Origin of the sequence: Chryseobacterium ureilyticum, from assembly GCF_900156735.1 — a bacterium.
Classification (GTDB): domain Bacteria; phylum Bacteroidota; class Bacteroidia; order Flavobacteriales; family Weeksellaceae; genus Chryseobacterium; species Chryseobacterium ureilyticum.
Map to the genome: position 1 here is coordinate 1 of NZ_FTOL01000001.1, position 115,343 is coordinate 115,343.

Here is a 115,343-nt window from a genome sequence, read left to right on the forward strand (position 1 = left end):
ACAACAAATTCTTTTTTGGCTCGAAGTTGTTCTCAAAATCTTCTTAGGCAAGTATAATTTTCAAAATGAAAAATTAGCTTTTTAAGGAATGACTACTTAAAAAAATCCAAGAGATAAGAAAAAATTCGTGCATTCGTGGCAAAAAAGAAGCGGTTTTATCATGCAAAAGGGATCATGACATTGTAAGCAAAAAAAACCAACAGTATTCTGTTGGTTTAATGATGAAATCATCATGTAAGTCCATATTAGTTTAAATACCACAACGAGAATTGAATATTTAATCAGACCATCACTAGCCTTTTACGATTTTATAGTTTTACCTCTATAAAAAAGTCGAGTCGAAATAGAAAGGCAACAAGTCTTTCACCGCATGCACTTTCACCACTTCCTCATTCATACTTGAGAAATAAAGATCAATGTCCTCGTTTTGTTTCGTCTCATATTCAATTAAGCTTTGACGGCAGGCACCACACGGCGGAATTGGAGGGTTTTTCTCATGAAATTCCTTAGGACCACCCACTACGAAAATCTTCTTTACCTTCATATTTGGGAAGTTAGCAGCTACCCAGAAAAGAGTAGTTCTTTCAGCACAAAGTCCTGATGGAAAGGCTGCATTTTCCTGATTGTTTCCAGAGTATATTTCTCCATTTTCCAAGAGTACAGCACATCCTACAAAAAACTGAGAGTAGGGTGCGTAAGCGTTTTCGCGTGCCTCTTTGGCTCTTTCGAATAATTTTTTTTCTATATCGCTCAGTTCGCTGCTATTTTTAAAATATTCGTAACTGATCTGTATGTCTTTTTTCATATATTGTAGACTAAAAAAGGGGGGTAAAATTAGTTCTTTTTAATGAAGTGGGCAATATTTTATTCTCCTCATGATAAAGTTCAACTTTTTAAAAGAATAAAATGCTATATACCCCAATACAATTCAGGAACGTAGAGCTAAAAAACCGTTGGGTAATGTCTCCCATGTGTATGTATTCATGCGAAAACGGATTGGCAAACGACTTTCATTTCGTACATTATGGAAGCAGAGCACAAGGTGGAACAGGCTTACTTGTTGTGGAAGCAACCGGAGTAGAGCCGGGAGGAAGAATTACCAACCATTGCATGGGAATCTGGAATGATGAACAGGCAGAAAAGCTACAGAGAATTGTAGAATTTGTTCATCAGAACTCAGACAGTAAAATTGGGATTCAGTTAGCTCATGCAGGGCGAAAAGGTTCCACATGGAATAATCAGCAGATTTCTATTGAAGAAGGTTGGGAAACAGTAGCACCAAGTTCCATTCCTTACCATCCAACAGAGAGAATTCCCCATGTATTGAGTACTGATGAAGTGAAAGAACTTGTGCAAAGTTTCAAAAAAGCTACCCAAAGAGCTGTAAAAGCAGGGTTTGATGTCATCGAAATTCATGGAGCTCATGGTTATCTTATTCATCAGTTTTTGTCACCGCTTTCCAATATCAGAACAGATGAATACGGCGGAAGTTTCGAAAACAGAATCCGTTTCCTTATTGAAATTGTAGATGCCGTAAACGAAGTATTAAATGAAAATACAGCCCTTTTTGTACGGATTTCAGGCACTGAATATGCAGAAAATGGTTGGGATATTCAGGATAGTGTCGCCTTGGCAAAAGTGTTAAAAGAACACTCTGTTGATCTCGTGGATGTATCAAGCGGTGGGAATATCCATGGCGCAAAAATCTCTGTTTTTAACGGTTATCAGGTTCCTTTTTCTGAACAGATTAAGCGCGAAGCTGATGTGAAAACCGGAGCTGTAGGTTTAATTACCAAAACAGAACAGGCAGAAGAAATTTTACAAAAAGGAGAAGCCGATCTGATCTTTGTAGCAAGAGAAATTCTGAGAAATCCATATATCGCAGTTCAGGGTTCTTTTGAAATGAAAGAAAACTGCTTTTTCCCCCATCAGTATACCAGAGCAAAAATTTCCTCATAACTTATTCAATATAACCATACCTTACAGAAATGAATATTGAAGACTTCATGTTGACGTGTCCCAGTAAAAAGTTCCTTGGTGTAGAATGCTTTGGCTGTGGCGCTCAACGTGCTATTGTTCTGGTGTTTCAGGGAAGATTTTCAGAAGCTTTTCAGATGTATCCTGCTGTATATACCTTATTGCTGCTTTTTTTATTCATAATACTAAGTTTTATCGATAAGAAAAGAAAATATAGTACGGTCATCATGGGATTAATCGCGCTCAATATTGTAATAGCAGTCATTTCTTATGTTTATAAACATTATTGATTATATTTTTTAAAACTATAAAAACTGAGATCTTTTTTTATGTTTAATATAATTCTGTTAGAACCGGAATCGTAGAACTACTACAATTTTTAAAACTGTTGCCAAAAAACTTTTTAAATTAGAACCTGAAGTCTATCTTTGTTATATAGATCCTATTTACGGGAACTATCATTAATGATAAAAATTTAAGAATATGGCAGGAAATTCAAGAGGAATCTTAAAATTCAATGGAGGGGAAGGTCAGAAGTTGTTAAAGCTTAACTACAGTGTATCGAGAGCTACAGACGTTTCAGGACGAGTAGCATCAGATCCGTCAAATGCCCTTATTAAAGTAACCATCGAAGCAACAGAAAAATCTGATGTTTTAGAAAGCTTACTGAACAGCAAATATAAGCCAACAACAGGAGAAATTAATTTCAACAAATCTCACGAAGAAGGAACTCTGATCACTCTGAAGTGGGAAAATGGATATGTAATTCAACACGAAGTAGACTTTGATGCACTAGACAGCAATAATATGCTGATCAGTTTTGTAATAAGCGCTGAAACGATTACTTACGGAAATTCAGCTTATGAAGGACTTTGGCCAATGAGCTAAGTCTTCATGAGTGAAAAATAAAAAGACTGTCCCATAAGACGGTCTTTTTTTACCTTTTGAAAAGCCAAATTATTAAAGAAAAGGGAATGCTTTTTGTTTTAAAAAACTCCCTGATCATTGAAAAATTAAGAAAAAATAAAACAAATCACCACAAAATATGTCAAACACACCCGGAAAATCAAATGCCGCGTCCTTTCGCCCGACGCAGAATGCAGATGGTGTATCTGAAAATCACCATATAGGCATTAATCGCTTGGTAAAGCTTTCTCTCGTTATCGAAGGGAAAATTATAAAATACTATAAGCACTTCAAGCTTAAACAAAGTACGAGACGTCACCACGAATTTACCCTGACTTTAGCTCATGATACCTTAGGAGAAAGGCAAACCCATTCTCTGGATGATGCTAATAAGTTTTTGGGAAAACGCCTTACAGCTGTCATTTCCTATAAAGATATTGATAACAGCCCTGAAAGAACATTTGTAGGAGTGATAACAGGCGTAGGATTCAGTCAGGAGAAAATGAGCCTTGGAAATATTGTATTAACGGGAAGCAGTCCTACTATTTTATTGGATGGAGCTCCACATATTCAAAGTTTCGGAGGTGCACAACCTGTCAATGTAGGAATTATTGCAGAAGATGTCATCAAGCAGGGGATTGATAAAAGTCGTTTTGATGTAAGAATAGATGCTAATAATTTTTCTCAGATTATTTACAGCAGCCAATATGATGAAACCCATTACAACTATCTTGCAAGAATGGCTGAAGCATATGGTGAACAGTTTTTCTATGATGGTGAAGTTCTGCATTTCGGGAAGCTGCCACCACAAAATAAACCGATTACATTAACGTATGGAAGCAGTGCCAATGATATAAAAGTAGAATTAAAAGCGGTTCATACCAAACCCCAATTCTATGGCTACAACAGTAATAAACATGAAAAACTTACTTCCGGTTCTACGCCTATCAAGCATGTAGGAGATCTGGCAAAAACAGCTTATAATCATAACGATTCCATCTATAAAACACCTGCATTACAGATTGCTCCTATTAAAGCAACCACACATCTTGATGTAGAATATTCACAAAAAAGTGCTTCAGGAAGTGAGGCAGTGAATGTTTTTACCATTTCAGGAAATACAACCGTTCCTTTCCTGCATCCGGGATGTGTAGCTGATGTACAGATGCGTAAGCAGGATTCTAATGAAACCTCTTATTTTACAAGAATTATGATCACAGAAGCTGAACATGAAATTGATACTATAGGTCATTATCATGGAAGTTTTGTTGGAATAGCAGCTGATACAGGATTTCTTCCAAAACCGGAATATACACTTCCAAAAGCTGAACCACAAACGGCAACGGTAATTTCCAATACTGATCCGGAAGGACAAGGAAGAATACAGGTAAGATTCGATTGGCAGACTAACGATACCACACATTTTATCCGTATGATGAGCCCTGACGCCGGAGGAACAGATCAGGTATCTCAAAACAGAGGATATGTGGCAATTCCTGAAGTAGGAGATCAGGTAATGGTCAACTTTGTACACAGTCATCCGGACAGACCTTTCGTAATGGGTGGAATGTTCCACGGCGGAATAGCTTTAGGAGGTGGAATAGATAACCATCTGAAATCTATCCAAACCAGAAGCGGAATCAGAATTCTATTGAATGACAATGAAGGAAGTGTTACCATTCTTGATCCGAGTGGAAATAGCTATTTTATGGATGGTAAAGGAAATATCAACATGAAAGCTCCTAAAAATTTCACATTGAATGCAGGTGAAAACATCAATATCACAGCAGGAAAAGAAATTACCATTGATGCCGGAGCAAGTATCTCAAGTTCAGCAAATGAAGATATTGTCTCTACAGCCGGAAAAGATATTATGCAGACCGCATCCGGAGACATCAGAGAATCTTCAGACAACAGAACAGAACTGGTGGATAAAGAATTTAAAAGACAGTCTGAGACTTCCAACGAAATAGCAGGAGAAATTTCCATGTTCAGCGAAATGGAAAATATGACCATGCAAAGTGGGAAAATAGTGGAATTCAACAGTGCTGAGAAATCAAAACTTTTCTGATATGGCGATTATCAAAACAGCAAAGAACATTGTGATAACTGTGAAAGACACTTATCATCTGAACGTAGGAAAAAAGGTAGAAAAAATTGCAAAGAAGATCAATGTAGAGGCGCAGAAAGAAAACCTTGTTTTAGCTAGTAACAAGAAGATTATGTCTCATGGTCACAAATAATTTAAAAGCTTTTATTCTTTGTGTAGTATGTTGTTTTTCAACAATAAATTGTCAGAATAAAAAAATGGAAGAAAAATACAGTTGGCTGGGAACCGTTTCTGCACCGCAGGAATATCCTATGGAGATTTATAAAGGAGCTATTGTAGCTGATGATTTTACCTATGGTTTCGATGCTATTTGGGGAACACAGAACACCGGCTGGGGGAAAGAAGGCGGAACAATGAGTGTAGAAACCGAAAAAATGAATCTGCCGCAACATCTTGAATTTACCTGGTATTCTCTGGTTGAAAAAAAGTTCTATACCGGAAAATGGGATCTTAATAAAGAAAAAATCAAGACTCTTTTTGATGAAGGATTTGTAGATCAGGATACCCGTAAAAGAACCACTTACAATTCTTTTGTTGTAGGGCTGGCTCCTAAGGGGAAAGTTGTTCTTTGGGCAAAAGGTCCTGGAAATCAAAAAGAAATAGGTGCTTTTCAGGCTCACGATACCATTATCACAAAAGAAAAAGCATACGATAATGCACAATATATGTTTAAAGAAGGGTTTGCAGACAGAATGCTGAAAGATCCGTCTTATAAAACATTCAAGCCTGAAGTTCGGAAAAAAATTGAAGAAGAAGGCTATCCTTCGGAAGATGTTTACGAAGTCTATCGGGAAAAATACAATTGGAAGCCAGATGTTATCCTTCCGGAAGGAGGTGTATGGCTGGACTTTGGATTTACCAATTATAATGGAGAACAGGAAAATCTTTTTGCTAAAAGCCTGAAAGATGATACTTACAAACCAAGAGCAATCCCGAAATTCTGTGGGTTTTATTGGCGCGATAAGAATAAAAACAGATATGCTGTATGGGTAGATGCTTTTGATGACAAAGAAATCTTTGAATTATTTCAGAAAATAGGAAAAGAGGAAGACATCGATTTTACTATTAAAGTAAATGAAGACAATACAAAAGTATTTTTATCCTTAATGACTGAGCAGGGAGAAGTTTTCATTACGAAAGCAAAAGTTAGATTATCCCGTAAAATAGAATAAGATTTCTGTGAACCCATTTAAAAACGAGAACTATGCACAATAATCAATTTGGAGGGTATACACCAACGATAACCAAAGAAGAAGTATTGGATATTACAATCGGAATCTTTTTTGACGGAACTTTAAATAATAAAACCAATACCACAGAAAAGGCAAAAGGAACTGATGCTTATAAAAAACATGGTGGTAAAGTTACAGATAACAACAGTTATAACAACGATTGGAGTAATGTAGCCCGAATGTGGGATAACTATGACAAAAATTTCGGAATTTATATAGAAGGAATCGGTACGGAAGATGCTCAGGGAGATCAGACTTTAGGCTATGCTTTTGGTACCGGAGCTACCGGAATCAGATCCAAAGTAAGAAAAGGCTGCGAAGAGATTGTCAAAAAAGTAAAAACCATTAAAAGTGAGAAAAAGGCTGATAAAATTGCGGTACTTACCTTTGATGTATTCGGTTTTAGCCGTGGGGCTGCGGCTGCACGTAATTTTGTACATGAAATCAGTAAAGCTAAGTATAAAGCATCAGCACATACCGTTGCCAATGATGGGATGGTTGCCACTACCTATTCTGATGATGACGGAAACTCTGTAGATTTACAGGAACTTCCTAAATGGGGACATTTCGGATTGAAATTACAGGAAGCCGGTATTACGATTGATGTCTTAAAAGTAAGATTTCTTGGTGTTTACGATACCGTTTCGTCTTATTCGAAATACCTTTCGCCGAAACCTAATTTCAGCAATGACGTAGAAGAGTTGAGCCTTAACGATATTGCAAAAGCTCAGACTGTAATTCACTTTATTGCAGAAGATGAACACAGGGAAAACTTTGACCTTACAAGAGTGCGTACAGGAATTGAAAAAACATTTCCGGGAGTTCACTGCGATGTAGGAGGAGCTTATGAAAACGGTGAAGAATCATGGGAAGAACTGGAAACAGCATGGGGATTTAGCCCTTCTAAACTGGAAGCCCTGAGAGATGAACTGGAAGCAGAAGGCTGGTTTCACAAAGGAGAACTTACCATTTCCTCCGGATTTTACTGGGCACTAAAAAGTACACGTAAATTAGTGAAGACATTCAGTTATATTCCTCTGCATTTTATGGCAGATTATGGGATTCAGAAAAATCTTCCGATTACAGATAAAAAAATGGTGAATGAAACCTATCCCATTGATTCAGATGCATTATTGGTAAGAGTTAAAAATCGTCTTGAACCTTATGTGATGGGAGACGGAAAACCTTACGCATTTATACCGAAAGCAGAATTGGAAAAGAAATATATGGGAGCATCAATTCCGCAAAAGAAATATGCAGAATATCAGAAAGAAGCTCAGGAGCAAACCGATTTACTAGAACTTCGACATAAATATCTGCATTGGTCTGCAAGGAGAGAAGGCATCGGAATGGACCCAAGACCTAACAGAACCAGAGTTATCCACTAAAAAATTAAAATCACATTACAAGAAATAACCCTGAAGACGGAATATTATATGCAGAAGTTTAATACCCACATCATCCAAAAAAACGAAACCTTAAAAAGTATCGCAACACTTTATGGTTTGGATGCAGATACCCTGAAATTATTCCACAACAATCACTGTCAGGTAAAAGATATGATCCTCATAGAACTTACCGGACAGAAGGAACTTTATATTCCAAGAATAGCTGTTGCGGATCAGAATAAAAAGGTACAGTTTGGAAGAGGAAACAGTATTGTTTTCAGACCGGAGAGATCATTCAGTAAATATGGAGTGATCGTCAATATTGAAACAGGAAACAGTAAGAATGAACTGAAATACGAAACCTCAGTACGCTGGCTTAAAAACGAAAATAACCTGCATTTTTTTGAAATTGACAGAACATCAAATCTATATCTGAATGAAGAAGAAATCAATGAAATAGCAGATACATTAGCCTATAAAACCTCCAAAGTTCTGTATCCTTTACAGATAAGTGTGGATGAACATGGTAAATTCCGCCAGGTAGAAAATCTGTCAGTATTTAAAGAGAGATGGACCACCGTAAAGGAGGAAGTTTATAAGGAATTTGAAGGTGATGTTGTAGATAAATACTGCGAGAAGATTGAAAACATTATCTACGAACCTGAAGCAATCAGTTTTTATTTGAAAAATGATTATTTCATCAGAACATTATTTTTTGGAATTTATCAGAGTTTCGGTCAGAGGTTTAAGATAGAAGGAGAAGAAAGCTTCCCTGTGGTGGATAACCCTATTGAGCCGAAATACAAAATACATGTAGAAGTAGATCCGGTAAAAGATGAATATGACCTGGTGAATATATCTGGAGAAGGAAAATTAAATGATGAAAGAAAAGTGTACGATTTTATCAATGAATCACCTTTTTCAATGACCATTCAGGATCATCCGGTAATGAATGACAATGGAAATTTTAGAATACAATATTACCTGAACGGGGAAACATTACTTCCTGAAACCCTGTATCTGGAATGTAGTATAATGTTGGAAGAAGAAAAGAAAATATCAGTAGTAATTACTGCTATATCAGAATAAAAAAACAAAATAAAATGAAAATAAAATTAAATCAGAAACTTTCTTTACTGATCTTTCTGGTGTATTTCGGTTTGTCCTTTGGACAGAAAGTAGAATTTACGGTGCCAAAAAATATTGAGGTGCTGGAAAGTATCATCTTTGATTTTGAAAATGATTTCACAAAAAACTCAGCGATGGATGCAGCTGCTACCGCAATGGGGAGTGGCTTTTCAACCAATATTGACCTTTATAATCTGAAATATGATGCCGGTTCCAAAAATCCTTATCTGGAATTAGCATTGAATAAAGGTGCAAAATCCAAACAATTCATTCAACAGGCGAGTTGGAATATAACATTCACTAAAATTTCTAAGAAAAGTACGAAAGTAAGTATCTTCCTTGAAAATATTACTCCTGATCGCTTGTCAAAAAAGGATGTGGATGTAAAACAAACCAAATCGACTGGAAAAGTTGAAAAAGAAATTAAAGAATTCCTGTTAAATTCAAAAGCAACGGATCGTGCAACAGCTCAAGCAGCCTCGCCACGTGCCGAAGAAATTGCAAGAATGAATGCTGAAGCAGATGCACAGTTTGCAGAAATAGAAGCGAGAAATCATATTGAAAAAACAACATCAAAAAAGCTACAGGCATTATTCACCAATAAGCAGTTTATTTCTTTACCTACAACATCAGCAACTTTTACAAAACGCTTACAGATACAACCAACTGAACCGGAATGCGAAAGCTGTAAAGGCGGAAAATATTCAAATTGGGACATTGATGAGGTTTTTAATCTGATCTACGCAACAATGATTGACGGACAGGAATATTACGCTTTACAATATTACGGAGATAAGAAAGTAGCAGGCTTACCTTACGGGCTTGTGTTCAATGATAGTTCTCCTACAGAATGTCAGGAACTTTTTGCAAGATACAATGCTCAGTTGTATCAAACTACGGTAGATACTGATGAAAACACGTCAAGTGCACTTACAGTGGTTACTTTTAAAATGAATAAAAGCTTCATTCGTCTTGAGTTCGGGAATCAATACCTGACGAGACTGTTGGTTTCAAATAGAGAACAATAATCATGGCAGAAAAACATATTGTAGTACAGGGCGCAATGTGCAAGTGCCAGTTCGGACAGGCTCCGGATAAACTTAAAGTACTTTCACATCAGAAAGAATATGCCAATGATAAAAGCGCTTCCAAAAAGCTTATTGTAACAACAAAAGAAATAGGAGGAGCAACATTTGAGAAAAATACATTCGGAAATTGTACCAAACACGGCGGACCACCACCGCCATGTAAAATAATGGTCACCGAATGGCAGAAGTTCTACGAAAAAGTACAGCTCAGCAATGGCGGATATATCATTCTTGAAGACAGTAAAGCCGTTTGTGCCGTTGCAGGGACACCTTGTATAGAAATCATAGATCATGGACAGAGAGCTGAAGCAAGTCAACAGAACTTTAAGAATGCAGATAAGGATGTCCAGCAGCAGATCAATCCTTTGGTGAACACGGAATCAATGTATAATGAGCAGCCTTCCAATGATGAGGGAGAAGACTTTGTAATTTAAAATCAACAGAAAATGGCGAAAGGAGTTAAAACGATAAGTTTCAGTGGTTCTTATTACCCTGATATGACGGTCCCTGGAAAAAGAGTGACATTAGTTGGTGATAAAGAGGTGACTTTTGTAGTTGTTGACTGGTATTCAGGAACAACTGCTGAAGAGAAAAAGAAACCTGTTACATGGTTAGTACAGGATAGTAAAAGGCAAAAAGTTATTACTAAAACTGTATCTTCTGCACGTAAATTTAAAATACCCAAACATTTATGTGGAGGTGCCCATTATTTTTATATAGAAGCAAGTCTTTCAGGAAATCCTGATAAACAAAATACAACAGGTTTATTTGTAAAAGGACATTGCCCCCCTTTAATTATAAACACCAAATGGAGTTTGAAATTAGGTGGTGCGGACAATCGTTCCCGACAGTTTTCTTTTGGTGAAAATGTTTTTTTAGGAGTAAGCACAGAGGGAATTAATGGAAGTTTCGTTACTGTAGAAGTGTATAGAATGAATTCTGAAGTTACTTTTGAAAAAATTAAGAATAGAATTACTGATAAAAACTATGATGCTACTGCAGATGATGTTCTTGCAAAGGTGTTTCAAAAACAGGCTTGGGTCATAAACGGGCAGATCAATACTGATTTTACGATCCAGCGAACTTGGGGGAAAGGAGAGGATGTTACTCAGTTTTATATTAAAATAAAAGATGGTAAAAATTATATTAAAGATGACCGAGGAAATATTATTCATGGTCGTTTTTTAAAGGTTCAGAACAAAACGGTTCCCGTTAAAACCAATATTACCACACTTAATAATAACGCTCCTGTAAAAGTAGGACAAACAGACAAAAAGGTAGATTCAATATCTACTTGTAAGTTTCAGATTATCAAATTCTCAGAAAGAAATAAGTTAGTTGAACTTTTTAACGAAGGGCAATTCATTAATAAAATGGATCCAAGTAGTAAGTTTTATACTATTCGAAATATCAACTATGATTATGATAAATCTAATATCAGGGCAGATGCTAAACCAGTTTTAGCTGAGGTAGTACAGTTTCTTACCAAACTAATGCCTTATGTACCTGTGGAATTGGGGTCTCATACAGATTCCCGAGGGACGGATCAATACAATATGGCGCTTTCAAAACGTAGAGCACAATCTGTTGTAGACTATCTTGTCAAGAATGGGGTAGATGAAAGGCGAATTCATGCTAAAGGATACGGAAAAACCATGCCTTTACATTCCGGGAATAATTTAACAGAAGGAATGCATGAGCAAAACAGAAGAACAACCATCAAGTTTCTGATCAGTGATAAAGATGCACTGCCAATAGAATATTCTTTGATTGCTCCTGATATTAATCACGCGAAAGCATCTGCACTTATTATTAATGGAGTTTCAAGAAAAGGATGTTATCATAAACCTGAAAAGCATACGCTACAGGTTCGGGTGATCAGTGGTTATACAAACGGAAGTCCTATTACTTTAAAGGAAGGTAATAATAGCATCAATTATAAAGTATACAGCAATGAACCTAAACTTGGTGACTTCCTGCATTCATTTTTCCTGGGAAGTAGATTTGCACACCAGTTTTTTATAAATTCCTGTGCCTATTATTCTAAGATGGATAAGAAGGAAGCTAAACCTACATTGGTTTTAAACACTTATCCGGATGCTGTTCTCACACAAAACTTAAGAATGAGCTATAAAGAGCCATTCTTTTGGAATGATGTTCCTGTGAGTCTTGTCGACAACTTTGAGTGGCTTGATGAAACAGTAGAATCAGTAAAAAAAAGTATCACCAATCTTAAGGAATTTTCTCCAAAAGAAGTAAATGAGCTTTCTGATACGATTTTTGAATTCCTTCAGGAAGAAACCCATAAGTTTGCTTTAGGAGTACACTTTATTTATAACTTCGGAGATATTGAAAAAAGAAAATCTCCGGCAAGTACAATTGATTTCACTCGTGACTACCGCTATCTTACTGCTATTGCATTAATTATCATGTATATTATTGAAATTGCAATTATACTTTTAATAATCTGGTTTACGCGAGGTAAAGGTGCATTTGGAAGAATCAAAAAACATAGGAAATTCTTTAAGACAATAGATAAGATGGGCGATTGGGGCTTTGAAATAGTATACCCCAAAATGGCAGAGAACAGAAGTATGTATTTTGAATCTACCCTTGGAAAAATATCAAGAGTGGTTGAAATTAACAGTAAAGCCGATCCGCTGCTAGGAATTTCCTATAAAAAAGAAGTGAGCCTTCTTGAAATAGAAAAGGTTGCGGCAAAGCTTAAGAAAGTTTTGGGTGAAGATGTTTTGAAAGACACTAAATTGAAATTTGAATTCGAAGGAAAAATATTTGCTCAATTTAAGGTAAGAGCAAACTTTGGTTCAAAGAAAATATACGTGCGAGACTTTATTTCTAACCTTAACAGTGGTGAAGGTAAATTTACTGCTGGTATGGGGATTGCAGCTGGTGCCTCATTGACAGGCTTTGAAATAAAGAAAACGAAAAAAATACAAATTTTGCCAATAACTCCTCCAACATATATTAAACTGGAAGCTAAATTGGATGTGGAGTTAGGAGGATATATTACATATTCTCGTAATTATCAATTTGATTATAACTCTAAACAGGAACCTATTGCATTATATTACCAGGATGTTATTTTCTTTTCAGGACTTAAAGGAACACTTTATCAAAGGGTTTCATTGAGTAAAAATGATAAAAAAGTACTTGATAGTAATGCTCAAGATAAACCAAAACTTTTTACTTTAATAGACGGAGATACCTACTATTTAGATAAAGTATATATATTTAAAATTTGATTATGAAAAAAGTACTCATTTTCTCGACTTTAGCTATTAGCCTATTAAGTTGTTCACAAAAAAAAGAAAAAGAAATGAATATGGAAATAACATCCTCCAATATTGTAGAAAAAATTAACGAACAAGTTAAACATTATCCAAAAGAACCTGTTTATCAGGTTTATGTAAAAAATTCATTATGTGTCTATGAACTTTTAGTCAATGATTATCCTATAGCAAATGAAAGAGAATATGGACAACAAATGACACCATTTATTATTAATAATGCTATTCTAAAAAGCGGTAAACAAAAAATAACGTTACGTTTATATCCAGCACCAGCTGAATATAGCAGATCAGGTGATACATTTTCTCCTAATACGTCGTGTAAACTTGAAATAGAATATGTAAATAAAAAGGATCTTAATTATAATGCTGTAGCAGTTAATGAATTTAAACTTCCTACGAAGATTAGAATGGCTGGGGAACATAATGATATGGAAATTCCTGAATTTGAAGGAGCAGGAAAAAAGTATTATGAAATCACATATGAATTTGATGCAACAGTTCCTTATGAAAACGAAGGTTGGAGTAAGGGGCAAGATCTTACAAAATTAGATCAGAAGCTCTTAGAGAAAAAAACTGTAGAATTTTATAATTATTATAAAAATATTTATTCTTCTAATAAAGCTGATGAACTTGCAAAGAACGAATATTCTTCTCTTCTTAGAGATGCTGTTTCAGAATATATGGAAAAGACAGATATAAAAGAAATGTGGGATGAAAGCCGTTCTAATTTATCAGTTAAGAAGGAATGGTTACCATTTAATTATAGAACAAAATTTTATGGAAACGGGAAAATTATTGCTCTCCTCCAAAAATCAGAAAGTGATGTTAGATTATCTGGAACATCTGCTTTAGCTTTTTCATACAAAGAAGATGGTACAACATATGGGTCTTTTATTGGAGTATATCTTTATCTTCCAGAAGGAAAAAAACTAGAAGACGGTCTTGAAATAATACGTTAATCCATGAAAAATATTATTCTCTTTTTTGTATCTGTTGTTAGCTTTTGGACATGCTCCCAAAAGAAAGTCATTATTATAGATCAAAATGGATAACTAACATCATCAAATATAGTAGAAAAGGTTAACGAACAAGTTAAACATTATCCAAAAGAACCCGTATATCAGGTTTATGTTAAAAATTCTCTTTGTGTGTATGAACTTTTAGTTAATGATTATCCTGTTGCTAAAATGTTTAATTATGGACAAATGATGACTTCATTTACAATTAATAATGCAATATTAAAAAGTGGTAAACAAAAAATAACATTACGTTTATATCCTGCACCAGCTGAATATAGTAGATCAGGTGATGTTTTATCACCTAATACATCATGTAAACTTGAAATAGAATATGTAGATAATCAGAACCCTAATAAACAATCATCATCTGTAGCAGAATTTAAACTTCCTACAAAGATTAGAATGGCTGGAGAACATAATGATATGGCAATTCCTGAATTTGAAGGAGCAGGAAAAAAGTATTATGAAATCACATATGAATTTGATGCAACAGTTCCTTATGTAATTGATGGTTGGAAAAAAGGGCAAGATCTTACAAAATTGGATCAAAAAAAATTAGAAGAAGAAGTAGCTAAAGTCAATTTGAATAGGAAAAAAGAGGTTGAAGAAAAATTAATTAATAAGATTGCTGCAAGTGCATATTTACCATTTAAAGAACAGATGGTAAGTGAATATGAAACTAAAGAGTATATAACAAAGTCATGGAAGGAATATATTGAAGTTTATTCAAATTCTACATATAAGATTCAACCATTGAAAGATTATAAAATTGTGTTTTTTGGCAACGGGAAAATGGTATGTTTGCGCCAAATATCTAATGATATACGCTTAAAAGAGCAATCGGGACTTTGGGGTACTTATAAGTTAAACGGTACTACTTATTCAGATTTTCATTATTTATACCTATACCTTCCAGAAGGAAAGAAACTAGAAGACGGTCTTGAAGTAATACGTTAATCCATGAAAAATGTTATTCTCTTTTTTGTATCTGTTGTAAGCTTTTGGACATGTTCCCAAAAGAAAGCCACTATTATAGACAAAAATGGAGAAATAATATCCTCCAATATTGTAAAAAAAATTAACGAACAAGTTAAACATTATCCAAAAGAACCTGTTTATCATGTTTACGTAAAAAATTCGCTGTGTCTTTATGAAGTTCTAGTTAATGATTTTCCTATTGGAAAAATGTTTGACTATGCTCAACACGCAACTCCATATGATATGAACAGTGAAATTCTAAAAAGTGGTAAACAAAAAATTACCTTACGTTTATATCCTGCCCCAGAAGAATATAGTAGATCTGGAGAAGTTTTATCACCTAATACTTTATGTAACCTTGAAATAGAGTATGTTGATAATAAAGATCCGAATCATAAATCAATACCTATTGCAACGCTTAAACTTCCTACGAAAATAAGAATGGCTGGTGAGCATAATGATATGGCAATTCCTGAATTTGAAGGAGCAGGAAAAAAGTATTATGAAATCACATATGAATTTGAAGCTACTGTTCCCTATGAAAATGAAGGTTGGAAAAAAGGACAGGATTTAACAAAACTAGATCAAAAACTTTTAGAAAAAAAAGTAATTGAATTTTATAATTCATATAAAGAGAATTATAATCAAAAAAAGACAGACTTAATAGCTAGTAATGAATATAATTTAATGTCTAGGGATGCGATTGCTCAGTATCAAGACAAAAATAAAGTTTCAAAAATTTGGAATGAACGTTTGGACATGATAAAAGTAGAAAAGAATTGGTTACCTTTTGATTATAAAATGAATTTGTATGGAAATGGTAAAATAATAGCTCTTCTTCAAAAATCAGATAATGATGTCAGACTTAGAGGAGAGTCAGCTTTAGCATTTACGTATAAAAATGATGGAGTAACATATGCACGTTTTTTAGGAGTATATCTTTACCTTCCAGAAGGAAAAAAACTAGAAGACGGTCTTGAAGTAATACGTTAATTCATGAAAAATGTAATTCTCCTTTGTGTATCTGTTGTTTTCTTTTGGGCATGCTCCCAAAAGAAAACAACTATTATAGATCAAAATGGAGAAATAACATCCTCCAATATTGTCGAAAAAGTAAATGTACAAATCAAACAATATACAAAGGAGCCAATTTATCAAGTATATGTTAAAAACTCATTGTGCACTTATGATTTATTAGTTAATGATTATCCTATTGGAAAGATATCTGATTATGCACAGCAAGCAACACCTTATGATATTAATACTGCTATTCTAAAAAGCGGTAAACAAAAAATAACATTACGTTTGTATCCTGCGCCAGCTGAATACAGTAGATCAGGTGATACATTTTCCCCTAATACGTCATGTAAACTTGAAATAGAATATGTAAATAAAAAAGATCCTAATTATAATGCTATAGCAGTCACTGAATTTAAACTTCCTACGAAGATTAGAATGGCTGGAGAGCATAATGATATGGCAATTCCTGAATTTGAAGGAGCAGGAAAAAAGTATTATGAAATCACATATGAATTTGATGCTACTGTTCCTTATGAAAACGAAGGTTGGAGTAAGGGACAAGATCTTACAAAATTAGATCAAAAGCTTTTAGAGAAAAAAACTGTAGAATTTTATAATTATTATAAAAATATTTATTCTTCTAATAAAGCTGATGAACTTGCTAAAAATGAGTACGGTTCAATGAAAAGAGATGCCATCTCACAATATCAGGATAAGAAAGAGATATCTAAAATATGGGATGAATATCTATTTAATTTGAAAACTGTGAAAAAATGGTATTCATTAGAAAAATATAAAAAAGTATTTTATGGAAATGGTAAAATTATAAAGCTTGAACAAGCAAATGATGAGTCTTTATATAGAGGTGAATCAGCATTATATTATGATTCTGTTGAGAATGGTGATACATATGGTAATTCATTAGGATTGTATCTTTATCTTCCAGAGGGTAAAAAGCTGGAAGATGGTCTTGAAGTTGTACGTTAACCTATGAAAAATGTAATTCTCCTTTGTGTATCTGTTCTAAATCTTTGGGGATGTTCACAAGCTGAAAAACACCAAGAGGTTAATCCGATATTAACTACCGAAAACTATATTCCAACAATGCTTAAAGAAATAAAGCATTATCCAAAAGAACCTGTATATCAGGTATATGTTAGAAACTCTTTATGTCTTTATGAAGTACTTGTTAATGATTATCCTATAGCAAAATTATTTAACTATGGGCAGGAAATGACACCCTACAATATTAATAATGGTATACTTAAAAGTGGAAAGCAGAAAATAACCTTACGCTTATATCCGGCACCAGAAGAATATAGCAGATCAGGAAATGTATTATCTCCGAATGTGTCATGTAATTTAGAAATAGAATATGCAGATAAAAAAGATCCCGAATATACCTCTGTAGCAGTTAAAGAATTTAAGCTCCCAACAAAAATAAAAATGGCTGGCGAGCATAATGATATGGCAATTCCTGAATTTGAAGGAGCAGGAAAAGAGTATTATGAAATAACCTATGAGTTTGATGCAACAGTTCCTTATGAAAATATTGGATGGAGTAAGGGGCAGGATCTTACAAAGTTGGACCGAAAAAAGTTAGAAGAAACTACTCTGAATTTTTATCAAAATCAATGGAACTTATACAAGAATAAGGAAAATGATAAAGTATTTTCTTTCTTATTTCAAAAGGAAAAAGAAACTACACAAGCTTCATATGATGATGAACAAAGTTTATTGGATACCAAAAACTCTTACTTAAAACCATTTACTATTGGGTCGTATGCTTTAGAACAAATTAAAGACTATGACTTTAAAATTTTTGGAAATGGTAAGTTAATTACTCTACAACAGAAAAGTTTAGATCCAAGATTAAGATCAAACTCAGCTTTATGGGGAAAATATAAAAATGAAAAAGGAAGTACAATTGCTAACTTCAGAAATTATTATTTATATCTTCCAGAGGGAAAGAAATTAGAAGACGGTCTTGAAGTAATACGTTAATTCATGAAAAATGTTATTCTCTTTTTTGGTAATGGTAAAATTTTATATTCCACATGGTGAAAAAGAATTTAAAGTTTATTAAGTGAAATTTTTAATATGAAAAAGAATTCAGCATTAATAGGAGCCTGGTGTGTATTGCTTCTGTCATGTTCTCAAAATCAGAAAAAAGATGCAAAAGCAAATGATGAACTTAGAACAGTAATCGCAAAATATAAACCTACAGGAGATACTCTGAAGTATGTAAATTCCTTTCTTAAAAAATTGGACGATAAAAATACAGAGATTGGTACCTTTATCAACAAGTACGAATATCAAATAGAAGACTCATGTTATAAGGCTAATAAAAAACTTTGGGATTCTTTGAGTTTCTATCAGAATGAAACAGCACAAGAATCTTTTGATAGTCTTTTTATTACTCCCCAAATGAAAAAATACAGAGAACATTTCGCTATTAACTTTGATGAATATGCTATAGCCAGAGAATTTTTAGTATCACGTAATAGCACCGTGAAATACCTCAATAAAAAATATAAATTAGGACTTTGGGACCCTACTTTAGATCCGGTCAGAAAAGACTAATAAAATAATTTGATTAATAAAAAAACAAAAAAGGTTGACCTTACAAGAAGATCAACCTTTTTTATGGATATACTTAAATTATTTTACCAAAAACTGCGTCGTCACACCATCCAGTTTAAGAATATAAACTCCCTGTCCAAGATTGACAGTTCTGATTACATTTCCATTTCTGAAAGGTCTGTCGATCGTCTGAAGAGCTTTCCCTTGTAAAGTATAAATTTCAGCCTTTTTAACATTCTGAACATCTCCCTTTACAAAAATCTCCTGATTTGTGATCGGGTTGGGAGAGATTTTGAAACTCTGTGTACTTTCCGGGGCAACGTTCTGAGCTTGTCTGGCAGAAGAACCGGAATAACACGTCCATGTAAGATCATCAATAGCAATTCTGTTACCTGATGAATTATTTACCAGACTTACTGTTACATTACCTGAAACATTGATATTATTAATCGTTGTAGTTGTAGCCGTTGTACTGTAAGGTACCGTTCCTACCGTAGTTCCGTTTACTTTTACATCAAGAGCACCATTGCTTCCTGAAAATTTAAGCTGAGTAGTAACCGTTAAAGATCCAATACCATTTCCAGAACTGCTTGAAGTTAAAGAACCATTTCTTACAGTGATTGCTTTACTGTTGATTGTTTGATCCGTCCTAGAATCTGTAGCTGTCCATGAAATACCACTATTGCTCCATGTTTTGGTAGAATAAGTAGAACTTGCCGCAGGAATAGACTCAAAGTTTTCATTTGCACAACCTGTAGATGGAGTTGTACCGCCGCCTGCGTTTGTTGTTCCTGAAACAGTAGCACTGTTAGACGACGAATTTCCAGCAGCATCTTTAGCAACGATATAGAAACTGTATGTTGTAGATGGATTCAATCCCGTAACTGTTGTCGAAGTTGAGTTTGCATTAGTTTTCAAGCTTCCATTCATATAAACATCATATGAAGATACACCCACGTTGTCGGTAGAAGCATTCCATGCAAGAGAAATACTGTTGGATGTTTTTCCTGAAACAGTTAAAGCAGTTGCAGCTGTCGGAGCCTGTGTATCATTCGTTGGAGTCTGAGAACCCCAGATAAGATTTACATAGCTCGGATTATCTATAAAAGGATTTCTGTTACCCTGATATGTATAAGAAGCATTATTTCTTTTGATCTCAGCCTGAGAAACCGGATCTTGATTATGCCATGCAAGAAGAACATTTAATTCCCATGTTTGAAGTCCCGGAAAAGTAGAACTTCCAAGCATATTTCCTGAAGAAAAAGAAGAAAGTTTACTCTGGTAACGCGTTACGAAATAGAAAATCATACGTGCTACATCTCCCTTAAACTCATCAATAGGTTCGAAAACCGTCCCGGAATACCCGGAAGAAGAAGAATTACCAAGCTTTGAACCGTTTTTAGAGGTAAATGTTGCACTTCCCACCTTTCCGAAAGGATAATTACTTCTCATCCCATTTACCTTTCCATCTGTAGCACGGATAAAGTGAACATCAGATACCATTGGTGAAGATTGATTGAACAAGCTTTGAGGAACAATATGCTCTCTGTTATAGCAGTTTCCTTCCGTAGAATAGGTTCCACATTGATTGCTTCCTGGTGTATACTTATAAGGATCTGCACCTACAGGTTTTTCAGAATAAATATCAAGGATTGACCCATCATTTTCATAATCTTTGTCAATATCTGTAGTTTTATAAGCAGTCCATAATCCGTTGTAGCCTTTATCCTGATGTCCGCTACTGATAATACTGCTTAATGCCGTTTTCAATGCTGCACCGCTCAGTCCATTGGCAGCATTATAGTATCCTGCAGGAGCCTGAGCATTCGCAAGTCCCGCAAATACAGTGAATAGAATGATTTTTTTCATATTAATATAATTTCACAACAAGATTACTGCATTTTTGTGAATAAAAAATTACATTACCATTAATTTTGAATGTATCGCATTTGTATTTCGCTAATGAATTGTATTTGATTTATAAAATACATTGATATTAAATATTTTATGAAAATGTGGCTTAATAATTAATGTTTGAACATAAAAAAGCCGGTACATAAGTACCGGCATATATAATAATAGCTCTATAATTTTATTTTCTTTGTGGCGGATAGTTTTTCATGATTTCAGCCATGATTTCAGGAATCTGTCTCTGCTTAGATCTTGGAGAATCTACAGAAATTCCGCTTCCGATACCCTGCCATACCAATTTATTGGTTTTTGAATCAATCAAATCTACGATCAAAGCACCTTCATTGTAATTGCTGGTCCATGTTCTGTTCATCCCAACACCCCATCCGAAAGGTCCACCCCATCCCCACATTCCGTAAGGAGAAGTTGAATTGATATCGGTGATTTTTTTATGATTCGCTTTTACGTTGATAATCAGATCTGGATTCTCACCAGATTGTAGTCCTTTAGCCTGAAGTTGTCTTGAAAGCTCATTAAGAACTCTGTCTTTATCAATATCATTCAATTTTAGATCATCAATTCTTATTTTATACGTTCTGTAAGAATTGAAATTGGCTGTTTCAGCATAATCTGAACGCACCTGAAAAGGGCTACATGAAGTTAATCCCAATGTAGCTGCTGCCAACAAAATAAAAATATATTTTTTCATTTTATTTATTTTTTTTATCAATTTTAATGAATGTATCAGTCTTTTTATCGTACCCGTATGGACAATGTCTGCAACCGCTTTTACAGCAATGTCCTCTTTTTAGATGAAACTTCTCTGTAAAAACTTTGTATCCCTGTTCATTATAGTAAAAGTCTTCACCTTCTTTGATGTCATAATGGGCCATAAGTTAAACGCAAGTCAAAAAACTTTTTATATTTGTTAGTATGATAATTGTATGCCAAAAGCCGTTAAAAAGATTAAAAATTAATGGCATTGCTCTTTTTCCCTTTATCTTCATTAGGAAACCCGAAGATAAGGAAAATAATGTACTTATCAATCACGAAAAAATTCATTTGAGACAGCAGCTGGAAATGCTTATCATTTTCTTCTACATCTTTTATGTCATAGAATATTACTACTGGTTTTTCAAACTTAAAGACGGTTACCTTGCTTACAAAAGAATCTCATTTGAAAGAGAAGCTTATGCTAATGAACATAATTTGAATTACCTTAAAAAAAGAAAATTCTGGAGCTTTAGGAAATATTTGTAAAAGTGTTAAATTTCAGACATCAGACATCAGACATCAGACATCAGATTTTGGTGAGTAAATGGCTGCATCAATAGAGATGGGCTTTAGCCCATCCACTAAAATAAACCAAAATCCAATGGCTTTAGCCAAAACCTATATTTAAACACAAATAACACAAATAATTTCACAAATTCTGTATTATCTGTGGTTAAAAAACAATCAATAACTATCTGTAAAAACCAAAGGTAATACTGGAAAAATAATAATTAATCTTTTCCTACTTTTGTATTCCATAAACCATGAGTAGTCTAAAAAACTAAAATGCTATTACAACTTCCCACAGAAAATATTCCCATCCAGGAAATTTCCATTCATAAAAACGTAAAACTTTTCATCAAAAGAGAAGACTTGATTCATCCCCAGATTTCAGGAAATAAATACTGGAAATTATTTTATAACATCAATCATTATTTGGAAAAAAATCCGGAAAAGCCATATATCATAACATTTGGTGGTGCTTTTTCCAATCATATTGCAGCAGTGTCCGCTGTCGGAAATCTTGCTGGTATTCCGACTCTAGGAATAATCAGAGGAGAAGAACTGGAGCATAAATGGAGAGACAACCCAACTTTACTTTTTGCGAAAAGAAACGGAATGAACCTGAAATTTGTCACCCGTGAAGAGTATCGCCATAAAGAAAAACTGACTGAATTCCTGCAACAGGAGTTCCCTGACGCACTAGTGGTACCGGAAGGAGGAACTAATGAAGATGCCGTGGAAGGCGTGAAAATGATGCTCAATGAGCAAACAAAAGATTTTGACTATCTTTGCACCGCAGTTGGAACTGGAGGAACCATTGCCGGAATTTCAAAATTTTGTGAAGAAAATCAGAAAGTTATAGGATGTAAGGTTGTTGACGATGCTTCACTTGAAAATAAAATATCTGAATTAACCTTGAAGCAGAATTTTAATCTAATAGATTCATGTTTTGGAGGTTATGGTAAAATAAGTGATGAAAATATCCGTTTTATCAATGATTTCAAAGAGAAATACGATATTCCTCTGGAACCGATTTATACAGGAAAGATGATGCAGAAGGTTGTTGAACTGATTGAAGAAGGTTATTTTCCTGAAAACAGCAGAATTTTGTGCTTTCATACAGGTGGATTGCAAGGAATTGAAGGTGCTAATCTGCTTTTAGAAAAACAGAATAGAAATTTAATTATATAAGTAAAATTGAGAAACATGAAAAGACTTTTCCTATCCATAAGCCTTTTAGTTGTATCAAAATTTTCTGCTCAGGGATGGGCAACCGAAGATCAATACATTCAGAAATTTGCTAAATATGCAGTAGAGGAAATGGAAAAATATAAAATTCCGGCTTCTATTACTCTTGCTCAGGGACTTCTTGAAACAGGTGGGGGACAAAGCAGATTGGCACAGGAAGGTAAAAATCACTTCGGAATAAAATGTAAAGAAGACTGGACCGGTAAAACGATGAAACATACGGACGATGCTCCAAACGAATGCTTCCGTGTATATGACGATCCAAGACAGTCTTACGAAGATCACTCTATATTTTTATCCACCAGAAAATACTACGCAAATCTTTTCAAGCTGGATATGAAGGATTACAGAGCATGGGCAACAGGATTGAAAAAAGCAGGATATGCAACCAATCCGCGCTATGCTTCCATTCTTATTACTAAAATTGAAAAGTATAGACTATACGAATATGACAACACCAATTCTAATGAAGTGTTGTATGCTGTTCTTAAAATGTATCCGGATCTGAAAGATGACAGAACTTTTATGGCTCAGTTGGAACCTTCAAAAGCTGGAAAAAAAGCTAAAGAACCGGTTACCGTAGAAGTTCCTTACAAGCAGACTTCTTATGCACAACAGCAAAAAAGAGTAGAAAGAATCAAAACAAAAGCAGAGATTCTGAACTCTATTCTTATCAAAAGTCACCCGAATGACGGTCTTAAATATATCATTATCCCTGAAGATACCGATGTTAAATTCATTGCCAATAAATTTAGGGTTAGCGAAAGCCGATTAATGAAATGGAATGAATTGGAAAACGAAACTTTGAAGAAAAATTCTATCGTCTTCCTTGAATCTAAAAACTCTTCAGGAAATACAGCCACTTATAAAGCTGAGTCCGGGGAAGATATGCATGATATTGCCCAGAAATTTGGAATCAAACTCCATAAATTGTATGCTAAAAACAGAATGGATGAAGGACAGAAACCATCTGCAGGACAGCTGATTTATCTGATTGATAAAAAACCTAGAAACTAATATCTTATATTCCCATGAAAATATTAAATATGACTTCTAAATATCTTTGGATATTTTTGATGTTGATGTCATGTGCAGTATTTTCTCAGGAACAAAATTATATTCCTTACAGAAAAGGAAAATTATGGGGGCTTTGTGATACAGGGAAATTTATTACAGTACAACCACAATATAAAGATATAAGTTGGTATGATGATTCTGTAAAAGGTTTTCATGCCGAACTAAATGGTAAATTTGGAATCATTAGCTCCAATTCAACGCTTGTTATGCCATTTATTTCTGATAAACCAATAGCTGTAGATAAAGGTAAATTTCTGGTTTTTGATGGATGGGATTACTATTATTATTCCATGGAAACAAGAATGCGTCTGGAAAAACAAATCCAAAATGCAAGACCTCCGGTAGGTGATAGAGGATGGGGATGGGGAATAGAACCGTTCAGTAGAAAAGATATAAAAGAGCCTGTATTGAGCTGGGATGATCTTAACAATGAAGATGTTGAAATGTTGAAGCCCTATAATAACCACCAATATGAGCTCAATTTTAAAAGAGATTTTATAGAAATAAAAGCTGGTGATTCCTATATAGGGATTTACATTCCTGAACTTCATAAAATCTTTTTAAATACACCTGAGCTTGCACATATAGGATGGCAATATTATAAAGGCATTCCTTATATTTATACAATGAATACTTCAAATTTAATGGGACTTGTAGATATCTATTCCCATGAGGTATATCCTAATAAATATCATGAAATAGCTTTGGTAGATGTCCATCAATTGATATATCTTTCAGAGCCCGATCCCAATCATCAGAATAATTTAATTTTTAAAACAATTCTTCCTAATAATAACGTATTAAATGGGAAGTTTGATCCGGATATGCTGCTTTGGAAAAATGGTAATCCTTTCCAATTGTATTATATAATGATTGATGGGAAGAAAAATTATGCAGGAGAAGATGGTACCCTTTATTTTGAGGGTTAAATAATAAAAAATAGAAAATGAAGTATCAAAGAAGTTCGGCTTTATTTGATGAAGCCTACAAATACATTCCGGGAGGAGTAAACTCTCCGGTGAGAGCATTCAAATCCGTAGGAGGGGTGCCTGTTTTTATGAAATCGGCAAAAGGTGCTTACCTTACTGATGCAGATGACAATACCTATATCGATTACATCAATTCATGGGGACCAGCTATTTTAGGACATACACATCCTGAAGTACTGGAGGAACTGAAAATTCAGGCAGAAAAAGGATTCTCTTTTGGGGCTCCAACTGAACTGGAAACTGAAATTGCAAAATTCATCATTGAAAATGTTCCGAATATTGATCAGATCAGAATGGTTTCTTCAGGTACGGAAGCTTGTATGAGTGCAATCAGACTGGCAAGAGGATATACTAAAAGAGACAAAATTGTAAAATTTGAAGGCTGTTATCACGGGCATTCAGATTCATTCCTGATTAAAGCGGGAAGTGGTGCGGCAACTTTCGGAAACCCAAATTCTCCGGGAGTAACGGAAGGTACTGCTAAAGATACATTATTGGCTCGTTATAATGATTTTGAGCAGGTTCAGGATTTATTCCGTCATAATCCAGGTGAAATTGCAGCGGTGATCATCGAACCGGTTGCAGGAAACATGGGATGTGTATTGCCGGAAAATAATTTCCTACAAAACTTAAGACAAATCTGTGATGAAAACGGAGCTTTATTAATTTTTGATGAAGTAATGACAGGTTTCAGATTAGCTTTCGGTGGAGCTCAAGAACTTTTCAATGTAAAAGCTGACTTAGTAACTTACGGAAAAGTAATCGGAGGTGGACTTCCGGTAGGAGCTTTTGCAGGAAGAAACGAAATTATGGATCACCTAGCTCCAAAAGGAGGAGTTTATCAAGCAGGAACATTAAGTGGAAATCCACTGGCAATGAGAGCAGGATTAAAAACCCTTCAATTAATCAAAAATGATCCTGAATTCTTCAACAGATTAAGCAAAACAACACAAACTTTAGACCTTGAAATCGGAAAGATTTTAAATGAGAAAGGAATTGCTCATAAAATCAACAGAAAAGGTTCCATGATGTCTGTATTCTTCCATACGAACAGAGTTTCTAACTTTGATGAAGCACAGGAAGCAAATCATTCATTGTTCAATAATTTCTTCCACCAAATGCTTCAGAATGGAGTTTATCTGCCACCAAGTGGTTATGAAACATACTTCATCAGTGATGTGATCAAAGAAAAAGAAATTGATATGACACTGGAAGCTGTTAGAAAATTTGAATATTCTAATAAATAAATACAAAGAGACTGCCTTTTGAGACAGTCTCTTTTTTTATCTGTATTTTATTAAGTTGATTAAGCAAAGCCGTAGCAAAATAAACACATCCATCGCCCTTCCTTATTGGCAGCATCGGCATCAAAAATATAGAGTCCTTTACCATCAATATTTTTTCTTTGGCTTTGTGTATCTCCTCCGGAAATATCATTAATATATATGATGGTGCCATCCTGTTCTGCTCCATATAAGGTATTTCCTTTTTCTGTAAGTTCTGCACGGGTTAATCTTGGAGCAAGTAATCCGTCAATGGTCAAAATATCTTTTTTTGCTGTAATATCTAGAGTTGCTTTAGGATTTTCAGTATTAATTCCTGTTTGAGCCCATACGACCGATGATGTAGCTATTAAAAAGCAGCTAATAATTTTTTTCATATTTAAAAGTAAATTTAAATCCAGTCTTATTTTGTATTTGTAAATTGATTAAATAAAAGCGTAACAAAATAAGCACATCCATCTTCCTTCATTATTTTCAGCTTCTGCATCGAAAATATAGAGTCCTTTACCTTCGATAAATTGTCTTTGGCTTTGTGCATCTCCTCCGGAAGCGTCATTAATGTAAATTATCGCTCCATCCTGTTCTGCTCCATATAAAGTATTTCCTTTCTCTGTAAGTTCTGCACGGGTCAGTCTTGGAGGTAATAAACCTTCAACCGTTGTAGAATCTTTTTTTGCTGTAACATCAAGAGTTGCTTTAGGGTTTGCTGTATTAATACCTACTTGAGCAAATAAAATTGGTGAAGTACCAATTAAAATCAAACTAATCAATTTCTTCATATATTTTTTCTTACAAAGATAAATTTTACTGAAAAAAATGAAGTTGGTGTTTTATTGCGTGAAATGTAGTAAAGAAGCTGATTTATAATTTAATAAAATAGATATAAGAAATTATTTTAGTGATAAAATAGTGGATAATGTATTATTGCAGAGATATTTATTACCATTATAAAAAAATATAAATTATACAGATTTTGTAATAAACTATACACTTTGTTCCCCGCAGTTCTTTTTAATTTTGTCATAAATAGATTGGAAATGAAGACTTCAGACAATAATATGTCCCGCAAAGATTTTATCAGAAATTCAGCATTGGCAATGGCAGGATTAACTTTACTACCTAATATGATGAGTGCATCACCGTTTTTTGATGAGAAAAATATTTCAGCAAAAGGAAAACTTAGTCTTAAAAATGTTCGTCTGGAAACAGGATTTGAATACGATGAAGGAGAAGTATCTGCCACAAAAACAGATTTGTTCTATGTAGAAGTAGAGAACGGAAAAATTACAAAGATTTCTCCGAACCAGCCTAATGCAAAAGCTATAGATGCAAAAGGTCTATTAATGTTACCTGCATTTAAAGACATGCATATTCACCTGGACAAAACTTTCTATGGAGATCAATGGCATGCCGTAAGAAAAAGAACCGGTGGTATAAAGGGAATGATTGAGCTTGAGCAGAAAATGCTTCCTGAAATGCTGAAAAATTCAACCTTTAAGGCTGAAAAGATGATTGAATTACTACAGTCCAAAGGAACATCATTTGCCAGAAGTCATGTGAATATTGAACCTACTTCAAAGCTCCAGTCATTAAAAAATTTACAGAAGGCTTTAGAAAATAAGAAAAACAGTTTTGGGGCTGAATTGGTGGCATTTCCACAACATGGTGTTTTTTATACAGATTCTGCACCTTATTTGAAGGAGGCTGCAAAAATGGATATTGATTTCATTGGTGGAGTAGACCCATTCAATGTAGATGGAGATATTGAAAAAGTAATGGATTTTACAGTTCAGCTAGCGTTGGACAATAAAAAAGGAATTGATATTCACTTACATGAAACTGGAGATTCAGGATTGAAAACCGTAGAATATCTGATCAAGAAGGTAAATGAAAACCCATCTTTAAAAGGAAAAACTTATCTGAGCCACTGTTTTATATTAGCGAAACTAGAAGAAAAAAAACAGGAAGAAATTGCTGAAAAACTTGGTGAAGCACAGATCGGAGTGGTTTCTACGATTCCTTTCGGAAGGCTGATCATGCCCATCCCAACATTATACAAACATAATGTTACCGTATTGACCGGAAATGACAGTATTGTAGATCACTGGAATACTTTCGGAACAGGAAGCGTGCTTCAGAAAGCCAACTTAATGGCGCAATTATATGGATATTCAACGGAGTTTTTATTATCAAGAAGTTTAAAACTTGCCACAGGTAATATACTTCCACTAGATGATAAAGGAACTCAGCAATGGCCTAAAGCAGGAGATAAAGCAGATTTTGTTTTGTTGAACGCAAGCTGTTCTGCAGAAGCAGTATCAAGAATCTCAAATGTAGAATCATTGGTACATCAGGGAAATGTTGTTTTTTAAACCTTTATTTTAATTAAAATGAAGAAAGTATTAGTGTTTCTTTTAGCATTCGGAAGTATGAGTGCTTGTGAAGAGAAGCCCGGTGATTTTCCAAAAGAAGAAATGATGCAGGAAAAAGATATCATAAACATGGTAAAGAAGAATAATATTGCTGCTGTAAAATCTGCTTTAGAAAAAGGAGAAGATGTAAATAGGCAGGATCGAAAAGGTCGTTCTTTACTATTGATTGCAACCATTGAGAAGCAAACAGATATGGCAAAACTGCTGGTTTCATATAAAGCAAATGTGAATCTTCAGGATGACCAATTGGACAGCCCATTCTTATATGCAGGAGCAAGCGGACAAACTGAGCTTGTAAAATTATTTCTTGAAAATGGAGCCCGCTTTGATCTGTTCAACCGTTATAATGGAACGGCTTTAATTCCAGCCTGTGAAAGGGGACATGTAGAAACGGTAAAGGTTTTGGTAAAAACCAAAGGCTTTCCTGTCAATCATGTCAATCGTTTAGGATGGACGGCTTTAATGGAAGCAGTAATCCTTGGAAACGGAACTCAGAAATACCAGGAAATAGTACAGATCTTAAAAGATAACGGAGCCAATCTTACCATCCCTGATCATAATGGGAAAACGCCTTTGCAGCATGCAGAGCAATTAGGATTTAAAGAAATAGCTATGATTTTAAAATCATAAAAATACTACAAGTCACGATGAATATTGTATTAAAATTAATAGTATTCAATTTTATCGGAGATATAATCTTCGTGCCTGTACGATTCTCCAACATGAAAAGTAACATAAAAATTTAGATATATAATTTAGTTGGTGTTTTTCAGCCACAAAGGATACATTTGTTTCTTTTGTGGCTATTTTAGTTTTTTCTGTGATAAATTTTATTAATTTTAGAAGAAATTCAGGGAGCGTGAGTTATCATACAGATCATTTTCCTATTTTGGGAATCCAGGAGTTCAGTGAAGATCAGCTTACAGGCTGTAATTTGCTGTTTAATGAACTTTACGGAGCACGTTCCATTGATGATCCCCATAAACATGACTTTTTTATCATCAATCTTTTTGAGCATGGAGTAGGCTCGCATACCATAGACTTTACAGAATATCAGGTTAAAGATCATCAGATTCACCTTGTTTTTCCGGATCAGGTACATCAATGGGTGATTGAAAAGGAAACAGTAGGATATCAATTAATGATCAGCAGAGATTGGTTTGAAAGTTTTCTGCCATCGCTTCGTTTTTCGGCTTCTTATTATCAGAATCATCCGGTTATTAATTTATCCGATGAGGTTTTTGCAAGCTTCCTCTATGAATTTCAGGCAATTCAAAAAGAATTGAAAACGGAAAAAGTGTTTTGGGAACTGATCCAAAAGAGAAGTGAACTGATCGGTTTATTAGTAAGCAAATCCGTGGAAGGTGCATTTAAAGACTTTGAAGTTTATAATTCGAATCCGATTATTTCAAAGTTTTTACATCTTATTGATGAACATTTTAAAACGGAAAGATCAGTTTCATTTTATGCGGATAAACTGAATATTTCTGCTAATTACCTGAATATTGTCTGTAAAAAGAATCTTAATGCGTCGGCTTCATCTCTTATTCAGGACCGTATTTTACTCGAAGCAAAACGACTTTTGAAAGTTTCAGAAATGTCAGTAAAAGATATTGTATATGATTTGGGGTTTTACGATCATGCCAGCTTTTCAAAATTCTTTAAAATGCAGACAGGGATGACTCCATCTCAGTTCAAAGAATAATTTATACAACACAAGACATAATTGATACACCGGTTTTGAAACAAAGCCTGTGTAATTTTGTAATGTTAAAATATTAAATCATGCAATTTCCATATCAATTAACTGCGAAAGGAAAATATTCCCTGAAAAATGTCCGCCTGGAAACGGGTTTTGAATACGAAAATGAAGAGGTGATCGGAACAAAAACAGACCTTTTCAGTATCGACATTGAAGATGGGAAAATAAAAGCAGTAAAAACAAACGAACCAGCTTCGAATGCAATCGACGCAAAAGGATATCTGATGCTTCCTGCGTTCAGAGATATGCACATCCACTTGGACAAAACTTTATACGGATTACCATGGCAGGCACTTTCACCGAAAAGAAAAACGGTAAAGGATATGATCGCATACGAACAGGAAATTATTCCTGAACTTCTGAAAACTTCAGTAGAAAGAGCAGAACAGCTGATCAGTCTGCAACAGCATTACGGAACTCATTTCGCCAGAACTCATTTCAATATTGATCCTACATCAGGTTTGAAATCTCTGGAACATCTTGAACAGGCACTTCAAAATAAAAAAGACTCTTTTAAAGCTGAATTGGTGGCATTTCCGCAACACGGAGTATACTATACTGAATCTGCACCCTTAATGAAAGATGCAGCACAGCTGAAAAGTGTCGGTTTTATCGGAGGATTAGATCCTTTAAGTATTGATGGAAGCATTGAAAAAGTAATGGATTTTACGGTACAGCTTGCTCTTGATCATAATAAAGGAATTGATATTCACCTGCATGAAGTAGGAGATTCCGGGATGAAAACAATTAATTACCTGATTGATAAAGCAATTGAAAATCCAGCCCTTCAGGGAAAAACTTTTGTAAGTCACGCTTTTGCTTTAGCGCATCTTTCGCAAAAAGAAGCTGATCAGATTGCAGAAAGACTTGCAGAAGGAAAAGTAGGAATTGCATCTTCCGTACCATTTAAAAAGACAATTATGCCAATTCCAACGCTGAAGAAGCATGGAGTAAATGTTTTGATCGGGAATGATAATGTACAGGATTTCTGGAGTACTTTCGGATCAGGAAGTATGCTGCAGAAAGCCAATCTGATTGCTGAACTATATGGTTATGCTACAGAATTTGCATTGTCCAGAGCGTTACAGTTTGCGACTCAGAGCACTGTTCCTTTGGATGAAAAAGGTAAACAACAATGGCCAAAAGCGGGTGATGAAGCTGCAATTGTTTTGACAGATGCATCATGTTCTGCAGAAGCCGTTTCGAGAATTTCCAAAATAGAAGCCCTGATGAATGACGGGAATCTCTTCTGGAGAAAGTAATAGACTTATATATTTTTTATATACACTTGTTTTTTGTGAATCCGAGCCAACAGTTTTTCTGTTGGCTTTTTGTTTTTAGGATGTGTGAAGTTTCAATATTAATCTTTATTAATAAGCTTGAAATTAAAAATGTGTTTATTTTGCAGAAAATATATTTCACAGTAATGATAAAAGTAATTTTATACAGTTGGAATGAAGGTTTAAAAAAGGTATCACTTACTAAACTGCAAATAGATTTGTTAGGAAAATCTTTAAAAGAATCAAAATCAAATGTAGATTTACTTTTAGAGGGAAATAAAGTAATTTTTGAAGTGGAAAATCCTGATTTAGCTAAAGTATTTTTGCATGAGGCAGATAAGCTTGGTGTAAATTGTAAAATGTTTGTAGAATAATATTACACGATTATGATATTTTATTCAAATAGAAAATTCAAAATTTGGGCATATACTGTAAGCCATAGTTCTTTGCTTTTAAGAAGTGTTATGCAATATGATGATCAAGAAGGATATTCAGAAGAAACATCCTATAATATTGACCTTGAGTTTTCATTTGTAGAATATATGGATATAAAAACAATATGGGATTCTATATCACTTTCTATTGTAGAAAAAGAAAAATTTGGTTCATACGAAGGAAAAATTTTTGAAATAGAATCCAATAAAGAAAAAACTTATATAGTGGCTTATAGTGTATTGATAGGAACTAATAAATGGGGATTAGATGATCGTATTTTTAATTGTGATATGAATTTAAAGCATGATGAAATCTTAGTGTCTTTTCCTTATCAATAGTAAGATGATCAGGATTTAAACAGCTATTAATATTTATAGCAATGCAAAAAAAATTAGTAAAGCTTTCACCCAATCTGTAAGACATGACATAAGAAAAGTAGTACTTACGGATAACTTTGAATATTAAGGTTTAATTACATATCATATAATAACAAAAAAACCATCAGAAAAATCTGATGGTTTTTTACTTGAATGAAGAAACTAGTTATTGTAAAGCTGCTAAAAGGTTTACTCCATCTACCGTAGCCCAAGCTCCTGGTACTAGAGAAACTTTTGTAACACCTGTAGCATTTGTGAAAGTTTTACCACCGTTTGCCTGAGCATATCCCCAAACACCAGCGTTATCAGAATTAAGGTAAGTAAGAGGTTCTACTTTTACTTTTCCTGCGTTTACCTGACTTGTATTTGTCGCATCATCCTGAATTAATACAGCGTAAGCTTTTTGTGAACCGATATTTTTGTATCCACTCACATAAACATTAGAGAAAATTCCTGTTCCATGTTTTTTAAACTGAATTGCGGAAATTTCAGGAGAGTTAGCTGTTTCAGGGTTTGTGTTAGCATTTCTGATTAATGTAATATTTGAAATTTTAGGAGCGATATTATCTGCATTACCTGAAGCTTCAATTTCCATTCCGAAGTTCCCTGTTCCGGTTTGGAATGCATACCAGTTTGTATTATCTTGCCCACTCCATGCATCTTGCCAGTCAAATGAATCATCATAGTTACCATAAGAAACAAGATTTTTTGCACTTACCGTACCACCAAAGAATTCATATCCGTCATCCGTTCCTTTATAAGTTACAAGGTTTTCTAATACTGTTCCTGTACCTACAGAGTAGAATGTCATAGAATTGGTCTCAGAAGTACCATCTCCAATTTTTTTACCAGCATATTCTACACGAACAAACTTCATTACTCCTGAATTTGATGCAGCATCATTACCTCCGTATTTAACGTTGTTTCCATCTTCAGATAAAGCAGATGTGTTTCCGTTTACGGCTTTGATTGGTGCATTTCCATATAATGTAATTCCACCCCAATCACCAGGCATTTTTGTTGCTGTTGTAAATACAATTGGGTCAGCAGCTGTACCTACAGCATTGATTTTACCATCCTGAAGAACTACCAAACCACTTGTTACAGATGTATCTACTGTGAAAGTTGCTCCAGCTTCAATAGTAAGTGTTGCTCCGTTCATAACTTTTACAACACCTTTTAGTTTATAATTTCCTTTTTTAAATACTGTATCCTTACTGATGATCCCTTCTAAATCGGTTACACCAGGAGTAACAACTGTTTCACCAAGACCGTCATTTACTTCGATAGTACAAGAGTTTAAGGCTAATGTTAAAACTGCTGTTAATGATAATAATGTTAATACTCTTCTTTTCATTTTATACTTATTTTACTTTATTAATTGATTTTAAAATGTGTAACCTACTGTTAAGTTGAAAGTAACTCCTCTATAATAATTGATAAGAGTATTGTTGCCTTCTTCTAAATGAAGTGGTAAATAGTTTTTGTCTCCAAGTAAGATTCTATACTTATTATTAAGAATGTTCTGAACTCCCATTTTCACGTTCCAGTTTTTTGTTAACTGATTCTGATAGACAAAGTCTAGCTGGTGGAAAGGCTTTTCGTAATAGTTATCTGTACCGGATCCTCCTGTTGCATAAATTTTACTTCCTGAAACATTATAAACTAAAGAGAATGTTTGTGAAAGATTATTACGATTTTTAAATTCGTATTTTAAATCTGCATTAATGGTATAAGGAGCGGCTCCCTGTAAACCTCTTTTATGTAATTTTTCTCCTGTTGTTGGAAACCATTTAGGTTGTTCCATATCAAGCTGATCCTGACTTCTTTCTACATTAGAGTACATAAATGTAGCGTTAGCTCCTAAAGTGAATTTATCTAAGGTTTCAGAAATTCTACCAAGATTTAAAATACCTTCAAGTTCTACTCCAAATATTTCTGCTTTTTTAGCATTGTAAAATGTTATTGTGGATCCCGTAGCATCTCCTGATGCCACCAATGAACGTTCAATAGCATTCTTAATATGTTTAGCAAATAGGTTTACAGCAAACATTTCTTTGTTCGTTGGAAAATATTCCCATTTTAAATCAAAATTATAGTTTTCACTATTTTGTATGTTTTCATTACCAACAATATTTACGTTATCCGGGCTGATGTATTTAATTGGCATCGTTTCGATAAGTATTGGTCTTGTAATGGTTTTGCTAAATGAAAATCTTAAATTATTTTTATTATCAATAGCTTTTTTGATCGAAAGTGAGGGTAGAATAAAGTCTTTTACTTTTTCCACATTCGTTTTGTACTTAGCACTCTGTTCAGAATAGCGGATAAGAGTCATATCATGCTCATATCTAGCTCCTAATAAAATATCCCAAGAATCATTAGGTTTAAAATTAACATTGGCATAACCCGCATTAATAATTTGATAGAAGCTGTTATAGAATTGCGAAATATCTGATCCTTCCTGGTAAAATAAATCACCTTTTCTTATTGATTCATCAAATATGCTTTGAGGTCTGTCTACATTGACTACAAAACTTGGGTTGAAATCGTGTGCACGGCGACCAAAAATGAATCGATAAGATGTTTTTCTAAAATCTGTAAATCCATTATATCCGGCAGTTATCTGGATAGGATAATCCTTTCTGTCTCCTTTTTCACCCAAGGATAATTGGTATTCCGCATAGGCTGATCCATAAAATCTTGAGTTTACATCAAGGTATTGACGAATAAGGTTGTTACCTCCATATTTCATTAAAACTTGTCCATCAGGAAGCATCTTACCATAATCATCAGCTCTGTTTCCATCTAAAATTTTACGATCTGGCTGACTATAGTTATTGATTACGTAGCTGATTCCTCCTTTTAGTTGATGTCTGTCTCCAATTTTCTGAGATGCAGTAAGTTGTAAATCTAGGAATCTTGATACATCTAATTGATTTGTTCTGAAGAAACCAGTATCCTTATTTTGAATCTGTTGGTCCTTGTATCCAAAATTATCTTCAATGATATTATTGGTATTTTGTAGGTAAATAGCATTCAAATTAACATTTGTCCCTTTATTTTTATAACCTAGACCCAATAAAATGGAAGATTCCGTTTGGAAATTATATTGTTTGCGGGTAAGAAAGTTCATATTATCAATAAGGGTAGAACCTTGTCCTCTAAACTGATTGTTAGCCCCTTCTTTATATTCGAACTTTGTACCTTGATTTAATGAGAATAGTACGCCTAAGTTTCCTGTTTCTCCAGCCTTGATTTTTTGTACCGTTGTAAATCCAATACTTGTGTTAGGCATTGTTTTTACATTATCTACGTTCCAGGAATCTTTAAAAGAATTTAATGATTCATCAGCTGTAAATCTGTAATTATTAGGTCTTGCATTTCTAATTTCACTTGGAAGCCTTCTATCCCTAGAGTTCAATCCAAGGTATCCATTCATTCCATCTGCTCCCTCAGCTACTTTAAAATTATCTCTGAATGTACTTAAAGTATTTACTCCTACACTGAATTCTACTTTTGTGAATGGCTTATCAATGGTAAGCGTTTCAATATCAAACGTAGCTCCGGCAAAGTCTCCGTAAAGATTAGAGTTGAAAGTCTTGTAAATGTTCAATTTACCTACAACATCCGTTGGGAACTGCTTTAACGCAATGATCTTTTGAAAAGGGTTGTTGGAGGGTGAACCAAGACCGTTAATTAATAAATAGTTGTATCGTTCTTCAAGACCTCTTACGAAAAGACCTCTTCCTTCTACTGTAGTGATCCCTGTTACTTTTGTAAGTCCCTGTTCTACGTTGGAGATCCCTTTTCTGGAAATCTCTTCAGCACTTACAGCCTGCTTTTGAACAATTGCTTTTTTCTGTTCTCCTAATACAGCAGTCTCAGTTTTTTTGTTGCTGCTTCCTTGGATTACTACGCCTTCAATTTTTTTCTCCTTAGTGATGGTGTCCTGCTTCGTTTCCTGAGCATAAAACACTGAACCAGATAAAAATAAGACTGCAATGCTAAGTTTATTAATTTTCATTCTTTTTTACTTGCTTTATTTACTAGATTCTTTCGGTGCAAAGGAATAAAAGATTGCTGGGGTAAATGGTTTAGTAAAATTTAATTTTTTTTTAACTAAACATTAAGAAAGTGGAGTTATTGTTAACTTTATATGAACGATGACTAATTTGTTAATCTATCATTCAAAAATGATTAACTTTGAAACAGTAAAAATTTAAAATGAGTCAAAAGAAAATACTCTTAATAGACGACGAACAGGACATTTTAGAGATTCTGTCTTACAACTTGGAAAAGGAAGGATATGATATCCATACAGCTACCAACGGTAATGAAGGAATAGAAAAAGCAAAGGAAATTATCCCGGATCTTATCCTTTTGGATGTAATGATGCCAGAAAAAGACGGTATCGAAACTTGTCAGGAACTTCGTAAAGTGAAAGAACTTCAAAAAACACTTATTGTGTTCCTTTCGGCAAGAAGTGAAGAGTTTTCTCAGTTGGCAGGTTTCCAGGCAGGAGCTAATGATTATGTGGTAAAGCTTATCAAACCTAAAATCCTTATCTCTAAAGTAAATGCTTTATTACAGCTTACTTCTCAGGTTTCTGATAATGCAAAACTTATCGAAATCGGGGATCTTATTATTGATAAAGATAACTTCAGAGTTTCGAAAAGCGGACAGCAATTCCTTCTTCCTAAAAAAGAATTTGATTTACTTTATCTTTTGGCTTCCAATACGGAAAAAGTATTCAAAAGAGAAGAAATTCTTGAAAAAGTTTGGGGAAATGATGTGATCGTAGGCGAAAGAACCATAGATGTTCATATCAGAAGATTAAGAGAAAAACTGGGGATTAATACTATCCAGACATTAAAAGGAATTGGATATAAGCTGATTGTTTAATCACTTAAAAATCCTAACTTTACGTTTAATCTTTAAAACTTTGTAAAATTGAGATTTTACAGACTTACCCTTGTAGCCTCCAGTCTACTGACACTGGTCATGCTCTTTCTTGTGGTCGTTTTCGATTCACTGAAAGACATCTATTATGAAACACCTCTATTCAAAACAGGACTTTTAATTTGTATTGTCCTGATTTTTATTATCAATTGTGTCGTTCTTGAGCTTTTATTCAACTATTATGGAAGAAAACAGGTAAAAGGTTTATCTGATTTTCTCCCCCAGGAAATAGTAAATGACAATGACGAGAATATTACCATCAAGGAACTGGGAGAAAGATTCTCGGATCTCAATCAGCAGAAGGTAACTGAGATTGATATGATGAAGGAAATGGAGAGTTATCGTAAAGAATATATCGGAAACGTTTCTCATGAACTTAAAACACCTTTGTTTTCTATTCAAGGCTACGTAGAAACCTTAAGAGATGGAGGAGTAGATAACCTTACCATTCGAGACAAATATCTTGAAAGAATTGATAAATCGGTTGAAAGACTTATCGCCATAGTTACCGATCTCGATATGATTAACAGGCTTGAAGCAGGTGAAATTAATCTTACCGTTTCCAAATTTGATGTAAATCTTCTGATCAAGGAAATTTTTGATCTTCTTGAATTTGAAGCTGAAAAACATAATACCACACTACAAATCCAGACACTTCATCCACAGATCTTTGTGGAAGCAGATAAACAGAAAATTTCCCAGGTGTTTATTAACCTTATTTCTAATGCAATTCACTATGCCAACAGACAGGAAGCAAAAGTGATTGTGAAAACCAGTGTTTTAAAAAATAAAGTACTGATTGAAGTAATAGATAACGGGATGGGAATCAAATCTGAAATCCTGCCAAGAATCTTTGAGCGTTTCTATCGTGTGGAAACCAGCAGAAGCCGAAGAGAAGGCGGTTCTGGACTAGGACTTGCCATTGTAAAACATATCCTTGAAGCTCATAACGAAAACATTACCGTAGAAAGTGTTTATCTTGAAGGAACAAAATTCAGTTTTATGCTCGAAAAAAGTAAATAGTTTCGGCAAAATGTAAGAAAAAAAAATATTTTAAAAAATCCTGAAATATTTTTTTGTCACATGTCATTTATTATATATTTGCACCAGAGATTTATCATAATTATAAAGGCAAAAAAGTAATTTAAGAAACTGATATGGTTTACAAAATCCGCGTAATATTAGATGCGAAAGAGGATATTTTCCGTGATATTGAAGTTAAGGGAAAACAAACGTTATGGAACTTACATTTAGGAATTAAAAGTGCATTCAGTCTGCAGGGAGATGAGCTTTCTACTTTTAATCTGTTAGAAGAAGACGGAACAATCGTAAAAAGTGTTCCTTTGGAAGATATGAGCGATGATGGTGATGGAGAGATTATGTCAGACGTTTACATTGATGAGGCTTTTGAAAATAAAGGAGATAAAGCACAGTTCCAGTACGGACTTCTTGATCTTTGGGAATTCTTCTGTGAGCTTATAGAAATCATTGACGAAAAGAAAGGGGTTAATTATCCTATTACCGTGTTCAGATTTGGAAATGCTCCATTAAAGGCACCTAGCAAAAACGGAAGCGCAGGAGGATCTAAAAAGAAATCTGGAATGCCTTTGGCAGATGATGAATTTGGATTCGATGAAGATTTCGGAGCAGGAGGTAACTTCTCAGATGAGGATGATAGCTTCGATGACGATGACGACGATGACTACAACGATGATGTCTTTGATGATGAGGAAGACAATGATGATGAAAGATAAGATATAAAATATACGCCCCGGATTAAAAATCCGGGGCTTTTTTATTGAATGAATCTAAAAAAATAAAAAGATACTCTTTCGCTTATAAAGAATCAATGAAATTGATTCCATTCTTTGTCTCCTTAAAATATAACAGAGTCTTCCTAAAAACTTTGCGTCAAAAAACAGAAATTTTAAACCATTAAGAAAAATTAAGATTTAAGATGAGTTAAACTTATTCAAAGATGAATTTGGAAAAAACTTAATCAATACTTCAGCTGTTCTCGTTATTTTTCAGCTTTTATCAATACCTTCAGATAGAAGAAAATTTATCATAAACCAATTGTATTTATACTTCGGATTATTTCAAAAGAACCTTCGTAATTTTCCCTTTTAGTCGCTTTCCCTAAAAAACAATCCTTATTTTTGTTAAAAATAGATTAATGAAGAAATTAATTTTATTAGCCGTAATTGGTCTGGGAATTGTTTCCTGTACCACTCAAAAAAACAGAGGGAAGATGACTGAACTACCAAAAGAATGGAAACACAATACTAATATTTACGAAGTAAACATCAGACAATATACGCAGGAAGGAACTTTTAAAGCATTCGCAAAAGAAATGCCCCGCCTGAAAGCTATGGGGGTAAAGACACTTTGGTTTATGCCCATCACTCCAATTGCACAGCAAAATAAAAAAGGAAGTCTTGGAAGTCCTTATGCTGCGGCAGATTATACCTCTATCAATCCGGAATTTGGAACAATGCAGGATTTCAAGGATATGGTAAATGAAGCTCACAGATTAGGGTTTAAAGTAATCATCGACTGGGTAGCGAACCATACCGGTTGGGATCACGTATGGACAAAAACACATCCGGAGTTCTATCTGAAAGATCAAGACGGAAAATTCCATATTGCTTCCGGAATGGATGATATCATTGAGCTGGATTATAAAAATCAGGAAATGCGCAAGGCAATGATTGACGCCATGAAATTCTGGGTAACAGAAACAGATATTGACGGATTCAGATGTGACCTTGCTTCCTGGGTAGAAGTAGACTTCTGGGAACAGGCACGCCCTGAGGTAGAAAAAGTAAAACCACTTTTCTGGTTAGGAGAATTTGATGAATTAGAAAGCCCGGAATACGGAAAAGTATTTGATGCAAGCTACTCATGGAAATGGATGCATAAATCAGCCGACTATTACAAGAAAAATGAACCTCTTCAGGAACTGAAAGACCTATTGGTAAAATACTCTAATATTGGAGACAGCTCAATGAGAGCCTGGTTTACGGCAAATCATGATGAAAACTCATGGAACGGAACGGAATATGAAAAATATGCAGTAATTGCTAAGCCTATGGCTGTGTTTTCCGCAACATGGAATGGTGTACCGTTATTATATTCCGGACAGGAACTTCCGAACATGAAAAGATTGGAATTCTTTGAAAAAGATGTGATTAAATGGACAAAAACATATCAGGTCGCAGATTTTTATAAAACATTACTGGATTTAAAATCTTCTAATCCGGCGTTAAGAGGTGGAGACTCAAAAGTTACTACCTATTTACTGAACACAACTGCTAATGATAAGATTTTAGCTTACGTAAGAAAAAACGGTAAAGATGAAGTGCTGGTCGTTCTGAATATGTCTAAAGAACCAGTAAACTTTAGTATTGAAGATGAACATTTATCCGGAGCTTTCAGAAACGTTTTTGATAAGACGAAAAGAAATTTTGATGAAGGCAAAGACTTTAGTTTCAAAGTTTCAGACTATGCCGTATTTGAAAAATAAAATTACAGAAGTTTTATTATCTTAATCGTGAGTTTTTAAACGGTCCTACATTCCCCTCCGCTGGAGGGGTGTCGAAATCTACGATTTTGACGGGGTGGTTCTTCCATTCACAATAAAATAATCCAGCTATTAATGAACAAACAGGAAATTATCAATATAATCAAAGGCAAATTAGCCGATAAATCTCAATATTTCGAAAACCTTATCGCAGAAACCCGTGCTTCCAACAACGATACAAAAAGCTCAATGGGTGACAAATATGAAACAGGTCGAGAAATGCTTCAGCAGGAAATTAACAATCTTCAGCGACAGCTCAACGAGGTATTGAATCAACAGGCTGTATTGCAGAAAATAACTTCAGACGCTTCCGAAAAAGTTCAGAATGGCGCTTTAGTGAAAACAAACAAAGGTCTTTTTTATGTTTCTGTATCGATGGGAGAAATTGTTTTTGATAACCAGAAGGTTATGACAGTATCAGCAGAATCGCCATTAGTAAAGGCTATGTTTGGCAAAAAAATGGGAGAAGGATTTACCATTAACAATATAAGTCAGAGTATTGAAAATATCTGGTAAATTAAAAATTAAAAACAATTGGCGATATTTCCATAGACTACGGAACCAAGGATATTATTGATCCGAGTAAGTTCAAAAAGTTGGTGAAATTCGGTCCTGTGAAACTGGATTATTCAGATGATAAGTTGATTGATAAAGACCAATACGGAAAGTTGAAATCTATCAGCGGAAATAATGAAAAAATCAGTGTTTCTGTTTTGTAGTCCTGAAATAGGATATGTATTATATCATTGTTTCATAGATGTCAGATACACAAATATTTAATAAAACAATAAGAGGCATTCAGAAAATGAATGCCTTTTTTTGAAGCTTTTTTAGTAAATTTGAACCACAAAATTTCTCTCAAAATGCAAAACTACCTAGACCTTTTACAGCATATTTTAGACAACGGAACTGATAAAACCGATAGAACCGGTACCGGAACAAGAAGTGTTTTCGGGTATCAGCTGAGATATGATCTGTCTAAAGGTTTTCCATTGGTAACCACCAAAAAGGTGCATTTGAAATCCATTATTTATGAATTGCTTTGGTTCTTGAAAGGAGATACCAACATCAAATATCTTAAAGATAATGGAGTAAGGATTTGGGATGAATGGGCAGATGAAAATGGAAATTTAGGACCTGTTTATGGTGCACAATGGAGAAGTTGGAATGGAGCTGATGGAAAAGTGGTAGACCAGATCACAGAAGTGATTGATCAAATCAAGAAAAACCCGGATTCAAGAAGATTAATCGTCTCTGCATGGAATGTTGCAGAAATTCCAAATATGGCATTGGCGCCTTGTCATGCACTATTTCAGTTTTATGTAGCTGACGGAAAATTATCACTGCAGCTTTACCAGAGAAGTGCAGATGTTTTCCTTGGTGTTCCTTTTAATATCGCAAGTTATGCATTGTTATTGATGATGGTCGCTCAGGTTTGTGATCTTGAAGTAGGAGATTATGTTCATAGCTTTGGAGATGTTCATATTTACAACAACCACTTTGAGCAGGTAAACAGACAGCTTTCAAGAGAAACAAGACCTCTTCCTACCATGAAGCTGAATCCTGAAATTAAAAACATCTTTGATTTCGATTTCGAAGACTTTACGCTGGAAAACTATGATCCGCACCCAGGGATTAAAGCTCCTGTTGCTATTTAAAGTGATTCGCAGCTTTTATATCCTTTTGTAATTGGTATATTTCTATTATTTTTGATGATTGTGAGAATTCATTGATCACCACAAATTCTGAAAAAATAATATGGAGAAAAAATTAAACAATAGTTACCTGATATTTTTAAATATCTTAATAATTGTTTACAATCTTTACATAAGCTTGTCCGTTTTTAAAGAGAAGATCATTGTAACGGATGACCTGAGTAAACTCTACGAATCAAAACATATTTCAAAGTCTTACTTCAGTTATCTCTATTCTTTTTTAGACTCCACCACAATGGCGGCAAGACCGGTTTCAGGTATTGTCACAGGAACGTTGATTTTTTTCTCAAAGTCTAATGAATATATCTATCTTTTAGGAGTCCTTTTTTTTCCACTTTCTTTACTCGCGATTTACTGCATTGCAAAGAAGATGTTTTCAAAAGAACTGGCGAGTCTGATTACTTTATTATATTCTTGTTCCTTAATCGGGACGAGTATTCAGTTTTCTTCCATTATGCTTAATTCAAATTTGGCGACAATTTTCTTTTTATTAAGCATTTATTTCATCTACGTTCGTGAAAAGATCATCATAAGTTCACTGTTTTTTATTGCTTCAATATTGAGTTATGAAATCTTTCTTCCGCTTATACTTTTAAACCTATTTCTCATTAAAGACAATAAAAAAAGAATTCTGTTTTTATTATTAACATCGGGAGTCATTGTAATTTTCAGGAAAATCATTCAACCTTCTTTATTTGTAAACTCTTATCAAAGAGATGAAGTAGATAAAATTTTTGAATTTAAAAGAGTTCTTCAGATCGCAGTGTTTTCTTTGAAATTATTTTTCAAAGATCTGTTTGTAGGAATCTATAAAGCCTTATTAAATATTCGTAATCTTCATGTCATAGAGATACTATCAGCTTTTTTGATCTCATTCGTGACTTATAAAGTATTCTCCGGATATGATTTTAAAAGTAAATTAAAAGAATATAAAAGGATTGGGTTCATATCTTTCCTTTCAATAATGTTTGGACTGAGTATTTTCCTTTTTTCATCCTACATTCCTACGATTTTCGGTTTTGATAACAGGAATTTGGGTGCTATAAGACTTTTTTATACTCTTCTTGTCGTTTCAGTAATCGTTTATTTATCGGTTAAATTAAAATTCGGGAGCAAAATAGCAAGTGCTTTTTTCGCAGTTATTGCTTTTCTGCTTGTTATTACGAATCTTAGTGTGAAAAATTCCTGGTCTTATGCCGTTCAGTTTAATAATGAAATATTCACAAAATTAAATACAGCTCTTAAATCAAACCATATTGAAAACGGAGAGGTATGTCTGAAATATGATATTTTCAACGAGTTTAAAAACAATCCTCGTTTTACATTAAGAGAACCAATTTTTTACAATAACTGGGAAAGTCCGATGTTATCTCAGATGAATGGTATTGATCCCCATAAAATTCATGTCTACAATATTGAAAGAAAGACTGACTGTAATATTGTATTTCTTTACAAAAACGGAATAATAACCAGAATAAAGTAAACATTCAAAAGGTGGAAGTTTTGTGTTTTCAGGGATAAATTGTCCAAATTCCTTCTATTTCAGATGAAAATCAATTTTTAAAGATGGAAATCAGTTTATTGTTTCTAAAATAAGTTTTAAATTTGAAAGAACTTGATTTAACCTTTAACCAAAGGCTGAATTGTAAATCCAATCACAAAAATTATGAAGTTTTTAAAAATAAATATCGAAGAAGGAGCAGACCCCGAAGTACTGAAAAATATCGTACTTCAACTGAAAGGAGTAGCTTCAGCAGAAATTATTGATGACGAAAACCCTGAAAGCGAACTGAAAAAAGCTTTTGCCAAAACAAAAGAACAGTTGAAAACAGGAGACTACGAAACCCTTGTCAATGATATTTTTGACATTATAATTAAAAAATAAACCTAAAAAAATAAAGTAGACAGATGAGAAAGGTGATTTTATCAATGGCTATACTTGGCATTATGTTTTCCGCTAATGTATCAGCACAAACCGAAACTTCTGGAAGAGAAAAAGTATATAGAGCTACCCATACCAAAGTTACGGAGCTAAAACATACTAAGCTGAAAGTGAATTTCGACTATCAAAAGGAGCACATGAACGGAGAAGAATGGCTTACCGCTTCACCATATTTCTATCCAACCAATGAGCTGACACTTGATGCAAAAGGAATGCTGATCCACGAAGTAGCACTTGATAATAATGGTAAAAAATCACCTTTAAAATATGATTATAAAAATGATGTTTTAAAGATTACACTGGATAAAACCTATCAGAAAAATCAGGACTACACCGTTTATATCAAATACACATCCCGCCCGAATGAAGTGAAACAAGAAGGAAGTATGGCAATCAATGATGCCAAAGGACTTTATTTCATTAATGCTCAGGGAACAGATCCGGATTTGCCAACACAGATCTGGACTCAGGGAGAAACTGAATCTTCTTCTGCATGGTTTCCAACCATTGATAAACCTAATCAAAAAACCACACAGGAAATCTATATGACCGTTCCTGATAAATATGTGACGCTTTCCAATGGAGTTTTAAAAACTTCTCAAAAAGAATCCAACGGTCTGAGAACAGATCATTGGGTGATGGATAAAAGACATTCCACTTATCTTTTCTTCATGGGAGTAGGAGAGTATGCTATAGTAAAAGATAAGTGGAAAAATATTGCTGTAGATTATTATATTGAAAAGGAATATGAACCTTACGCAAAACAGATCTACGGAAATACTCCTGAAATGATCGAGTTTTTCTCCAAGAAAATGAATTATGATTATCCATGGGCGAAATATGCACAGATTTCCGGAAGAAACTACGTAAGTGGTGCGATGGAAAATACAACGGCAACTCTTCACGGAAGTGATATTCTTCAAAAGCCGGGACAGCTTATCGATGAAAATAAATGGGAAGATACTATTGCTCACGAATTATTCCATCATTGGTTTGGTGACCTGGTTACCGCAGAAAGCTGGAGTAATCTTACAGTAAATGAATCATTTGCTAACTATTCAGAATATCTTTGGAATGAATATAAGTACGGAAAAGACCAGGCGGATTATCATTTGATGTCAGACGTAAATATGTATCTTCATAATCCGAACGATTTTAAGAAAAATCTGGTAAGATTCAATTATGAATCCCGTGAAGACGTATTTGATCTTGTAACCTATCAGAAAGGTGGCGGAATTCTTAATATGTTAAGAAATTACCTTGGTGATGATGCTTTCTTTGCCGGAATGAATGATTATCTGAAAACAAACGAGTATCAAAATGCAGAAGCTCATCAATTGAGACTTTCTTTTGAAAAAGTGTCAGGGAAAGATTTGAACTGGTTCTTCAATCAATGGTATTTTGGAAGTGGTAACCCGAAGATTAATTATTCAACAGCATTTGAACCAATGAAGAAGCAAGTGACTGTAACGGTAAACCAAACTCAGGAGCAACCATTCCAGTTTCCACTTGCCATTGATGTCTATGATAACGGAAAACCTAAAAGATATAATGTTTGGGTAAATGCAGATGAGAAAAATACATTCAGTTTTGATGTTTCCAAAACTCCAGATTTGGTTAATATCAATGCAGACGGAGTTCTTTTAGCTGATATCACAGATACGAAAACTCCCGAGCAAAACCTGATGCAGTTTACTAATTCTAAAGAATTTAAAAGCAGATATGTTGCTTTAACGGGAATTAAAGATCAAGTGGGGAAAAATCCAGCTGCAACAAAATTATTAGCAGCTGCATTAAAAGATCCGTTCTTCAGAATAAGAATTAAGGCTTTAGAGCTAATGGATCTTTCCAATCCTGAACAGATGAAAGCGCTAGGAGCTGACGTTGAAAAACTGGCAACGAATGATCCTAAAACATTAACGCAGGCTGCTGCAATCTCTGCTTTAGCCAAAACTAAAGATAAAAAGTATCTTCCGATTTTTGAAAAAGGAGTAGGTGCGGTTTCCAATGCAGTAAAAGGAAACTCTTTAGGAGCTCTTATCACCGTTGATCCTTCAAAAGCAAATGCTCTGGCTGATAAAATTGATTTGGAAGGTGCTTCTGATGAATTACAGGCACAGTTATTACCAATTATCGTAAAGAATAAAGTGACTTCTCAAATGTCAAACATTGCTCCGCTTGCTGCATTTTATCCGTTTATTAAATTCCAGAATCCAGAATTAGGAAAATCGGCGGAAGATGGCTACAATTGGATTATGACTTCAGATAATTTAAAAGCTACTGAAAGCATTACCAAGATTGTAGGGTATGCAAAAAATCAAATGGGAGATAATCCTCAAGCTAAAATGATGATCGTGCAAATGCTGAAAGACGGTTTAGGAAAGAAAATGGAATTACTGAAGCAAAATCCACAAAACGCTGCAAGTATTAATAAACAGATTGATGCTTTAAATAAAGCAATTGAAAATTATAAATAATAGTATATTTAAGATAAATAATCTAAAGTCGGCAAATCTGTCGGCTTTATTTTTTTATGTGATGCGAAAATTTCTGAAAAGCTCATTACTCTATTGAATTTTGATAATGTTACAAAAATCAGTGATTTTTACCGTTGTTTTTTGCGTTATCTTTCATAAATTCGTTTAAAATTTAGAAAATTATGAGTTTTGGAATTGAAGCTGCGAGCTATTATGTGCCTTCTTTATATTTGGAAATTAAAGATTTAGCTGAAAAAAGAGGTATAGAACCAGCAAAACTGGAGAAGGGATTAGGACTTCATAAAATGGGTTTTCCGGATGTACACGAAGACGCTGCTACTTTTGCAGCAGAAGCATTGTTGAAATTAATTAAAGACTATACTATTAATCCCAGAGAAATTTCAAGAATTTATTTGGGTACGGAAAGTGCTTTGGATGCAGCAAAACCAACGGCTTCTTATGCAATGCAGATGGTTGAAAAAGTTTTGGAAGCAGAATTTGGAGAAAGAGTCTTCAGAAACTGTGATGTGGTAGATATGACTTTTGCATGTATCGGAGCTGTGGATGCTTTACATAATGCTTTAGACTTTGTAAGAGTGAATCCAGATAAAAAAGCGGTTGTGATAGCAAGTGATTACGCAAAATATGAATTGGCGTCTTCAGGAGAATATACTCAAGGAGGAGGTGCTGTTTCTTTACTGATTTCCTCGAATCCTGACCTCCTTGAAATTGAAAACCATTGGGGAGTTGCTACAGACAGTGTTTTTGACTTCTTTAAACCAAGAAGACAATATAAAAAAGAAGATTTGAGCGGTGCACCGGAAGCATTCCCTGATAAAATAGAAGTCTTTACAGATGAGCCGGTTTTTGATGGGCAGTATTCTAATCAGTGTTATCAGGACAGGATTAGAGAAGCATATCAGCACTATAAAGAAATTACAGGAGAAGAAAAGCCTTATGATAAATGGCGTTATATTGTCTTCCATCTTCCTTATGCTTTTCATGGTAAAAGAGTTTTTACAGAGATTTACAGTCTTGAAAATGAACTTCCTTATGGAACTCCGGATGAGCAAAAAGCTGTTGCAAAATCTGAAAACTATCTTCAGCTTATCAATCAAAAAATAGAAAGAACTCAACGTGCTTCATCAGAGATTGGAAATATGTATACCGCTTCTATTTTTATGGCGTTTCTTTCCGGTTTACAGACTTCTTTTAATGAGGGAGAAGATCTGTCAGGAAAAGAAATTGGCTTCTTTGGATATGGTAGCGGTTCGAAATCTAAAGTATTTGCAGGAAAAATTTCAGATAAATGGAAAACAGTAGTGGATAAGTGGAATTTATTTGAAAACATGAAGAATAGAACTGGTGTGGATTTTGAAACCTACGAAAAACTTCACAGAAAACAACTGGAACAGTCTGTGAATCCCGGTTACAAAGGATTTGGTCTTACTTTTATAGAAACCAATAATCCTGTTTTGAATGGCGCTCGATATTATAATTATCAAGATTAATATATTTTATGTTTATTTATAAAAAGCATTCCATTTTGCGGAATGCTTTGTTTTTTTATGAATATTTGGGGGTTATATTTAATTATTTTTCATCATTTTGGTGTTTTTTATGAAAAAATGAGATGTTTATTTTTGAATATTTTACTACTAAATTTATTATTTAGTTTAAATTTTTAATCTATTTTTATTTTTTAATGTAATGTGAATGATTTTTTAATTGTTGTTAAAATTCTGTTAAAGTTAAATTGTTTGCGTATTCTTTTTTATTTTATTTAATTTATATTTATAATATGTATTAATATTTATATTTTAATGGATATTTTTAACTTAAACAAACGTTTTATTAGTATTTTATAATTTGAAACTCTTAGTTCTTATTAACATATTTGTCATCGGAATATCTTAAAATTTGTTAATATGAATGGAAAATTATCTGTGCTAAGTGCCGGAGTCCTGTTTTTTATAGGGCAAGGTCTTATGGCACAAAAGGTAAAAAAAGACACAGTTTCTACGAAAGAAATTGATGAAGTTGTTGTTGTGGGATATGGAACGCAGAAGAAAAAAGAAGTTACGGGTGCTGTAACGTCTATTAAGGCTGCAGATGTTTCCAATATTGCAGCTCCGAGTTTTGAACAACAGCTTGCAGGTAAGGCTGCCGGAGTGCAGATCACAAGTGCTACTGGTATCTTAGGGGAACCACCAAGAGTGAGAATCAGAGGGATTGCATCTATTACTTCGGGTACATCACCGTTGTATATTGTTGATGGTATTCCAATCTTCTCAGGAGACGTTGGAGGACAAACTTCTACGAATGGACTGGGTGATATTAACCCTAATGATATTGAATCTTTTGAAGTTTTAAAAGATGGTGCTTCCACCGCTATTTATGGTTCAAGAGCTGCTAATGGGGTAGTATTGATTACTACTAAAAAAGGAAAAGGGGGACGATTAAGTTTGAATTTCAGTAACTATGCTGGGTATGCAATGCCGGTTGGTTTGTATAACTTACTTCAGACTCCTGATTTTATTGCAATTTCGAATGAAAAAAGAGCGAATGCAGGGCAAAGTGCTGTAGCATTCGGAACAGAATATAATACGGACTGGCAGAAAGCGGTTTTAAGATCTGCAGCTTTTCAGACGGATAATACATTGTCTGCATCAGGGTCGTTTGGTAAATCTAATTACTACACATCTATCGGATATACAAAACAGGAAGGAGTTGCGATTCCTAACGAAATGCAAAGATTTTCTACAAGAGCAAATGTAGATCATCAGGCGTTCGAGTGGATGAAAATCGGAACAAACCTTAGTTTTACAAAAACGGATTATGTAGGTTTGAATACAGGAGCTTCTTCGCTTTCTGGAAATATTTATAACGCAATTAAACAGTTGCCAAATACACCTATCTTTAATCCAAATCATCCTACAGGATATAATATTGATGCTATCGATCCAAGGGTAGTAGGAAGATGGCAAAATACATTATTAGCCGGTGATAATATTACAAATATTGTGTATGCGCTTAATAATAATAAAATGAGATCTAGTGTAAACAGATTGATAGGATCTCTTTATTCAGACATAAGATTATATCCATTCCTGAATTATAGATTTCAGGTGAGTGTTGACCAATCTCAAACAAAAGGATTTGTTTATTGGAATCCTGTACATGGTGACGGACGTGGATCAAACGGATATATCAGAAATGACTTCTCTGATTATCTAAGAGGAAATATTCAAAACATCTTAACATTCAATAAAACCTTTGCTGAAAAGCATACGATTACTGCTGTAGCTGTATATGAATATCAGAAACAAAAACTGCAAAGTTTCTATGGAGGTGGAACAAACTTGTCTACACCTTTCTTCAATAATGGGATTATTTCAAGTTCTGTAGGAACTCCACAATCAGGAGGAGGGATCACAGAGCAAGGAATTTTATCATATGCTGGAAGATTTAACTATAACTATGCAGGAAAATATTTCCTACAAGCGTCTATCAGAAGGGATGGTCTTTCTTCATTACCAATGAAAAATAAATGGGGTAACTTCCCAGGAGTATCCGTAGGATGGACAGTAAGTAAAGAAAATTTCATGCAAGGGCTTGAAAACATAGTTTCTGATCTTAAGCTTAGAGCTTCTTATGCTAAGGTAGGTAATACGGATATTGGTAACTATCCCTATTTAGGATTGTTCAGTAACTATAAGTATGCAGATTACACAGGTGTTGCGTATTCTCAGATTTATAATCCGGATTTAAGATGGGAAACGAGTCACAAGTATGATTACGGATTGGATGTATCATTGCTTAAAAATAAATTGAAATTTACTTTTGATTATTTTGAAAACAAGATTTCAGATATGATTATTGAGGCTCCGTTAGCTCCATCTCTTGGGGTTCCAAATAATAGTATCTTTAAAAACATCGGAGATATGAAGAATAAAGGATTTGAATTCTCCGTGGATTACAATGTTATCAATACTGAAAATTTTGGATTGGATGTGAATGCTAACCTTACATTAATGAGTAATAAGGTTTTGGCTCTTGCAAACAATAATGCAGACATTTTTTCCAGTGCAAACAATATCATTAGAGTAGGAGAATCTTTAAGATCTATCTATGGATTTGAATATTGGGGAGTAAATGCAGCGAACGGGAATCCAGTTTACTATAAAGCTGATGGAAGTTTAGTACAGGGGGTAGTAGGAAAAGGTGTTTATGCAGTATTTGATCCTTCTAATCCTAATGATATAAGTAAGTCATCAATCTTAGCACAGTCTGATAAGAAGGTGTTAGGAAATTCGTTACCAAAGTATTTTGGAGCAGTAAGTTTAAAGTTCAGATTTTACAACTTTGATCTAGGAACTACCGTGAGATATAGTGGTGGAAATAAGATCTTTAATGCTACCAGAAGAGATTTGATGACTTTAAACTTTAATAATAACTCAACTGAAATTTTAGGAAGATGGCAAAGTCCGTCTAATCCAGGAGATGGGTTGACGCCAAAATTGTATTTTGCAGATAATACGCTTACTAACCTTACGAGTAATGCCTCTTCGAGATTTTTAGAAGATGGAAGTTTTGTAAAGTTTGATGTGATCAGTTTAGGATATAATTTCCCTAAAGATATTTTGAAGAATGTTGGAGTTAGGGGCTTAAGAGTTTACTTCCAGGCTCAGAATGCATTCATTATTACTAAATATAAAGGTCTTGATCCGGAAATGGAAAATGCAGGAGTGGATTTCAATGGAACTCCTCGTCAGAGAGTATTCAGTATGGGCTTTAATGTTTCACTATAAAATTAAGATAACAATGAAAAATAATATAATAAAAAGGGGATTATCAGTTTTATCAGCATCATTAGTAATGGCAATGATAGGATCTTGTTCAGAGGCTGATACCTTAGATTTACAACCTTACAATAATATCTATGAAGATGTTGCTTTTACCACTCCGGTAAATGTAGATCTTGCCATTATAGGAGTTTATAATGCTGCACAGAATGGAGTTTATAAAACAGCACCTGATGCGGCTAACACCCCTAGAGGATACGTTTTTGGAGCGGCATATACAGAGCAGAATGATGTACGTGGAGAAGATATGGTGAACACAGCAACATTTTATCAGCTTACTTATACGGCAACTTATGATGGAGGTTCTCCTAATAACTCTCATTATTGGGTGAATGGTTATGGATTGGTGAATAAAGCAAATATTACAATCGAAGGAGTAAAAAAAGCAGGCGAAACAGGAGTGATCAAACCTGCAGTGCGTGATAATTATTTAGGAGAAATGTATTTCTTAAGAGCACTAGCCCATCTGGAATTATTGAAACATTTTTCACGTCCATATAATTTTACAAGTGATGCAAGTCACCCGGGAATACCTTATCGTACGACTGCTATTAATACTCCGGCAGCTATTGAAGAGGGACTTAAAGTAGGAAGAGGTACAGTCGCAGAAACATATGCTAAAATTTTGGCTGATTTAAATTTGGCAGAAACGCTTACCGCAAGTAAAGGAACAAGAAATGGTAATGCTAAAATTACCAGAGCTACTAAAGAAGCGGCTATTGCTTTGAAAGTTCGTGCTTATCTTAATATGAGAAATTGGCAAAAAGTGCTTGATGAAGGTGCGAAGTTGGGAGCTGCATATACTCTTACTTTAACTCCGGAGGTTCCATTTATTGTAGCTAATAACTATAATAATACAGAATCTATCTTTACTATTGAAAACTCTGCAAATACTAATCCTGGAACTAATGCTGGGTTGGCATCAATGTATAATGACAGATCATTAGTATGTATCAGTCCTATTATCTGGAGAAACTCTAAATGGTTGGTTGATGATAAAAGAAGAAGAGATACTTTGATGGTAAGAACAGCTGCTTCAGGGGTTAAATTCGTTAATAAGTATAAAGATGTTACGAACTTATCAGATGGAGCTCCAATCATGAGATACGCTGAGGTGGTTTTATCAATGGCAGAAGCTAATGCAAGATTAGGAAATAGCGCAGCTGCACTAGAATTATTAAACAAAGTAAGAAACAGATCATTGGCTAATCCTGCAACTCAGGCATATACATCATCATCATTTGCAAATGCTACAGCACTTGTGGATGCGATCATTACAGAACGTAGAATTGAATTCTTGGGCGAAGGGATGAGATGGGGAGATATTCATAGATTACTTTATGATGATTTGGTACCAACTCCTGGTATACCTGCTAAAATGGCAAACGGAATGCCTACAGCTGCTTCCTTTACACTAGGAACTCCATATACAGGACCTTTAGGAGTGGCAATGATTCCAAAAACAGACTTCAGAATCCTTTGGCCTATTCCAAATGATGAGGTAGTAAACAATCCTACACTTGCTTCACAGCAAAACCCGGGATGGTAAAAAATGAATATTTAGGTTAGCTTAAAAAGGTAATTGAGTTATAGTGAAAAATACAATTCAATTAACCGTAAATAATGAAAAATTTACTTAAAAAAACGTGTTGTTTAAGCTGAATTTATAATATAACATATTAACAAATTTTTAATTTTAACTTCAGTAAGACTGTCTTTTAAGGCAGTCTTTTTGTTTTTTAAATAGTCTATTTTAATATATTTTCCATAAAATGCAGTGTTTTTTGGCTTCATTTTAACTAAAATTATACAATGGTTTGTTTTATATTTTTAACTTATATTATTTATTTTGGTTTATATTTTTCGTTGTATTTGGTTAATTAATGGACTTTGATTTTTATTTTAATATTTATTAAAATTCCCTTAATGTTTGAAATGCTTTATTTTTTGTTAAAATTTTAAATGTAATTATCGTTTTTCTTTATTGTTTTTTTCTGTTCAATGCGGATATGCCCTTTCTGGTAAGCGCTTTTAGCCTTTTAATAAATTGATGTTGCTAATATTTATTAACATATTTGTCCTCTTGAATATATTAAAATCTGTTAATATGAATGTGAAATTGCGTGTTTTGACAGCAGGGGTTCTGTTTTTTACAGGTCAGGCTGTGTTAGCTCAAGAAAAAGACTCTAAGAACGGTAAGGACAAAGAGACTAAAATTGAGGAAGTAGTTGTACTAGGATATAGTAAAACAGCTACAAAAGCTAAAACTACAACTTCTTCGGTAACAGTTGGTTCTGAAACCTTGGAAAATAGACCGAATATCTCGGTACTAAACTCGATTCAAGGAACAGCTCCTGGTATCGTGGTTAACTCAGCATCTGGTTCTCCAGGTTCTGGAAAATTTAATATCCTGATTAGAGGAACAAGCTCCCTTAATGGTTCTACAGACCCATTATATGTTATTGACGGAGTTATTACTTCAGGATCTCAGTTCAGAAACCTGAACTCTTATGATATTGATACTTTCAGTATTCTGAAAGATGCTCAGGCAACTGCTATCTATGGTAACAGAGCTGCAAACGGTGTTGTTGTAATTACTACAAAAGGAGGTAAATTTAACTCAGGATTAAAAGTATCTTATGATGCTTTGACATCTTTCAGTCAGTTACCTGATACTAAGTACAACATGTCTAATGCTCAACAGTTGTTACATATTCAAAAAACTTTACAAACTGGTAGAGGGAATGAATTAACAAGAGATCAGATCAACAATTTTGATACAGACACTGATTGGAGTAAACAATTTACCCGTATTGGTATTTCTCAGCAGCATAACCTTTCCATTACTGGAGGTGGAGAAAACATCAATAACTTTTTCTCTCTAGGATACGTAGACAGTGAAGGTACTGTGAAATCTACTGATTTCAAAAGATTTACTTTAAGAAATAACATGAATGGTAAATCTAAAGATGGGAAACTGACTTTCGGTACTATCATTGGTTTAGGATATTCTAAGAGAAATCAGTTGGATGATGAAACAAACTCTGGAATTGCTAACAATACCCTTCAAAACCCATTATTCGGGGGTGTTCTTTCAAGACCATATATTGCACCTTCTCCATATGCGAATGGACGTGATTTATTCAATGCTGTAGGAGGAGATACTGCTGCCAGCAGACAATGGATTCTTCAGGACAATATCAACGGTGGTATTAGAAACAGATTTACAGAATTAAGTATCTCTGCCAATGCCAATGTAAATTATAAAATTACAGATTACCTAAGTATTGGAAACAGAACAGGTATTGAGTATAAAGAATATAAAAGAATTTTTGCAAGATCACCTCTTGGATACCTTTCAAACAGTGTAGCTGCTAGTGATCAGGCTACTTATGGAGGTAGTGAAGAATTTACAAATACACAGGATTTAACATTCAACAGTATTACAAATATTTCATTCAATAAGTCTTTTGGAGATCATACTATTAGTGCAGCAGCATACATGGATTATATCAAAGCTCATGTAAGCTCTACTACTCAAAGACAAAATGGATTGAATCCTTTACAGTGGGAATTTGGTGCAGGAACAGGTTATATTCCATTTAACCCAGATACCCCGAACTTGTACAGACCTTCTGCAACTGCTACAAGAACAAATGCAGGTACATTAGCTTATTTTGGAACTATTGACTATGATTTCCAAGATAAATATGGAGTAAGTGGGGTGATAAGAAGAGATGGATCTTACCGTTTCTTACCTACAAACAGATGGGAAACTTTCTGGTCAGTAGCTGCAAGATGGAATATTGACAAAGAAAGCTTCATGGCAAATTCTGGATTCAGATTGCTTAAACTGAGAGCTTCCATTGGTACTACAGGTAACCAGAATTTAGGAATTGCATCAGATAATGCGAACCCATTGGCATTACTTCCAAATAACTTCCTTGATTTATATAACGGTTACTCAGGATACCAGAATATGTTAGGTTATAACTTTGTTAACCTGTCAAACCCTTACTTAAAGTGGGAGCAGGTAAAACAAACTAACATTGGAGTTGATTATAACTACAAAGGAATTCTTGAAGGTAGTGTAGATTACTATCAGAAAAGAACATCAAGAATGTTCAACGATCTTCAGAAATCTTCAGCTACCGGTTACTATTCAATCAGAGGTAATGATGGAATCCTTGATAACAAAGGTATTGAAGGTTTGATCAGATATAACGCAATCAAAACTGAAAATACCAAACTATCTATTTTCGCGAATGGTGCATACAACTCTAACAAGATTGTTTCCATGTCCAGCGAAAACTTAGCTGGTGATGTAGTACATGCTATTGGAGGTCCTGCAGGTCAATATCAGTTATATCCATACCTTGGTGTGAATTCTGAAAACGGAAATCTACAGTTCCTTGATAAGAATGGGAATATCACTGAGGCTCCTACAGCTGGAGACAGAAGATTAACAGGGAAATCAAGATATGCAAAGTTCACTGGAGGTTTTGGATTTAATTTACAACACAAAGGTTGGTTCCTAGATACATTATTCTCTTTCCAACAAGGAGGATGGATCTATGACAACTTATATTCTTGGGTAATGGATCCGAATGCAGCAGCAAACAGAAACCTTTCTGCTGATCTTTTAGATGCTTGGACTCCTCAGAACAAGAATACTGACGTACCATCACTAGAGGCTTCTAACCTTAGTTTAGGTTCTTCAGACAGATTCCTGCACAGATCAGATTTTATAAGACTTAAGAATATCTCTTTAGGATATACATTTAACAAAAACCAATTAGGGAAGCTACCGGTAAGAGGTATCAAAGTTTTTGTTCAGGCTGAAAACCTTTATACTTGGACAAAATGGAAAGGATTTGATCCGGAACCAATTACTACGTATTCACTAAACGTATACCCTAACCCAAAAACCGTATCAGTAGGTTTAAATGTTGATTTTTAATATAGAAAGATTATGAAAAGAATTATAAATACAGTCTTAATTGTAGCTACTTTATCTTCTGCAGCATTTACATTGAACAGCTGCCAGGATGCTCTTGATATCAAGCAGGCAGGAGAGTTACAGGAACAAGATTTATATACAAGTGTTGCTAATTTAAGTGAAGTTCTGAATGGATCTATATATGCTCAGCTAGATCCTATCGATGAGATCTATTTTACTGCTGTTTTTACAGATGAAGTAAAGCCTGGATCAGGAAGTGGCGGACAGGAATATGCACTACACAGACATTTCCTTGATGCTGCAAGCCCTGTGGTTACTGGTGGAACTGTAAGTACTGCTTCAAGTGACGGGATTTGGTTAAATCACTATAAAGTAATCAATAGAGTAAACAGACTTCTTGAAGGAGCTAAGAAAGTTACACCTACTTCAGACAAAGAGAAGCAAACATATAATGAAATTCTTGCACAGGCTAGAGCCATAAGAGCTTATTGCTACGTACAGCTTGAAGCATATTTTTCTAAAGATATGAAAGATGCTAATGCGTTAGGAGTTATGCTTGTAAAAGACGTTCCTTCTACGGATGTTCAGCTACCTAGAGTAAAAAATCAGGATGTTTATGACTTCATTAATGCTGATTTAGATTATGCAAGAGGTATTTTAGGAGGTGCTAAAAATCCAATGAGATATTTCGTTGATAAGAACTTTGTAAACGCTGTTGCTGCTCGTTTTAACCTTTATAGAGGTGAGACAGCATTAGCTAAGCAATATGCACAAGCAGTAATTACTGAATCTGGATTATCTCTTACAGCTGCAATGCCTATCGAGGGAATAAATACTGTAGTTAAAGATGCAAGCGGTAATCCATTTAATTCTGGAAAATTTACAGAGCCAGTAACTAAAAATTGGAATATTGCATTCTATGGAGGAATTGATGCTACAAACGGAAATGGTATTGCAGGAGGTTCTTTCAATCCATATAGAAGAATGTGGGCAGATAGTGATAACGGTGAAGTTATATTCTCACTAAACAGACTTCCTTTAGGAGCAGGTGGATCTATGGGATCAAGATGGAATACCAATAATTCTAACCTTAAAGGAACACCAATGTGGTTCTGGGGGAGAAACTTATATAACATCTTCAAAAATACACCAGGAGATATCAGAAAATATGCTTATGTAGACCCTTCTTCAGATGCGAAAGCTGATTATGCTAGTGCAACAGCTGGAAATACAAGAAAAGATGCATTGGTAATTGATAAATATCCTGGGAAAACAAGTACATCTACCAGAAATGATGTTAAAGTTTTCAGATTATCAGAGATGTATTTTATTCTTGCTGAAGCTGAAGTAGCTGCAGGAAACCTTTCAACAGCACACGACTTGATTCAGAAAGTAAGAGAAGCTAGAAACTATGCAAACGCAGCAGTAACGCCTACTTATTCTAATACTCAAGCAGCTTACGAAGATATCCTGAAAGAACGTAGAGTTGAATTAGCTCTTGAAGGACACCGTTTTATTGACCTAAGAAGACTTGCTGCAAAAGCTAATGTTGAAATGGACAGAAACAATACCGACGATATTATCCCGGTTAAGAACCTTAAGAATGGTGATTACAGATATATTCTACCTATTCCAATTAAGGAAATGTCCGCAAACCCGAATATGGAACAAAATGACGGTTACTACTAGTCATTGTTAACATACTTAAAATTGCCCTTGAAGTTTACTTCAGGGGTTTTTTTGTATCATTAATGCGTATTATTATTTTGAATAAACAGATTGATCTGATAGTTTTTAGGAGTAATCCCAACCAGCTGCTTAAAAACTCTCGTAAAATAATTGGTATCAGAAAAACCTGTCTGAAAAGCAGTCTCTTTAATGCTGTTTTGCCCCGCCAGCAATTCCTTAGCCTTATTGATTCTTTCCTGTAGAATAAAGTCATTTGGAGAGATCCCCAGCTCATCCCTGAACATTTTAAAAAAGTTGGATTTACTCACATAAGCAAGTTTGGCAATACTCTCAATAGATAATTTCTGATGGAGATTTCTTTTAATATAATCCACCACAAAGCCTATTCTGGACTTATTCTTTATAATATTCTTTTCGACCAGACTTCTTGCCTGTGTCTGCATGAGCCTTATTAAAAGCTCTTTAAGTGCAAAATCTGCCATAATATCCTTCTGAGAATTATCGTCCATAGCAATCCTCATAATATTATTTGTGGCAGAAGCCAGCGCCTGATTATTAAAAAGAAAATACTCATCCAGTTGAATATTCCACTGGGAAGATTCATCTACCTTAGGGAGATTATAATTCAGATAATTAAGAGAATCTTCTATAAAATCAGGATTAAGACTTAAAGAAATACATTGGGTAGCCGTTTCATCAGCTTCCGGGAAATCAATAACCATAGTTTCTCCGGGAGCAACTAAAATACTTTCACCCGGCAAATAATCAAAATAGTTGGTTTTGTTATCCAGCTTCATATGCTTTTTACCTCTTAGCATAGCCGTGAATGCAATATTTTCAAAATGAAGCTCTACCCCAAAAGCAGCCTTGTGTGTTTCATAAATGCTGAATTCACAATTGTTCATATTGAATGTAGTCTGGTTTTCAACCAGCCTCAATAGTTGCTTTTCGTGTGTCAATTTAGGAGTATCTAATAAAAGCTTTCTATCGTTATTCATTTCTAAAAAAATTAAGGAAACCAGTATTTCAAATATATAAAATCCAAGCCTATGTTGCTGTTAATAAAATGATAAAATTCATATCGTAAGACGATTTTGCACTTTTTTTATACGATTGTGCTATATTTTTTGAAGCATCTGCATGTAATTTGGCATTATCGAAAAAATAAAATAAGAATACTATGAGCACACTTACAGAACCAAGATCGGCAACACTTTTACAGCGTCCGGAGTTTAAAAGCAGATATGATAACTATATTGGGGGGGAATTTACACCTCCAGTTAAAGGACAATATTTTGATGTGGTTTCACCTGTTGATGGTAAAAATTTCACTCAGGTTGCCCATTCAACCAAAGAAGATTTGGAGCTAGCTGTAGATGCTGCAGAAAAAGCATTTCAAACCTGGAAAAATACTTCATCTACAGAGCGAAGCATCATCCTGAACAAAATCGCAGACAGAATTGAGCAGAACCTAGAATATCTTGCTACCGTAGAAACTATAGACAACGGTAAAGCAGTAAGAGAAACTTTGGCAGCAGATATGCCATTGGCAATCGATCATTTCAGATACTTTGCTTCTGTCATTCGTGCAGAAGAAGGATCGCATAATGAATTGGATAAAGATACCGTTTCTCTTATCGTTCATGAACCACTTGGAGTAATAGCACAGATTATCCCTTGGAATTTCCCTATTCTGATGGCAGTTTGGAAGCTGGCTCCGGCATTGGCTGCTGGAAATTGCGTCGTATTGAAGCCTGCAGAAAGTACCCCTGTTTCCATTATGGTTTTAATGGAATTGGTTGGAGACTTACTACCTGCCGGCGTTATAAATATTGTTAACGGCTTCGGTGCTGAGTTGGGAAGAGCACTAGTGACAAACCCTAAAGTTGCTAAAGCAGCATTTACAGGCTCCACGGCTACAGGTCGATTAGTAATGCAGTATGCAACAGAAAATATCATCCCTGTTACCCTAGAATTGGGAGGAAAGTCACCGAATGTATTCTTCAATTCAGTAATGGATGCAGATGATGAATTCCTTGATAAAGCCATTGAAGGAGCTGTTCTTTTTGCCCTTAATCAGGGAGAAATTTGTACATGTCCATCAAGACTTTTAGTACAAGAAGATATCGCAGATGCATTTATAGAAAGAGTGGTAGAAAGAGTGAAAGCTATCAAGGTAGGGAACCCATTAGACAAAACTGTAATGATGGGAGCACAGGCTTCTCAGATTCAGAAAGATAAAATTCTCTCTTATATCCAACTTGGAGTAGAGGAAGGAGCTGAAGTATTGGTAGGTGGTGCTGTAAACAACTTAGGAGATGATCTTGAAGACGGATTCTACATTCAGCCAACCATTTTCAAAGGGAACAATAAAATGAGAATCTTCCAGGAAGAAATCTTCGGTCCGGTGCTGGCATTCACAACCTTTAAAGATGAAGACGAAGCTGTGAAAATAGCTAACGATACCATCTACGGGCTTGGAGCAGGAGTATGGACCAGAGATGCCCATCAGCTATATAATATTCCGCGTCAGATTGAAGCGGGAAGAGTTTGGGTGAATCAATATCATTCATATCCGGCTGGAGCACCTTTCGGTGGTTACAAGCAGTCTGGAATTGGTAGAGAAAATCATAAAATGATGCTCGATCATTATCGTCAGACCAAAAATATGCTGATCTCTTATAACAAAAACAAGTTAGGTTTCTTTTAATATTAAATTTTAGGACGTGCCCGATTGCCTTGGCTTATTCCAGGGCAAACCGGTCGGGCTATGCAGGGCTCCATTTCATTTCGGTGCTTCATTGCATTCCGCACCGGCTCGTTCCTCGCCACCCTTACTATCCCTCACGCAGAGAATATCAGTCTTATCCGGAATACAGCGGATGAGCAGGAAACTATTATCCCATAAAAAACTGAATTAAAAAATAAAATATGATCCCAAAAACAATGAAAGCTGCCGTAGTTCAGGGCTACGGACAACCCCTGAAAATCGAAGAAGTACCTGTAAGAGAACCAGGAAGATATGAAGTTCTTGTGAAAGTGATTGCTTGTGGTGTATGCCATACAGACTTACATGCAGTAGATGGCGATTGGCCCGCAAAACCTAAAATGCCTCTTATCCCGGGACACGAAGGAGTAGGAATTGTAGTAGCCTGCGGACCCGAAGCTTTTGTAAAAGAAGGAGATGCTGTAGGTGTTCCGTGGCTGTATAGCGCTTGCGGATGCTGTGATTATTGTATAACAGGTTGGGAAACTCTTTGTGAAGCTCAAAAAAATGGCGGTTATAGTGTAGATGGTGGTTTTGCAGAATATGTTATTGCAGATTCAAGATATGTAGGTCACCTGAAATCAAATGTTAACTTTTTGGAAATTGCTCCCATCTTATGTGCCGGAGTAACCGTTTATAAAGGATTAAAAGAAACAGAAACAAAGCCGGGAGAATGGGTAGCAATATCAGGAATCGGCGGATTGGGACATGTGGCAGTTCAGTATGCAAAAGCTATGGGAATGCATGTGGCAGCCATTGATGTAGCAGATGACAAACTGGATTTAGCCAAAAAACTTGGGGCAGATCTTGTCGTAAATGCAAAAAATACAGATCCCGGAGAATATTTACATAAAGAAGTAGGCGGGATGCATGGCGCGCTGATTACAGCAGTTTCACCTATTGCTTTCAAACAAGGAATAGATGTTTTAAGAAGAAAAGGAACCATTGCTCTTAACGGACTTCCGCCAGGATCATTTGAACTTCCGATTTTTGAAACCGTTTTAAAAAGAATCACCGTAAGAGGTTCTATTGTAGGAACAAGAAAAGATTTACAGGAAGCTCTTGACTTTGCCAATGAAGGGTTGGTAAAAGCAACAGTCACTTCAGCCAAATTAGAAGATATCAATGATGTTTTTGACAAAATGAAAAAAGGTCAGATTGACGGAAGAATCGTATTGGATATTGCAAACTCAAATTAAACAATGAGAGACAGGACTCGGCAAAATCATTTGCCGGGTCTTTTATTATCGGAATTGATAAAATTTAAATTTGAAAAAGAAAAAACAATGAAAGAAAAAGTATCAAGACTGTCTGCAACAGAAAAAGCACTTGAAGTTATTCAGGAGCTTGAAAACAAATACGGTGCTCTGATGTTTTATCAGGCAGGCGGATGCTGCGAAGGTACCCAACCGCAATGCTTCGAAAAAGGAGGTTTTTTCCCAAGAATGAATGATGCCATGATAGGAACCATCAACGGACACGAATTCTGGATAGATCGCGACCTGTTTGAATACTGGAAATATTCTCATTTTACACTCGATGTTACTGACGGATTTGGTCCCGGAGGATTTTCGCTGGAAACTCCTTTAGGGAAAACATTTAAAGTACAATACAGGCTTTTTACTACTGAAGAATATGAAAATCTGGAACCCGTACAAAGAAGTGAATAGTCTTTACCTTAAAATCAGGTGACTTTTACAAACCGGTTCACAAACATAGCTGCGACAATATCTCCTACAGAATTTAAAACAGTTGCTAAAGGATCTACCAGTGTTCCGATAATCATTACAGCCGGAATGGCTTCTTGCGGTAATTTATACACTGAAATCATCAGCATTTCACCAATATATCCTCCATTGGGAATTCCACCCGCTACAATACTTACAAAGACAGTAATACCTAAAGCCAATAAAAGATTAGATGGATCAAAGAAGTCTTTCCCGATAATCAGAAATGCTACATAGATTTTGATAATAGAAGACATGGAAGATCCGTTTTTATGCAGAGTAGTTCCAATAGGAATTACCAGATTGGCAATCGAATTGGGAATTCCGATTTTCGAAGCTGCCTGCAGATTCGCTGGCATTGTTGCAAAACTGCTACAAGTACTTATTGCTGTAAGGGAAGGGTAAATAGCATTACTCCAAAAGCTTTTAACTCCTTTCTGTCCATTCGCCATAAATGCATAAATAGAAAAGAATACCAGAAAATAAATAATTCCTGCTACATAATATAATCCTAAAGGCTTAGCATAAAACCCAAAAAGCTGTGGTCCTAACGTTGCCACCTGATAGGCAAAGTACGCACCCAGACCAATCGGAGCAAGCTTCATTACTAATAGAAGTAGCTCTTTCATTACCTCATATCCCGATGCAATAAATGTTCTGAATGCCTGTCCGCTTTCACCTGTCTTTCTGGCTGCAAAGCCTGTCATAAAAGCAAAAATAAGAAGGGCAAGCATATTTTGTCTCGAAAAAAGAGCAGTAAATTCTCCCACCGTGAAAAAACTCACAATTCTATTCCCCCAGCTTTCTTCACTGGCAGCTTCCGTAATCATCTCAGAACTCCCTGAAACCCCTGAAACAGGAAAAAGGTACACTGCACAGATGGTGAAAATAGCAGCCGTTAAAATGAAAAATAAAAAAGTAAGCGCCATCACAAGAATGATCTTCCCGAATTTTGATTGCTGTTCTAACGATGCAATAGAATTGGACACCGCAAAGAATACCAAAGGTACCACACTTACGAAAAGAAGATTAAGGAAAATATCACCTAAAGGTTTTATATATTCTACAAAGCCCGGAGCAACAATTCCAATGATGCTTCCAATAGTGATTCCCAATAGTAAAAATATGATTCCTGAGTAGTTTTTTAATACCTCTTTCATGTGGCACTTTTTATCAAAGATAGGTTTATTTTTAACATTCTGTTATACAATTTTCAGACCTAAATTTCATAAATTTGGGTAAAATCGTTTCTATGGCTTATATAGATTATTATAAAACTTTAGGTGTAGATAAAAGCGCAACACAAGATGAAATTAAAAAAGCTTACCGAAAACTGGCTAGAAAGCTACATCCCGACCTAAACCCTGATGACAAAGAATCCGAAAGAAAATTCAAAGAACTGAACGAAGCTAATGAAGTTCTAAGTAATCCTGAAAACCGCGCCAAATACGATAAATATGGCGAAAACTGGAAGCATGGAGAGGAATACGAAAAAGCTCAGCAACAGCAAAGACAATATCAACAACAAAACAACTATGGCGGAGGTTTCTCCGGTGCAGATTTTGGAGAGGGCGAGGATTTTTCAGATTTCTTCCAGGATATGTTCGGTGGAGCAGGAGGTTTTGGTAAAAGTTCAAGAGGAAGAGCTTCAGGAAAGTTTAAGGGACAGGATGTAAATGCCGAACTGAACTTAAATTTAAGAGATGCCGCAGTTACCCATCCACAAACCTTCGAGATCAACGGAAAAAAAGTAAGGATTACCATTCCAGCCGGAGTATATGATGGGCAGAAGATCAAGTTAAAAGGACACGGAAATCCTGGACTAAACGGAGGACCGAGCGGAGATCTGTACATCACATTTAATATTCCTGAGGACCCGATTTTTGAAAGAATTGGTGATGATCTGAAGACAAAAGTTACAATAGATTTATATACCGCAGTTCTAGGTGGGGATGTCAACGTAAATACCCTTACCGGAAGCGTAAATCTGAAAGTGAAACCAGAAACTCAAACCGGAACTACCGTAAGACTTAAGGGAAAAGGTTTTCCTGTCTATAAAAAAGATGGTGAACATGGTGATCTTTTTGTAACCTACGAAGTAAAACTACCAACCAATCTTACCGAAAAACAGAAAGATCTTTTTGAACAACTTAAAAACGCCTAAGCTATGAGTGAAAGAATATCACGGGAAGAACTCGTAAGAATATACAATATAGAAATCACTTTTTTTGATGATCTTGTAGAGTACGGTTTGCTCAACATTCATGTTGAAGATAATATTCATTACCTGATGTATGAAGATCTTCCTGATTTCGAAAAGTTTGCCAACTGGCATTATGATCTTGAAATAAACCTTCCGGGATTGGAAGTCATCCATAATATGCTGAAAAAACTAGATGCCTTAAAGCGAAGAAACAGGGAGCTGATGAATAAACTTTCCGCTTTGAATGATCAATATGAGGATATTTAGCTTAGTTTTGTAGCTTTTTAAAGCAAACCATGTATTATGAGTGAGGAAAAGGTGATTATATTAAGACCTGAAAGAAAGAATTTTGAAGAGATTTATTTTAGCGGAAAGCAGGGCAGTTTGCTTTTTTCTCCTACCACTAAAGGAAAAACAGTAACAACCATCATTGCTGCTATTGTCTTACTGATTGCATTTTTTCTGAAAGGAAGCCTAAGTAAGGAAAGTCAGGGGATTTTATATTTCCTAAGCTTTATACTTTTGCTTTGTGCTGTTTTCCTGTCTGTAAGTGTTAATAAGGTTTCAAGATGGAAAAAACAGGTTAATCACTATCTGAATACATTGGAAAAATGTGAAATTTACGAAATCAGAATTGAGCAGAATTTTTTCACAGTCAATATTGATGGAGAAAAAGAAACTAGTGAATGGAAAGATTTTAATTTTTTTGACAGTAATAATGAATTCATTGCTCTGGAAGGAAAATACAATTATATGTTTCCCAGAAAATCGATGACTGAAAAAGATTATTCTCTGTTAAAGAAAATCTTAAAAGATAATATCAATCAACAATAAAAAATCGGAGCAAATTTTTTGCTCCGATTTTTTTATGTTAATGAAATAACAATTTTTGCCTTTCTGTTTTTTGATTAGTCTAGCCAACCCATTTCTTTCATCCACTCGTCGTTGTAGATTTTTCCTACATATCTTGAACCGTGGTCGTGAAGCAAAACTACAATTACATCATCTTTAGTAAACTGATCTTTCATCTGAACCAATGAAGCAATAGCACTTCCGGCAGAATAACCACAGAAAATACCTTCTTCTTTAGCCAGTTTTCTTGCATAGATTGCTCCGTCTTTATCCGTTACTTTTTCGAAATGATCAATTACAGACATATCATAGTTTTCAGGAATGATATCTTCACCAATTCCCTCTGTAATATAAGTGTAAGCATGATCGTAGTGCAATTCTCCAGTTTCATGGAATTCCTTAAGGATAGATCCGTAAGTATCTACACCGATTACTTTTATATCTTTATTTTTCTCCTTGAAGAATGTTCCACATCCTGTAACAGTACCTCCTGTTCCGGCACCTGCTACAAAGTGAGTCAGTTTTCCTTCTGTCTGTTCCCAGATTTCAGGAGCGGTAGATTCGTAGTGAGCCGTTCTGTTGGACAAGTTATCGTATTGGTTTACATACCATCCGTTTTCAGTTTCTTTAGCTAATCTTTTAGATACTGAATAATAAGAACGTGGATCTGTCGGTTTTACGTCAGTAGGGCAAACGATTACCTCAGCACCTACAGCGCGTAGAATGTCACATTTCTCTTTAGATTGCTTGGAATTTGTTACAAAGATACATTTGTAGCCTTTGATGATTGCTGCTAATGCCAATCCCATTCCTGTATTTCCGGAAGTCCCTTCAATAATGGTTCCTCCAGGTTTTAATCTGCCGTCTTTTTCGGCATCTTCTATCATTTTAAGAGCCATTCTGTCCTTCACAGAGTTTCCTGGGTTGAATGTCTCTACTTTTGCTAAAACTAATGCTGGAAAATCTTCACCTAATACATTGTTAAGCTTTACCAACGGTGTGTTACCTATAGTTTCAAGGATATTTTTTGCGTATTTCATAAATGTTTTATAAGCGATGCAAAGATAATGCTTTTAAAATTATCTATGCTTTGGATAATTTGTAGATAAAATTACAGCAATTGAGGATAATTTCAATTGAATCGTTTTAATCATTAATTATATTTAATGGCCTTCACCGGAGAAATCTTACTGATCAGATAACTCGGAATAATTAAAGCAAGAGCAGATATAGCCAGAATCCCTAATGAAATGGAAACAATAGCAATAGGATTAAGATCCACAGGAACTGTACTTACATAATAATTTTCCGGATTAAGTTTAATAACTCCAAAGAATTTCTGAATTAAAATAAGTCCTAATCCGATGGCATTTCCATATAAAAGCCCCGGAATCATAATAATCAGAGTATAATTGATGAAAGTAGCTCTGATCTGAGCGTTGCTTGCTCCTAATGTTTTAAGTAATCCAATAGAATTGGTTCTTTCAATAATAAGAATAAGAAGAACCATAATGATATTAATAACAACTACAATGAGCATAATGATAATAATCAATGCAATATTAGTGTCAAAAATACTTATCCAATCATTAATCTGTGGAAACTTTTCAGTGGCTTTTTCAGCATAGTTTTTATACCCGATCAATTTCTCGATATCTGGAAAATCTTTATCAATATCGTTTACGTTTTTCAGGAAAATATCAATTCCACCGATCTCATCCGGTTTCATATCCTGAATTTTTCTTGCATGATTAATCCCACCAATAACAAATTGCTCATCAATCAGTTTGATGTCCGTTCTATAGATTCCTACAATCTTAAATTTACGGTAAAGAGGTTTTTGGTCAGCTTTTAAGAAAACAGTAACTATACTGTCGTTTACTTTAAGGTGAAGATCATTGGCTATTTTTTGAGAAATTGCAACGTCATTATTGAAGCCTACTTCTGTAACTTTCGGGGTAGTGCCGGCAAGGAGGAATTTTTTAAATCTTAAGCTGTCAAAATCCTTTCCGACCCCTTTAAATATAATTCCTGCGAAATTATGCTCATTACGCATGATTCCGGTAACCGTCACATATTTTTGTGTGCTTTCCACATCGGGAAGTTCTTTGATCTTAGCCATATTCAATCCCTGTTTATCAAGAACCGAAGTGTTATAAGATGAGTTTGAGCGGGTAGATCTTACGGTAATATGTCCGCTGAAATCTGCGAGTCTTTCCTTAATAGCCTTTTTGGAACCGAATCCGGTGGCTACGGTGATCAGGGAAACAATAATCCCCAATGCTACAGAAAGCCTGCCAATGAAGATGATAACCCTTGATAGGTTATTTTTGTTATCTTTGGAAAATGCTATTTTTCTAGAGAAATATAAAGGAAACTTCAAGCTTATGAATTTAGATTTCAAAATTAAAAATTTACTTCTGATTTGCCTAATTTTTTTAGGAGTATTCAACCAATATTATTCTCAAACTCAAGATCAATCGGTTTTTAAAACGGGTGCGGATCAACCTGAAGTGTATTTACCTTTATTAAAGGGTAAAACAATTGGTATTGTTACCAACCAGACAGGTTTGATGAGTGACAGAACTCATTTGGTAGATTTTCTGGTAAAGAATGGGGTGAATATTAAATCTATATTTGCTCCCGAGCATGGTTTCAGAGGAGATGCTGATGCTGGTGCAAAAGTGAAGAATGGAGTAGATGTGAAGACAGGAATCCCAATTGTATCTTTATATGCAAGCAATAAAAAGCCAAAACCTGAACAATTGGCAGGAATAGATCTTGTTGTTTTCGATATTCAGGATGTGGGAGTGAGATTCTATACGTATATTTCTACGTTAACTTATTTAATGGAAGCAGGAGCTGAAAATAATGTCGAAGTAATGGTATTAGATCGTCCGAATCCGCATGATGGTTATACTGACGGACCGGTTTTGAGAAAAAAATGGACAAGCTTTGTAGGAATGCACGAAGTCCCTGTAGTCTATGGATTGACCATTGGAGAATACGGAAAAATGGTGAATGGTGAAAAGTGGCTAAAAAATCGTGTTCAGGCAAAGTATACTTTAATTCCGATGAAAAATTATCACAAGAAACAGCGCTATACGATATTAGACAAGCCATCACCTAATTTACCTAATGATAAAGCTATCAATTTATATCCAAGTCTATGCTTCTTTGAGGGAACTCAGGTTTCTGTAGGAAGAGGAACGGATCAGCCTTTTCAGATTTATGGTTCTCCATGGACGGAAAGTTTACCTTATAAGTTTACCCCTAAACCAAGCTATGGCGCAAAAGATCCTTTTCTGAATGGTAAATTATGCTATGGAGAAAACCTTTCCGATTATCCTAATGATTTAAGAGAATTGAATCTGGAGTGGGTCATCAAAGCTTATAAAAACTACAAAAATCCTCAGTTGGACTTCTTCTTGAAGAATTTGTGGTTTGATACTTTGTCCGGAACTGATGAATTCAGAAAGCAGATTATTGCTGGAAAATCAATTCCGGAAATTAAGGCTTCATGGAAAAAAGATCTGGAAAACTTTGAGAAGATCAGAACCCGGTATGTGGTTTACGAAGATTAATAAAAACGGGAGCTTGAAGTTATGGAAGTTATAAAAAAAATGACTTTTACCTTCTTAAAAGATCACCTGATAGTAATACGGCTGAAAGAAACTTTCAGCCTTTAATCTAATCAAAATTTTGGGGTGGGTTTTTATCATCCTTCGCCCTGTTTAATATAAATAGTCCGATGGTTAAGCCTACAACTCCTGCAAAAGCAGTCAGTAAAGCTCTCTGTAATTTATCTGGAAGATCATTTCCCAGATAGTTCATTAAAAAAAGGATCACAAAAGTGATCACTGAAATGATAATATGATTTTTTCCGAATGGTTTCATTGTATTATTTGAATTTGTAAGAGATCATGACCCCGCCTCTGTAAGGGATAATTTCACCGCTCCTGTTGAGACCTTCAGCTCCATCGTAACGTTTCCCTGTTGTACGATCATAACCTTTATAAAATCCTTGAGATGTTCCGATAGTTGCATAAAGATCAAGGTTCCAACGTTCTGATAACTGAAACTGATAACCTCCTGTAATCCCTAACATAATTGAGAACCCTCTTTGATAAAGATTGGAATTGATAAAAGTTTCTCCGTCATCTTTTACATGTAAATTATCATTCCAATAGTTCCATTTTTGAAGATTGTAAGCTGCAAAAGAGAGATTAGCTCCCACGTACCAATGCTTAAACGCTTCATTGAAATAATACCTTCCTTCAGCAGAAACTGAATAGAATTGTAATTCGTGTCCTGCAAAAGATTTCCACGGTGAAATAAAAACATCTCCCTGAAGAGTATATTTTGAACTAACTTGTTTTTCTACACCAAGATTTATAATACCAATTGGTAAAAAAAGAGCATTTCCTTTTACATATAAACTTTTTTCCCCGCTTTGTTCCTGCTCCTGGGCATTTAGAGATCCTATTGCCAGTAATGCCAAAGCACCTGCTAATACTCTGTATTTCATCGATGTGTTATTTTATCTGCTTTAATAATTCTTCTGCTAATTTAGAATCTTTTCCGCTTCGAGCTGCTAAGTTTCTAGACATTTCAGCGTAATTTTGAGCCACTTCCTTATTTCCTGTTAAAAAATAAAGCTTACTTAAAATATAAGTGTTTTCAGAGTTTTCTCCTCTCATTACAGACTTTTCAGCCCATTCTGTTGCTTTTTTTAATGAAGAGGGAGTCTTTACATGATCTGCAAATACCCAAGCCGCTCTTAGCAGTTCTTCAGGATTGAATCCTTCTGAGTTTTTATAATAATCCAAAGCTGCTTTCTCATATTCAGGGAAATTGGCATTTCTCTCATAATAGCTCAGCTTTGTCTGATTTAGTTTTGTAGTGGCAACCTGTTTTCCCACTAAAGGTTCAGCAGCTTTTAAAAAGTGCTCATCGTTGATTTTTTGATTTTTATCATCAATGGACTGTTCTGCTATTTTTGCTAATTTAAGTTGAGCATCGAATTCTTTGTAAGTTTCTTCAGGAAGAAACTTAATGATTTCTGCTTTTCTGGAAGCAAAGGTTTTATAATTGGAATCTTCCATAGATTTCAGGAAGTATAATAACAATCCTATTTCATCTTTAGTAAGCTCTTCGGTATTTTTTTTATTTTCAAAATATCTTTCAGAAGCTTTTTTCGCAAATTCATAATCACTATCAGAATTAAGTTTCATAACATTGATCAGGAATGCTGGATCTTTTTCTCCTTTGGCAAATCTATCTTTCAGAGACCCGCCTTTTCCTCCCTGAGAATTAATATCCTGAGCCATCGCCACAAAAATACCCTCTTCCATATAACCGGAGTTTCTGGAAACAAGCTCTCCTTCACCATTTAAAAAAAGATAAGTAGGATAGGAACGAACTCCAAATTTTGAAGCAATGTCTCTTCCTTCTCCTTTTTCCATATCAAATCTGGCATTGATGAAATTGGTATTGAAATAATCTCCAACGGCTTTCTGGGTGAAAACATTTTTCTCCATCATTTTGCATGGACCACACCATGAAGCATAAGCATCAATAAAAACCAATTTTTTTTCTTTCTTGGCTTTGGCAATAATATCTTTGTAAGGCAGGTCCTGGAACTGAATAGATTCCTGAGCAGAAATAACAACAGCACAAAAAATAGATATCCCGGAGATGATCTTCTTCATTTTCAAATAAGATTTGAAGCGAAGATAATTAATTTTCAAAATATAAAAGCCTAATCAACGGTTTAGATAGTGATATTAACTAAATTTAAGACTTAAGTTTTTTTTGTTTTTTGAAAATTAAATACTTGTATTTCAATTTTTTTACTTTGGAAACTGTTCTGTTTATCGACGTTTTACATTTAATTTTAATTCACTTTTTGGTCCTGAAATCTTTGTTATATCTTTGCAAATTAATAATTTATCCGTAGAAGAGATACTCTGCAAGAAGAAAAACAATACGCTTTATCTGTCTTTTGGAGGAAAAATAATGTAGAACGTTGAATATTCATTTTAAACACGCCTTATCCCAAAAATCCATTTACATTGCTGCTTTGTCTGCCTGCTTAATTGCTGTGGTAGCATTTGCTGTTTTGAGTCTTTTAATTACCAAAGATAATCGTGAAAATAATGAAGGTTTTGCTAAAAAGAACTTCTTCAGAAAGTATGAATCAATAGAAAATGAATTCAGGAATATTGAAGATTATCAGTATTTACTTCGTGCCCTGATTCAAAAAGACGGGTTAAAGAATTATAAAGATTATTCTTCTGTTTTAAATGACCTGAATAAAAAGAGAAATCTTTTAACCTACAGCTGGTATTACTACGAAAATAATGGAAATGAAAAGCCCGAAAGCAATAATCCTTTATCTGAACTTTTCAAAAACAGAGAGAATACAGATAAATCTATTGCCATAAAGAATAACGGTCCTGGGCATTTCAAAGATTTTCTGATAACCCATAATGACAGCATCTATTGGATGAGTTATGATTCTCTTGTGCTGCCTGAAAAAAATATGCTGTATTATGGCTCGACGGTAAGTCTGGATGATCTTCACCAATACTTTATCAATGTAGACAAAAGCTCAAATACTTATGCTTATGTTTTTACAAAGGAGGGAATTTGTATTACCCATCCGGAAAAGAAATATCTTGGGAAAAGCATTTTTGAGTTTACAGATATTAAGCCTAAAGACACATTAAGTAGTAGGACGAAAGCAGGATATACGGAAGGAAACGCTATTTCTGAATATCTGGGTGTAGAAGTTACAAGGTTTATAAAACCTTTAAAAACAGATAATTTCGACGGGTATACTGTCGTGAATTACATTAATTTTATTACGGATGAAAATACAAATAAAGTAAAAGCGTATACCGCATATATATTTCTTGCTGCTTTGTTTCTTATTGTTACTGTTTTTTTCCTGTTTCAAAGATCTGCTAATATCGCATATAAGGAAAAAGAAAAAATTCAGTCTGAAAAGAATTTACTGCTCATAGAAAATGAAAAGATGCATAAAGCAGAGGTGATAAATCAGCTTCAGCAGCTTAAGAATAATATCAATCCGCACTTTCTGTTCAATTCCCTGAATTCTCTGTATATGCTGATAGGAATCAATAAGGGCAATGCACAGAAATTTACGATGAATCTTTCCAAGATCTACAGATATTTGATTGTTCCTCCGAAAGAAAATATCGTTCCTGTTGCCAAAGAGATTGATTTTATCCAAAAGTATATGGATCTTCTGAAAAGCAGGTTTGATGAAGAGTTGAATTTTGAATTGATCATCAAATGTCCTGAAAGTTTAGAAAAAAGAATTCCTTACTTATCGCTTCAGATAGTAGTGGAAAATGCTATAAAACACAATGTTGCCACCATAGATCAGCCACTGGAAATTATGATTAGTGTAGAAGAAGATGGGATCATTGTGAGGAATACTTACCAGCCCAAAACGGAAGCTGTTCCGGGAGAGAAATTTGGAATTGATTATTTGAATCAAATTTATGAATATTTTAAAAATAATATGCTTCATATTTCAGTAGATGGTGATTATTTCATATGTTTTTTACCGTTAATGAAGTGAAATTGAAAAATCCATTCACTCCCAAAAATTAACCTTTCACTCCCTAAAACACATTATATAAGTCACTATACCTATAGCTTTGCCAGCTGAAACTAAGATATTTACTATTTGGAATGAATCGGACTATTTTAATGAAGAATTACAGGCTTGCACTGTATCTTGGACTTGCCATGGCATCGCCGGCGGTACTTGCACAGAAAAAAGATACTGTAAAAACGACCAAGGAAAAAACTGAAAAAGCAGATATTTCATCCTCAAAAAAAGCAAAAAAAGTTGAAGAACTGATCAAGAAAGGAACCTATAAGAAAGGGCTTTTCAATACGATCCAGGTGAAAACAGATGTTTATTTTGAGATTCCTGACAGCTTGATGAACCGCCAGTTTTTGGTAGTCAATAAGCTATCTCAGGTACCCATGCAGGTGAATGAAGCAGGGTTAAATAAAGGAATGAACTATGAAAACAAGATCATTTCTTTCCACCGTGACAGAATCGCCAAAAAGGTATGGGTGAAAACCTCTGAAGCTAAAGTATCTTCTCCTAAAAATGATGCTATTACAAAATCTGTAAAGGATAACTTTTCAGAATCCATCATTGAAGTTTTTGATATTGAAGCTCAGAATAATGATTCCACTTCTGTGGCAATTAAGGTGAATAAGATTTTTGACGGAAATCAGAAAAGCTTTAATGATGTTCTTGCTAATGTAGGTCTTGGTGGTTCAGTAAAATCAAGTCTTTCCTATATAGAAGGAGTAAAAACATTCCCGCAAAACTTAGTTGTAAAATCTCAGCTGAGTACCTCTGTAAATGAAGGGGGAGTAGATCTTCCGGTGACATTAGGAGTGACTACAAACCTTGTATTACTTCCTAAAGTTCCGATGAAGCCAAGAGTAGCTGACCAAAGAGTAGGGTTTTTCTCGGAAAAGCACTGGTTCTTCAACGACCGTCAGCAGAAAATGGATGAGAAATTCTTCATTACCCGATGGAATCTTGAACCAAAAGATGAAGATAAAGAAAAGTATCTGAGAGGAGAATTGGTAGAGCCTAAAAAACAGATCGTTTATTATATAGACCCCGCAACTCCGAAACAATGGCGTGAGAAAATTATCGCTGGAGTTCACGACTGGCAGGCTGCTTTTGAACAGGCTGGTTTTAAAAATGCTGTGATTGCTAAAATGCCGGATGAAAAAGATGAAGATTTTGACATTGATGATGTAAGATATTCGGTGATTACTTATGCTGCTTCTCCTAAATCCAACGCAATGGGACCTTCTGTGGTAGATCCTAGAAGTGGTGAGATTATCGAAGCGGATATTATCTGGTGGCATAATGTAATGACTTCTCTTCAGGAATGGATGAGAATTCAGACAGGACCAATTGATCCAAAAGCAAGAGGAAATAAATTCAGCGATGAACATATGGGAGAAGCCATCCGATTTGTTTCATCTCATGAAGTAGGACATACTTTTGGACTGAAGCATAATATGGGGTCGTCTTTCGCATTCCCTGTAGAATCACTTCGTTCTAAAGAGTTCACCGATAAAATGGGTGGAACGGCACCTTCCATTATGGATTATGCACGTTACAACTATGTGGCACAACCGGAAGATGGTGTGACGGCAATCACTCCGAAAATCGGGATCTATGATAAATATGCCATTGATTGGGGTTACCGTTGGTATCCTGATGAATTCACAGAGAAAAAAGCATTGAAAAACATGATTGAGAAACATGAAGATGATCCAATGTATTTCTATGGTGAGCAGCAAAGTTATCTGGAAACAATAGATCCGCGTTCGCAGTCTGAAGATTTGGGTGATGATGCAATGAAGGCAAGTGAATACGGTATGAAAAACCTGAAGGTTGTACTGAATAATCTATTGCAATGGACTTATGAAGATGGTAAAGATTACACAGATGCAGGTAAATTGTATTTAGGAGTTATAGGGCAGTGGGATCTGTATACAGGTCATGTAATGGCGAATGTAGGAGGTATTTATCTGAACAATACAGTTTTTGGTAACAAGAAAAAAGCTTATGAAGCAGTTCCGGCTGAAACACAGAGAAGAGCGGTTGATTATTTAGTGAAAAACTCGATCACCCTTCCGGAATGGTTATTCTTCAATCCGATAACAGAGAAGACCTATCCTGTAAAAAACTCACCAATGGGACCTTTCGAACAGACACCATACACGCTGGCAAGAGGAATGCAGTATGCCAATATTTATTCCTTATTCATGGATGACAGACTGCTTAGGTTGCTTGAAAATGAATTAAAACATGAAATGTCAGGTTCAAAAGAGGAGGTGTATACAGTAGAGAATCTGTTTGATCAAGCAAGAAAGGCTGTTTTTAACAAAAAAGGAAGTCTTACGATTCTTGAAAAAATGACACAGAAAAATTATGTGGATGCGCTGATTGTTTCGGTTAATAAACTATTTGAGAAAACAGCGGTAAAAGGATTGAAGACAGATGAAACGTTGAATATGCCAATGATCTGTAACTATCATGAAGAAGAAAAGAACCTTAGAAACATTAATTACTCGTCCATGAAAAGAGTATCTGAAGTGACTACCTATAAGAGAGCGGAACTACAGAAAGTTCTTGATCTACTGAATAGAACCAGATACAAAGGTGATGACGCCTCAAGAGCTCATTACACAGACTTAATCATTAGAATTGAAGAGGCTTTAAACAAATAAACGGAAATGAAAAAAACTCTAGTACTTTTACCTCTTTTAGCTGCTCAGGTTGCGTTTGCTCAGGAAAAGAAAACGATTACTGGTAAGATAGAAGATGGTAGCACTTCCAGCGCAATTGCTGGGGCATCTATAAAAATAGAAGCACAATCTGTTTCTGCAAAAACTGATCTGGACGGAATTATCGAAAGTATATCCGTAGGTACAGTTGCAGATAAAGACGGAAAATTCATACTGGAAATTCCGGTAGGTACCAAATCTATTTTGGTAAGTTTTCCGGGATATGAGTCCAGGATGATCGTTATCAACGAAGACAAAACAAACTATACAATAAGACTGACTCCTGAAATTTCAGATAAAAACAAAATTCAGGAAGTAATCATTACAGGATACCAAAAGATTGAAAAGCGTAAGCAAACTTCTGCGGTAACTACTGTAAAGATGGATAATATAAGCCAGGCTGGGGTAGCGAGTGTAGACCAAATGTTGGCAGGTCAGATTGCAGGGGTTGCAGTCGCTCCTCAAACCGGTGCTCCGGGTGCTCCGGCAAAAATCAGAATACGTGGAACAGCATCTTTGTCTGGTCCACAGGATCCGCTATGGGTAATTGACGGTCTTCCATTGGAAGGAAACGATGTTCCGAACTTCACGGATAAGGATAATATCGATCAGCTTCAGAATTTCTCCATTGCTGGATTAAACCCTAATGATATTGAGGATATCACCATCTTAAAAGATGCGGCAGCTACAGCAATTTATGGAGCGAGAGCGGCAAACGGGGTGATTTCTATTACCACAAAAAAAGGTAAAAAAGGAAGTATGAAACTGAATTTCTCAGCCGATACTTTCATCACAGCCCGTCCGGATTTTGAAAAGCTTAATCTTTTGAACGCTTCTGAAAAAGTAGATCTTGAATTAATGCTTGCTCAGCGTGCAGACCTTACTTACCGTGCAGACAAAGGTGAAGTGATGAGGATTTTAACTCAAAACCACCAGCTTGAAGACTTTAGAAGTGGCGGTTTGAATTCGTTAAATCCATTGACTCTTCAACAGATCAATTCATTAAGAAACAACAATACAGATTGGGGTAAATTATTGTACAGAAATGCCATCAACAAACAATATGGTGTAAGTATTTCCGGAGGTAGTGATAACTCAGATTACTATTTCTCACTGGGGTATTACGATGAAGAAGGTACAACTATTGGTACAGGATTTAAACGTTATAACCTTACTTTAAAAAACAATTATAAATTAAGCGATAAACTTAATGCTGGGATCTCTGTTTTCGGTACTCAGAGTGAAAAAGAATCATTCATGACCGATGCAGATGCTGCTGCAAGCCCGATTAATTATTCAAGAAATGCAAACCCATATCTTACCCCGTACAATGCGGACGGAAGCTACAGATATGATAAAGATATCGATGGTTTTGCCGATACTTATGTCCCTTTTAACTTCCTTGAAGAAAGAGAGAATACAAGTTATACACTGAAAAACCATTCATTGAAGGCAATTTTGGACTTGGAATATAAAGCTACCAAAAACCTTAGATTCACTTCACAGTTGGGTATTCAGTATGATACGAACAAAACGGAAAAATATGCCGGACAGGAAACGTATTTTACAAGGAAAATGAAGGAAGGAACCCGTTATTACAAAGATGGCGGATACAAATACTTCCTGCCTGCAGGTGACATCAAACAAAACTGGGATAACGATTTCTTTCAGTACAACTGGAAGCTACAGGGAACATATAATACGAAAATCAATTCCGTACATGAAATTGATGTAATGGCTGGAACGGAACTTCGTAAAACAATAGATAATACTACTATTACGAGAGCTTTCGGTTACAATAAAACAACCAGAACAGCTACTCCGATAGCATTCCCAAGCTCGAACTTTGCCGCGGAGAAGAAGTATGAGACCTATCGTGAAATGCCACCGGTAGAGAACGCGTATGCATCAATGTTTGCCACAGCTTCTTATACCTATGATCAGAAATATACCTTCTTTGGAAGTGTAAGATATGATGGTACAAACCTTTTTGGGGTAAATAAAAAATATAAATATCTTCCGATATGGGCAGTTTCCGGTTCATGGCTGGTGACAAAGGAGAATTTTATGAAAAATATCACTCCTGTTTCCAATCTTAGACTGAGAGCTTCTTATGGTCTTCAAGGAAATATTGACCGTAATACATCACCATTCTTTATTGGAGAATACAATTACGCAACAATTCTTCCGGGAGGTAGAGAGGATGTAATCAACGTAATCAGCCCGCCAAATGATAAACTTCGTTGGGAGAAAACAACCAATACCAACTTTGGTGTTGATTTAGGCTTGTTCAAAAACCGAATCAACCTTACCGCTGACATCTACAGCAGAAAAGGAACGGATATGATCAGTATGAAAGAAACTCCTCTTGAAACAGGTTTCGAATATACAATGATGAACTGGGGAAGTCTTACCAATAAAGGTTTTGAATTGGCATTATCTACCAAGAACATCAATAATGAAAACTTCAAATGGTCAACCACAATAAACTTTGCTCATAACAAGAGTAAAGTATTAAGTGAGCAGCCACGTGATAACGCGATGCTTCCATCAAGAGAAGGACTTCCAGTAAACGCTGTATTTGCTTTAAAAACGGCAGGAATGGATGCTAGCGGAAACCCATTATTCTGGAAAGGAAATGAAAAAGTATCGGCAGAAGAATTCTTCAAGCTTTATGATGTATATGCAGACTTCCTTCCTGGACAGTTTGTAGATACAAAGCTTACCAATGAAGAACTTAGAAACCTGTTTACTTACGTTGGAGACAGAGATCCTAAATTTACCGGAGGGATCATAAACACGTTTAAGGTTCGTAATTTCGACCTGACGGTTTCTGCAACTTTCAGTTACAAGCAAACGGTAATGAGAAGCCCTTCTTACAGAGGAATGGACTTCGACAGAGGAAGAAACTATACAAGAGAGATTTATGATGCGGGAACTTCATTACCAGGGATCACAAGTCCGGATATGGATGCAAATCCTAACGGATGGATGGCTAATAAATGGTTTGCAGGTAACCGTTCTAATACTTACGGGTTACTTGATATCTGGGCTAAAGAAGTAAGTTACTTAAGAATCAGCAGTATTCGTTTAGGATATACGCTTCCTAAAGAATTTACTGCACCTATGGGAATCAGTAGTTTGAGACTGAGTGTTGAAGGACGTAATTTATTTGTATTTAGTAACGGCTATACAGGATATTTTGATCCGGAAACTTACGGTAACATTTATGCACAGCCTATGGCAAAATCAATTACAGTAGGATTTAATGTTTCTTTTTAAAACTTGAAAAAAATGAAAAAAATAACAACGATCATAGCACTAGCAGTAATCAGTTTTACAACTATAGGATGTGACAGATTTTTGGATATACAACCGGAAGGAAAAGTGATCCCGACTACTGTAGAAGATTACCGTAAAGTTCTTACGTCAGCATACGCAAAATATCCGGCTCACAAGTCTTTGTCAGTACTTCGTACCGATGAGGTTACCATCAATGAAAACATCAGTGATTTTAATGTTTATCGTGAAATTGCTATGTGGAAGGATACCAATAATGACACCGCAACAGCAGAATTTCCGTGGGTGAAATTTTATTCAGTGATTTTTTACCTGAATCAGATCATCAATGAAGGAAGTAAAACGATGGCAGATTCTCCGGAGAAGCAACAGATCCTTGCAGAAGCTTATGCATTACGTGCTTACACATACTTTGATATGGTAAACCTATATGGAAAGCCTTACAACAGTGCTACGGCTTCTACGGACAGAGGAGTTCCTATCAGTCTTGATATAGATATTGAAGCGGTATTAAGCCCTTCAAGTGTGCAGGAAGTTTATAACCAGATTCATGCAGATATGAGCAAAGCGGAAGGAATCATGGTAGAACAGAAGCAGACAGCAGGAATAAACTACAGATTTTCCAAAGTAGCTTTGATGGCTCTACAGGCTAGAGCAGCCCTTTATCAGAATGATTGGAACAAAGCTTTATTCTACGCTGAACAGACATTGGCAATAAAAGGAGATTTAAGCGACCTTAATACAAGCACTATGGCACCTCATCATTATATGTCGGTAGAATCTATCATGGCATTGGATGATGTTTTTGATAGTGCAGCACAGAACTTATCTTTTGCATCTCCTGAGCTTATTTCAAAATTTAACAATACTACAGACAAAAGGTTTGCTATGTATTTTGAAAAAAATGGAAGCAAATATAAGATCATTAAAAAAGGAAGCTCTGAGTTTAAAGTATCTTTCAGAACAACTGAAATGTATTTTATAAAAGCTGAAGCATTGCTGAAACTGAATAAACTTGATGAAGCAAAAGAAACCTTACTGAAAGTTCTTAAAAACAGATATACAGCTGAAGGATACGCTTCAGTGCAGACTGAAGTTGCCTCAATGAACGCTTCTGCATTTATGAATTTTATTCTTGATGAAAGATTCAGAGAATTTGCAGCAGAAGGACACAGATGGTTTGATCTGAGAAGAGCGAATCAAAAAGAAATCAAACATACCGTTAACGGTAAGGAATATATTCTTCAACAGAATGATGTGAGATATACGATAGAATATCCGATGAGTGCGAAGAAGAATAATCCTAATTTATAACACTTCATATTAACAACCCTCGAAACCGCCAGAGCTTAAACGTTCTGGCGGTTTTTTTTGTACTTTTGCAATGTTATGAAAATTGCCATTATAGAAGATGAACTGCTGGCTGTCAATTATCTGAAAAACCTTTTAGATAATCAAGACATTGTACCTGTTACAGAAACAGTGGTTCTTCGTTCCAAAAAAAAGGCAATAGACTTCTTTGAAAACGATTCCGCAGACCTTATTTTCATGGATATTCATCTTGGAGACGGGATGAGCCTTGAGATTTTTGAACAGGTAGAACTTTTCGCTCCCATTATCTTCATTACTGCCTTTGATGAGTATGCAATGAGGGTTTTCAAACATTTTACAATAGATTATCTACTCAAGCCTTTTGAAGAAGAAGATCTGCATCAGGCATTACAGAAGTTTGTTTCTATACGAAATAACTTTGATCCCGAACCTGTTTTGAAATCCATTTCCACTTTACGTCAGGCAGAAGATGCAGAGGTAATGAAGCGTTTTATGGTAAGGGAAGGTAATAAGCTGAAGTCTGTAGATGAAAATAACACCGCTTATTTCTTTGCGTCTGGGAAATACCTTTTCCTGACAACAATGGATCATCAGACCTATATTTATGATGATACCATTAAAGATATTATTCAAAAACTAAACCCACAAGTTTTCTTTAAAGTGAACCGAAAGTTCATCATCAATAAAGAAGCCATTACTGAAATTATTAAGCATTCCAGTCAAAAGGTAGAACTTAAACTTTCCCCGGAACCTGAAGTGAACACCGAGATTTTTATTAGCAAAATGCAGATTGCCGAGTGTTTGAATTGGCTGAATAGCTGATGTATTTTATGGAATATCCTTATTTCAAATAAGTCCTTCGAATATAAATGTCTTTATAATTACGTTAACAGATCTAAAAGTACTATTAGAAGAGTAGATTGGGTTTGTAAAATTATAATTTATCTTATGTCAATGTACTATGAAGGGTAAAGATACTTTTAATAAACAAAAAAACCTCTGAAAATTCAGAGGCTTTAAAGTGGTTTCTCCAGGAATCGAACCAGGGACACATGGATTTTCAATCCATTGCTCTACCAACTGAGCTAAGAAACCATATATTTAGTATTGACTTACTTCGTTGTTTTAAAGTGATGCAAAAGTATAGTATTTTGTAATATCTTGCAAGTTTTTGTGCAAGTTTTTTGAAAAAATATACAGTGGTTGGGAGTAGGGATGTGATAATTGTTTGTTTATCAGTGTTTCAATGCTATTTTGCATTTACTTTAATAAGTGCCAAAATGTATCTTCCGTTCCCAAAAGGGTCCCTTTCTTTAAAAACTGCTTTGGTGAATGATTGGTAAAATTCCCGAACATCTTATTAAAATGTGCCTGATCACTGAAATTATATTCATGAGCAAGAGAAGTGAAATTCTGATCAGAGTTATCCGAAAGCTTATGTTGTAAAGTTTTCCTGAAAAGAACAATTTTCTGAAACTTTTGCACAGAGATGCCAAAAATAGATTTAAATACTCTCGTAAGGTGTCTACGGCTTATCTGTAATTTCTCCGCTAGATCTTCTACCGAAAGACCCTCAGGAGTATCAAAAATATATTGAACTGCTTCACTTATCAAGTCATTCCTGTATTCTCTATAACGAATAGACAGAGATTGATCCAATAGAGTGCAAAGCGCTTCTGTATCATCGGTTTTAAATAAAAGATCAAGTTCCGAAAGAGTAAAGAATTCGAAGTCCCTTATAAAATCATTAAAATTAAGCTCACGATAAAACTGATGAATCCCCAACGGATCAAATACAACCACAATACGATGAATAGAGCCTGCTTGTTTCACATGTAAGATGTTTTCCCTTATAGGAGTAAAGATCTGAAGCGGAATCCCTTTTTCTTCATATTGAATGGTGCCATCAGAAACCCTCTGATGAGATTTGTAAAGAGAAATAGAATTATTAAAATGAGGAAAACATTCAAATTCTCTGAGAATATTATCCGGTTTAATCTCCAGATAATAATAACTTACATATTTTGAAACCACCGGATCCTGTGGTTTAAATGTTTTAAAAGTCTCTGTCATTTCTGAAAAAATAAATTCCCACTAAGTAAAACTTACATGGCTTTTTGTTGAATTATTGTGAAACGACATTTTTACTGTAAAAAGTAATATTATAAGATGTGTCAGTACTTCCGGGAAATTTTACTTCACAAAGTTTAGCAAAATATTCTTTTGATTGGTAAGATGAGCAATCATCTCTGTCGCTGTGCGTAGATTCTAGAAACTGGAACCCTGTTTTATTTATTTCATTGCGTATACTCTCAAAATTACTCATGTTTTCAGGAACATAAGATAAGATAATACTTTGATTGTCTAATACACGCATAACGATCATCGTTCGGCTTAGTTTTCCTTTTTCATAATAAACCTGTTTTGTACCATCTCCGGTTGTTCTTTCCTCTCTGAAAGTGTAGCCTTTATTTTGGATATGGTCAATATTTTTATCGATTTTGTTACTTGCTAAAAAAGTAAGGTCATTATAAGTGAGTTGCGCCATGCAAAATAATGGAGATACTAAAAAAAGAATGATAAAGTTTTTCATAAAAATAAGAGGTTAAAAGTTTTAATGAATGTTTTTTGATAACTATAAAAACATTCAAGTTTAGGCTTTCTTGAGAATGTCTTTGGTGATAATTTTATTTCAGAGGTCGGCTTATTGATCGTGTTTTTGTTGTGTTTCCCAAATTTAAAAGTTTTTTAAATAAAAAGTTAGTAAAAAATGCAGAATCATTCCGAAATAGGATAATATTTATCGTATGAAACAATATTGTGATTCTTTAGATTTAATAGTAGCTGGCAAGATTAATGAAAAAGAATATTCTTTTCGTTCTTTGATTTTTTAATTAACTTGCAGAGATAAAAATTAATAATGCGTCTTTTAACATTAGAAGATCTCAGAGATATCTATATCAAATTTCATCAAAGAGGTCTCCCTTTTCTTTTTTCCAAATTAAAAATAGACTCTTTTCAAAGGACAAAAAGTGCTTTTAATGAAAAAGAAATTAAAGCAGCCAATTTCTGGAATATTCCAGAGGTTAGATTAAGATGGAACGAATTGGTTACGGGTAATTCTGACACTACCTACGAAGAATATCTCAGTGAAAATTATTTTCAGGATGCAGCAGGGGTAAAAGTACTGGCGCTCGGTTCAGGAGTTTGTAGTCATGAACTTCGTTTAGCCGAACTCAACCCTCATTGGAAAGTAGAATGTTTTGACTTTTCAGACCAACTTCTGTCTATCGCTGATGAAATTGCAAAAGGTAAGGATTTGCATAATATTTCTTTCCATGCAGAAAATATTTTAAAATATGATTTTGAACCCGGAAAATATGATATTGTATTTTTTCATGCTTCTTTACATCATTTCGAAAATATTTTTCAGTTTTTAAAAGAGGTTGTGATCAAAAGTTTAAAACCTGACGGATGTTTAATCATTAATGAATTTGTGGGGAAGAATAGGCTTCAGTATTCAAAAAAGCAAATTCAATATATCAATAAAGCTTTACAGATTATTCCTAAGCCATATAAGAGAATATATAAAACTAATCTTTATAAAAACAGTTATTACGGAAGTGGTGTTGTAAGGATGATTATTGCCGATCCTTCCGAATGTGTAGATTCAGAAAGCATTATTCCTGCAATTCATGAATATTTTGAAACCGTGGAAGAAAAAGCAATAGGAAATAACCTTCTTCAGAGTGTATTTAAAGACATTGCCCATCATTTTGTAGGGAATGAATCAAATGCGGAAAAACAAAGGATTTTAAAGGCTGTTTTCCAATTGGAAGATGATTTCTTAAAATCCAACCCAAGTGATTTTGTATTTGGAATATATAGAGTAAAAGAGATAAAATAATATCTATCGTATACAAATAAAAAAGCCTCTGAGTAATCAGAGGCTTTTTCAGTGGTTTCTCCAGGAATCGAACCAGGGACACATGGATTTTCAATCCATTGCTCTACCAACTGAGCTAAGAAACCATTATATTTTTGTTTATCTTACTTCGTTGTTTTTAAAGTGATGCAAAAGTAATATATTTTTATATTCGAACCAATATTTTAAGCTGTTTTTATTCTGTTATTCTAGGTTTTGAGGCTAAATGCAAGAGTAACAGGCTGTAAAATTTATCTAAATTTAAAAATTAATATAGTTTTTAGGATAAGTTTAAAATTTTGAGACACTAAAATATTTAATTGGTGCCAAAATCAGATTGTAAATAGGGAATTAGCTTACATTTGGTCCTATTTTACTATCATTATTAAAAACAAAAAAACCTCTGAGTAATCAGAGGTTTTAAAGTGGTTTCTCCAGGAATCGAACCAGGGACACATGGATTTTCAATCCATTGCTCTACCAACTGAGCTAAGAAACCATTATATTTTTGTTTGTCTTACTTCGTTGTTTTAAAGTGATGCAAAAGTACTATGTTTTACTATACAAAGCAAGTATTCATCGTATTTTTTTTACTTTTGTTAAAAACTTATTGATTATCAGTCTGATTATTTTCCTGCTCTTTTCTGATCTGCTCACTCATCTCTTCCAATACAGGCTTAATCGTACTTTCCGGAAGATCACTGATTCTAATGTACATCAATCCGTCGATTGCATCATTGAAGTTCGGGTCTACGTTGAAAGCAATTACTTTCGCGTTTTGTTTAATATATTTCTTGATCAAAACCGGTAATCTTAGTTCTGGTTCAAGATCGTCAATAATCTTATCCAGCTTATTAAGATCAGATTCCATTTCTTCAAAGAATATATTCTTATCTCTGTCACGCAGTTTTACCTTGTATTCATTCCTTGGTGTGATATATTGAGCCACTGCAGAGTCAAAATAATTGGAACGCATAAACTCGATCATCAGAGACTTTGAGAACTCAGAAAACTTATTGGAGATACTTACTCCTCCCATCAGGAATTTATGGTCAGGATTTCTCAGGCAGACATGCACAATTCCCCTCCATAAAAGGAAAAGTGGAAGAGGTTTCTGCTGATATTCCTGGCAGATATAAGCACGTCCCATTTCAATAACCTTTTTAAAGAAAGGATGAATGTCCTGCTCAAACTCAAACAAAGAACTTGTATAAAAGCCTTTAACACCATATTTCTTCATGACCTCTCTACCCAATGCCATTCTATAGGCACCAGCCAGTTTTTTCTCACCATTATCCCAAAGGAAAAGGTGGTGATAATGCTTGTCATACTCGTCAAGGTCAAACGGAAGATTACTTCCTTCACCCACAGCACGGAAAGTCAACTCTCTTTGACGTCCTATTTCCCTCATAATAGAAGGGATTTCCTCGTAAGTGGTGAAGTAAATCTCATAGTTACCATTGCTGAATAACATTTTATCCGTTCCTCTCAGTTTGTCTACATCTTTTACGATATCTTCAATCGGAGTTTCATCAATAATGTTCTGAACAATATTTTCTTCCTTCAATAAAGGAAATTTTACAGATAAATTCTGAAGATTAATACTTTGTGCAAGGGATTTTCTCTTTTCATAGTAAGATTTCATCATGTAAACCTTACGTTTCAGAAACTCGCCTAGCTCTTCAATGGTTTCCATCTCATCCATTGCCTTTACAGTGATTGGTCTTCCGATTCTGATTCTGATAGGTTTTTCCCTGTCATTCATCATTTCAGCCGGAAGCATCAATGTTTGTAAACTCGGATGAAGTTTTGCTATCTGATAAAATAAGCGACTGTTTTTCGCATGGAAGTACATAGGAACTACTGGTACTTTAGCCATTCTTATAAGCTTAAGTGCCGTTTTTTCCCATTCTTTATCTAAGATTTCTCCATAAGGATTGTTCTTGTTAGAAACTTCTCCCGCTGGGAAAATACCTACGCAGCCTCCGTCTTGTAAATGCTTGAGTGTTTCACGCATTCCTGAAGAGCTGCTGTATGCTTCTTTTCTGTTTTCAAAAGGATTTACAGCAATTACGAAAGGTTCCATAGGCTTTATTTTTTCCAAAAGGAAATTACCCATTACCTTAAAATCAGGACGAACCTCCGATAAGATTTTGCACATCAGAATTCCGTCAATGGCACCCAGAGGATGATTGGAAACCAAAACAAAAGGTCCTGTTTTTGGGATTTTTGCCAGATCCTCTTCAAAAGCCACATAGCTTAGGTTTCTTTCTCTTACAAATGAGTCGAAAAAGTCTTTACCTTCCTTATCTTTTAATTTGTCGTATAATTTATTTACTTCGTTTATTTTAGCAATGCTCATCACAGCAGATGCTACTGGATTCTTTAGGAATCCAATTTTACTTAAGCCGGAAGCTTTGATCAGATCGTTTTTCGAAATTAAACTCATGTGTGTTTAGTCGCAATTAATATTATTGTGTTACCATTTGAAGCGTATTCTTAGAAATTTGTTCCAATAATACATTTTTTTCGTGGTAAAATCTATCAATGTGATCCATCTTCGCATTTCTTACTGTGAATAAAGATACATTTTTAATTGCTTCAGTTTTAAAAATTTTTTGAAGCTCTTCATTAAGCTTTTCAATATGATTAAATTTATCCTCCAGACATAATGCCAGTGAAATAGCAGAATTCTGCATCAGGGAAACTTTGATTTTATATTTGGATAAATATCCGAAGATTAAGCTCATATGATCTTCCGCAATGAAAGAGAAATCTCTTGTTGAGATTTTTAACAGAGCCTGGTTTTCTTTTAAAATATAAGATTCCTCCTGCTGATTCTTGTCTGAAGCGCCCACTTTAGTTCCTTCTTTTGTAGGGTCCACAAAGGATTTAACATAGAAAGGGATATTTTTCTGTTGTAATGGCTGTAATGTTTTCGGGTGGATAACACTTGCACCGTAATACGCCATTTCAATAGCTTCTTCGTAAGAAATATTAGAAAGAAGAGACACATCGTTGAATTTTCTCGGATCTCCGGTCATTACACCTGGTACATCCTTCCAGATTGTCATCATTTCTGCATCTAGGCAATAAGCAAAAATAGCAGCAGAGTAGTCAGAACCCTCTCTTCCTAACGTTACGGTAAAGTTATTATCGTCTGATCCTATGAAACCCTGAGTTACATAGCAGATTTCAGGATTTAATCTTGAAATAAACTCCTCTGTTTTTGCCCAATCTACAGCACCTTCTCTATAAGAATTATCTGTTTTGATATAATCTCTGGCATCCAGCCATTGGTTGGTAAATTGAATTTCATTAAGGTATTCACTTACGATTTTCGTAGAGATCATTTCTCCGCAGCTTACTACCTGATCATAGACGAAGTTATAATTGGGAGATTTGTTTCTCCTTAAAAAAGAATCAATATCATCAAAGAATACATTGATTTCAGCAAAAACTGGGTGTTTTTCAGGAAACAGACCGTCCGCAATCTCGATGTGTTTTTGTTTTATCTTTTTAATTTCAGCCTGATAATTATCTTTATTGAAATAAAGCTCTACCACCTTTTCCAATTCGTTTGTTGTTTTTCCCATTGCTGAAATGACCAACAAACATTTGGCGAATCCCTGGCTTTTTAGAACCATTGACACATTTTTTACGCTCTCGGCATCCCTGACAGACGCTCCACCAAACTTGAAAATTTTCATTAAATTGTTAAAAATAAAATTGTTAGATAAAAAATTACATGAGTTTTTTACGGACGTCAAAATTATAAATTTACAACGAGATATGAAATAGCCAAGCTCTCTGATAGAATTAAGATTTCCTTAAAATAATCTAAATGTAGAAGGAAAGAAACATTGGAAATACTAAAGCTTGCTGGCTCGTAGCATTCTAAGTAAAGATCTTTACGAATCTAATAATTAAAATGAAATGATGAAAAAAATACATTTTTTGTGCTATATTGATTGAAATCAGGTTGTTGTATTGTTTTGTGTAAACAGACTTTCAAATTTAAGTCGAGATTATTGTCTCAAATTGATTTTTAAATTTTTCATTCTTTTAGAACAGTAAATTTGTAGAAAGAATTAATAACATAACTTTAATATTATGTTGAGATGAATGTGTATGGTGTTGATATACAATAGATAATGTGTTTTGTAATTAAATTTTCTTAATGTGATAAATTTTCCGAAATTTGGGGAAAACGTAAAAAGAAAAATATGTCAAATCAGCCATTACAAACTTTAGGAGAATTTCTTATCGATAAACAGGACGATTTTCAGTATTCAACAGGAGAGTTTTCTCGTCTTTTGAGTGCAATAAGATTGGCTTCCAAAGTTGTAAACAGAGAAGTAAATAAAGCCGGAATTGTAGATATTACAGGAGCTGCAGGAAACCAGAATGTTCAAGGGGAAGAGCAGCAGAAACTTGATGTAATTGCTAATGATATTTTTATTACAGCTTTGTCTCAAAGAGAGGTGGTTTGTGGTATTGCTTCTGAGGAAAATGATAATTTCATTGATATCAAATGTGGTGAAAACGGACACTTGAGTAAATATGTTGTATTAATAGATCCTTTAGATGGATCTTCTAATATTGATGTAAATGTTTCCGTAGGAACTATTTTCTCAATCTACAGAAGAGTTACTGAGCCGGGAACGCCTGTACAGCTTGAAGATTTCTTGCAAAAAGGAGTTAATCAGATTGCTGCAGGATATGTGATCTATGGTTCTTCTACTATGATTGTCTATACAACAGGGAATGGAGTAAACGGATTTACACTGGATCCATCTTTAGGAACATATTATCTCTCTCATCCGAATATGACTTTCCCTAAAACGGGTAAGATCTATTCTATTAACGAAGGAAATTATATTAAATTTCCTCAGGGAGTAAAAAATTACCTTAAATATTGCCAAATGGAAGAAGGTGACCGTCCTTACACTTCCAGGTATATTGGTTCTTTGGTAGCAGATTTCCACAGAAATATGCTGAAGGGAGGGATTTATATCTATCCGTCTTATTCACAGGCTCCAAACGGTAAATTAAGATTATTATACGAATGTAATCCAATGGCATTCCTTGCAGAACAGGCTGGAGGAAAAGCTACAGATGGTTTCAGAAGGATTCTGGAGGTAGAACCTACAGAACTTCACCAAAGAATTCCGTTCTTCTGTGGAAGTATTGACATGGTAGAAAAAGCAGAGGAATTTATGCGTATTGACAGCGTAAAGTAAATGAAAGCATCATATTTTAAATATCTGTTAGAATTCAAACGCCCGAGTGGAACATCTCGTGGCGTTTTGCTTGATAAGGAAACCTTTATTCTTGAAATTTCGGAAAACGAAAGGAAAGGGATAGGAGAGTGCGCTATCTTTAGAGGACTGAGTTTTGATGACAGACCTGATTATGAAGAAAAACTGAAGTGGCTTTGTGAAAATATTTCTCAAAATCCAGAAGTTTTGCAAGAAGAACTAAAAGATTTTCCGTCGATATGGTTTGGGTACGAACAGGCAATTCAAAACTTAAAAAATGGAGATCATCTTTATTTTCCAAGTGAATTTACTGAAGAGAAAGCTGCTATTACAATTAACGGACTGATCTGGATGGGAGATGTCGGTTATATGGAAGAACAGATTCAGGAAAAGCTGGAGAAAGGATTTCACTGTATTAAGCTGAAGATTGGTGTGGATTGGAAGTCTGAACACATTATTCTTCAAAAGCTGAGAGAAAAATTCTCTAAAGAGCAGCTTGAATTACGTGTGGATGCTAATGGTGGATTCAGCAAGGAAGAAGCGGTAACGGTTTTACAACAGTTGGCAGACCTGCATATTCATTCTATAGAACAACCAATCAAAGCTGGGAGCTGGAATGATATGGCTGAGTTATGTGCAGCAACTCCCACACCTATTGCACTGGATGAAGAATTGATAGGAATTACAGATCCGAAAGAAAAGAAAAAGCTTTTAGAAATAATACAACCACAATATATTATTCTGAAACCTGCCTTGGTAGGTGGTTTTGCAGGCTCTGATGAATGGATTACGCTGGCAGAAGAACAGAATATAGGTTGGTGGATCACTTCAGCATTAGAAAGTAATATCGGTTTGAATGCAATCGCACAATATACTTTCACCAAAAAAAATCCAATGCCTCAAGGATTAGGCACTGGAGCTTTATTTGTCAATAATTTTGAATCCAGCTTAGATCTTCGAAATGAGCTGCTTTGGTTCAAAAAATAAATAATGAATTAACAAGTTGGGTTATTTGAATGTTCCCAATCCCACTCTCTGCAGCATCTGGCTCTAGCATCCCAGTTGTTGCAGCCTATTGGGACTACGGGAATATTTCCTCCTTTAATAGTTTTCAATTCTTTTTTTTCTAGTTTTCTTAAATTTTTCATGATGTAATATTTTGATTGGTTGTTTAGTAAATGTCGATATATTTTTTCAATTACACAATTTTTTAAATATTTATAGGGTTGATATTGTGTGATATATGTTTTTTTCGATTATTCTATAAAACGTTGTTAAAAAATATAATCCCGAAGTATAGATTGGAAAACTCGAAGAATATACTTATTTATAACAGCATGAAAAGAAATCCCTGCAATCATTGTAGGAATTTTTAATGGTATTTCGGGAGTGTTAAAGGATAAAGTAATTGTAGGGTCGGATATTAATAGTTTTATAAGTTGTTGTATTATTTTAAATCACATCTTTTACGAAAATGGTCTTCTTTATATATTCTAAAATATAAGAAAACTTTTTTTTAATTTTTTTCATGATAAAAAAATTGTAATTCCCTATTATTTGAGTTGGCAATCTTTATGCCATTTCTCAGGCTTGTTGTAACTTTAACATACGGTTGATTTTATAATATTTTTTTAATCTATCATTAAGAAATAATTGTGAAAATATTTTCGTTATTCTTTACTCTATTGGTGATAAGATTCCTATCTATGCCATATAAATTCTGAAAAATATCACTTTGTACCTGAGAACTGGAAAGATATCCCCAATGGTTTCCAATGTCAAATTTTAATCCGGTGAGTAAATCATCCTTTACAAAAGTACAGTCGATGATAGATACAATATCTTTGTAAGGTTCAAGGCTGCTAGGACCATTTTTACCTAAACGCGGGGTAAGAATATTTTTGGTAAACTGAGAAATCCCAAGGATGGCATCCTGTCTGTTCAGATAAATAGAAACCCTATTGGCAAGCAAAGGAAGTTTATTAAATGACTCTTCCGAATCTTCAAATACTTTATAGGTAACATCAGCATTGAGAAGGATTACCTGATCAATTACTCTTAGAATATTTTCTCTTTTAAGGCTGTACAGCATGCTTTGCAGAACCCTGTTTCCCATAGAATGTGCCATGATGTGAATTCTCTGATTGCATGGAATAAGATCCCGATTGGAAAAAATATCCTTTAAAAATTGAGTGTAGAAGTAAAAAAGCCTTAATAAGGAGGTTCCGGAATTGATGCTTGATGCTTTATCATCAAAATACGTCAATGGAACAATACTGCTTGAAGCAGGCCAGCTTACAAATAAAATATGTTCTACAGGAGATGCAGGATTATCAATGAATAATTTTTTCAGATCAATAATAGCTTTTAATTCGTCATCAAAATCATAAGCATATCCATGAATGAATATCAATACATCACTTCTCTCTTTTGTACTGGACATGTTTTTGTACAGTTCGTAAAACATTCTTTGAGTACCGCCAAGATTGTTGGCTGTAAGGTTAGATTTTTTAATTCCTTTTTCACTCAGAAGAACTTCCAGGACTTCTTCATAACCTTGCTTTTCCGGCTCTGAGAAAAGTTTGTAATCTAAGATATTCCTATTCGTATAATTTTTTGCTTTTTTGGCTTGTGCAGTGGGTTCTTTATAATGTTCAAAATCACATTTTGCAATCCTGAAATTAGGGATTGAATATTCGTCATTGGAAAAAGAATCTACTTTTTCGCCTTTATGACGTACAATTTTCCGATTGCTTAAGAGATAAACAGCCATATGGAATATTTTGGTAGGATGGTTTTAGTTTTTATAAAATTAATTAAAAAATGCTGAATTACAATATATTGTCTGTTAAAATTAACATTTTTAAAAACACTTATTTTTCCGTAACTTTGTGCAACTTTTTTTGCTAAAAAATAAAAGCTAATTTAATGGAAGAAGAAAAAAAATCGCTCAATTTTATTGAGCAAATTATTGAAGATGATCTGGCGAACGGTTTGAATAAAGATCAGATCCGTTTCCGTTTTCCGCCTGAACCAAACGGTTATCTGCATGTAGGGCATACAAAAGCTATCTGCATCAACTTTGGGCTGGGTGAAAAATACAACGCGCCTGTAAACCTTCGTTTCGACGATACGAACCCTGAGAAAGAAGAGCAGGAATTTGTAGATTCTATCATGAAAGATGTTGAATGGTTAGGTTTCAAATGGGATAAAGTTTTGTATGCATCCGATTACTTCCAGCAGCTTTACGATTGGGCAGTACAATTAATTAAAGAAGGAAAAGCTTATGTAGATGAGCAGCCATCTGAAGTGATTACAGAGCAAAGAAAAAACCCTGCAGAACCGGGAATTGAATCTCCATACAGAAACCGTCCTGTTGAAGAATCTTTAGATTTATTTGAAAGGATGAAAAATGGAGAATTTGAAAGTGGTTCAATGTCTCTTCGTGCAAAAATCGATATGGTTTCGCCTAACATGAATATGCGTGACCCTGTTATGTACAGAATTTTGAATAAACCTCACCACAGAACAGGTACAGCTTGGAAAATTTATCCAATGTACGATTGGGCTCATGGTGAATCTGATTATATAGAGCAAATTTCACATTCGCTTTGTTCTTTGGAGTTTGAAAACCACAGACCATTGTACAACTGGTATTTAGATCAGGTTTACGAAGAAGGAAAGGTTAAAAACAAGCAAAGAGAATTTGCAAGGATGAATGTTTCCTATATGATTACTTCTAAAAGAAAGCTACAAAGATTGGTAGCTGAAGGTGTAGTAACAGGATGGGATGATCCTAGAATGCCTACTATTTCCGGGATGAGAAGAAAAGGTTTCACTCCAACGGCTATCAGAAACTTTATTGATAAAGTAGGGGTAGCAAAGAGAGAAAACCTGATCGAAATTCAGCTGCTTGATTTCTGCGTACGTGAAGATCTTAATAAGGTAGCGAAACGTGTGATGACAGTAGTAGATCCTGTAAAATTAGTGATCGAAAACTATCCTGAAGATAAAGAAGAATGGGTAGAAACTGAAAACAATCCCGAACAGGAAAATGCAGGAACAAGAGAAATTCCTTTCTCAAGAGAATTATATATTGAACGTGAAGACTTCAAAGAAGAGGCGAACAATAAATTCTTCAGATTGAAATTAGGAGGAGAAGTTCGTTTAAAATCTGCATACATCATCAAAGCTGAAAGAGTAGAGAAAGATGAAAATGGAGAAATCACTACCATCTATGCTACTTACGATGATAAAAGTAAGTCTGGAAGCGGAACAGAGGAAAGTTTGAGAAAAGTGAAAGGAACACTTCACTGGGTATCTGCAAAACATGCAATTCCTGTTGAGGTAAGAATTTACAACCAATTATTTACTGTTGAGCAACCTGATGCTGAAAAAGATGTAGACTTCTTAAACTTCATCAATCCTGAATCTGTAACAACTGTTCAAGGGTTTGCTGAGCCAAGTCTTAAAGATGTAGCGGTAGGGGAGCCACTTCAGTTCCAGAGAATCGGATACTTTACAAAAGATCAGGATTCTACGGATGCTACGTTGGTATTCAACCGTACGGTAACTTTAAAAGATTCTTATAAGCCTGAATAATCTCAGGAATCTATAAAACAAAAGCAGGACTTAGAAATAAGTCCTGCTTTTTATTTTTAGCCAAGAATAAAATAATTCGTGTATCCGTGGCGATAAAAAAATACATTTTTATATTTGAGTAGAGTTCAATGTGCTCTAGTCTAGCCTTTTACTCCTTTGATCCATTCCTGAAATTTTCCAACCTGTTCCATGAAAAAAGATTCGTGTTGTTCTTCTTTTTCTTCAGGACGGTCAACCAATATATGTTCAAAGTAAGTGTTTTTCAGAACTTTTCTTAAGATTCCTTCTCCAAGGAAAGGTTTATAATCATTAAGAGCTTGTGTCGCTTTTAATAGATGTCTGATGTCATACTGCAATGGATTAATATCCGGAACCTGTTTGTTGAGGTTAAGAAGATTGTAAACTGCTATTCTTGCGGTTCTTACTGAGCTTTCCATAGTGAAGACAACGTCATTATTGGTTTCTACGAACTGTCCTACCAATCCTAAATTGGTACATCCTTCAGGAACTACTCTCGGACGGTCACCTTTAGCTCTCGGCATAAACATAGACGTAATATATGGCATGAAAGCAGTACGTACAATTGTATTTTCTATAACATTATCAAGCTGATCTGCTAATCCAAGATGGTGACATAATTCTGCAAGAATTTCGTTTCCGGTACATGCAGGCATTGCTTTTTTGATATAATTTCCTTCTTTGTCCATTAATAAAGCATAAACCCATACTACAAGAATATCATCAGGCTGAGTAGGATAATGCGGTTGTCTGTTACAGGTAAAACTCATTACCCAGTTGGAATCTGTGATGGTAATAATACCTCCAGTGGCTGTTTTCCCAGAATACGGATCGTTTACACAGAGTTCTTTCAATTTTTCAGTAAAAGCAGATGGACGGCACGTTAATGTTGCAGATTCCCATGAAGATTTTTCAATGTGGCTACAGAATTTTTCAGGTTTTCCGAAGACTTCAGATTTTGCAGCCAGATTTTTCCATAGTTTCCAGCCGGCGCTTTGTCCTGCGTTGGAATTGTCGATAGTCACTTCAGGGACTGTATTATTATCTCCGTAGAAGGTACTTTCCGTCATGGAACCAGTGGTTACAATCACGTAATCTTCTTTTCCAATCGGAATTTTTACTTCTTTTCCGTTTTGTTCAGTGATAATTCCTTCAACGGTTTTTCCTTCAGTGTTGATATGAATATCCAGATCTTTTACCAAAGTATCAAACTGTATTTGTACTCCTTTTTCAACAAGGAAATTTTTCAATGGTGTTACAAAAGTATCATATTGATTGTATTTAGGGAATACAAGGCAAGAGAAATCTTTCATTCCGTCGATGGCATGCAGGAATCTGTGCATATAAAGTTTTAGTTCCAATAAACTGTGCCAGTTTTCGAAGGCAAACATAGAACGCCAGAAGAACCAGAAATTACTGTTAAGGAATGATTCTGCGAAATAATCTTCAATGGTAAGGTCATCAAGCTCTTCTTTTTTCTTCAACAGAAGTTTTACGATGGCAAGCTGATCTTTTTTCTCCAATCCGAATTTACTGAAGTCTTTGATCTGCCCTTGGTTATGAATCAATCTGGCTTTTGAATAATTCGGGTCATTGTCATTGATAAGACGGTATTCATCCAATACGCTGTATGGTGCAGGCAATTCCAATGCAGGAATATCCTGAAACATATCCCATAGATTTTCATAGGTCATATCCATCTCACGTCCACCTCTGATGATGTAACCATCTTTTGCGTTTCCGGCACCATCCAGAGAACCTCCTTCTACATTAAGCTGATCCAGAAAAATAATATTTTTACCGGGAACATGTCCATCTCGAATGAAATAATAAGCGGCAGACATTCCGGCAATTCCGCTTCCTACAATGTATATTTTACTGTTTTCGTAAGATTGTAAGGGAATACCTTTATTTCTCTGATAATTCCCGATCTGATCTGAAAAAGGCATTGTCTTTTCAGGGGTGTTAATCTGGACTTCTTTACTGGAATCCGGTTCGTGATTTACTTTTCCAAACTGCTCAGAAGCATTTAAAACTTTGTCGAATTTTGAATTGATCATACTCATTTTGTAATGTTTTTAATTAACATTATAAAGGTACCTCTATTCACAAAGTGATGCATATCCCGAATGTCAGAAAGAGTATCCCCAAATTCCTAAGACTGAATATTCTCGCTGATTCTATATTCTGATGGAGAAATTGAAGTATGTTTTTTGAAAAAACGTCCGAATGCTGATGCTGAATTAAACTGAAGCTCAAAGGCTATTTCTGAAATGGTTAGTTCTGGGTTTCCAAGCATCACATAAGCTTCTTTTAAAAGGGTCTCATCAATAACTTCATGAGGTGTTTTTCCACTGGCTTTTTTGATGATTTCTATGAGGTATTTGTTGGAAATACAAAGCTGGCTGGCATAAAACTGAACGGTTCTGTGTTGTCTGATATTATCACGAATCAGCTTACTGAATTTAAGATAAAGATCCTTTTTTCCGTCTTCTTTTTCAGAGCGGCTTTGTTTTTTTTTGTCAATGATCTCTGCTGTTTCAAGAAGGAGATTGAAAATGATGGTGCGCACAATTTCTTCTGTAAACTTTCCCTGTTTTCTGGATTTCTTTTTAAGATAGTCCAATAGATTCTGAAGTACTGCTGAATTTTTTTCTGCCGTCTTTATAATACTATATGATCCATTGGAGAAAAGATCCATTTTTTCAATGATGAAAGGATTGGAAATATTTTTGATCAGAAAATTTTTATCAAAAAATAACAGCTTCATCATGAAATCATCGCTGGTATTCAGAAATTTGACAATGGTGGAGGGTGCAGCTATGAGAAAGCTGTCTGCATTGATATTGTATTGATGGCGGTCTATTTCAATATTTATTTCTCCTGCTGTACAGATGCACAGAGCATAATAATCCATACGGAAAGGAGATTTTGGAAAGTCAAAAATGGGTTTTCCCGATGAAATATAATAAGATTGGTGACAATCAATACTGTAAAAAGATAGAGTGTCATGTAAATTTTCGTAGGTTACCATTTTTGTGATTCGGGCGAATTTTTATGTGTGTTCTATTAAAATTTAAGATTAAAAACCTTATTGTTACTGCAATTTACGAATTTTATAAAAGTATTTAGCTTTTATATATCAAAATAATTCATTTTCATAGGATACAGATGATCGTATATTTTTATTGATTTCATTTATAATAAAAACGTGTTTAAATAAGGGTTTAGGGCTATTTTTCTCTACCTTTGCATTTTTAAATTCCCCACCAAATATTATTGTGAAACTAATCAATTTATACACGAGTTCTTTCAAAGGACTCTCGCAGGAGAGTTGGATGCTGGCGTTGGTAATGCTCATCAACAGGGCAGGTTCTATGGTACTTCCTTTTTTGGGAGTTTATATGACGAATCATTTACATTTTAGTATTGAAAATTCCGGGATTGTGCTGAGCTTTTTCGGGATAGGATCGGTCATAGGGTCTTGGTTTGGCGGAATGGTCACGGATAAGATCGGAGAATATAAGGTTCAGAGCCTTAGTTTATTGTTGAGTGTGCCTTTATTCTGTATGATTCCTTTTTTTAAAACAGAGGCAGGATTGGCTGGAATTATTTTGATTCAGAGTATAGTGAGTGAGACTTTCCGTCCGGCAAACTCTGTGGCAATTACAAAATATGCAAAGCCTGAGAATATTACCAGAGCTTTTTCACTGAACAGAATGGCAGTAAACCTTGGCTTTTCTATAGGTCCTGCATTGGGAGGTATTTTGTCTGCTATTTCTTATGAATTCCTTTTTTACAGTAATGCGTTGGCGGCTTTTCTGGCTGGGCTGATGTACATCTGGTTTTTCAAAGGGCGTGCTAAACGAGCTAAGCTTGAAGCGAAAAAGGTAAAAGAAGCTATTGTTATTAAAAAAGAAAATTCTCCATACCAGGACAATAAGTTTTTAATTTTCTGTGTATTGTGTATGTTGTTTTCTATTTGTTTCTTCCAGCTATTCAGTACGCTGACAATCTTTTATAAGGATACGGCGCATCTGAGTCAGCAGAATATCGGATATATTTTAGGATATAGTGGTTTTTTGATCGTATTGCTTGAAATGGGTTTTGTACAGCTTGCTGAGAAGTATTTTACTCTTGCTTTTACGATGCTGATAGGGACTTTTCTTTGCGGTCTTTCCTATGCAATGTTAGCCTTTGATTATAGTATGATCATGCTGCTGGTTTCTATGACTCTTCTTTGTATTGGAGAGATCTGGACGCTTCCTTTTATGGCAACAATTACAGCTTTACGTTCCGGAGAAAATAATAAAGGAGCTTATATGGGACTGAACGGAATGTCTTTTTCCATTGCTTTTATCATTACGCCTTATATAGGAACCATGATTGCTGATAAACTGGGATTCAATATACTTTGGATTGGAACAGGAGTGCTTGCCATAGCTATTGCCATAGCTTTATATTTTGTGATTCCATGGATGCTTAAAGAAAAGAATAAAGTAGAAGAGGAAATGTAAAAAACGATTAAATATATAATTACATATACATAATAAACCCCAGCCATATACTTTTGGCTGGGGTTTTATTTGGGTAAAATGTTCCTATTTTGTTTCTATCTTATAACTTCAAGAGGAGCGCCTTCTTTCTTCCTGTGAAAAAATAGAATCAAGCTTATTCCTAATCCATTTTCATCTTTAACTTTTGGATCAAAGGTAAAGCCAGGAAGTTCTGTAGGGAGCTTAACGCTAGCAAGCTTTCCGTCTGCATAAAGAACCAATTGGTACAGATCTTTAGGTAAAGCTGTTAAGTTTTTAAACTTTGAATGGAAAACTTCGGGAGTGTTTTCCTGATATTCGGTGTAATAAGCTGTGGCAAATTCCTTTTCTCTTTCACCATATATTACATTGTATTCTTTGATGTCAGATGAGGTATACACGTTCAAAAGCTTTGACTTCCATTGAAGTATTTCAGCTAAAAGCTTTTTTTCGTCTTCTTTTTTTAAGTCAACTGAAGCTTTCCACCCTGTATTTTTATAAGGAACTGTTGCCGTAAAAGGACCTTTTTGAATAAAGAAAGGTAGTTCCGCTTTGTTTGGAATGTTTATCTCTTTTTTCTCTAATACTTCGATTCTTTCACTTCCTGATTCACTGATGGCATGAATTCCAATTTCCAGCTGGGCTTTCTCAAAAAGGGTATCATGTTCTTTATAGGGCAAAACTTTTACCTCAAAAGATTGAATTCCACTGTCCAGAATATATTGATTGATGGGCCAGTCAACCCAGATACTGCCGTTTTCTTCATAGTGAGAAAAAACCAAAACATCATTGATTGTTAATTCAACCAGGCAGTAAAAAGCTTTTATTTCAAAATTGTAGATAGGATTGTTCATGGTTTATATTTTTATTGCATTTGCTCTATATTCTTTCAGTTTTTCATCGTTGGTGGGATCCTCTTTGTCGAATATTTTATAAAGCTCAAATGTTTTTAAAGGTTGATCCGCCGGAAAACTTGTTGTTGTATTATTTTCTTGTACGGAACGTGTATTATTTCCAAACTTCTTATGCAGATAACCTTCTGACGTTTCTTTTTTGATCAGATATTTTTCTACTGCAGGGTGAAGCTTTTTAAAGTCAATATTATCGTAATCATTAATCTTAAGTTCCAACGAATTGTTTTCTGACGAAACTAACTTATTGTACCACGATAAGTCTTTGTATTTCTCTGTTTTTGCTGGTTGTTTTAAGAATATTGAATACTCGAAATTATGGTAAGTTCCGTCCAGCGGGATCATGTTCAGACAGTAAATAGCTTCCACATTATTCCATTCTATGATCTGTTTGTGCTCCATAACCGGAGAATTGATGATTAATTCTTTATCATTAAAATCCAGTCTTTCTTTATTTTTCTCTATCGTACTGGTCACCTGATGAGACGATGGAATTCCTTTATTAATAGAATAGAGGATGAAAAGAAGTAAAAGGCTCGTAAATGCAGATGCTGATATATAATAGATATTCATCCCGTTTTTTACCATGAAAACAGTGACTGCAATGGCAATTAAAAGGAAAATAACAATTAAAATATTAAAAATAATGATCGGGTTTATTTTCATTAGACAGTGTACTCTTTTTCTGATTCGTACCAGGCTTTATCCGGCTTTTCAATAATAGTGAAATCTTTTTTAAAACTTTCGTTGTATTTCATTCCGTTTTTGATGGAATAAACTACAATGGTTGCTTTTACTCCTGTGAATTCCAGTTTATGTTTGCTGTATTGTCCTTTTGAATCAGCATTTACTTCATAGGTATATAACATCGATGAGGCACCCGAAGCTTCTCCTTTCCATTTTTCTACCTTTACTTTTTGTGGTGAACCATCTGCTTCCGGTACAACTATGGTAACAAATTCGGTACTTTTTACTCCTCCTTTGATTCCTACTCCTGCTTCGATTTGTAGTTTTCTAGGTCCCGGAGCAAATCCTTCTACTTTATTGTAAGTAAGGGAAAGCTCAGCTCTTGCTTCTAATGAAACCTCGAAAATGATATAAATCGTAAACTTGTACTTGGCTTCCAATGTATCTTTGATCCAAGATGCAATTTTACCGCCTACACCCATGTATTGTAAAAGGCTGAGAAGATCTACTCCAATTTTTATTTTGGTAATAGGCTTTAAGGCAAGTGCTCCGGTGAACTGAGGAACTACCTGCAAGGTTCTTTCGACTTTCTTGTTGGTTATTCTTAAGGCTAAGGCAACATTGGGTGGTTCAATATCAAAGGTAACTTTTGGCAGTACTTTTCTGTCGTAAGCAAGCGAAGTAGATTCTTTTCCTCTACCGTCGAATACGGACAAAACTTCATTCACAGTGTGGTAGAAACCTATTAATTTCTTAATCTGATTTCTGGTGTGTGCCAGTTCAATGGATGATTCTACATTATCTACTTTTACTTTAGCCTGAAGCCCGAAGCCTAAACCTCCTTTTGCATTGTACAGAATCTCAGTTTCATTTCTGATCAATTGCATGCTTTGCTTTTTGTTATAATCCGTTAGTTTTTCCCTTGTTGAGAACTTCTGATTGACTTCTGCTCCAAAAGAAGGAAATAATGTAAGTACAAACGTTACTTCTCTTTCTATATTGGGATAGACATTGATCGTAAGTGGATTATTAGGCTGTGCACATGTTTTTGTAACAATTCTATATGTATTGGCAGCGTCCGGGGTAACGAAGAATAAACCTGGGTTGGTTCTAAGAAGATAGGTATTTGCTCTAGCCTGAATGGGTAATGTATATTTATCACCACTCACCACCTGAGTTTTCTGTTTCTGTCCATTGATGTAAATTTCAATCTCTTTTTTATGATTGGGTTGAGTAAAACAACCTTTGTGGGTTATTTTTTCAAAAGTAAGATCAATGGTAGTACCAGCCTCATGTTTTGCTAATGTTTCATAAGTCGTGATATTTTTTTTCTGCAAAGGATCGTATACGACAATATCGAACGGCTTTTTATTGCTGTCCTTATCCCCGATGATGACTTTATCATATCTACAGGGTTCATGTCTTTTGAAGCTGATCTCAGGTTTATCAACCTTGGTAGGCGTATGGTTGGTAGGTGGTTCCGAATTTCTGCTGACAATATTATTCTTAATTCTCAGGTAACGGGCATGCAGCCTGTCTTTACCATCACTGATGTATTTTCCGGAAGCATCTTTTACTTTTACATAAAATTCTTCAGTAGGGTTGGGCTTTTTTATTTTGCCATACCATTGATAGGTATTTCCCATTTTCAGATTTACTTCACCGTCTATGACCTGTACATGGGTGAATGCTGTCATGTATTGATCGTCTTTGGACCCTCCACCTCCGGGAACTCTTCGGTAGACTTCTACGGTTACCTGGTCACCGTTCATTCCTTCGGTTTCAAGACCTAAATAAATAAGATGCCCATAAGAAAACTGTGATTTCCTCAGATCTTCTCCATCCGGTTTTGCACACCATTTACTGGTAACCACTTTTTTGGTTGTGGTACCATAAACATATAAGCCCGTATCTTTTAAAGGGTCTTTTTTGCCGGAAAAACTGGCTTCTACATAATAACGATATGAACCAGCCAGTTTTGGTGGTATTTTGATGACATAGCTGTCTTTTGATTCCAGCTGACGAGTATCTAACTGCTTTTTTTTATCCTGTGAAAAACAAAGCCAGGTTAATTTTTTACTTTTATCAAGTTCTGTTGTACCGTCATGCCATTGGTCTACGATTAGATATACGCTGGTCCCAATTACCTGTTGCTGTTTTATACTTTTTATCCCTTTTGCCATGGCTTTCTGTTATTGGTTACCAAATTCTAATCCGTTGTTCTCAGGTTGTTTTTTGTACATTTCCTCTGGGCTTACCAAAGGATTGATTTGTTTCTGTACATCCTTATCGGAATTCTTAAAGCTTTGTTGGCTGGCTTCAGCTCTTTGTCCGTGATCAATAATTTCAATGCATGGAGTACCGGCTATTGCACAGACCGCTTTACTGTTTTCTAAAATGATAAATCCACCATTACTCAACTGAACTTTGTCGTAAAAGTTCTGCCATTCTGTGACCATGATTTTGCAGGGCGGGGGAGGACTGCCCATTTTTGTACAGTTCCCGAAAGTATTTTTTTCAAAGGTTGCCCCACCGATTTCTTTGGTAGTAACAATCAGTTTTTTGGAAGCATTTTTATCATTGGCATACTCTTTTTGGTGCGTAAGTACCTTGAGTTTGTCCGGAGCTTGTCCAAACTGGCATTTGCAAAGAGCACCCTGTACTACGATGTGTTTTTCTGCCATATTATTATTTGTTTTTGGTGTTTGGTTTAATAATGTTTTTGGTTATTTCAAAGATATTTTATAAAGCTGCTCAGCATCAGTGAAATAGCCTTTGTTTTTTATTTTTGTGGGTATTGTATGTAAGCTTGGGTGATTACCTCTTATCATTTTACATTTTCCTTTTTCATTACTAAAAATTACATCCAGATAATAATATCCTGCTTCAGCCATGAAAGGTAAGGAAGGGATATAATGATTTCCACCGCCTAATGATACCCAGTCTTTACTTTTAAGTGCATAATCATATTCTTTAAAAAAGCTATCCTTATGGGGATAGTTTTTGAAAAACTGAAAGTTCCTTCTGAATTTTGGAGCCATTTGTTTGGAAACAGGCTTCATCAGAGGATCTATAAATTTCTCTAAAGAATAAGGTGCATCAATCAGTAAAAACTCATCCTGCTCTGTCTTTACATAAAAGTCTTTTTTTCTCAGACTTCTCGTGAATGGGATTTTATCCTTTGGTAAATGATATTTTAAAGCAAAATAATTGATGAATAATGAATCTGCTAACTGGCTTATTTCATATTCTGATTTTTTAGTGAAAATTTTACTTAAGCTATCATTCATTTTTTGATATTTCCCTGCTTCATTAATTGTTTTTATATTTTGTTTTTGTAAAGTAATATCGTTTAATGCTTCATATTCTCCGTCTTTGTTTTCTATAATGAAAATCCCGTTTCCATAGGCGAATACTTTACTTTTAATAGTTTTACTTTTCCCCGATGTAGCAGAATAAATACTGATACTATCGATATGTTTACAAACCAATACCGAATCATTAAATAATATTTCATTTACATTGTTCAGTACGGGTTCTATCACTATTTTAGGATTTGTAGTGGCAGGAAATTCCGGAATGTCCGGATGTTTATCCTGTCCTTTTTTCTCTTTGCAATTCAGTAACAGAAGCAAAAGCAATACCCATAAAAAATGTTTATTCTCTATACAATTGATTTTCATTTTATGTGCTTCCTTCTGTTATGATAAAATTTATTTTCTGTCTTCGTCTGTAAACCTCCAAATTTCAATAGATAATACGCCGTCTATTTTTCCTACTTTATCTTTTATTGTTTTTCCATCATTATTATACCTTCGGATATCAATCAGACAGTTATCATAGCTCAGCCATATTTTTCTTCCCCATCCTTTAGAATCTCCCGGAGGGTCATAGCTGCTTCCTTCAATGTGTAGATCTTTGACCATTTTGTTATAGTCTGTATATCCTATTTTTGCAAAGTCTGCTGTATTTCCATCATAAGAGAAAGTTCCTTTGAATTCTGTTTTTGGCTGACGTTCCAGCATTACCTGGTAGTTTTCAACATCTGTTTTATCGTCAGTTAAAATATAATCATCACTTTCAGGCATCGGAGGTCCCGGAATTCTTAATTTGTATTCAGTTTCTCTTTTAGTAAAAGCAATTGGATAGAGGTTGATCTGTCCTACAGTGTTATCGTGAACAGCCACGTTAAATCCAAGCTTTTCCCATACATAAAAGATTTGCTCCTGACCAGATACTTTTTCCTCTTTAAAGTTTTCGTATTTACCTACTTTCTGAACAAGTTCTTCAATTGAATTGTATTCCTTCTCAAGAGATTCATCATTAATATTTACATTATAATATTTTATTTTACCACTCTCGTTTACATAGGCTTCTCCACCATCTTTCCAAGTCCATATTTTATCTTTTCGTCCTGGTATAGAATATTTTGCAACACGATATTCTGAGTTTACAATCTTTGCAAATTCTTCAATAGGCATTCCCAGATGGATTTTCTTGTCATTATAAAAAATTTCTTTTTTATCTATTTGAAAACTATTGGTATTCTTGCTTGCTTTTTCCTGACAGCTGATCGTTTGTGTCATGATAATGATAAGTAATATTAGATTATTTATTTTTTTCAACATATCCTTTTTCTTTCTCAGCTTTTCGTATTCAGAATGTCCAGGTGTTTATCTTGTTTTATTTCCTATTTATAATTTCTGTTAGGTTAAAAAAATTATTTTCTGCCTTCGTCTGTAGTATGTTGCCATATTGAAATATCTCCTACAGTATCATATTTTCCTATTTTCTTTACAGAGAGTTTTCCAGATTCTTCAGCATTTGAGTATCTGTTGATTGTAATATATAAATCATAGCTTTCCCTGATTTCTCTTGACCATTTTTCTGAGTCTCCAGCCGGATCAAAATCACTACCAGATATTTTTAATCCTGAAACCACATTGTTCCAATCAGTATTGCCTATTTTACTAAAATCAATAGTGTTTCCATTATAGCTGAATTTTCCTTTAAATTCCTGTTTAGGCATTCTGTCAAATATAGCTTTATCATTTTTTCTGTCCTCTAACATTTCTTGTGTAAGTTGAGCATTTCCTGCTCCGTCATAAAAGGTCTTTCCTGTTGCCAGATCAAGATCCATTGTTTTTAATACATGTAAAGGATATAAGTTGACGGTACTGATAACCCCATTTGCTTCTGCCGCATTTATTCCCAGTTTGTCCCATACATAAAATGTACTGGTACGAGCTGAGGATTTATCTATAGAAATACTGTCATATTTTCCATACATTTTAATGACATCATTAATATTGGAGAATTCTTTATATTCACCATTATAATCTTCTACAGGTTTACCTGTTTCTTCATCAATTCGCATTTTTGCGAGAATGATTATTTCTTGCCCACTCTCATTGGTACTTGTGCTTGCTTTAAACATTTTTTTAGTCCAGAACCAATCGGAGTGTTCTCCACCACCAGTAGAATATTCGACTTTTCTATCATACTTTCCAAACGCATCTACGAATTGATCAACAGGAATTCCCAAAGCAATATTTTTTTGATTATAATACAGCTTTTTATCTTTTATATAGAAACCATCTTCCATGCCTTGTATGTTTTTATCCTGGCAACTCACTAATTGTGTCATGATGAATAATAGAAATATTAATTTGTATTTAAGTTTATTGTCCATGTCCGCTTTCTTTTAATACTTCCTGATAGCTTTCTTCAGCTGTTTTTAATTTTAACTCAGGTAAGTCTTTTTGTTTTTCCCAAAGGCTTTTTAATTTATTCCAGCCTCTATGCCATTGATCAGGAAGTCCTGCCATAGCAGATTGAAATTCTTTTTGTTGGTCTGAACTTGTATTAAATTCACTAATAATTTTAATTTGATGATGCAATTCTGCAAGTTCTTGATACCCATGTTTTATTCCCCAAAGAACAACACTTGCTTCACGGGCAAGCGTGACTGAGCGGGGATGATCATAACACCAGTCTATAACAGCCTTATCCATCCAGTCAGTATACATAGGATGAGTGAAAATTTCTTCTCTTCCTATTTTTTTGATCTGTGTATTCCAGTCTTTACTTCCTGCAAATAGCTTTCCTAGTTTTTCCACTCTGTTTTCAGCTAATTTTACTGCCAGATGATGTAATGGCTGCAGACCATTATCTTTAGCAAGCTGAGTATGTGTAGGTCCGTAAGAATTTACTTTCCAGTTCCCTTGCTCAAGTAAAGTGAGTTCATTTTCAAGATAAGTTTGATAATCATCTATCATATTAATGGCAGTTAAGGCTAAAAAATGATAGAAACTATTCTGGATAACTTTTATATATTGGGTTATAAAGTCAAATATACCAAATGCATTTGTAATATCTTTAAAGGAATAACCTAATACACGTTCTTCCACCATAAAATCTCTGAATTTCAGATATTTTAAGAAGGTTTCAGAGTAAAGATTGTCATCAGTTCCTTTATACGTTTCGTTTTTTTGTTTAGTATCTGAGGTTTGAGCTTTAGAAATATCTTTCAATAGTTCGTAGATCAAAGCATCATTAAATGTTCTTTCCCCTGCTTTCAAATCCTCTTGTTTTTCAACTTTGATGGAAAAGATCTTATTATTCACTTTGGGTGCTATACTGGCAATTGTATCCAAAGGTCCAAAACTTCCTGTTTGCACTATAGGACATGCAGCGTGAGAATAATAATATCCTCTATTTTGAGCATGTTTAAGATAGCTGTATGATTCATCTTTATAAAGACTTTGATAATAATCGGCAGGATATATTGTGTTGTGGGCTTTTGTAAAGTTCTTTACAGCTTGGGGCTGCAATTCTGTATTGGTAATTGTATAAAATTTGAACCTTTCTTTTTCTAAAATCGAATGAATAGCATGGGTATTAGATTTAGCACCACTGTCTGATGTATGGCTTTTTAATGTTCCTTTTACACAGCTGGCTTTTAAATTATCCCAAGGAAAAACTTCCGGGTCATATACTTTCATCACGGCAATTTCACAAAAATTGCTGTGTGCATAATAATCTTCAACAATGTGGAGTGCCGCACCAAAATTTATTCTTCCCTCTACCGTATTAGGATTGGACTTATCAATAAATTTATTAAAACACTCAAAAGCACTTTCAAATGGGATAGAACTGTTACCTCTGATATAATTTTTTGTTCCAAACTGTACATTAGGTTCCCACTGTTGATCTACAGGATCTTTTACAAAATCCGGATCCAGTTTATGATTAAAATCGGGTGGTGGGCAAGGTTTGTTTGTCCCTTTTTCTTTGTTCTTCTTTTTTATAGCGTCACAAATTAACTTAGGATGAAGAGCAGCAGGGTTGTCTATATGTTCCTGAGGTTTGTAAACTCCTAGTAATTCAGGAGTTATTTTAGCATATTTACTTCTGAAGTCCTGAATATATTTCATATAATTTTCAGGCTTTCCCTCTTCATTTTTAGCTTCTTTTTCTAATTCTCCAAATTCTTTTAGCCCAAGGAATTCTACCAGAGTGGTAATAGCTTCTCTACTTAATTTCACAGGAGAAAATGCAGAAGGTTCCCATATAATTTTTGCTTCCGTCATTTTAAATTCAAAGCCTACCGGAAGGTCATAAGTTCTCAGATCATTTTTTGTAACTCTGTTTTCTTCCAGTAATTTTTCTAAATCATCTAATAATTTTGAGTTTTCCTCCTTATTCTGATGTTTATCTTTATATTCTTTACTGAGTATATCCAGAGCATTAGCCATGGGGCGTACAATCATAGGATCTACAAACTGTGAAAAGTCTCTGAGCCAGTTACCAAAGTAAATCTGTTTTCTTTCTACATTTTTATCACTTTTATATCTTTCAATCTTACTTAATGCATTCTTTTCAATGGCTTCATGTCCCAGCCCATGAAGATCATCTCCCATACCAGCTCCGAAAAACTCAAAACCAGCAAAATAATGATCATCATATTCAGTACGGTTGTCAACGTATTCTTTTAATTGTGTATGCAGGTCCGCAAAATCCCAGATCAGTTTTTTTTCTGTTCCTTTAACATTGGCAGTAGCGTAATGCTGTTCTTTTTGCTCAAAAGGATCTATAAAAAACTTTTTATATTTCGTATTTATGCTTGAAGAAAATTTAGCTCCTTCGTCTCCTTCAGCATCTCCTTTTTGTGACGAATATTCAAATCTTAACAGATAATCCAGATGGTGCCCGAATTCTTCTACTAAAGCAAGCATCAGTAATTTATGATGACCATTACTTTTTATTGCATTATCTATAAAACCTTGTGATACAAGAATATGATTGAAGTACTTTTTATTTTCACCTGTATAATAAGAAGCTCCTATGCCGTCCAGTTCTTTGATAACTGTGATTTTCGGATTGATGGACTGCTTTTTATCACTGGCGTTTTTATATAACTTTTCGTAAGCTTCCAAAGGTATATCATTACCAAAGATGTCAGCCATCCAAAAACAGAACATAGCCATACTATCTTTCTTGGCAAAAGAAAAAAGCTGTTCCAGAGCAAATGTACTTTCCAAAGTATAGTCACTCTCTTCAATTTTTAATTCTTTAGGAGAGTAGGATTGGTGCTTTACCCCTCCATCTTTACCATGTTGTTCAACCTTCTTATTGCTATTAAGGCTAAGGTTTTCTTTAAATGACTCAATATTGATTTTATCTGAAACTTCATTAATATTTTCAGCTTGTATAATATAGTCCTTATTAACGGCTACCTTGATGTTTTTTGCCTGTTTTACAATTGCCATGGCTAGAAGAGTTTAGCTTTGTCTGCACTGTTGTTCTCAATGATCTTTGCACTTTGCAGCGTCATATTCTCCTTATCACTGAACATGGAGATCTTACCAGCCAATGACTGTGACGTTTCCGATTGTCTGTGAATACCTTTTTCAGCCATTTCCTGTCTGTTATCAGAAGTTTCTCTGATATCTCCCGCTGCATTTTGAATAATATCTGTTCCGGCAATAGAAGTGATGTTTACATTGGCAGAGTTTGATATATTTTCTCCTGCATTTAATGTGAAATTCTTACCGGCTATCATATCTATATTTTCACCAGCTTTAAAATACATATTTTTAGGCGCGGTTACGGTAATATTTCCTTTACCGTCCATCAAATAAGTATTTCCGCTTGGATCCTCTATGAAAATACTGCCCTCCTTATCATTAAAGATTACTTTATTTCCACTTCTTGTCTGAATAGATTTTATGTGATTGTTTACCCCACCACCAAGAGCTACCTGCCCATGGAACATTCCTCCCATTGCGAAAGGAAAATCCGGATGATGATATTCAAAACCTACCATAACCTGATCTCCTACTTCCGGAATAGCTACAAAACCTCTGTTTTGAGTAATAGCATCCGTTCCTCCAGCATCAGGACTCATCATTCTGATAAAATGAGTAGTGTCTGGATTTCTCTGCCAATCAAACCTTACCTGTATTCTTCCTTGATTAAGCGGATCGGTATTAGAAATCACAGTAGCAACCTGAGGTTCAGCATTCGGAATGATGAAATCCGGCTTAGGCATGAAACCTGTTCCTTCTGCAATTGCTTCAAAACTTCCTTTATAATATCCTCGGGCATCTACCTCATGGGAAGTTTCAGTAATAGTAACTTTTGTAAAATAAGCGGTTTCATTACTGTCTGGTTTACGCATTTGAATATCAGCTGTACAACCAGGGTATAGAAAAGGAACCGTTGTATTTCCGGAAACGGTAAATACTTCTACAGCTGCACTTCCCGCCGCACTCTTCTGAGAATCATCCACATCCATGAACATATTAGCGTTTACAGGAGCAGGAGAAAGTGATCGTGCCTTGAAAATGTTGCTGTTAAGCTCGTAAGCTTTAGCAGGAACTTCCCCAAGATGTCTGATACTGCTTTCTGATCCTGTCATTTTTGAATGTTCGCTGCTGTTATATCCGAAAAATTCAGGTTTTGTATGTACAGCTTTTAATTCTATCTGTACATCCGTAGCGTTGCTTCCGTAAATAAGACGTACCGGCTTTTCAGGAGTTGGAAGTTTTCCAAAATGAAGAACTTCTCCGTCATAATAAAACTGTTCCCCATATGCCTCAGCAGTTCGTGCCAGATAGTTGTAATGGGTTTCGTTGTATTGTGAGCTGTAGTTGATGTAACTTTTATTCTGAGTATCTACCCTGAAATCAAATTTTTCAGAGCCGAGTGTTTCTTTAATGATTTTATCTGCAATAATTCCTGTATTTACAGACTGGCTTCCACCGAAACTCTGCGTATGAGGAGCGGAATCCATAAGAATAGTAGGGCTGTGACCTTTCAATACAATATTTCCAAGGCTCATTCTTTCCTGACTGAAAGCAGCTTTGGTAATCACCCCTACAAAGGTTCTTTCCGGGCTTTCATTTTCATAATCCTTATATTTAAAAACAACTGTTATTCGCTTACCCAGAAACAAACGGGCTTCTTCAAGATTATGATTTTGAGCTTGTCCTAAAGTATCATGAGCCAGCGTAAGCTCAAATTGATGGTGACGTCTCGCACTTTGCTGCAAACGAAAGTGTTTGAAGTGTTTGATGGTCTTTCCTTCAATGATGATATCCAGCTTTACCACACGGTTGATCCCCGGAATATGGTTTCCTGAAATCTTATCAGCGTTATCAGGTGCTTTATAACGATTCGGTTGAAATGAAAAATTACCCTCCATGATTAATATTGTGTTTTTGTTAGTTTGTTTTGCAGATTATCGGTGAAATAATTTTTTCTCTGTAAAGTATTGATGTAATAATCTGCTGATTCTCATTGTATATCATTTCAAATTGTTTGAATTTGTAATGATAATCAAACTGACAAGACAGAATCCTTTTTTGAATTCTGCCCTGTTAGTTCTAATATTTTAAGTGATTTTCTTAAGATTAAGACGGCCACGCACCGAAATAAGAAGAATTACCAAGGTCAATTTGTTCTGCACTTACTACAAAACTGATATACATGCTGTTCTCATCCACTGCATCGAAGTCTACTTCATGCTGGATTACGTAACCGTTGTTCCACTTTAATGTTGTTAAAGTACCTTCTTCGTGAGATTTGTTGAAGGTAATTTCTCCTACTGTAGGCTTGTACTTCCCGTTCAGTAAGCTTTCAAGAATGTCAGATTTATCAGTAGCTTCTACTGTAATTTTGATCAATGCATTAGAAGGGTCAGATGCTACACGTCCAGAAACGTCTGTAGATCTTGAAACGCTGTAATTAAGCTTTAATAATTTTTGCCCTTCACCGTTGTTGAATTTTAAAATTCCTCTTGAATTTCTTTCTGCCATGATTAATAGTTTTTAATTAATATTATGTAATTTGATCTATATGTCACCAAAAATAGAGGTATTTATAATATGATTAAAAGAAATTTGAGAAAATTTGAAAAAGTGTAGTAGTTCTTCTACTAACAAGTGTTAGGCTTTTGTCTATGTGTTTGTTTGTTAGTGGCTTGTAGTCGTGGTTTCTTGATGTTTTAAGAAATTTTAGAAAGAATAGAGTTGATAATCATATTCGCATGAACTCTTGAATTCTCAATGAACCAAAGATGAGTATCTTTCCCCCCGCAGACCACTCCGGCAAGATAAAGATCCGGAACATTTGTTTCCATAGTTTCAAAATTATACTGTGGATTCAGGTAATCTCCATTCAGTTCTATTCCTGAATTTCTCAGAAAATCAAAATCCGGAAGATAGCCTGTCATTGCCAATACAAAATCATTTTCAATCTCATGAGCCTGCTGATTTTCATCTTTAAAAACTACAGAGTTTTCCTTTATTTCTATGATTTCTGCATTAAAATGAGCTTTAATACTTCCTTCTGCAATTCTGTTCTCAATATCAGGTTTTACCCAATATTTTACACTCTTTGAAATTTCGGAATGACGAATGATCATGGTAACTTCGGCGCCTTTTCTATAAGTTTCAAGGGCTGCATCCACCGCTGAGTTGCTTGATCCTACTACCACAACCTTTTGTCTTGCATATGGATAAGGCTCAGTGTAGTAGTGTTTTACTTTTGGAAGATTTTCTCCAGGAATATTCATGAGGTTAGGTATGTCATAGAAACCTGTAGCAATCACCACATTTTTTGCCAGATAATTTCCTTTTGTTGTTCCAATCTGAAATATTCCGTTTTCTTTGGAGACTTTTAAAACTTTTTCATAAAGATGAATATTGAGATTTTTCTGTCTTGCAATCCCTTGGTAATATTCCAAAGCATCCTGTCTGCCTGGTTTGGGAGCTGTAGAAATGAAAGGAACGTTATCAATTTCAAGCTTTTCAGCTGTGGAAAAGAAACGCATATATAAAGGATAATGATATAAGGAATTTACTATGGTTCCTTTTTCAATAATTAAATAATTCAGATTGTTTTTCTGAGCTTCAATAGCACAGTTTAAGCCAATAGGTCCTGCTCCAATAATAAGAATATCCAAAATTTCCATCTAACAAAGGTACGATGTAATTGGGAAAAGGAGTGAATGAATCATTTAAATCTAAAATATCTATATTTTAATACTGTAAAACATAAACGATGTATCTTGTGGCTATATAAGCTGTGGCATTAGTTTTGGTGTTTTTTAAGCTATTACAAAATTATAAATTATGAAAAGATTACTTATTTCAATGCTTGTATTGGGTCTGGTGGTTGCCTGTAAGAAAGAACCCGGAAAACCTGTTCCGAATGAAATTGATACAATTGCCAGAATAAATCCGGACAGTGCAAAAGTCGTGAAGAATGATACTTTGAAATTTGCAGGTTTGAAGAAAACAAATGATGAGGTTTTGCAGACGTTGAAAGCTAAAGATTATAAAACTTTTGCAACATTTATCCATCCTCAAAAAGGAATTAGTTTTTCAATGTATGCTTTTGTAGATCCAAAAGGAGATAAACATTTCTCTAAAGAAGATTTTGAAAAGTATTTACCTACCAAAACACTGTTTACATGGGGTGCAAAAGATGGTTCGGGAGATCCGTATAAAGCTACGATCAATAATTATCTTGACAAATGGGTTTTCTCCAAAGATTTTACAATATCTCAATATTCTCTTAACAAGTTTATTGGTGGGGGAAATTCATTGAATAATTTGAAAGAAATCTATCCGAAAGCGGATTTTACAGAGAACTATAGTAAAGGTACAGAAAAGAACAGTGAAATGGACTGGAAGACGGTGCGTTTTGTTTTTGAAGAATTTCAGGGGAAATATTACCTGATTGCTGTTGTGAATGACCAGTGGACAATTTAAAAGTTAGAAGCTGGATGTAGGAAGCTGGAAGAAGTTTTTAGTTATAAAAGGTAAAAGTGATTTTCAATTATATTCTGAAGGTGAAAATGACAATTGTTTTTCCATATTTTATAACTTCCTTCTTCCAGCTTCTAACTTCCTTTCTTTATAAAATTTCGCTGAGTTGCTTGGTAAGATTTTTTCGTGAAAACTGTTCAATGTGTTGAGTGTTTTCAGATAGTTGACCGTTTTTCCAGAGATCGAATTTCTCAAGGATGAATTTTTTTACAGTTTCAGAATCACTGTAGCTGAAATGTTTTCCGGACTGAGTTTCATTCAATATTTTTGAAACATCAGCCTGATCAGGACCAAATGATAAAATCTGTTTTCCTGAAGCCAGATATTCGAATATTTTTCCTGGAATAATTCCTTTTGAGGATTCATTCGGGAAATTGGTGATCAGTAATATTTCTGAGGTCTGCATTTCTTCCACAGCTTTACCATGGGCAAGATATCCAAGGTTCAGGATATGATTTTTTAAACTTGAACTTTCGATAAAGTTTAAGATCTTATCATCAATTCTTCCGACAA

Annotated in this window: 95 protein-coding genes and 3 tRNA genes (1 of these 98 running past the window's edge); 60 read left to right on the forward strand and 38 right to left on the reverse strand. The window is 34.8% G+C overall.

Annotated elements, in window-relative coordinates; all coding sequences use genetic code 11:
- Nucleotides 1–322: 322 nt before the first annotated feature.
- Nucleotides 323–805: a cytidine deaminase gene (locus tag BW983_RS00005; protein WP_065396105.1), complete on the reverse strand. Its 483-nt coding sequence runs from the start codon at nt 803–805 to the stop codon at nt 323–325.
- Nucleotides 806–906: 101 nt separating this feature from the next.
- Between BW983_RS00005 and namA the strand changes: the two genes are divergently transcribed.
- From namA to BW983_RS00085, 17 genes are all read left to right on the forward strand, one after another.
- Entirely contained in the window at nt 907–1,959 is a 1,053-nt protein-coding gene (namA, locus tag BW983_RS00010) for an NADPH dehydrogenase NamA (protein ID WP_076548933.1), read from the forward strand.
- Between the two features lie 29 nt (nt 1,960–1,988).
- The gene (locus tag BW983_RS00015; RefSeq protein WP_076548934.1) at nt 1,989–2,267 is read left to right on the forward strand and encodes a DUF2752 domain-containing protein; all 279 of its coding nucleotides are present in this window, start codon (nt 1,989–1,991) and stop codon (nt 2,265–2,267) included.
- A gap of 193 nt (nt 2,268–2,460) precedes the next feature.
- Nucleotides 2,461–2,865, forward strand: coding sequence for a type VI secretion system tube protein TssD (gene tssD / locus BW983_RS00020; protein ID WP_076548936.1), 405 nt, complete (start codon nt 2,461–2,463; stop codon nt 2,863–2,865).
- Nucleotides 2,866–3,022: 157 nt separating this feature from the next.
- On the forward strand, nt 3,023–4,954 hold the full coding sequence (locus BW983_RS00025; protein ID WP_076548938.1) for a type VI secretion system Vgr family protein: 1,932 nt from the start codon (nt 3,023–3,025) through the stop codon (nt 4,952–4,954).
- Nucleotide 4,955: 1 nt separating this feature from the next.
- The gene (locus tag BW983_RS23910) at nt 4,956–5,126 is read left to right on the forward strand and encodes a hypothetical protein (protein ID WP_165602270.1); all 171 of its coding nucleotides are present in this window, start codon (nt 4,956–4,958) and stop codon (nt 5,124–5,126) included.
- Nucleotides 5,127–5,190: 64 nt separating this feature from the next.
- On the forward strand, nt 5,191–6,165 hold the full coding sequence (locus BW983_RS00030; RefSeq protein ID WP_065396100.1) for a DUF2931 family protein: 975 nt from the start codon (nt 5,191–5,193) through the stop codon (nt 6,163–6,165).
- 32 nt (nt 6,166–6,197) lie between these two features.
- Complete coding sequence (locus BW983_RS00035) at nt 6,198–7,613, forward strand: T6SS phospholipase effector Tle1-like catalytic domain-containing protein (RefSeq protein ID WP_076548940.1); 1,416 nt, start codon at nt 6,198–6,200, stop codon at nt 7,611–7,613.
- A 48-nt stretch (nt 7,614–7,661) separates the two neighbouring features.
- Nucleotides 7,662–8,702 carry a hypothetical protein gene (locus BW983_RS00040; protein WP_076548942.1) on the forward strand — a complete coding sequence of 347 codons (1,041 nt, stop codon included), beginning with the start codon at nt 7,662–7,664 and terminating at the stop codon, nt 8,700–8,702.
- A gap of 14 nt (nt 8,703–8,716) precedes the next feature.
- A complete protein-coding gene (locus tag BW983_RS00045; RefSeq protein WP_076548943.1) occupies nt 8,717–9,769 on the forward strand; it encodes a hypothetical protein in 1,053 nt (350 codons plus the stop codon).
- 2 nt (nt 9,770–9,771) lie between these two features.
- Complete coding sequence (locus BW983_RS00050) at nt 9,772–10,263, forward strand: DUF4280 domain-containing protein (protein WP_065396096.1); 492 nt, start codon at nt 9,772–9,774, stop codon at nt 10,261–10,263.
- A 12-nt stretch (nt 10,264–10,275) separates the two neighbouring features.
- Nucleotides 10,276–13,092: an OmpA family protein gene (locus BW983_RS00055; RefSeq protein ID WP_076548944.1), complete on the forward strand. Its 2,817-nt coding sequence runs from the start codon at nt 10,276–10,278 to the stop codon at nt 13,090–13,092.
- Nucleotides 13,093–13,094: 2 nt separating this feature from the next.
- Entirely contained in the window at nt 13,095–14,099 is a 1,005-nt protein-coding gene (locus BW983_RS00060) for a hypothetical protein (protein ID WP_076548946.1), read from the forward strand.
- Between the two features lie 189 nt (nt 14,100–14,288).
- Entirely contained in the window at nt 14,289–15,116 is an 828-nt protein-coding gene (locus BW983_RS00065; RefSeq protein ID WP_076548947.1) for a hypothetical protein, read from the forward strand.
- A gap of 3 nt (nt 15,117–15,119) precedes the next feature.
- The gene (locus BW983_RS00070) at nt 15,120–16,130 is read left to right on the forward strand and encodes a hypothetical protein (protein ID WP_076548948.1); all 1,011 of its coding nucleotides are present in this window, start codon (nt 15,120–15,122) and stop codon (nt 16,128–16,130) included.
- Nucleotides 16,131–16,133: 3 nt separating this feature from the next.
- Nucleotides 16,134–17,144 carry a hypothetical protein gene (locus tag BW983_RS00075; RefSeq protein WP_076548949.1) on the forward strand — a complete coding sequence of 337 codons (1,011 nt, stop codon included), beginning with the start codon at nt 16,134–16,136 and terminating at the stop codon, nt 17,142–17,144.
- Between the two features lie 3 nt (nt 17,145–17,147).
- Entirely contained in the window at nt 17,148–18,161 is a 1,014-nt protein-coding gene (locus tag BW983_RS00080; protein ID WP_076548950.1) for a hypothetical protein, read from the forward strand.
- Between the two features lie 96 nt (nt 18,162–18,257).
- Nucleotides 18,258–18,740, forward strand: coding sequence for a hypothetical protein (locus BW983_RS00085; RefSeq protein ID WP_076548951.1), 483 nt, complete (start codon nt 18,258–18,260; stop codon nt 18,738–18,740).
- 78 nt (nt 18,741–18,818) lie between these two features.
- Here the strand turns inward: BW983_RS00085 and BW983_RS00090 are convergent, their stop codons facing one another.
- The 3 genes from BW983_RS00090 to BW983_RS00100 form a co-directional block, all read right to left on the reverse strand.
- Nucleotides 18,819–20,609 (reverse strand): endonuclease, encoded by a 1,791-nt coding sequence (locus tag BW983_RS00090; RefSeq protein ID WP_076548953.1) that lies wholly within the window; start codon nt 20,607–20,609, stop codon nt 18,819–18,821.
- 223 nt (nt 20,610–20,832) lie between these two features.
- The gene (locus BW983_RS00095) at nt 20,833–21,360 is read right to left on the reverse strand and encodes a DUF4136 domain-containing protein (protein ID WP_076548954.1); all 528 of its coding nucleotides are present in this window, start codon (nt 21,358–21,360) and stop codon (nt 20,833–20,835) included.
- Between the two features lies 1 nt (nt 21,361).
- Nucleotides 21,362–21,544 (reverse strand): DUF5522 domain-containing protein, encoded by a 183-nt coding sequence (locus BW983_RS00100; protein WP_065396089.1) that lies wholly within the window; start codon nt 21,542–21,544, stop codon nt 21,362–21,364.
- 40 nt (nt 21,545–21,584) lie between these two features.
- On the opposite strand from BW983_RS00100, the gene BW983_RS00105 reads away from it, so the two are divergent.
- The 5 genes from BW983_RS00105 (at nt 21,585) to hemL (ending at nt 26,490) form a co-directional block, all read left to right on the forward strand.
- Complete coding sequence (locus tag BW983_RS00105; protein WP_076548956.1) at nt 21,585–21,911, forward strand: hypothetical protein; 327 nt, start codon at nt 21,585–21,587, stop codon at nt 21,909–21,911.
- A 300-nt stretch (nt 21,912–22,211) separates the two neighbouring features.
- Nucleotides 22,212–23,120 carry a 1-aminocyclopropane-1-carboxylate deaminase/D-cysteine desulfhydrase gene (locus BW983_RS00110; protein WP_076548958.1) on the forward strand — a complete coding sequence of 303 codons (909 nt, stop codon included), beginning with the start codon at nt 22,212–22,214 and terminating at the stop codon, nt 23,118–23,120.
- Nucleotides 23,121–23,135: 15 nt separating this feature from the next.
- The gene (locus BW983_RS00115) at nt 23,136–24,194 is read left to right on the forward strand and encodes a glucosaminidase domain-containing protein (RefSeq protein ID WP_076548960.1); all 1,059 of its coding nucleotides are present in this window, start codon (nt 23,136–23,138) and stop codon (nt 24,192–24,194) included.
- A gap of 14 nt (nt 24,195–24,208) precedes the next feature.
- Nucleotides 24,209–25,183, forward strand: coding sequence for a hypothetical protein (locus tag BW983_RS00120; RefSeq protein ID WP_167369940.1), 975 nt, complete (start codon nt 24,209–24,211; stop codon nt 25,181–25,183).
- A gap of 17 nt (nt 25,184–25,200) precedes the next feature.
- On the forward strand, nt 25,201–26,490 hold the full coding sequence (hemL, locus tag BW983_RS00125) for a glutamate-1-semialdehyde 2,1-aminomutase (RefSeq protein ID WP_076548964.1): 1,290 nt from the start codon (nt 25,201–25,203) through the stop codon (nt 26,488–26,490).
- A 59-nt stretch (nt 26,491–26,549) separates the two neighbouring features.
- Here the strand turns inward: hemL and BW983_RS00130 are convergent, their stop codons facing one another.
- Nucleotides 26,550–26,903, reverse strand: coding sequence for a hypothetical protein (locus BW983_RS00130; protein ID WP_076548966.1), 354 nt, complete (start codon nt 26,901–26,903; stop codon nt 26,550–26,552).
- Nucleotides 26,904–26,951: 48 nt separating this feature from the next.
- The gene (locus BW983_RS00135) at nt 26,952–27,305 is read right to left on the reverse strand and encodes a hypothetical protein (protein WP_076548968.1); all 354 of its coding nucleotides are present in this window, start codon (nt 27,303–27,305) and stop codon (nt 26,952–26,954) included.
- 258 nt (nt 27,306–27,563) lie between these two features.
- Here BW983_RS00135 and BW983_RS00140 point away from each other — a divergent pair, with 258 nt between their 5' ends.
- The 6 genes from BW983_RS00140 (at nt 27,564) to BW983_RS00165 (ending at nt 32,773) form a co-directional block, all read left to right on the forward strand.
- On the forward strand, nt 27,564–28,898 hold the full coding sequence (locus BW983_RS00140) for an amidohydrolase (RefSeq protein WP_076548970.1): 1,335 nt from the start codon (nt 27,564–27,566) through the stop codon (nt 28,896–28,898).
- 18 nt (nt 28,899–28,916) lie between these two features.
- On the forward strand, nt 28,917–29,588 hold the full coding sequence (locus tag BW983_RS00145) for an ankyrin repeat domain-containing protein (RefSeq protein WP_076548972.1): 672 nt from the start codon (nt 28,917–28,919) through the stop codon (nt 29,586–29,588).
- Between the two features lie 229 nt (nt 29,589–29,817).
- The gene (locus BW983_RS00150; RefSeq protein ID WP_076550739.1) at nt 29,818–30,663 is read left to right on the forward strand and encodes a helix-turn-helix domain-containing protein; all 846 of its coding nucleotides are present in this window, start codon (nt 29,818–29,820) and stop codon (nt 30,661–30,663) included.
- Between the two features lie 80 nt (nt 30,664–30,743).
- A complete protein-coding gene (locus BW983_RS00155; protein WP_076548974.1) occupies nt 30,744–31,982 on the forward strand; it encodes an amidohydrolase in 1,239 nt (412 codons plus the stop codon).
- Nucleotides 31,983–32,146: 164 nt separating this feature from the next.
- Nucleotides 32,147–32,374, forward strand: a complete 228-nt coding sequence (locus BW983_RS00160; RefSeq protein WP_139329191.1) for a hypothetical protein — start codon at nt 32,147–32,149, stop codon at nt 32,372–32,374.
- 12 nt (nt 32,375–32,386) lie between these two features.
- Nucleotides 32,387–32,773 (forward strand): hypothetical protein, encoded by a 387-nt coding sequence (locus BW983_RS00165; RefSeq protein WP_076548978.1) that lies wholly within the window; start codon nt 32,387–32,389, stop codon nt 32,771–32,773.
- A 205-nt stretch (nt 32,774–32,978) separates the two neighbouring features.
- Here BW983_RS00165 and BW983_RS00170 read toward each other — a convergent pair whose 3' ends face one another.
- Both BW983_RS00170 and BW983_RS00175 read right to left on the reverse strand, forming a co-directional pair.
- Nucleotides 32,979–34,169 (reverse strand): hypothetical protein, encoded by a 1,191-nt coding sequence (locus BW983_RS00170; RefSeq protein WP_076548980.1) that lies wholly within the window; start codon nt 34,167–34,169, stop codon nt 32,979–32,981.
- 30 nt (nt 34,170–34,199) lie between these two features.
- Nucleotides 34,200–36,839, reverse strand: a complete 2,640-nt coding sequence (locus tag BW983_RS00175; RefSeq protein WP_076548982.1) for a TonB-dependent receptor plug domain-containing protein — start codon at nt 36,837–36,839, stop codon at nt 34,200–34,202.
- Nucleotides 36,840–37,039: 200 nt separating this feature from the next.
- Between BW983_RS00175 and BW983_RS00180 the strand changes: the two genes are divergently transcribed.
- From BW983_RS00180 to BW983_RS00245, 14 genes are all read left to right on the forward strand, one after another.
- Nucleotides 37,040–37,717: a response regulator transcription factor gene (locus BW983_RS00180; protein WP_076548984.1), complete on the forward strand. Its 678-nt coding sequence runs from the start codon at nt 37,040–37,042 to the stop codon at nt 37,715–37,717.
- A 48-nt stretch (nt 37,718–37,765) separates the two neighbouring features.
- Nucleotides 37,766–38,797, forward strand: coding sequence for a sensor histidine kinase (locus BW983_RS00185; protein WP_076548986.1), 1,032 nt, complete (start codon nt 37,766–37,768; stop codon nt 38,795–38,797).
- 134 nt (nt 38,798–38,931) lie between these two features.
- Nucleotides 38,932–39,528 (forward strand): IS1096 element passenger TnpR family protein, encoded by a 597-nt coding sequence (locus BW983_RS00190; RefSeq protein ID WP_076548988.1) that lies wholly within the window; start codon nt 38,932–38,934, stop codon nt 39,526–39,528.
- 422 nt (nt 39,529–39,950) lie between these two features.
- Nucleotides 39,951–41,300 carry an alpha-amylase family glycosyl hydrolase gene (locus BW983_RS00195; RefSeq protein WP_076548990.1) on the forward strand — a complete coding sequence of 450 codons (1,350 nt, stop codon included), beginning with the start codon at nt 39,951–39,953 and terminating at the stop codon, nt 41,298–41,300.
- Nucleotides 41,301–41,432: 132 nt separating this feature from the next.
- Complete coding sequence (locus BW983_RS00200) at nt 41,433–41,873, forward strand: hypothetical protein (RefSeq protein ID WP_076548992.1); 441 nt, start codon at nt 41,433–41,435, stop codon at nt 41,871–41,873.
- Nucleotides 41,874–42,220: 347 nt separating this feature from the next.
- Nucleotides 42,221–43,015 (forward strand): thymidylate synthase, encoded by a 795-nt coding sequence (locus BW983_RS00205; RefSeq protein ID WP_076550741.1) that lies wholly within the window; start codon nt 42,221–42,223, stop codon nt 43,013–43,015.
- 100 nt (nt 43,016–43,115) lie between these two features.
- Nucleotides 43,116–44,555 carry a hypothetical protein gene (locus tag BW983_RS00210; protein ID WP_139329192.1) on the forward strand — a complete coding sequence of 480 codons (1,440 nt, stop codon included), beginning with the start codon at nt 43,116–43,118 and terminating at the stop codon, nt 44,553–44,555.
- Between the two features lie 183 nt (nt 44,556–44,738).
- Nucleotides 44,739–44,957 (forward strand): hypothetical protein, encoded by a 219-nt coding sequence (locus BW983_RS00215; RefSeq protein ID WP_076548996.1) that lies wholly within the window; start codon nt 44,739–44,741, stop codon nt 44,955–44,957.
- Nucleotides 44,958–44,980: 23 nt separating this feature from the next.
- On the forward strand, nt 44,981–47,491 hold the full coding sequence (locus tag BW983_RS00220) for a M1 family metallopeptidase (RefSeq protein ID WP_076548998.1): 2,511 nt from the start codon (nt 44,981–44,983) through the stop codon (nt 47,489–47,491).
- Nucleotides 47,492–47,673: 182 nt separating this feature from the next.
- On the forward strand, nt 47,674–49,002 hold the full coding sequence (locus tag BW983_RS00225) for a hydroxymethylglutaryl-CoA synthase family protein (RefSeq protein ID WP_076549000.1): 1,329 nt from the start codon (nt 47,674–47,676) through the stop codon (nt 49,000–49,002).
- 417 nt (nt 49,003–49,419) lie between these two features.
- Entirely contained in the window at nt 49,420–52,302 is a 2,883-nt protein-coding gene (locus BW983_RS00230; RefSeq protein WP_076549001.1) for a SusC/RagA family TonB-linked outer membrane protein, read from the forward strand.
- A gap of 13 nt (nt 52,303–52,315) precedes the next feature.
- Entirely contained in the window at nt 52,316–53,905 is a 1,590-nt protein-coding gene (locus BW983_RS00235) for a RagB/SusD family nutrient uptake outer membrane protein (RefSeq protein WP_076549003.1), read from the forward strand.
- A gap of 558 nt (nt 53,906–54,463) precedes the next feature.
- Nucleotides 54,464–57,316 (forward strand): SusC/RagA family TonB-linked outer membrane protein, encoded by a 2,853-nt coding sequence (locus BW983_RS00240; RefSeq protein WP_076549004.1) that lies wholly within the window; start codon nt 54,464–54,466, stop codon nt 57,314–57,316.
- A 12-nt stretch (nt 57,317–57,328) separates the two neighbouring features.
- Nucleotides 57,329–59,005, forward strand: coding sequence for a RagB/SusD family nutrient uptake outer membrane protein (locus BW983_RS00245; RefSeq protein WP_076549006.1), 1,677 nt, complete (start codon nt 57,329–57,331; stop codon nt 59,003–59,005).
- Nucleotides 59,006–59,064: 59 nt separating this feature from the next.
- Here BW983_RS00245 and BW983_RS00250 read toward each other — a convergent pair whose 3' ends face one another.
- Nucleotides 59,065–60,003, reverse strand: a complete 939-nt coding sequence (locus tag BW983_RS00250; RefSeq protein WP_076549007.1) for a helix-turn-helix domain-containing protein — start codon at nt 60,001–60,003, stop codon at nt 59,065–59,067.
- 182 nt (nt 60,004–60,185) lie between these two features.
- Between BW983_RS00250 and BW983_RS00255 the strand changes: the two genes are divergently transcribed.
- The 3 genes from BW983_RS00255 (at nt 60,186) to BW983_RS00265 (ending at nt 63,442) form a co-directional block, all read left to right on the forward strand.
- Nucleotides 60,186–61,715 carry an aldehyde dehydrogenase family protein gene (locus BW983_RS00255; RefSeq protein ID WP_076549009.1) on the forward strand — a complete coding sequence of 510 codons (1,530 nt, stop codon included), beginning with the start codon at nt 60,186–60,188 and terminating at the stop codon, nt 61,713–61,715.
- 221 nt (nt 61,716–61,936) lie between these two features.
- On the forward strand, nt 61,937–62,971 hold the full coding sequence (adhP, locus tag BW983_RS00260; protein ID WP_065396054.1) for an alcohol dehydrogenase AdhP: 1,035 nt from the start codon (nt 61,937–61,939) through the stop codon (nt 62,969–62,971).
- An 87-nt stretch (nt 62,972–63,058) separates the two neighbouring features.
- Nucleotides 63,059–63,442, forward strand: a complete 384-nt coding sequence (locus BW983_RS00265; RefSeq protein WP_076550743.1) for a DUF779 domain-containing protein — start codon at nt 63,059–63,061, stop codon at nt 63,440–63,442.
- 14 nt (nt 63,443–63,456) lie between these two features.
- Here BW983_RS00265 and BW983_RS00270 read toward each other — a convergent pair whose 3' ends face one another.
- Nucleotides 63,457–64,659, reverse strand: coding sequence for a dicarboxylate/amino acid:cation symporter (locus BW983_RS00270; RefSeq protein WP_076549010.1), 1,203 nt, complete (start codon nt 64,657–64,659; stop codon nt 63,457–63,459).
- A gap of 92 nt (nt 64,660–64,751) precedes the next feature.
- On the opposite strand from BW983_RS00270, the gene BW983_RS00275 reads away from it, so the two are divergent.
- From BW983_RS00275 to BW983_RS00285, 3 genes are read left to right on the forward strand one after another with little or no spacing between them, the layout of a single operon-like run.
- Nucleotides 64,752–65,663: a DnaJ C-terminal domain-containing protein gene (locus tag BW983_RS00275; protein WP_076549012.1), complete on the forward strand. Its 912-nt coding sequence runs from the start codon at nt 64,752–64,754 to the stop codon at nt 65,661–65,663.
- A 3-nt stretch (nt 65,664–65,666) separates the two neighbouring features.
- Entirely contained in the window at nt 65,667–65,969 is a 303-nt protein-coding gene (locus tag BW983_RS00280) for a chaperone modulator CbpM (protein ID WP_076549013.1), read from the forward strand.
- Nucleotides 65,970–66,005: 36 nt separating this feature from the next.
- Nucleotides 66,006–66,536 carry a hypothetical protein gene (locus tag BW983_RS00285; RefSeq protein WP_076549015.1) on the forward strand — a complete coding sequence of 177 codons (531 nt, stop codon included), beginning with the start codon at nt 66,006–66,008 and terminating at the stop codon, nt 66,534–66,536.
- Nucleotides 66,537–66,610: 74 nt separating this feature from the next.
- Here BW983_RS00285 and BW983_RS00290 read toward each other — a convergent pair whose 3' ends face one another.
- Together BW983_RS00290 and BW983_RS00295 are read right to left on the reverse strand one after the other, a co-directional pair.
- The gene (locus BW983_RS00290) at nt 66,611–67,594 is read right to left on the reverse strand and encodes a PLP-dependent cysteine synthase family protein (RefSeq protein ID WP_076549016.1); all 984 of its coding nucleotides are present in this window, start codon (nt 67,592–67,594) and stop codon (nt 66,611–66,613) included.
- 113 nt (nt 67,595–67,707) lie between these two features.
- Nucleotides 67,708–68,937, reverse strand: coding sequence for an ABC transporter permease (locus tag BW983_RS00295; protein WP_076549018.1), 1,230 nt, complete (start codon nt 68,935–68,937; stop codon nt 67,708–67,710).
- Between the two features lie 4 nt (nt 68,938–68,941).
- Here BW983_RS00295 and BW983_RS00300 point away from each other — a divergent pair, with 4 nt between their 5' ends.
- On the forward strand, nt 68,942–70,138 hold the full coding sequence (locus BW983_RS00300; RefSeq protein ID WP_076550745.1) for an exo-beta-N-acetylmuramidase NamZ family protein: 1,197 nt from the start codon (nt 68,942–68,944) through the stop codon (nt 70,136–70,138).
- 106 nt (nt 70,139–70,244) lie between these two features.
- Here the strand turns inward: BW983_RS00300 and BW983_RS00305 are convergent, their stop codons facing one another.
- From BW983_RS00305 to BW983_RS00315, 3 genes are read right to left on the reverse strand one after another with little or no spacing between them, the layout of a single operon-like run.
- Nucleotides 70,245–70,451 carry a hypothetical protein gene (locus BW983_RS00305; RefSeq protein WP_065396046.1) on the reverse strand — a complete coding sequence of 69 codons (207 nt, stop codon included), beginning with the start codon at nt 70,449–70,451 and terminating at the stop codon, nt 70,245–70,247.
- A 4-nt stretch (nt 70,452–70,455) separates the two neighbouring features.
- A complete protein-coding gene (locus BW983_RS00310) occupies nt 70,456–71,082 on the reverse strand; it encodes a DUF3575 domain-containing protein (protein ID WP_076549020.1) in 627 nt (208 codons plus the stop codon).
- Nucleotides 71,083–71,089: 7 nt separating this feature from the next.
- Nucleotides 71,090–72,265, reverse strand: coding sequence for a thioredoxin family protein (locus BW983_RS00315; protein WP_076549021.1), 1,176 nt, complete (start codon nt 72,263–72,265; stop codon nt 71,090–71,092).
- Nucleotides 72,266–72,582: 317 nt separating this feature from the next.
- On the opposite strand from BW983_RS00315, the gene BW983_RS00320 reads away from it, so the two are divergent.
- The 5 genes from BW983_RS00320 to BW983_RS00340 all read left to right on the forward strand — a co-directional run bounded on the left by BW983_RS00320 (nt 72,583) and on the right by BW983_RS00340 (nt 82,376).
- A complete protein-coding gene (locus BW983_RS00320; RefSeq protein ID WP_076549023.1) occupies nt 72,583–74,166 on the forward strand; it encodes a histidine kinase in 1,584 nt (527 codons plus the stop codon).
- Between the two features lie 113 nt (nt 74,167–74,279).
- Nucleotides 74,280–76,865 carry a zinc-dependent metalloprotease gene (locus tag BW983_RS00325; protein WP_076549024.1) on the forward strand — a complete coding sequence of 862 codons (2,586 nt, stop codon included), beginning with the start codon at nt 74,280–74,282 and terminating at the stop codon, nt 76,863–76,865.
- A gap of 6 nt (nt 76,866–76,871) precedes the next feature.
- Complete coding sequence (locus BW983_RS00330; RefSeq protein ID WP_076549026.1) at nt 76,872–80,204, forward strand: SusC/RagA family TonB-linked outer membrane protein; 3,333 nt, start codon at nt 76,872–76,874, stop codon at nt 80,202–80,204.
- A 12-nt stretch (nt 80,205–80,216) separates the two neighbouring features.
- Nucleotides 80,217–81,536, forward strand: a complete 1,320-nt coding sequence (locus BW983_RS00335) for a RagB/SusD family nutrient uptake outer membrane protein (protein ID WP_076549027.1) — start codon at nt 80,217–80,219, stop codon at nt 81,534–81,536.
- A gap of 75 nt (nt 81,537–81,611) precedes the next feature.
- Nucleotides 81,612–82,376 (forward strand): LytR/AlgR family response regulator transcription factor, encoded by a 765-nt coding sequence (locus BW983_RS00340; RefSeq protein WP_076549029.1) that lies wholly within the window; start codon nt 81,612–81,614, stop codon nt 82,374–82,376.
- Between the two features lie 200 nt (nt 82,377–82,576).
- Here the strand turns inward: BW983_RS00340 and BW983_RS00345 are convergent.
- The 3 genes from BW983_RS00345 to BW983_RS00355 form a co-directional block, all read right to left on the reverse strand.
- Nucleotides 82,577–82,649: transfer RNA gene (locus tag BW983_RS00345), tRNA-Phe, on the reverse strand.
- Nucleotides 82,650–82,814: 165 nt separating this feature from the next.
- The gene (locus BW983_RS00350; protein WP_076549030.1) at nt 82,815–83,627 is read right to left on the reverse strand and encodes a helix-turn-helix domain-containing protein; all 813 of its coding nucleotides are present in this window, start codon (nt 83,625–83,627) and stop codon (nt 82,815–82,817) included.
- A gap of 52 nt (nt 83,628–83,679) precedes the next feature.
- Entirely contained in the window at nt 83,680–84,147 is a 468-nt protein-coding gene (locus BW983_RS00355) for a hypothetical protein (protein ID WP_139329194.1), read from the reverse strand.
- 327 nt (nt 84,148–84,474) lie between these two features.
- On the opposite strand from BW983_RS00355, the gene BW983_RS00360 reads away from it, so the two are divergent.
- A complete protein-coding gene (locus BW983_RS00360; protein WP_076549034.1) occupies nt 84,475–85,461 on the forward strand; it encodes a class I SAM-dependent methyltransferase in 987 nt (328 codons plus the stop codon).
- Nucleotides 85,462–85,513: 52 nt separating this feature from the next.
- Here the strand turns inward: BW983_RS00360 and BW983_RS00365 are convergent.
- The 4 genes from BW983_RS00365 to BW983_RS00380 all read right to left on the reverse strand — a co-directional run bounded on the left by BW983_RS00365 (nt 85,514) and on the right by BW983_RS00380 (nt 89,189).
- A tRNA-Phe gene (locus tag BW983_RS00365) sits at nt 85,514–85,586 on the reverse strand.
- 319 nt (nt 85,587–85,905) lie between these two features.
- Nucleotides 85,906–85,978, reverse strand: a tRNA-Phe gene (locus BW983_RS00370).
- A 108-nt stretch (nt 85,979–86,086) separates the two neighbouring features.
- Nucleotides 86,087–87,928 carry a lysophospholipid acyltransferase family protein gene (locus tag BW983_RS00375; protein ID WP_076549035.1) on the reverse strand — a complete coding sequence of 614 codons (1,842 nt, stop codon included), beginning with the start codon at nt 87,926–87,928 and terminating at the stop codon, nt 86,087–86,089.
- Between the two features lie 22 nt (nt 87,929–87,950).
- Nucleotides 87,951–89,189: an aspartate kinase gene (locus BW983_RS00380; protein ID WP_076549037.1), complete on the reverse strand. Its 1,239-nt coding sequence runs from the start codon at nt 89,187–89,189 to the stop codon at nt 87,951–87,953.
- A gap of 516 nt (nt 89,190–89,705) precedes the next feature.
- On the opposite strand from BW983_RS00380, the gene fbp reads away from it, so the two are divergent.
- Together fbp and BW983_RS00390 are read left to right on the forward strand one after the other, a co-directional pair.
- Nucleotides 89,706–90,722, forward strand: coding sequence for a class 1 fructose-bisphosphatase (gene fbp, locus BW983_RS00385; protein ID WP_065392660.1), 1,017 nt, complete (start codon nt 89,706–89,708; stop codon nt 90,720–90,722).
- A complete protein-coding gene (locus BW983_RS00390) occupies nt 90,723–91,727 on the forward strand; it encodes an o-succinylbenzoate synthase (protein ID WP_076549038.1) in 1,005 nt (334 codons plus the stop codon). It begins immediately after the preceding gene.
- Nucleotides 91,728–91,735: 8 nt separating this feature from the next.
- Here BW983_RS00390 and BW983_RS23915 read toward each other — a convergent pair whose 3' ends face one another.
- Complete coding sequence (locus BW983_RS23915; protein WP_167369941.1) at nt 91,736–91,888, reverse strand: bacteriocin-like protein; 153 nt, start codon at nt 91,886–91,888, stop codon at nt 91,736–91,738.
- Nucleotides 91,889–92,382: 494 nt separating this feature from the next.
- Nucleotides 92,383–93,513, reverse strand: coding sequence for an alpha/beta hydrolase (locus tag BW983_RS00395; protein ID WP_076549040.1), 1,131 nt, complete (start codon nt 93,511–93,513; stop codon nt 92,383–92,385).
- 155 nt (nt 93,514–93,668) lie between these two features.
- Here BW983_RS00395 and BW983_RS00400 point away from each other — a divergent pair, with 155 nt between their 5' ends.
- Nucleotides 93,669–95,342: a glutamine--tRNA ligase/YqeY domain fusion protein gene (locus BW983_RS00400; protein ID WP_076549041.1), complete on the forward strand. Its 1,674-nt coding sequence runs from the start codon at nt 93,669–93,671 to the stop codon at nt 95,340–95,342.
- A 140-nt stretch (nt 95,343–95,482) separates the two neighbouring features.
- On the opposite strand, the gene BW983_RS00405 is transcribed toward BW983_RS00400, so the two are convergent.
- Both BW983_RS00405 and BW983_RS00410 read right to left on the reverse strand, forming a co-directional pair.
- Nucleotides 95,483–97,426: an oleate hydratase gene (locus BW983_RS00405; RefSeq protein WP_076549043.1), complete on the reverse strand. Its 1,944-nt coding sequence runs from the start codon at nt 97,424–97,426 to the stop codon at nt 95,483–95,485.
- 89 nt (nt 97,427–97,515) lie between these two features.
- Nucleotides 97,516–98,394, reverse strand: a complete 879-nt coding sequence (locus BW983_RS00410) for a helix-turn-helix domain-containing protein (RefSeq protein WP_076549044.1) — start codon at nt 98,392–98,394, stop codon at nt 97,516–97,518.
- Between the two features lie 304 nt (nt 98,395–98,698).
- Here BW983_RS00410 and BW983_RS00415 point away from each other — a divergent pair, with 304 nt between their 5' ends.
- A complete protein-coding gene (locus tag BW983_RS00415; RefSeq protein WP_084184249.1) occupies nt 98,699–99,877 on the forward strand; it encodes an MFS transporter in 1,179 nt (392 codons plus the stop codon).
- A 95-nt stretch (nt 99,878–99,972) separates the two neighbouring features.
- Here the strand turns inward: BW983_RS00415 and BW983_RS00420 are convergent, their stop codons facing one another.
- The 11 genes from BW983_RS00420 to BW983_RS00470 form a co-directional block, all read right to left on the reverse strand.
- The gene (locus BW983_RS00420) at nt 99,973–100,749 is read right to left on the reverse strand and encodes a hypothetical protein (protein ID WP_076549046.1); all 777 of its coding nucleotides are present in this window, start codon (nt 100,747–100,749) and stop codon (nt 99,973–99,975) included.
- 3 nt (nt 100,750–100,752) lie between these two features.
- Entirely contained in the window at nt 100,753–101,472 is a 720-nt protein-coding gene (locus tag BW983_RS00425; protein ID WP_076549047.1) for a hypothetical protein, read from the reverse strand.
- Complete coding sequence (locus BW983_RS00430; protein ID WP_076549048.1) at nt 101,472–103,676, reverse strand: hypothetical protein; 2,205 nt, start codon at nt 103,674–103,676, stop codon at nt 101,472–101,474. The genes BW983_RS00425 and BW983_RS00430 overlap by 1 nt, the downstream gene beginning before the upstream one ends.
- 9 nt (nt 103,677–103,685) lie before the next feature.
- Complete coding sequence (locus BW983_RS00435) at nt 103,686–104,177, reverse strand: DUF4280 domain-containing protein (protein ID WP_065392671.1); 492 nt, start codon at nt 104,175–104,177, stop codon at nt 103,686–103,688.
- A 42-nt stretch (nt 104,178–104,219) separates the two neighbouring features.
- On the reverse strand, nt 104,220–105,176 hold the full coding sequence (locus BW983_RS00440; protein ID WP_076549050.1) for a hypothetical protein: 957 nt from the start codon (nt 105,174–105,176) through the stop codon (nt 104,220–104,222).
- Between the two features lie 30 nt (nt 105,177–105,206).
- On the reverse strand, nt 105,207–106,121 hold the full coding sequence (locus BW983_RS00445; RefSeq protein WP_076549051.1) for a DUF7738 domain-containing protein: 915 nt from the start codon (nt 106,119–106,121) through the stop codon (nt 105,207–105,209).
- 92 nt (nt 106,122–106,213) lie between these two features.
- A complete protein-coding gene (locus BW983_RS00450) occupies nt 106,214–107,185 on the reverse strand; it encodes a DUF7738 domain-containing protein (protein WP_139329195.1) in 972 nt (323 codons plus the stop codon).
- On the reverse strand, nt 107,175–110,264 hold the full coding sequence (locus BW983_RS00455) for an HET-C-related protein (protein WP_076549055.1): 3,090 nt from the start codon (nt 110,262–110,264) through the stop codon (nt 107,175–107,177). Before BW983_RS00455 ends, BW983_RS00450 begins: the two co-directional genes overlap by 11 nt.
- Nucleotides 110,265–110,266: 2 nt before the next feature.
- Entirely contained in the window at nt 110,267–112,201 is a 1,935-nt protein-coding gene (locus BW983_RS00460; protein WP_076549056.1) for a type VI secretion system Vgr family protein, read from the reverse strand.
- 208 nt (nt 112,202–112,409) lie between these two features.
- Nucleotides 112,410–112,814: a type VI secretion system tube protein TssD gene (gene tssD, locus BW983_RS00465; RefSeq protein WP_076549058.1), complete on the reverse strand. Its 405-nt coding sequence runs from the start codon at nt 112,812–112,814 to the stop codon at nt 112,410–112,412.
- Nucleotides 112,815–113,002: 188 nt separating this feature from the next.
- Entirely contained in the window at nt 113,003–113,971 is a 969-nt protein-coding gene (locus tag BW983_RS00470) for a YpdA family putative bacillithiol disulfide reductase (protein WP_076549060.1), read from the reverse strand.
- Nucleotides 113,972–114,131: 160 nt separating this feature from the next.
- Between BW983_RS00470 and BW983_RS00475 the strand changes: the two genes are divergently transcribed.
- Entirely contained in the window at nt 114,132–114,773 is a 642-nt protein-coding gene (locus BW983_RS00475) for a hypothetical protein (protein WP_076549061.1), read from the forward strand.
- A gap of 145 nt (nt 114,774–114,918) precedes the next feature.
- Here the strand turns inward: BW983_RS00475 and BW983_RS00480 are convergent, their stop codons facing one another.
- Nucleotides 114,919–115,343: the final stretch of a glycosyltransferase family protein gene (locus tag BW983_RS00480; protein ID WP_076549063.1), read on the reverse strand. It continues 871 nt past the right edge of the window; the window shows 425 of its 1,296 coding nt (coding positions 872–1,296); its start codon lies beyond the right edge, outside the window; the stop codon is at nt 114,919–114,921.

Bases quoted from the DNA above. Each gene is read 5' to 3' on its own strand.
- BW983_RS00005 (WP_065396105.1), bottom strand. From the start codon at position 805: ATGAAAAAAGACATACAGATCAGTTACGAATATTTTAAAAATAGCAGC.
- namA (WP_076548933.1), top strand. From the start codon at position 907: ATGCTATATACCCCAATACAATTCAGGAACGTAGAGCTAAAAAACCGT.
- BW983_RS00015 (WP_076548934.1), top strand. From the start codon at position 1,989: ATGAATATTGAAGACTTCATGTTGACGTGTCCCAGTAAAAAGTTCCTT.
- tssD (WP_076548936.1), top strand. From the start codon at position 2,461: ATGGCAGGAAATTCAAGAGGAATCTTAAAATTCAATGGAGGGGAAGGT.
- BW983_RS00025 (WP_076548938.1), top strand. From the start codon at position 3,023: ATGTCAAACACACCCGGAAAATCAAATGCCGCGTCCTTTCGCCCGACG.
- BW983_RS23910 (WP_165602270.1), top strand. From the start codon at position 4,956: ATGGCGATTATCAAAACAGCAAAGAACATTGTGATAACTGTGAAAGAC.
- BW983_RS00030 (WP_065396100.1), top strand. From the start codon at position 5,191: ATGGAAGAAAAATACAGTTGGCTGGGAACCGTTTCTGCACCGCAGGAA.
- BW983_RS00035 (WP_076548940.1), top strand. From the start codon at position 6,198: ATGCACAATAATCAATTTGGAGGGTATACACCAACGATAACCAAAGAA.
- BW983_RS00040 (WP_076548942.1), top strand. From the start codon at position 7,662: ATGCAGAAGTTTAATACCCACATCATCCAAAAAAACGAAACCTTAAAA.
- BW983_RS00045 (WP_076548943.1), top strand. From the start codon at position 8,717: ATGAAAATAAAATTAAATCAGAAACTTTCTTTACTGATCTTTCTGGTG.
- BW983_RS00050 (WP_065396096.1), top strand. From the start codon at position 9,772: ATGGCAGAAAAACATATTGTAGTACAGGGCGCAATGTGCAAGTGCCAG.
- BW983_RS00055 (WP_076548944.1), top strand. From the start codon at position 10,276: ATGGCGAAAGGAGTTAAAACGATAAGTTTCAGTGGTTCTTATTACCCT.
- BW983_RS00060 (WP_076548946.1), top strand. From the start codon at position 13,095: ATGAAAAAAGTACTCATTTTCTCGACTTTAGCTATTAGCCTATTAAGT.
- BW983_RS00070 (WP_076548948.1), top strand. From the start codon at position 15,120: ATGAAAAATGTTATTCTCTTTTTTGTATCTGTTGTAAGCTTTTGGACA.
- BW983_RS00075 (WP_076548949.1), top strand. From the start codon at position 16,134: ATGAAAAATGTAATTCTCCTTTGTGTATCTGTTGTTTTCTTTTGGGCA.
- BW983_RS00080 (WP_076548950.1), top strand. From the start codon at position 17,148: ATGAAAAATGTAATTCTCCTTTGTGTATCTGTTCTAAATCTTTGGGGA.
- BW983_RS00085 (WP_076548951.1), top strand. From the start codon at position 18,258: ATGAAAAAGAATTCAGCATTAATAGGAGCCTGGTGTGTATTGCTTCTG.
- BW983_RS00090 (WP_076548953.1), bottom strand. From the start codon at position 20,609: ATGAAAAAAATCATTCTATTCACTGTATTTGCGGGACTTGCGAATGCT.
- BW983_RS00095 (WP_076548954.1), bottom strand. From the start codon at position 21,360: ATGAAAAAATATATTTTTATTTTGTTGGCAGCAGCTACATTGGGATTA.
- BW983_RS00100 (WP_065396089.1), bottom strand. From the start codon at position 21,544: ATGGCCCATTATGACATCAAAGAAGGTGAAGACTTTTACTATAATGAA.
- BW983_RS00105 (WP_076548956.1), top strand. From the start codon at position 21,585: ATGATAATTGTATGCCAAAAGCCGTTAAAAAGATTAAAAATTAATGGC.
- BW983_RS00110 (WP_076548958.1), top strand. From the start codon at position 22,212: ATGCTATTACAACTTCCCACAGAAAATATTCCCATCCAGGAAATTTCC.
- BW983_RS00115 (WP_076548960.1), top strand. From the start codon at position 23,136: ATGAAAAGACTTTTCCTATCCATAAGCCTTTTAGTTGTATCAAAATTT.
- BW983_RS00120 (WP_167369940.1), top strand. From the start codon at position 24,209: ATGAAAATATTAAATATGACTTCTAAATATCTTTGGATATTTTTGATG.
- hemL (WP_076548964.1), top strand. From the start codon at position 25,201: ATGAAGTATCAAAGAAGTTCGGCTTTATTTGATGAAGCCTACAAATAC.
- BW983_RS00130 (WP_076548966.1), bottom strand. From the start codon at position 26,903: ATGAAAAAAATTATTAGCTGCTTTTTAATAGCTACATCATCGGTCGTA.
- BW983_RS00135 (WP_076548968.1), bottom strand. From the start codon at position 27,305: ATGAAGAAATTGATTAGTTTGATTTTAATTGGTACTTCACCAATTTTA.
- BW983_RS00140 (WP_076548970.1), top strand. From the start codon at position 27,564: ATGAAGACTTCAGACAATAATATGTCCCGCAAAGATTTTATCAGAAAT.
- BW983_RS00145 (WP_076548972.1), top strand. From the start codon at position 28,917: ATGAAGAAAGTATTAGTGTTTCTTTTAGCATTCGGAAGTATGAGTGCT.
- BW983_RS00155 (WP_076548974.1), top strand. From the start codon at position 30,744: ATGCAATTTCCATATCAATTAACTGCGAAAGGAAAATATTCCCTGAAA.
- BW983_RS00160 (WP_139329191.1), top strand. From the start codon at position 32,147: ATGATAAAAGTAATTTTATACAGTTGGAATGAAGGTTTAAAAAAGGTA.
- BW983_RS00165 (WP_076548978.1), top strand. From the start codon at position 32,387: ATGATATTTTATTCAAATAGAAAATTCAAAATTTGGGCATATACTGTA.
- BW983_RS00170 (WP_076548980.1), bottom strand. From the start codon at position 34,169: ATGAAAAGAAGAGTATTAACATTATTATCATTAACAGCAGTTTTAACA.
- BW983_RS00175 (WP_076548982.1), bottom strand. From the start codon at position 36,839: ATGAAAATTAATAAACTTAGCATTGCAGTCTTATTTTTATCTGGTTCA.
- BW983_RS00180 (WP_076548984.1), top strand. From the start codon at position 37,040: ATGAGTCAAAAGAAAATACTCTTAATAGACGACGAACAGGACATTTTA.
- BW983_RS00190 (WP_076548988.1), top strand. From the start codon at position 38,932: ATGGTTTACAAAATCCGCGTAATATTAGATGCGAAAGAGGATATTTTC.
- BW983_RS00195 (WP_076548990.1), top strand. From the start codon at position 39,951: ATGAAGAAATTAATTTTATTAGCCGTAATTGGTCTGGGAATTGTTTCC.
- BW983_RS00200 (WP_076548992.1), top strand. From the start codon at position 41,433: ATGAACAAACAGGAAATTATCAATATAATCAAAGGCAAATTAGCCGAT.
- BW983_RS00205 (WP_076550741.1), top strand. From the start codon at position 42,221: ATGCAAAACTACCTAGACCTTTTACAGCATATTTTAGACAACGGAACT.
- BW983_RS00210 (WP_139329192.1), top strand. From the start codon at position 43,116: ATGGAGAAAAAATTAAACAATAGTTACCTGATATTTTTAAATATCTTA.
- BW983_RS00215 (WP_076548996.1), top strand. From the start codon at position 44,739: ATGAAGTTTTTAAAAATAAATATCGAAGAAGGAGCAGACCCCGAAGTA.
- BW983_RS00220 (WP_076548998.1), top strand. From the start codon at position 44,981: ATGAGAAAGGTGATTTTATCAATGGCTATACTTGGCATTATGTTTTCC.
- BW983_RS00225 (WP_076549000.1), top strand. From the start codon at position 47,674: ATGAGTTTTGGAATTGAAGCTGCGAGCTATTATGTGCCTTCTTTATAT.
- BW983_RS00230 (WP_076549001.1), top strand. From the start codon at position 49,420: ATGAATGGAAAATTATCTGTGCTAAGTGCCGGAGTCCTGTTTTTTATA.
- BW983_RS00235 (WP_076549003.1), top strand. From the start codon at position 52,316: ATGAAAAATAATATAATAAAAAGGGGATTATCAGTTTTATCAGCATCA.
- BW983_RS00240 (WP_076549004.1), top strand. From the start codon at position 54,464: ATGAATGTGAAATTGCGTGTTTTGACAGCAGGGGTTCTGTTTTTTACA.
- BW983_RS00245 (WP_076549006.1), top strand. From the start codon at position 57,329: ATGAAAAGAATTATAAATACAGTCTTAATTGTAGCTACTTTATCTTCT.
- BW983_RS00250 (WP_076549007.1), bottom strand. From the start codon at position 60,003: ATGAATAACGATAGAAAGCTTTTATTAGATACTCCTAAATTGACACAC.
- BW983_RS00255 (WP_076549009.1), top strand. From the start codon at position 60,186: ATGAGCACACTTACAGAACCAAGATCGGCAACACTTTTACAGCGTCCG.
- adhP (WP_065396054.1), top strand. From the start codon at position 61,937: ATGATCCCAAAAACAATGAAAGCTGCCGTAGTTCAGGGCTACGGACAA.
- BW983_RS00265 (WP_076550743.1), top strand. From the start codon at position 63,059: ATGAAAGAAAAAGTATCAAGACTGTCTGCAACAGAAAAAGCACTTGAA.
- BW983_RS00270 (WP_076549010.1), bottom strand. From the start codon at position 64,659: ATGAAAGAGGTATTAAAAAACTACTCAGGAATCATATTTTTACTATTG.
- BW983_RS00275 (WP_076549012.1), top strand. From the start codon at position 64,752: ATGGCTTATATAGATTATTATAAAACTTTAGGTGTAGATAAAAGCGCA.
- BW983_RS00280 (WP_076549013.1), top strand. From the start codon at position 65,667: ATGAGTGAAAGAATATCACGGGAAGAACTCGTAAGAATATACAATATA.
- BW983_RS00285 (WP_076549015.1), top strand. From the start codon at position 66,006: ATGAGTGAGGAAAAGGTGATTATATTAAGACCTGAAAGAAAGAATTTT.
- BW983_RS00290 (WP_076549016.1), bottom strand. From the start codon at position 67,594: ATGAAATACGCAAAAAATATCCTTGAAACTATAGGTAACACACCGTTG.
- BW983_RS00300 (WP_076550745.1), top strand. From the start codon at position 68,942: ATGAATTTAGATTTCAAAATTAAAAATTTACTTCTGATTTGCCTAATT.
- BW983_RS00305 (WP_065396046.1), bottom strand. From the start codon at position 70,451: ATGAAACCATTCGGAAAAAATCATATTATCATTTCAGTGATCACTTTT.
- BW983_RS00310 (WP_076549020.1), bottom strand. From the start codon at position 71,082: ATGAAATACAGAGTATTAGCAGGTGCTTTGGCATTACTGGCAATAGGA.
- BW983_RS00315 (WP_076549021.1), bottom strand. From the start codon at position 72,265: ATGAAGAAGATCATCTCCGGGATATCTATTTTTTGTGCTGTTGTTATT.
- BW983_RS00325 (WP_076549024.1), top strand. From the start codon at position 74,280: ATGAATCGGACTATTTTAATGAAGAATTACAGGCTTGCACTGTATCTT.
- BW983_RS00330 (WP_076549026.1), top strand. From the start codon at position 76,872: ATGAAAAAAACTCTAGTACTTTTACCTCTTTTAGCTGCTCAGGTTGCG.
- BW983_RS00335 (WP_076549027.1), top strand. From the start codon at position 80,217: ATGAAAAAAATAACAACGATCATAGCACTAGCAGTAATCAGTTTTACA.
- BW983_RS00340 (WP_076549029.1), top strand. From the start codon at position 81,612: ATGAAAATTGCCATTATAGAAGATGAACTGCTGGCTGTCAATTATCTG.
- BW983_RS00350 (WP_076549030.1), bottom strand. From the start codon at position 83,627: ATGACAGAGACTTTTAAAACATTTAAACCACAGGATCCGGTGGTTTCA.
- BW983_RS00355 (WP_139329194.1), bottom strand. From the start codon at position 84,147: ATGAAAAACTTTATCATTCTTTTTTTAGTATCTCCATTATTTTGCATG.
- BW983_RS00360 (WP_076549034.1), top strand. From the start codon at position 84,475: ATGCGTCTTTTAACATTAGAAGATCTCAGAGATATCTATATCAAATTT.
- BW983_RS00375 (WP_076549035.1), bottom strand. From the start codon at position 87,928: ATGAGTTTAATTTCGAAAAACGATCTGATCAAAGCTTCCGGCTTAAGT.
- BW983_RS00380 (WP_076549037.1), bottom strand. From the start codon at position 89,189: ATGAAAATTTTCAAGTTTGGTGGAGCGTCTGTCAGGGATGCCGAGAGC.
- fbp (WP_065392660.1), top strand. From the start codon at position 89,706: ATGTCAAATCAGCCATTACAAACTTTAGGAGAATTTCTTATCGATAAA.
- BW983_RS00390 (WP_076549038.1), top strand. From the start codon at position 90,723: ATGAAAGCATCATATTTTAAATATCTGTTAGAATTCAAACGCCCGAGT.
- BW983_RS23915 (WP_167369941.1), bottom strand. From the start codon at position 91,888: ATGAAAAATTTAAGAAAACTAGAAAAAAAAGAATTGAAAACTATTAAA.
- BW983_RS00395 (WP_076549040.1), bottom strand. From the start codon at position 93,513: ATGGCTGTTTATCTCTTAAGCAATCGGAAAATTGTACGTCATAAAGGC.
- BW983_RS00400 (WP_076549041.1), top strand. From the start codon at position 93,669: ATGGAAGAAGAAAAAAAATCGCTCAATTTTATTGAGCAAATTATTGAA.
- BW983_RS00405 (WP_076549043.1), bottom strand. From the start codon at position 97,426: ATGAGTATGATCAATTCAAAATTCGACAAAGTTTTAAATGCTTCTGAG.
- BW983_RS00410 (WP_076549044.1), bottom strand. From the start codon at position 98,394: ATGGTAACCTACGAAAATTTACATGACACTCTATCTTTTTACAGTATT.
- BW983_RS00415 (WP_084184249.1), top strand. From the start codon at position 98,699: ATGCTGGCGTTGGTAATGCTCATCAACAGGGCAGGTTCTATGGTACTT.
- BW983_RS00420 (WP_076549046.1), bottom strand. From the start codon at position 100,749: ATGAACAATCCTATCTACAATTTTGAAATAAAAGCTTTTTACTGCCTG.
- BW983_RS00425 (WP_076549047.1), bottom strand. From the start codon at position 101,472: ATGAAAATAAACCCGATCATTATTTTTAATATTTTAATTGTTATTTTC.
- BW983_RS00430 (WP_076549048.1), bottom strand. From the start codon at position 103,676: ATGGCAAAAGGGATAAAAAGTATAAAACAGCAACAGGTAATTGGGACC.
- BW983_RS00435 (WP_065392671.1), bottom strand. From the start codon at position 104,177: ATGGCAGAAAAACACATCGTAGTACAGGGTGCTCTTTGCAAATGCCAG.
- BW983_RS00440 (WP_076549050.1), bottom strand. From the start codon at position 105,176: ATGAAAATCAATTGTATAGAGAATAAACATTTTTTATGGGTATTGCTT.
- BW983_RS00445 (WP_076549051.1), bottom strand. From the start codon at position 106,121: ATGTTGAAAAAAATAAATAATCTAATATTACTTATCATTATCATGACA.
- BW983_RS00450 (WP_139329195.1), bottom strand. From the start codon at position 107,185: ATGGACAATAAACTTAAATACAAATTAATATTTCTATTATTCATCATG.
- BW983_RS00455 (WP_076549055.1), bottom strand. From the start codon at position 110,264: ATGGCAATTGTAAAACAGGCAAAAAACATCAAGGTAGCCGTTAATAAG.
- BW983_RS00460 (WP_076549056.1), bottom strand. From the start codon at position 112,201: ATGGAGGGTAATTTTTCATTTCAACCGAATCGTTATAAAGCACCTGAT.
- tssD (WP_076549058.1), bottom strand. From the start codon at position 112,814: ATGGCAGAAAGAAATTCAAGAGGAATTTTAAAATTCAACAACGGTGAA.
- BW983_RS00470 (WP_076549060.1), bottom strand. From the start codon at position 113,971: ATGGAAATTTTGGATATTCTTATTATTGGAGCAGGACCTATTGGCTTA.
- BW983_RS00475 (WP_076549061.1), top strand. From the start codon at position 114,132: ATGAAAAGATTACTTATTTCAATGCTTGTATTGGGTCTGGTGGTTGCC.